The sequence below is a fragment of the Paenibacillus planticolens genome (assembly GCF_013141725.1).
Taxonomy (GTDB): domain Bacteria; phylum Bacillota; class Bacilli; order Paenibacillales; family NBRC-103111; genus Paenibacillus_E; species Paenibacillus_E planticolens.
Genome location: NZ_WHNZ01000039.1, coordinates 230,687 through 334,294 on the forward strand (window position 1 = coordinate 230,687; position 103,608 = coordinate 334,294).

77 protein-coding genes, 2 tRNA genes and 2 riboswitches (1 of these 81 running past the window's edge) are annotated in these 103,608 nt (G+C 49.7%); of the genes, 22 read left to right on the plus strand and 57 right to left on the minus strand.

The window, feature by feature from the left end:
- The 4 genes from GC097_RS17160 to GC097_RS17175 form a co-directional block, all read right to left on the minus strand.
- Positions 1–1,002, minus strand: partial view of a YhgE/Pip domain-containing protein gene (locus GC097_RS17160; RefSeq protein ID WP_171684515.1) — the beginning only. It extends 1,674 nt beyond the left edge of the window; the window shows 1,002 of its 2,676 coding nt (coding positions 1–1,002); the start codon lies at positions 1,000–1,002; its stop codon lies beyond the left edge, outside the window.
- Between the two features lie 507 nt (positions 1,003–1,509).
- Complete coding sequence (locus GC097_RS17165; protein WP_171684516.1) at positions 1,510–1,950, minus strand: SRPBCC family protein; 441 nt, start codon at positions 1,948–1,950, stop codon at positions 1,510–1,512.
- 75 nt (positions 1,951–2,025) lie between these two features.
- Positions 2,026–2,481: an SRPBCC family protein gene (locus GC097_RS17170; protein WP_171684517.1), complete on the minus strand. Its 456-nt coding sequence runs from the start codon at positions 2,479–2,481 to the stop codon at positions 2,026–2,028.
- The gene (locus tag GC097_RS17175) at positions 2,459–2,788 is read right to left on the minus strand and encodes an ArsR/SmtB family transcription factor (RefSeq protein WP_171684518.1); all 330 of its coding nucleotides are present in this window, start codon (positions 2,786–2,788) and stop codon (positions 2,459–2,461) included. Before GC097_RS17175 ends, GC097_RS17170 begins: the two co-directional genes overlap by 23 nt.
- Before the next feature lie 146 nt (positions 2,789–2,934).
- Here GC097_RS17175 and GC097_RS17180 point away from each other — a divergent pair, with 146 nt between their 5' ends.
- On the plus strand, positions 2,935–3,342 hold the full coding sequence (locus GC097_RS17180) for a DUF6855 family protein (protein ID WP_171684519.1): 408 nt from the start codon (positions 2,935–2,937) through the stop codon (positions 3,340–3,342).
- Between the two features lie 139 nt (positions 3,343–3,481).
- Here GC097_RS17180 and GC097_RS17185 read toward each other — a convergent pair whose 3' ends face one another.
- The 5 genes from GC097_RS17185 to GC097_RS17205 all read right to left on the minus strand — a co-directional run bounded on the left by GC097_RS17185 (position 3,482) and on the right by GC097_RS17205 (position 11,239).
- Positions 3,482–3,934: a YdeI/OmpD-associated family protein gene (locus tag GC097_RS17185; protein WP_171684520.1), complete on the minus strand. Its 453-nt coding sequence runs from the start codon at positions 3,932–3,934 to the stop codon at positions 3,482–3,484.
- Positions 3,935–4,323: 389 nt separating this feature from the next.
- Positions 4,324–6,186 (minus strand): allophanate hydrolase, encoded by a 1,863-nt coding sequence (atzF, locus tag GC097_RS17190; RefSeq protein WP_171684521.1) that lies wholly within the window; start codon positions 6,184–6,186, stop codon positions 4,324–4,326.
- A gap of 16 nt (positions 6,187–6,202) precedes the next feature.
- Positions 6,203–9,823: an urea carboxylase gene (gene uca, locus GC097_RS17195; RefSeq protein ID WP_171684522.1), complete on the minus strand. Its 3,621-nt coding sequence runs from the start codon at positions 9,821–9,823 to the stop codon at positions 6,203–6,205.
- Positions 9,824–9,846: 23 nt separating this feature from the next.
- On the minus strand, positions 9,847–10,497 hold the full coding sequence (locus GC097_RS17200; protein ID WP_171684523.1) for an urea amidolyase associated protein UAAP2: 651 nt from the start codon (positions 10,495–10,497) through the stop codon (positions 9,847–9,849).
- A gap of 22 nt (positions 10,498–10,519) precedes the next feature.
- Positions 10,520–11,239, minus strand: a complete 720-nt coding sequence (locus GC097_RS17205; RefSeq protein ID WP_171684524.1) for an urea amidolyase associated protein UAAP1 — start codon at positions 11,237–11,239, stop codon at positions 10,520–10,522.
- A gap of 72 nt (positions 11,240–11,311) precedes the next feature.
- A riboswitch (guanidine-I (ykkC/yxkD leader) is annotated at positions 11,312–11,412 on the minus strand.
- 191 nt (positions 11,413–11,603) lie between these two features.
- Positions 11,604–11,707: riboswitch (guanidine-I (ykkC/yxkD leader) on the plus strand.
- 89 nt (positions 11,708–11,796) lie between these two features.
- Between GC097_RS17205 and GC097_RS17210 the strand changes: the two genes are divergently transcribed.
- Positions 11,797–13,158: an APC family permease gene (locus GC097_RS17210; protein ID WP_171684525.1), complete on the plus strand. Its 1,362-nt coding sequence runs from the start codon at positions 11,797–11,799 to the stop codon at positions 13,156–13,158.
- Positions 13,159–13,253: 95 nt separating this feature from the next.
- Here GC097_RS17210 and GC097_RS17215 read toward each other — a convergent pair whose 3' ends face one another.
- Positions 13,254–14,240 carry a Gfo/Idh/MocA family protein gene (locus GC097_RS17215; RefSeq protein ID WP_171684526.1) on the minus strand — a complete coding sequence of 329 codons (987 nt, stop codon included), beginning with the start codon at positions 14,238–14,240 and terminating at the stop codon, positions 13,254–13,256.
- Positions 14,241–14,510: 270 nt separating this feature from the next.
- Between GC097_RS17215 and GC097_RS17220 the strand changes: the two genes are divergently transcribed.
- The 4 genes from GC097_RS17220 to GC097_RS17235 all read left to right on the plus strand — a co-directional run bounded on the left by GC097_RS17220 (position 14,511) and on the right by GC097_RS17235 (position 17,934).
- Positions 14,511–15,488 (plus strand): aldo/keto reductase, encoded by a 978-nt coding sequence (locus tag GC097_RS17220; RefSeq protein ID WP_171684527.1) that lies wholly within the window; start codon positions 14,511–14,513, stop codon positions 15,486–15,488.
- A gap of 159 nt (positions 15,489–15,647) precedes the next feature.
- On the plus strand, positions 15,648–16,070 hold the full coding sequence (locus tag GC097_RS17225) for an SRPBCC family protein (protein ID WP_171684528.1): 423 nt from the start codon (positions 15,648–15,650) through the stop codon (positions 16,068–16,070).
- A gap of 1 nt (position 16,071) precedes the next feature.
- A complete protein-coding gene (locus GC097_RS17230; RefSeq protein ID WP_171684529.1) occupies positions 16,072–16,452 on the plus strand; it encodes an ArsR/SmtB family transcription factor in 381 nt (126 codons plus the stop codon).
- A 714-nt stretch (positions 16,453–17,166) separates the two neighbouring features.
- Positions 17,167–17,934, plus strand: coding sequence for a DODA-type extradiol aromatic ring-opening family dioxygenase (locus tag GC097_RS17235; protein ID WP_171684530.1), 768 nt, complete (start codon positions 17,167–17,169; stop codon positions 17,932–17,934).
- Between the two features lie 159 nt (positions 17,935–18,093).
- Here the strand turns inward: GC097_RS17235 and GC097_RS17240 are convergent, their stop codons facing one another.
- The 10 genes from GC097_RS17240 to GC097_RS17285 all read right to left on the minus strand — a co-directional run bounded on the left by GC097_RS17240 (position 18,094) and on the right by GC097_RS17285 (position 31,372).
- Positions 18,094–18,999 (minus strand): AraC family transcriptional regulator, encoded by a 906-nt coding sequence (locus tag GC097_RS17240; protein WP_171684531.1) that lies wholly within the window; start codon positions 18,997–18,999, stop codon positions 18,094–18,096.
- A 108-nt stretch (positions 19,000–19,107) separates the two neighbouring features.
- A complete protein-coding gene (locus tag GC097_RS17245; RefSeq protein WP_171684532.1) occupies positions 19,108–19,818 on the minus strand; it encodes a metallophosphoesterase family protein in 711 nt (236 codons plus the stop codon).
- 484 nt (positions 19,819–20,302) lie between these two features.
- A complete protein-coding gene (locus GC097_RS17250; RefSeq protein WP_171684533.1) occupies positions 20,303–21,820 on the minus strand; it encodes a glycoside hydrolase family 28 protein in 1,518 nt (505 codons plus the stop codon).
- Between the two features lie 10 nt (positions 21,821–21,830).
- On the minus strand, positions 21,831–22,934 hold the full coding sequence (locus tag GC097_RS17255) for a glycoside hydrolase family 88/105 protein (RefSeq protein ID WP_171684534.1): 1,104 nt from the start codon (positions 22,932–22,934) through the stop codon (positions 21,831–21,833).
- Positions 22,935–22,957: 23 nt separating this feature from the next.
- Positions 22,958–24,151 (minus strand): MFS transporter, encoded by a 1,194-nt coding sequence (locus GC097_RS17260; protein WP_171684535.1) that lies wholly within the window; start codon positions 24,149–24,151, stop codon positions 22,958–22,960.
- A gap of 9 nt (positions 24,152–24,160) precedes the next feature.
- On the minus strand, positions 24,161–25,282 hold the full coding sequence (locus GC097_RS17265) for a prenyltransferase/squalene oxidase repeat-containing protein (RefSeq protein WP_171684536.1): 1,122 nt from the start codon (positions 25,280–25,282) through the stop codon (positions 24,161–24,163).
- Positions 25,283–25,299: 17 nt separating this feature from the next.
- The gene (locus tag GC097_RS17270; RefSeq protein ID WP_171684537.1) at positions 25,300–26,175 is read right to left on the minus strand and encodes a carbohydrate ABC transporter permease; all 876 of its coding nucleotides are present in this window, start codon (positions 26,173–26,175) and stop codon (positions 25,300–25,302) included.
- Between the two features lie 51 nt (positions 26,176–26,226).
- Positions 26,227–27,177 carry an ABC transporter permease gene (locus GC097_RS17275; protein WP_171684538.1) on the minus strand — a complete coding sequence of 317 codons (951 nt, stop codon included), beginning with the start codon at positions 27,175–27,177 and terminating at the stop codon, positions 26,227–26,229.
- A 124-nt stretch (positions 27,178–27,301) separates the two neighbouring features.
- Positions 27,302–28,837: an extracellular solute-binding protein gene (locus GC097_RS17280; protein ID WP_171684539.1), complete on the minus strand. Its 1,536-nt coding sequence runs from the start codon at positions 28,835–28,837 to the stop codon at positions 27,302–27,304.
- Between the two features lie 1,017 nt (positions 28,838–29,854).
- Positions 29,855–31,372, minus strand: a complete 1,518-nt coding sequence (locus GC097_RS17285; RefSeq protein WP_171684540.1) for an extracellular solute-binding protein — start codon at positions 31,370–31,372, stop codon at positions 29,855–29,857.
- Between the two features lie 150 nt (positions 31,373–31,522).
- Here GC097_RS17285 and GC097_RS17290 point away from each other — a divergent pair, with 150 nt between their 5' ends.
- Complete coding sequence (locus GC097_RS17290; protein WP_171684541.1) at positions 31,523–33,841, plus strand: helix-turn-helix domain-containing protein; 2,319 nt, start codon at positions 31,523–31,525, stop codon at positions 33,839–33,841.
- A 120-nt stretch (positions 33,842–33,961) separates the two neighbouring features.
- Here GC097_RS17290 and GC097_RS17295 read toward each other — a convergent pair whose 3' ends face one another.
- From GC097_RS17295 to GC097_RS17305, 3 genes are all read right to left on the minus strand, one after another.
- Positions 33,962–34,246 carry a hypothetical protein gene (locus GC097_RS17295; protein ID WP_171684542.1) on the minus strand — a complete coding sequence of 95 codons (285 nt, stop codon included), beginning with the start codon at positions 34,244–34,246 and terminating at the stop codon, positions 33,962–33,964.
- A 354-nt stretch (positions 34,247–34,600) separates the two neighbouring features.
- The gene (locus GC097_RS17300) at positions 34,601–35,437 is read right to left on the minus strand and encodes a sugar phosphate isomerase/epimerase family protein (protein WP_171684543.1); all 837 of its coding nucleotides are present in this window, start codon (positions 35,435–35,437) and stop codon (positions 34,601–34,603) included.
- Positions 35,438–35,453: 16 nt separating this feature from the next.
- On the minus strand, positions 35,454–36,530 hold the full coding sequence (locus GC097_RS17305) for a Gfo/Idh/MocA family protein (protein WP_171684544.1): 1,077 nt from the start codon (positions 36,528–36,530) through the stop codon (positions 35,454–35,456).
- Between the two features lie 122 nt (positions 36,531–36,652).
- Here GC097_RS17305 and GC097_RS17310 point away from each other — a divergent pair, with 122 nt between their 5' ends.
- The 5 genes from GC097_RS17310 to GC097_RS17330 all read left to right on the plus strand — a co-directional run bounded on the left by GC097_RS17310 (position 36,653) and on the right by GC097_RS17330 (position 42,880).
- Positions 36,653–37,561, plus strand: a complete 909-nt coding sequence (locus GC097_RS17310; protein WP_171684545.1) for an AraC family transcriptional regulator — start codon at positions 36,653–36,655, stop codon at positions 37,559–37,561.
- Positions 37,562–38,600: 1,039 nt separating this feature from the next.
- Complete coding sequence (locus GC097_RS17315) at positions 38,601–39,107, plus strand: SRPBCC family protein (protein WP_171684546.1); 507 nt, start codon at positions 38,601–38,603, stop codon at positions 39,105–39,107.
- 155 nt (positions 39,108–39,262) lie between these two features.
- A complete protein-coding gene (locus GC097_RS17320; protein WP_171684547.1) occupies positions 39,263–40,714 on the plus strand; it encodes a stalk domain-containing protein in 1,452 nt (483 codons plus the stop codon).
- Between the two features lie 111 nt (positions 40,715–40,825).
- On the plus strand, positions 40,826–42,382 hold the full coding sequence (locus GC097_RS17325; protein WP_171684548.1) for an ABC-F family ATP-binding cassette domain-containing protein: 1,557 nt from the start codon (positions 40,826–40,828) through the stop codon (positions 42,380–42,382).
- Between the two features lie 165 nt (positions 42,383–42,547).
- Positions 42,548–42,880 (plus strand): DUF5658 family protein, encoded by a 333-nt coding sequence (locus tag GC097_RS17330; protein ID WP_171684549.1) that lies wholly within the window; start codon positions 42,548–42,550, stop codon positions 42,878–42,880.
- 218 nt (positions 42,881–43,098) lie between these two features.
- On the opposite strand, the gene GC097_RS17335 is transcribed toward GC097_RS17330, so the two are convergent.
- Both GC097_RS17335 and GC097_RS17340 read right to left on the minus strand, forming a co-directional pair.
- Positions 43,099–46,332: a response regulator gene (locus GC097_RS17335; RefSeq protein ID WP_171684550.1), complete on the minus strand. Its 3,234-nt coding sequence runs from the start codon at positions 46,330–46,332 to the stop codon at positions 43,099–43,101.
- 18 nt (positions 46,333–46,350) lie between these two features.
- Positions 46,351–47,631, minus strand: coding sequence for an EAL domain-containing protein (locus tag GC097_RS17340; protein WP_171684551.1), 1,281 nt, complete (start codon positions 47,629–47,631; stop codon positions 46,351–46,353).
- 285 nt (positions 47,632–47,916) lie between these two features.
- On the opposite strand from GC097_RS17340, the gene GC097_RS17345 reads away from it, so the two are divergent.
- From GC097_RS17345 to GC097_RS17355, 3 genes are all read left to right on the plus strand, one after another.
- Positions 47,917–48,606 (plus strand): response regulator transcription factor, encoded by a 690-nt coding sequence (locus GC097_RS17345; RefSeq protein ID WP_312875688.1) that lies wholly within the window; start codon positions 47,917–47,919, stop codon positions 48,604–48,606.
- A 277-nt stretch (positions 48,607–48,883) separates the two neighbouring features.
- On the plus strand, positions 48,884–49,714 hold the full coding sequence (locus GC097_RS17350; RefSeq protein ID WP_171684553.1) for a Ppx/GppA phosphatase family protein: 831 nt from the start codon (positions 48,884–48,886) through the stop codon (positions 49,712–49,714).
- A 153-nt stretch (positions 49,715–49,867) separates the two neighbouring features.
- The gene (locus GC097_RS17355) at positions 49,868–50,860 is read left to right on the plus strand and encodes a zinc-binding dehydrogenase (protein WP_171684554.1); all 993 of its coding nucleotides are present in this window, start codon (positions 49,868–49,870) and stop codon (positions 50,858–50,860) included.
- 335 nt (positions 50,861–51,195) lie between these two features.
- Here GC097_RS17355 and GC097_RS17360 read toward each other — a convergent pair whose 3' ends face one another.
- The 16 genes from GC097_RS17360 to GC097_RS17435 form a co-directional block, all read right to left on the minus strand.
- On the minus strand, positions 51,196–52,884 hold the full coding sequence (locus GC097_RS17360; RefSeq protein ID WP_171684555.1) for a ribonuclease J: 1,689 nt from the start codon (positions 52,882–52,884) through the stop codon (positions 51,196–51,198).
- A 112-nt stretch (positions 52,885–52,996) separates the two neighbouring features.
- A complete protein-coding gene (locus GC097_RS17365) occupies positions 52,997–53,692 on the minus strand; it encodes a response regulator (protein WP_171684556.1) in 696 nt (231 codons plus the stop codon).
- The gene (locus tag GC097_RS17370; RefSeq protein WP_171684557.1) at positions 53,658–55,223 is read right to left on the minus strand and encodes an ATP-binding protein; all 1,566 of its coding nucleotides are present in this window, start codon (positions 55,221–55,223) and stop codon (positions 53,658–53,660) included. The genes GC097_RS17365 and GC097_RS17370 overlap by 35 nt, the downstream gene beginning before the upstream one ends.
- Before the next feature lie 4 nt (positions 55,224–55,227).
- Positions 55,228–57,528, minus strand: coding sequence for a histidine kinase (locus GC097_RS17375; protein ID WP_171684558.1), 2,301 nt, complete (start codon positions 57,526–57,528; stop codon positions 55,228–55,230).
- Between the two features lie 73 nt (positions 57,529–57,601).
- Entirely contained in the window at positions 57,602–58,165 is a 564-nt protein-coding gene (kdpC, locus tag GC097_RS17380) for a potassium-transporting ATPase subunit KdpC (protein WP_171684559.1), read from the minus strand.
- Positions 58,166–58,186: 21 nt separating this feature from the next.
- On the minus strand, positions 58,187–60,229 hold the full coding sequence (gene kdpB, locus GC097_RS17385; protein ID WP_171684560.1) for a potassium-transporting ATPase subunit KdpB: 2,043 nt from the start codon (positions 60,227–60,229) through the stop codon (positions 58,187–58,189).
- A 23-nt stretch (positions 60,230–60,252) separates the two neighbouring features.
- The gene (gene kdpA / locus GC097_RS17390; protein WP_171684603.1) at positions 60,253–61,929 is read right to left on the minus strand and encodes a potassium-transporting ATPase subunit KdpA; all 1,677 of its coding nucleotides are present in this window, start codon (positions 61,927–61,929) and stop codon (positions 60,253–60,255) included.
- Between the two features lie 30 nt (positions 61,930–61,959).
- A complete protein-coding gene (locus GC097_RS35280; RefSeq protein WP_171684604.1) occupies positions 61,960–62,037 on the minus strand; it encodes a potassium-transporting ATPase subunit F in 78 nt (25 codons plus the stop codon).
- Between the two features lie 126 nt (positions 62,038–62,163).
- Entirely contained in the window at positions 62,164–62,580 is a 417-nt protein-coding gene (locus GC097_RS17400; protein WP_246294295.1) for a hypothetical protein, read from the minus strand.
- 96 nt (positions 62,581–62,676) lie between these two features.
- The gene (locus tag GC097_RS17405) at positions 62,677–63,096 is read right to left on the minus strand and encodes a hypothetical protein (protein WP_171684561.1); all 420 of its coding nucleotides are present in this window, start codon (positions 63,094–63,096) and stop codon (positions 62,677–62,679) included.
- A gap of 503 nt (positions 63,097–63,599) precedes the next feature.
- Entirely contained in the window at positions 63,600–65,429 is a 1,830-nt protein-coding gene (kimA, locus tag GC097_RS17410; RefSeq protein WP_171684562.1) for a potassium transporter KimA, read from the minus strand.
- Positions 65,430–65,597: 168 nt separating this feature from the next.
- Positions 65,598–66,164 carry an NAD(P)H-dependent oxidoreductase gene (locus tag GC097_RS17415; protein ID WP_171684563.1) on the minus strand — a complete coding sequence of 189 codons (567 nt, stop codon included), beginning with the start codon at positions 66,162–66,164 and terminating at the stop codon, positions 65,598–65,600.
- A 77-nt stretch (positions 66,165–66,241) separates the two neighbouring features.
- A complete protein-coding gene (locus GC097_RS17420) occupies positions 66,242–66,760 on the minus strand; it encodes a TetR/AcrR family transcriptional regulator (protein ID WP_171684564.1) in 519 nt (172 codons plus the stop codon).
- A 140-nt stretch (positions 66,761–66,900) separates the two neighbouring features.
- Positions 66,901–67,473: a TetR/AcrR family transcriptional regulator gene (locus GC097_RS17425; protein ID WP_171684565.1), complete on the minus strand. Its 573-nt coding sequence runs from the start codon at positions 67,471–67,473 to the stop codon at positions 66,901–66,903.
- A gap of 51 nt (positions 67,474–67,524) precedes the next feature.
- Positions 67,525–68,628, minus strand: a complete 1,104-nt coding sequence (locus GC097_RS17430) for an NADH:flavin oxidoreductase (RefSeq protein WP_171684566.1) — start codon at positions 68,626–68,628, stop codon at positions 67,525–67,527.
- Positions 68,629–68,702: 74 nt separating this feature from the next.
- Positions 68,703–69,974: an MFS transporter gene (locus GC097_RS17435; protein ID WP_171684567.1), complete on the minus strand. Its 1,272-nt coding sequence runs from the start codon at positions 69,972–69,974 to the stop codon at positions 68,703–68,705.
- Positions 69,975–70,151: 177 nt separating this feature from the next.
- On the opposite strand from GC097_RS17435, the gene GC097_RS17440 reads away from it, so the two are divergent.
- The 5 genes from GC097_RS17440 to GC097_RS17460 are packed head-to-tail and all read left to right on the plus strand — an operon-like array spanning position 70,152 to position 76,210.
- Positions 70,152–71,714 (plus strand): spore germination protein, encoded by a 1,563-nt coding sequence (locus GC097_RS17440; RefSeq protein ID WP_171684568.1) that lies wholly within the window; start codon positions 70,152–70,154, stop codon positions 71,712–71,714.
- Positions 71,711–72,811: a GerAB/ArcD/ProY family transporter gene (locus tag GC097_RS17445; protein WP_171684569.1), complete on the plus strand. Its 1,101-nt coding sequence runs from the start codon at positions 71,711–71,713 to the stop codon at positions 72,809–72,811. Before GC097_RS17440 ends, GC097_RS17445 begins: the two co-directional genes overlap by 4 nt.
- Complete coding sequence (locus tag GC097_RS17450) at positions 72,808–73,923, plus strand: Ger(x)C family spore germination protein (RefSeq protein WP_171684570.1); 1,116 nt, start codon at positions 72,808–72,810, stop codon at positions 73,921–73,923. Before GC097_RS17445 ends, GC097_RS17450 begins: the two co-directional genes overlap by 4 nt.
- 32 nt (positions 73,924–73,955) lie before the next feature.
- A complete protein-coding gene (locus GC097_RS17455; RefSeq protein ID WP_171684571.1) occupies positions 73,956–75,083 on the plus strand; it encodes a Ger(x)C family spore germination protein in 1,128 nt (375 codons plus the stop codon).
- 32 nt (positions 75,084–75,115) lie between these two features.
- Positions 75,116–76,210, plus strand: a complete 1,095-nt coding sequence (locus tag GC097_RS17460) for a GerAB/ArcD/ProY family transporter (RefSeq protein WP_171684572.1) — start codon at positions 75,116–75,118, stop codon at positions 76,208–76,210.
- A gap of 12 nt (positions 76,211–76,222) precedes the next feature.
- On the opposite strand, the gene GC097_RS17465 is transcribed toward GC097_RS17460, so the two are convergent.
- The 3 genes from GC097_RS17465 to GC097_RS17475 are packed head-to-tail and all read right to left on the minus strand — an operon-like array spanning position 76,223 to position 80,871.
- Positions 76,223–77,989 carry a methyl-accepting chemotaxis protein gene (locus GC097_RS17465; RefSeq protein ID WP_171684573.1) on the minus strand — a complete coding sequence of 589 codons (1,767 nt, stop codon included), beginning with the start codon at positions 77,987–77,989 and terminating at the stop codon, positions 76,223–76,225.
- Positions 77,990–78,026: 37 nt separating this feature from the next.
- A complete protein-coding gene (locus GC097_RS17470) occupies positions 78,027–79,514 on the minus strand; it encodes a right-handed parallel beta-helix repeat-containing protein (protein WP_171684574.1) in 1,488 nt (495 codons plus the stop codon).
- Between the two features lie 28 nt (positions 79,515–79,542).
- Positions 79,543–80,871: an ABC transporter substrate-binding protein gene (locus GC097_RS17475; protein WP_246294311.1), complete on the minus strand. Its 1,329-nt coding sequence runs from the start codon at positions 80,869–80,871 to the stop codon at positions 79,543–79,545.
- A 207-nt stretch (positions 80,872–81,078) separates the two neighbouring features.
- On the opposite strand from GC097_RS17475, the gene GC097_RS17480 reads away from it, so the two are divergent.
- Both GC097_RS17480 and GC097_RS17485 read left to right on the plus strand, forming a co-directional pair.
- Complete coding sequence (locus GC097_RS17480; RefSeq protein ID WP_171684576.1) at positions 81,079–82,893, plus strand: sensor histidine kinase; 1,815 nt, start codon at positions 81,079–81,081, stop codon at positions 82,891–82,893.
- Positions 82,890–84,467, plus strand: a complete 1,578-nt coding sequence (locus GC097_RS17485) for a response regulator transcription factor (RefSeq protein ID WP_171684577.1) — start codon at positions 82,890–82,892, stop codon at positions 84,465–84,467. Before GC097_RS17480 ends, GC097_RS17485 begins: the two co-directional genes overlap by 4 nt.
- Positions 84,468–84,520: 53 nt before the next feature.
- Here GC097_RS17485 and GC097_RS17490 read toward each other — a convergent pair whose 3' ends face one another.
- The 13 genes from GC097_RS17490 to GC097_RS17545 all read right to left on the minus strand — a co-directional run bounded on the left by GC097_RS17490 (position 84,521) and on the right by GC097_RS17545 (position 103,587).
- A complete protein-coding gene (locus GC097_RS17490) occupies positions 84,521–84,799 on the minus strand; it encodes a DUF2653 family protein (RefSeq protein ID WP_171684578.1) in 279 nt (92 codons plus the stop codon).
- A gap of 5 nt (positions 84,800–84,804) precedes the next feature.
- The gene (locus GC097_RS17495; RefSeq protein WP_171684579.1) at positions 84,805–85,233 is read right to left on the minus strand and encodes a hypothetical protein; all 429 of its coding nucleotides are present in this window, start codon (positions 85,231–85,233) and stop codon (positions 84,805–84,807) included.
- A 315-nt stretch (positions 85,234–85,548) separates the two neighbouring features.
- Positions 85,549–91,524: a fibronectin type III domain-containing protein gene (locus GC097_RS35015; RefSeq protein ID WP_171684580.1), complete on the minus strand. Its 5,976-nt coding sequence runs from the start codon at positions 91,522–91,524 to the stop codon at positions 85,549–85,551.
- A gap of 932 nt (positions 91,525–92,456) precedes the next feature.
- A complete protein-coding gene (locus GC097_RS33920) occupies positions 92,457–92,555 on the minus strand; it encodes a YjcZ family sporulation protein (RefSeq protein ID WP_216625801.1) in 99 nt (32 codons plus the stop codon).
- Between the two features lie 324 nt (positions 92,556–92,879).
- Positions 92,880–94,709 (minus strand): glutamine--fructose-6-phosphate transaminase (isomerizing), encoded by a 1,830-nt coding sequence (glmS, locus tag GC097_RS17505; protein WP_171684581.1) that lies wholly within the window; start codon positions 94,707–94,709, stop codon positions 92,880–92,882.
- Positions 94,710–95,238: 529 nt separating this feature from the next.
- On the minus strand, positions 95,239–96,579 hold the full coding sequence (glmM, locus tag GC097_RS17510) for a phosphoglucosamine mutase (protein WP_171684582.1): 1,341 nt from the start codon (positions 96,577–96,579) through the stop codon (positions 95,239–95,241).
- 29 nt (positions 96,580–96,608) lie between these two features.
- Positions 96,609–97,892, minus strand: a complete 1,284-nt coding sequence (locus tag GC097_RS17515) for a CdaR family protein (RefSeq protein ID WP_171684583.1) — start codon at positions 97,890–97,892, stop codon at positions 96,609–96,611.
- Positions 97,885–98,700 carry a diadenylate cyclase CdaA gene (gene cdaA, locus GC097_RS17520; RefSeq protein WP_171684584.1) on the minus strand — a complete coding sequence of 272 codons (816 nt, stop codon included), beginning with the start codon at positions 98,698–98,700 and terminating at the stop codon, positions 97,885–97,887. Before cdaA ends, GC097_RS17515 begins: the two co-directional genes overlap by 8 nt.
- 177 nt (positions 98,701–98,877) lie before the next feature.
- On the minus strand, positions 98,878–99,483 hold the full coding sequence (locus GC097_RS17525; RefSeq protein WP_171684585.1) for a zf-HC2 domain-containing protein: 606 nt from the start codon (positions 99,481–99,483) through the stop codon (positions 98,878–98,880).
- Between the two features lie 69 nt (positions 99,484–99,552).
- Positions 99,553–100,149, minus strand: coding sequence for an RNA polymerase sigma factor SigW (sigW, locus tag GC097_RS17530; RefSeq protein ID WP_171684586.1), 597 nt, complete (start codon positions 100,147–100,149; stop codon positions 99,553–99,555).
- 258 nt (positions 100,150–100,407) lie between these two features.
- A complete protein-coding gene (gene ppc, locus GC097_RS17535) occupies positions 100,408–103,194 on the minus strand; it encodes a phosphoenolpyruvate carboxylase (RefSeq protein WP_171684587.1) in 2,787 nt (928 codons plus the stop codon).
- 241 nt (positions 103,195–103,435) lie between these two features.
- Positions 103,436–103,506, minus strand: a tRNA-Gly gene (locus GC097_RS17540).
- Positions 103,507–103,513: 7 nt separating this feature from the next.
- Positions 103,514–103,587, minus strand: a tRNA-Pro gene (locus tag GC097_RS17545).
- Positions 103,588–103,608 lie beyond the last annotated feature (21 nt).

Here is a 103,608-nt window from a genome sequence, read left to right on the forward strand (position 1 = left end):
TAATTGATTGGCAAAAGCAGCCCCCTGCGTCGCGATCTCGTCGATTTTGGGCAATGTATTCAGCGCCGCGGTTACAATCTCATCGGCTTTCCGCGACTTGTCGATGGCGGTATTGAGCACCTCCTCCACCTTGCCAAAGTTTTGATCCAACTCTGCTACGCGGCTCGCGGCTTTCTGAATGTCAGGCAGTTTCTGCTGAATGAGCAGCACTTCCTGCGCCACCTCCTGGATTTTCGGCCAGCGCTCTTCAATCTTCAAAACCGTATCCGCCGCGCGGTTAATATCGGGGATTTTTTGTTCAAGTTGGACGATCTTCTGTCCCTTTTCTTTGATTTCAGGCAGCTTCTGCTCAAGCTCCAGCGCCTTATCCCCCATGGACGCTATTTCCGGCAGCCGCTTCTCCAGCTCCAAAATCTTCGTCTCCATATTGCGAATCGTCGGCAATTCCTTCTCAAAATCGATACCGATCTCCTTCATTCGGGTCAGAATCGAGCTGCTTACCGTTTTGATAAAATTTTCACTGATTTGCTGAGTGACACTGGAAGCGCCTTTGCTCGTGATTTTGGGCGCTACGGCATTGATTTTCTCATTCACGGTATAGAGAATTTCCGGCTTTTCCATTGTCCCGTCGACAATGCTCGTTATTTTTCGCGAAAAGTCCTCGGGTATAATCAGGCTCGCATAGTAGTCCCCGCGTTCTACGCCGCGCAGCGCCGTTTCATTGTCCACAAAGGTCCAACCGAGCGTATGGTTGTTTTTTAAACTATCCACAACCTCGTTTCCTATGTTAATGGACTTATCCTCAATTTTGGCCCCCTGATCATTGCTTGTTACCGCAATTTTGATCCCCGACGTATTGGAATAGGGGTCCCACATCGCCTCCAGGTTAATCCAAGCATACACAGAAGGCAGAATGGCAAGCGCAACCATGAGCAAAAGACCTGTAGGCACCCTCCACAAGTTGATTAGATCCGTCCGATAGATGCTGAAAATCTTCTTCATCGACGTCTCACCTATCCCTTCACATTTGGTTATTAATGTAACCTTTCAGCTTCCATCGCATACAAAACATTCTAGCACCATATGGCCCGCGTGCCTATTCCCATGTGGACAACTTTAATTGTGGATATGTGTACAAGATGCGCAAAACCTTATGCACACCGTGATCTGTGGACATGTTGATACTGTGGGTAATTTTGTGGATAAGTGCGTGTGAGGTGTGAATGGCGGGTGAAAAAGAGGGAGGGTGAGGGCCGGCCTGTGGCGATGGTAAGGGAGAGGGAATGAGGGTGGGATAGAGAGGAATGAGGGCGAAATGAGTGTGGAATGAGCGTGGGATGAGCGTGGGGTGACGTGGGATAAGGGAAGAGTGAGCGCGGAATGAGCGTGGGATTAGCGTAGGATGAGGGAGGAGTGAAATGAATGAGAAATGAGCGGAAAAGAAGGAGGAAACGCTGAAGCCTCGGCGTGTGCTGAACCTCCATGATATCGAGAGTGGAATCTCTTTGCTCAAGATTGCTTTTCCAGCAAGGCCTTTATTTTTTTCAGATCCATGTTATTTGCCCTCTTCATCATTAAAGACATAAAAGGAGCGAAGATCAGCGAGAATCCGGAGGGGTTGCCTTTGTTGCGCAGCGTCATATGGGTCGCTTGTCCACCCGCCGATTCCCACGTATAGCTCGTTTCCATCGGAAAGGGACCGTGAGCCGTTCTCATAACAAGCTTCTTGCTTGGCTCATATTCAACAATTTCATAAACATAAGAAAGCTCCTTGCCTAGAAATGCTGCCTTGAAGGCAATCTTTGAACCGATTTTCAACGGTTTTGGCGTTTGCCATTCCGCTGATTGAATATTGGCATACCATTCGGGAGCATGATCTGGGTTCGCTGCATATTGGGATACTTGGTCGCAGGAACGATTAATCGTGATTTCTGTTAAAACATCTACCATAACGGACACCTCCAGCAAAATATGAAAAGCGCGCATGAATCACGCGCGCTGCCTAGATGAAATGGCCAAATAACATTACATCGCATTTTCTGACCACGGGTCGGTACCCGGATCTCCCCCCTGCGCCAAAGTTTGCAGACGTGACATATAGTGCGACCAACCTTGTTCGTGCGGAGCAACCTCAGCTGCTGGCAAGTTATAGTGCGTTAACACTAAGAGAGTGCCGTTATCCTTAGGGGTTAGCGCAAATTCAACCGTGCTGGAACCGGGAGGAACCACTTTAGATTTCATCCACCCCCAGGTCATAACGATTTTCTCATTAGGGACGATTTCCTTATACTCCCCTAGCGCAATATCGCTGCCGTTCACGTCAATGCGAAATTTGCCTCCGATACTTGGGTCAAGCAGCACTTGGCGACCCATCCAACGAACTAATTTATCCGGATCTGTAAAAAATGAGAACAACGTCTCCGGACGGCATTCTATAAAAATTTCCTTCTTGAGTGAGTTACTGCTGCTCGTTGTTTCCATGATTTCTCCTCTCTTCCGCTTCCGCCGCTTCCTTCAGACGCATTAGGCTATCATCCCAGAAGCTTTCGATGTATTGCATCAATTCGACGAACCCTTCCCTCCTAATGCCATAAAATCGTTTGGTGCCAGCCCGCCGAACCACGACAAGACCGGCCTCTTCAAGAACTTTTAGATGCTGTGAAATCGCAGGTGCTGAAATATCAAAATGCGAGGCAATGGCGCTAGAGGTCAGCTCCTCATCACGGACGAGACGTAAAATATCTCGGCGCCTAGGTTCCGTTATCGCTTGAATGGCTTTATCGATCATGTCATTAATTTAGCACACACTTAATTAAGTGTCAACTTAAATAGTGGTCTCGCAAAAAAGAAACCTAATAAAGCCTGATCTCACGATCAGGCTTCCTTTATGTGATATTCTGTACAAGTATAGAAAAAACTAAAAGGAGTCATGATATGACATCTGACGTAGGAACAAAAGAACATCCATGGCAATTAAAGACGCCACCTCAAACCTCGGAATATGAAATGTATCAATCTGAAAAAGATGGCAAAGCCATTCTTGTATGCACCGTAGGTAAAACGGTTTTGCATTATGACTATCGCTGTATTGAAGATTTACATGCGATGCTCAAGCAGTATGGGGATTGGATAGAGCTCGGCAGTGCCGATGAGCAAAAACCCGCAAAAGAAGGCACTGTCGAAGCCTGGGGACGTTCTCCCGAAAATCCCATTGGCGGTTGGTACGGCTTAAAAAAAGGTTTCCGCGGCCGTTTCGGCATGTATGTCCCTCCGCTGCTGGAAGCTTTGGGGCTTGCAGAAGTTGAGCACAACCCGAGGAATAACCGTATGCGCGCTATCTAACTTGACCTACTCTCCATGATTGCTGGGCGGGCAGATTTGTGGTTCCTGACGGAACTACAGGTCTGTCCGCCCATTTTTGCGTTGAAAAACGACGTCTCAGTATCCAAAACCTGAGATCAAAAATAACGCTTGGCAATAATCAGTTTGGAGATGTCAGTTTGGAGACGATTCCTGAGATTCGCCGTTCCCGGGTTTCCTGTGTTTTGGCATCCTCAACCTGACGCACAAATTCTTTTCGCTTCGAAAAAGCCAATGCTTCGAAAGTTTCAAAGACGCCTTCCTGAGCGGACAATGCCTCCTTCAGGTCATTCGGAATCTCAACAGTTCGAGGCTGCGTTTCCAGTTCAAGTTTAATTTCTACTTCATCGCCAGCCTTTAAGCCTGACGCTTCCCTGTGGGCTGCACTCAGCGGCAGCATAAACTCGCCCGCCATAAAGCCAACCGTGCTGGGGTAGGTATATCCCTGCAAGCTGACCATAACACTTGGCTTTCTACCCCCTTCCAGCGCAACAATAACTTCGGCAGGCACCACGATGCCTGTGGCTTTTTTGTTTGCTGCTTGCTCGATCACAGCGGTGAATGTTACCCCCATATGAACAAACCTCCTTTGGATGTTCTATAGCTAGATTCTAAACAGATGCTTGGCTTAATCCTACAATATTTAGAAAAAAACCTCCATCACCACGGCCATTCGTGGAAACAGAGGAGGTTCTTACTACCAAGTAACAGATCTAACGGACTGAGATGCTTTTATTGGGCACTTTTATGCGTGGAATAAACTGTAACGGACCCACATAACGCTATTGGACTTGAATTGCCGCCATGCAGCAATAAATCAGCAACTAACGGCCTCGCAGTCCGTTGGATCCATAATATGTGCCGAAAATCGAAAATAACGGCATGTGGGTCCGATAATGAACTCTATAGCGGGAGGGACATCAGCGATCACTCATTCGTTCCCTCGCTCACCCGCTCACCCGCTCACTCATCTACGGGCAACGGCAATGGCACCACCCGACGCCAGCCGCCAAGCGCCGTCACGTCTTCCGCGCCCGCGGCCGCGTAAGCCTCGCAAACAAAACCCGGGACCTCCGTGCCGTCCCGGAGCTCGACCTTGCCGATCCCGAGCGGAGCCGGGATCTCCGCCGCAAAGCCGCCGAATGCCTTCAGCGGCATTTCCCAAACCTCCAGGGCGATCGCTGCGCCGCCCTGTGCCTGCTTCACGAGCCCCGGCTTCGCCGGCGTGGTCGGCAGCTTCACGAGGCTGTACTTCGCCGCGGTTACATCCTCCCGGATGAACCGCGCTCCACAGCCTAGCATCTGCTTCTCCAGCGGGTAGCCGCGCATGTGCAAGCCGCAAACCGCAACGAGCGTCGTCGCCGCCGCTCCCGCTGCACTTGCTCCTGCATCAGTGCCCGCCGATGCGTCCTCACTCGCGCTGGCAGCCTCGCCTACAGCGCTCGCGCCCGCCAGGATCAGCTCTGCTGCGCCGCAGATCAAGCTCTCCTCTTCGGCAATCCCGAAGAGGGTAATGCCAAAAGACGTGCGCGGAGCCGCATCGCCCGCCGGCACGGCAACCGCGCACCAATCCAGCAGGTTGCAATGGTTGGTGTAGCGGCCCATCTCCCGATTGGTTGCAATCGGGTCAGCCAGCACCTGCTCGCGGGTCCATGTGCCCCCGCAGGTTGGCATGGCAAGGACTGCACCCTGCAGCAGCTTCCGGGCTTCCAGCTTGAAACGCTGCAGTCGGTGCATCGCTTGGAACACCGATGCTGCATCATACTCTGCGGCGGAGCCTGAGCGAAGAATCTTCTCCGTCACCGGATAAGCAACTCCCGGATTCGCCTCAATAAAGCCACCTAGGGCTGCCCAACGCTCAGCCACCCAAGGCCCCTCGTATAGAATAGCCGCTGCTTGAGCAAACATCGTAACATCTACGTACGCGATAGGGAGATTTAATCTTTTCAGCTCTTCGACGGCTCTTTCCCAAGCAGCTTTGTACTCTGCAGCATAAGGGCCGTAGAACGAAAGCGGGCCGTCCGGCAGCAGCAGGGTCTGCGGCACCTGAGATGCTCCTCTGCTCACACGCCGCGACCACGGGTCGTCCGTGTGCGGACCGCGAGCCACGCCGTCTACGGCGAGCGTGTCCTCCAAGCTGTGCGCAAAGACGGTTACACAGTCTAAACTCGCACAGGCAGGCACTACCCCTTTGGTTGGCCAGGCGCCGAGACTCGGCTTATAGCCAACCAGCCCGTTCAAAGCGGCCGGCACACGTCCCGAGCCCGCTGTGTCCGTGCCAAGCGAGAAAGCCGCTTGACCGCGGGCCACGGCGACGGCGGAGCCCGAGCTCGAGCCGCCGCTAATCAGTTCCGGGCGCAGCGCGTTGTGCGCGTCGCCGTAAGGGCTTCTCGCCCCGACGAGTCCCGTCGCGAACTGGTCCAAATTCGTTTTGCCGACCGGAATCGCTCCTGCGGCAATCAATCTTTCTACGACGCCAGCGTGCTCCGCGGGGGTATAAGCATACTCCGCACAGCCTGCCGTCGTCGGCACCCCAGCCAGATCAATGTTATCCTTGATCGCGAAAGGGATCCCCCAAAGCGGCGCATCCGCCGGATTCAATTTCGCCAAGTTATCCACATAGGGTTGGATGAGCGCCATAGAAGGCGGCGTAATCCAAATATTCATGTCCTCGTCGTCCGCCGCCCGCTGAACAATTGCCGCGATGACCTCTTGCGGCGTCAACGCACCTTTTACATATTTATCCTTCAGCCAAGAAATCGTCAGCTCCAAAGGCAGCCTAACATCGGCAGCTTTCCCCAGTCCCCTATTTTCGGCTAATGTCATTTGCGAACACCTCTTCTTAAGCAGATTGGGCAATACCAAGAATCAGCTGCCCTGCATGAACTTGATCACCCGGCTTGACGTGAATCATAGAGACATAACCGTCACATGGAGCGTGCTGCGGGAACTCCATTTTCATACTTTCAAGAATCGCCAATGGATCACCCTTCTTCACTTGCTCGCCTGGCGACACGAGTACTTTCCACACGCTTCCCGGCATAATTCCGCGCACAGCGACTGTACCTGCCGGCAGTTCATCTTCCGGTTGCTCACTTGCCGTTTCTTGTTCAGACACGTACTCCGCTAAGCCTCTCGCCTTCCAACTCTCCCGCTCCTCGCTGAACGCAGTTTGCTGCTGCCTGCGAAACGTTTCAGCACTTTCTTCAATAGAACTCAGGAATTGCAGATATTCGCCTAAATCAAAGGTCGTATCCCGAATATCCGCTTCATACCGACCGCGCGGGAAGTCTTCCCGCAATTGAAGAAGCTCCTCTGCGCTCACTTCATAGAACTGAATTTGGTCAAAAAATCGGAGCAGCCAAGGCTTGCCTGCCATGAAGCTCTCAGTCGAGCGCAGGCGATTCCACATTTGAATCGTACGCCCGACGAATTGGTAGCCGCCCGGGCCCTCCATTCCATATACACACATGTAAGCTCCGCCGATGCCTACGGCATTCTCCGGCGTCCACGTACGCGCCGGGTTATATTTCGTCGTTACCAAGCGGTGACGCGGATCAACAGGCGTTGCAACCGGAGCGCCTAAATACACATCCCCTAATCCAAGTACCAAATACTTAGCGCCATAAACAATCTGCTTAACATCATTAATCGAACCTAATCCGTTAATGCGCCGAATGAATTCCAGGTTGCTCGGGCACCAAGGCGCATCTGGCCGCACCCCTTGCTGGTAGCGCTGAATCGCCAGCTGTGTCGCTGGATCATCCCAAGATAGCGGCAGCCGTACGATGCGCGATGGCACACGGAATTGTTCGAGCGGCGGCAGGGCTGCGTCAATTGCTACGACTTTCGCACACGCCTCGCTGACTGTGATTAGAGCAGGATCGATATGGATTTGCAGGGATCGGATACCAGGCGTCAGATCCAACACCGGTATCGAACCGTTTTCCACGATCGCTTGCAACAAAGCTTGCACTTGGAAGCGCAGCAGCAAATCCAACTCAAGCTCACCATACTCCACGAGCAAGTTCTGGTCGCCACAGCAGCGGATCGCGATCGGAAATCTGCGACCTGCCGTTTCATGGAACAGGAGAGGGTATTCCGGCGTGATCGCTTCATTAATTGCTGGAAGCACACAAGGGGTTAGCCGCCCAAATTCACCCTCGCCGATCGCCCGCAAATTCCGTTCCTGCACTTCACGCAGAGCCTCCGCCTCCTGAAGCGTCAGCAGGTGAAAGCGAACTGTATCGCCGGGATGCAGCTGGCCCAGCTTCCAAAACTCCGCCGATGCCGTCGTCACCGGACATACGAAACCGCCAAGACTAGGACCGTCCGGTCCCAGCAGGATCGGCATATCCCCCGTCAAATCCAGCGTTCCAATCGCATAAGCGTTATCATGAATATTGGAAGGATGAAGCCCCGCTTCTCCCCCGTCTTCCCGCGTCCATAGCGGCGCAGGCCCTTTTAAGCGAACACCTGTCCTTGAGGAGTTAAAATGCACTTCCCAGCTCGTCGCCGTCAACTGCTCCAAATACTCCGCACGCAGGAATTCACCTGTACAATGCGGTCCGGGGATAACGCCAATCGTCCACTCCCGTGTCATTGCGGGACGGTGCCGGACGGCAAGCTCCACCGCCTCTTGCACCGAGCTGCCGCCGGCGTTTACGCCAAGCACATCGCCGGTCCGCAGCGCACGGCCACCGTGACCACCGAAGCCGCCCAATGTGAAGGTTGAGGAGCTGCCGAGAATTTTCGGCATATCGAAGCCGCCGCTGACCGATAAGTAGGTCCGCATGCCTTCTTTGGCTTCGCCGAAGCTCAGCACTTGCCCGCGAGCCGCAAATACCGGCTTATACAGCGGAATGGCGGCTCCATCCAACTCGGCTTGCATATCCGCACCGGTGACGCAGAACCACAAATCGCTGCGGAACTTGTAAGAGCCTCCGCGCAGCGTCATCTCAAGCCCGGGGGCGTCATCCGCATTGCCGAGCAGCTTGTTGCCGATCCGGAACGAGAAGGGGTCCATCGGTCCGCACGGCGGCACGCCCACATCCCAGTGACGGATGCGCCCGGGGAAATCCTGCACGGTCGTTTGGATGCCGCCATCTACGACTTCCAGCGCGCATTCATCGGGCTCAAACGTACGAAGCAGCTGCGTGAAGACGTCTCCGTCCACGCAATCCCGCTCTTGTAAAAGCGCCTGCAGATAGGACAGGTTCGTCGTGATTCCATACATGCGCGTCTCGGACAGCGCATCGATCAGCTTCCGGATAGCATCCATACGGTCTGTCCCGTGGACAATAATTTTAGCCAGCATCGGATCATACAAGGTCGTGACCGTCAAACCGTCCCGCACCCATGTTTCATTGCGCGCCCAGCTCGAAAATACCGCACGATCCAACTGTCCCGCACTCGGACGGAACTGCTGAAGGCAATCCTCCGCGTAGATCCGCGCTTGCATACTGTGACCGATCGGCCTGCGAATGAGCGATTGGATGTCCGTCAGCTCGTTCGCCGCTTCGCGCACCATCCACTCGACAAGATCGATACCGAGCACTTCCTCTGTCACGCCATGCTCAACCTGAAGTCTCGTGTTCACTTCCAAAAAGTAGAACTCGCACGTGTCCGGATCATACAAATATTCCACCGTTCCTGCGCTGCGGTAGCCCACTTCAGCCGCCAAACGCTTCGCTGAGGCGAACATCCCCTCACGCACGTCATCCGGCAAATTGGGAGCCGGGCTTTCCTCAATGACTTTCTGGTTGCGGCGTTGAATGGAACAATCGCGCTCGCCGAGCGTAACGATTTCCCCGAAATTGTTGCCGAAAATTTGCACCTCGACATGGCGCGCCCTGGCAATATATTTTTCAAGGAACATACCGCCGTTTTTGAAATTTGTCTCCGCCAAATGGCGCACGCCGTCGAAAGCGGCTCTTAAAGCCGCAGCATCCGCACAGACGCGCATGCCAATGCCGCCGCCTCCCGCCGTGCTTTTGAGAATGACCGGATAGCCGATCCGCGCAGCCTCTGCAAGGGCAACCTCAAGCTCTGTAAGGAGCGACGTTCCCGGCAGCATTGGCACTCCAGCTTTCTCCGCTATTTCGCGAGCGGAGTGCTTGAGTCCAAAGCATTCCATTTGTTCCGGCGTGGGCCCGATGAACACAATGCCCTGCTCTCTGCAAGCGCGGGCAAAGCCGGCATTTTCGCTCAGAAATCCGTAACCGGGATGAATCGCCTCTGCACCGGTTTCCAGCGCTGTTTTCAAAATCAGCTCGGCATTCAAATAGCTCTCCGCAGCCGGCCCCTCGCCGATCAGAACCGCTTCATCCGCTCCGTCGACATGCAAGCTGTCTTGGTCTGCCCCTGTATACACGGCAACGGAGGCCACACCGAGCTTGCGCAGCGTACGCTCAATGCGCACGGCAATAGCACCGCGATTAGCGATAAGTACTTTAGTAAACATCATATCCACACCCCTTTGAATTTCTATTTCTCCCAAATAAGCACTTGAATCGGCGTTGGATTGTATGCATTGCATGGATTGTTAAGCTGCGGACAGTTACTGATGAGCACCATAGAGTTTCCCAGCGACTGAACTTCCACATAACAGCCGGGCGCGGAAACGCCGTCATCGAACTTCAAACCGCCTTCCGGCGTTACCGGCACATTCATAAAAAAGTTAATATTCGGCGCCAAATCCCGCTTCGTATAAGCCCCGCCGTGCTGTGCGAGCTGCAGCATGAAGGTGTCCCGGCAGTTGTGCATCGACAGCTTGTCGTGCGAATAACGCACCGTATTGCTTTGAGCGGAGCACGAGCCACCGACGGTGTCATGCCGCCCGCACGTATCCGCTACGATACGGAGCAGCTCCTTCCCGGACTCCGCGCGCAGCACCGAGCCTGCGCTCAAATAAATATTGCTTTGGCCTGCAATCGTCGCCACTGCGCTGTAATGATCCTCCGGATGATCCCCATCGTAAAACAGCGTATCCGCCGCCTGGTTCCCCTCCAGATCGACAATGCGAAGCACTTGCCCCGGCTTCAGCATGCGCATCCAGCCGTCCCCTGCTTGAATGATTTCGCTATAGATGGCATCCTCGACGCTCCGAGGGCTCTCCACTCGATTAAATACAGCCATCTTCCTTCCTCCTCATCGTTTTTTATTGGCCAAGCAACGTGTGGTATTCCCATGTATTTTCAAAAGCCCGGCGATTCTCCGGGCGATAATTGACACAAACATCGTTCTCGCCTACCGGCTCAGCCTGAAGCACTTCCATTTTGACTGGCACGGATGGGTATGAAGTTCTGGGATCTAACGGGTTAGGCGTATTCGACAGCACCAACAAAGTATCCAACTCTGTCCGCAGCGCAACGCTCGCCCCAGCCGGACAGTGACCCGGGCTGAAATGCATCTCGCCCTGTTCATCGCAAAACACTTTCGAGAACAAGTTGAGCACAGGCATCATGTCGCGCATGTTCAGCCCGTTACGGACAAGCTCTACGGCGAAGTTCTCCTGCCCGCTCCGCAGCCGCTCATTGCGCAGTTCCTGATACGTGGTCGCGCCATATTTGGCATCGGTCCCTGCACGGCTTGTGTATCCGCCAAGCGGATCATGCCAGCCTATGCTATCCTCCACGATACTCGCGAGCACTCTTCCGTTGTCGCTCATCAGCACATGCCCTCGCGTCAAATGGGCGGTGTACTGAGCCTTGAGCGTATCCGGCATATTGTAGCGCTCCGTCAAATCTTTCGCATGGAACAATTGGACGGACACATTCGCGCCAGCTTCCAGCGCCGTAAACCTGATCAATTTCCCTTTGCCAACCACGCCCGACCACTTGTCTCCCGGGCCTATCGTCTTGCTCCACACGTGTGCCATCGTATCCATCTCCTCCTGCGTTCTGGTTAAACAAAAAGGGAGACATCACAAGACATAAGCTGTCTTGGTGATATCTCCCAGGTTTTTATCCTTCCGTGTCGCTCCTAGAACAGGAACGGTTTACTCTCGGACCAGCCCGGTCTTGCGCCGGCGGAACCCTAGTAAACAATCGTATTCGTTTGTGTTACCAAACATAACATTGTACCGATGAATATGTCAATAACTTCTATCTATTTTTCATTTTTCATGCAAAATGCTTCTCATATGAATTATATTGTGTTATATTTACTCACATAAATGTCAGTCGAATAACATTCCGCAAGAATTTCTTTCGTAATCGCGCATTTAAGTAACGATTCATAACATACATGTTTTCTAGGGTTCCGTGAGCGCCTTATGCCTCAGTCTGGTCCGAGAGAAAACGCACAGTTTACCCTGTGTTCACGGAGGGACAAAAGCCCGGGAGGATATCTGTTCATTAGATATCTCCTTGGCTTTTTTGCTTATCATCACCCTTCCGCTTGATCGCAGAACCACACAAAAGGAGTGTTACCATCATGACAAACGAAGTCTCGCTGCGGAAATCCTTAAGTCTGTATCAAGTCGTCTACATGGGGCTTGCGTGGATGACGCCTATGATTTACTTCTCCATCTACGGGATAGCCTACGAGAATGCCCATGGCATGCTGGCACAGGCTTACTTGCTGGCTTTCATCGCTATATTCTTCACGGCGTACAGCTATGGCGTCATGTCCAAAACATTTCCTACATCAGGCTCCGCCTATACCTATACCCAAAAAAGCATCCACCCCTACCTCGGCTTCCTCGTCGGCTGGGCGCTGCTGCTGGACTACTTTTTCTCCCCGATCATCGCTTGTCTTACCTTCGGCATCTATCTGCATGCGCAGTTCCCGTCTATTCCGGCTTATGTCTGGATCATTGGACTGAATATCGTCCTTGGCGCCGTCAATATGATCGGCATTAAGTTTTCCGCGAATATCAGCAAATTGTTCGTATGGATTCAAATCCTGTTTATTGCCGTCTTCTGCTTCTTCCTTGCCCGCAATTTGACGGGAGACGTTCATCCTATGGGACTTTTCATTCAAAATGACGTGCCGTTCTCCGCGATTTTGGCCGGAGCTTCTATGATTTGCTTCTCCTTCCTTGGCTTTGATACGGTGACCACCATGTCCGAAGAAACGGTAAACGCCAAGAAAACGATCCCCCGGGCCATCATGATTATCATTGTTACGGCCAGCATTCTTTACTTGGTGCCGTCCGTTTTGACTCAGCTCATTTATCCACACCTAACCTTAGTCAACGTAGATTCCGCCGGCTTCGAGATCGTAAAGCTTGTAGGCGGAGCCGCGCTCAGCTCCGTGTTTATTACCGTGCTCATACTCGCCATTTTCACCCAAGGCTTATCGTCCGTAACGAGCGTTTCCCGCCTTCTCTATGTGATGGGGCGCGATTCCATTCTGCCTAAACGGGTGTTTGCCTTCCTGCATCCGAAGTTCAACACACCGGTCATCAACATCGCGATCGTCAGCTGCGTCTCCCTGCTGGCACTCGCAATCTCCTTAGACAGTGCGGTCAAATTCGTCAATTTTGGGGCACTGACAGCCTTTTTCTTCGTGAACATCTCCGTTATTGCACAAAAATACATCAAAGAAAAGCAACGTTCCGTGAAGCATACCTTCTTGTATCTGGCGCTTCCGCTTGCGGGAGCCGGCTTCATTGGCTATCTGCTCTCGCTGCTTGATCTGGACGCCCTATGGATGGGCGGTGTGTGGCTCATTATCGGGATTATGTATCATCTGATCTGGAAAAAAGTTAGCTCTGGAGCTGGAACCGTACTCGCCCCTATGTCTATCCCTCATAAACCCATGCGTACCTCCGGTTCTATCAAACAAGGATAAACGACTTCGTCGTCCTTTTAGGACGGGCGCGTTTGTCAAGGTAGCAAAAAACCGAGCGAACTCAGGAACGTTTCCTGATCATCGCTCGGTTCTTTTTACTTGCGGTCGGCGGGGAATACAAGCCCCATCTGTTTTCTGGCCTCATCCATAATCGCCATTGCGATGCTGGAATTGGCATGGGAGTTAGTCTCGGACTCTGACGCTCCGTTTTGGATCAAGCGGATGAATTCTTCCGCTTCATAGCGCATCGTTCTAGTGCTTTGCTCACGCGTCAGATTTTCCACAGAGCCGTCCCGGTAGCGGATTTCCACTTTTTCCGGCTGGTTGATTTTATCAATGACCATCGTTGCGTGTTCGCCCTGAATTTCCGTAGGCAAATAGGAGCTTGCAATTTTGGAATGCATAATGACCGCATCCATCTCTTTGTAGCTCAACAGAAGACTGCCTTCCCCGTCGACGCCGGATTCCAGCAGTATGCCGCTTGCCTGCACGCGATCCGGGCTTCCGAACAGCACCGCAAGCGGATAAATGCCGTAAACGCCAAGGTCCATCAAGGAGCCGCTGGAAAAAACAGGATTAAACGCATTCAGCACCGTGCCCATCTTATAGGCATCATACCGCGAGGAATATTGGCAGTAGCTTGCAAAATAACGGCGTATTTTACCAAGTTTATGGATATTCTCTTGAATGGCTTTGAAGTTCGGCATGAGCGTAGATTTGAGCGCCTCCATGAACACAACCTTGTTGCTGCGCGCAGCCTCAATCATCGCGGACAGCTCAGCCGTATTGGAAGCTGCCGGCTTCTCGCAAAGCACATGCTTCCCATGATTCATGCAGTGAACCGCATACTGCGCGTGCAGCGAGTTCGGACTCGCGATGTAGACCGCATCGAAAGCATCACTTTGCGCGAATGCATCCAGATCCGTAAACCTGTGCGGAACTTCGAATTTGTTCGCGAATTCCGCTGCCTTCTCTTCTGTGCGTGAGTACACCGCTGTTAAAGCGAATTCCCCGGTCTCGCGGGCTGCGTGTATGAACTCCTCTGTAATCCAGTTGGTTCCTATTACGGCAAAACGTATCATAGTGTCTCCTTTATTGTTAGGTTTTGGTTCTTTTTACTATACCTGATTTGAGAGGGTTGATAAAGGCTCGGCTTGGGATTTTTGAACATAGGATCGGATGGTTAGTTAGTAACTTTATCTATAGAAGGTTACGTTCAGCTCATCAACTTTCAAGGATTTCACTACTTTCAAGGACATAGAAACTTCTATAGAATATAAAATGTCATCACGTACAAGTCTTCATAAAAATTAGTATTTACTAATATCAAGAGGAATGTGGGAGGATGAATCATGAAGTATTCGTATTTAGGGAAATCCGGATTAAAGGTCAGCCAGCTCTGTTTAGGCACGATGAATTTTGGACCGGAAACCGAGGAAAAAGAAGCTTTTAGAATCATGGATGCCGCATTAGACGCGGGAATCAATTTCTTCGATACAGCTAACGTTTACGGCGGCGTGGATAACAGAGGCTGGACGGAAGAAATTATCGGACGTTGGTTTAAACAAGGCGGAGGCCGCAGAGAGAAAGTCATTCTGGCGACGAAAGTCTATGGGGATATGAACGATTCCCATGACGGGCCAAATGCGGAACGAGGATTATCCGCCTACAAAATCAGGCGCCATCTGGAAGCATCCCTCAAAAGATTGCAGACAGATCATATAGAACTGTATCAAATGCATCATATCGACCGCAACGTGAGTTGGGATGAGTTGTGGGGAGTATTTGAATCCGCGGTCAATCAAGGTACCGTTGACTATATCGGCTCCAGCAACTTTGCAGGCTGGCATATCGCATACGCTCAAGCTGAGGCCAAAGCCCGCCACTTCCTAGGTCTGGTCTCCGAGCAGCACATGTACAATTTACTTGCCAGATTGCCGGAGCTGGAAGTGCTTCCCGCTTCAGAGAAGCTCGGCCTTGGGGTCATTCCGTGGAGTCCGCTTGCAGGAGGATTGCTAGGCCGCAACGCCTTGGCCGGTACAGGCGCGCGTAGTGCGCGTTCAGCCGAACGAATCGAGAAACACCGGAGCCAATTGGAGCAATTTGCAGCGCTCTGCAAAGAGATCGGTGAAAAAGAAGACGTTGTAGCCCTGGCTTGGGTATTGTCTCACTCGGCTGTTACCTCGCCGATTATCGGGCCAAGAACGGTAGAGCAGCTTCAGGATTCCTTACGCGTACCTGATGTCACGCTGAGCGAAGAAACTTTGAAAAAGTTGGATGACATTTTCCCAGGGCCGGGCAAACCAGCTCCGGAAGCATACGCCTGGTAAATCAGGATGAAAACGGCGGCTAATCTCTTAAGGGATTGGCCGCTTTTCTGTTCCCCCTTGACATGAAACCAAAAGGTTTCGTATAATCCAATATGAAACCTTTTGGTTTCGCTTTTTGAATCCAACACATAACCATCACTCAATGGAGGTATTTTACAAATGAGCAACCAAACCAACCTACTGCCAGACATCAAACAAACGTTAGTCTTTAATGCGCCAATCCAAAAAGTATGGAATGCCGTTGCCACTTCCGAAGGTATCGCAGCTTGGTTCATGCCGAATAACTTCAAGCCGGAAGCCGGCTATGAATTTCACTTGGTAGCCGGACCTTTCGGCAACTCCCCTTGCAAAGTAACGGACATTACGCCGCCTAACCGTCTTTCTTTCTCATGGGGCAAAGATTGGTCGCTCACTTTCGAATTGACGGATCTGGACGGCAAAACGGAATTCACTCTCATTCACTCCGGCTGGGATGCGGATAAAGTCACTGAATTCGGCCAACCGCACACAGCGATCCGCGAGAACATGGCGCAAGGCTGGACTGGGCTGGCTCAGAAGCTCACCGCTTACGTCGAGGCGTAAGATGTCAGTCCCATCGCAGAAACATGATGTGTTTCAAGCGATCGCCGATCCGACCAGGCGTCAGGTGCTGAAGCTGCTTCGTGAGCAGGAGCTGCCCGTCACGGTGATCTCCGGTCATTTCCCGATGAGCCGCACCGCGGTATCCAAGCATCTGCGCATTCTGTCCGATGCCGGGTTGGTGAAAGAGCGGAAAGTCGGCCGCGAGACCCGTTACAGGCTGGAAGCGGAACCATTGATGGAGCTCAAGCGTTGGCTATCTTATTATGAGCGTTATTGGGAAAACAAATTAAACGCACTCAAAAGATTCGTGGAGTCGGACGACGAGGAAGGCGGGAATCCCTTTTCCGCGCTGGAATTGGCCGAACCTGCGGAGCAGGAGTGACTTATGACGAAACCTGGCCAATGGCCAGGTTTTTTTAATTTAGGCGGTGAGACTATTTTCTATGTATTCTAAGTACAACGTTTTGGCCGTAATACACCTTGCACCTCTCTGTTGCAACTTTTCGGGCCGAAATCAGCAGGTTCCGAGCCAATTGGAATGAAATGATTGCACTTCGTACAATGAGAGTAAGAGTAGCGAGGGTAGCAAGGTGAGAAGCGAGGCTGTCCCATACGTAGATTCTTGAAGATTTCAAATCCAAGCTTTTACGAAGTTGGCGAGTGTGGGCTAACGGGAAAATCTCCCGCTAAATGGCTCGAATGATGACCTTGCATGGATTTTAGAAGGAAAACCTCCCGCTAATTTGACCGGATTCAGAGAATTCTCATGAAATCGGTGCAATAGAGGGGGTTTTTCCAGCTAAATGGATCTGACGAGCATCTTGAGTCAGTTTAGCAGGAAATTTTCCTTTTATTTTGACCACAGAAGCATAACTGCTGGGAAGGCTGCCCCACAAGTCACAGAAATGACTGGGAACAGCCTCATGATGATGGTCCGTCTTTTCGGGAATACTATCCCTTGATCTCCTGAATGTTGATCCCCTCTCATTCGCTTACTAAAAGTAAACAACTTACTTGACCGATAGAGATTTATGGCGTAGTATTAGTTACATAAAGTAACTAAGTTATTTAATGTAATCAAGAGGAGTGACAAATCATGATTTCACCTATATTTGTAGGGCATGGATCCCCCATGATGGCTATTCAAGATACAGCTTGTACCGAATTTCTTTTGGATTATGGTCAAAAGGTTTCACCTAAAGCCATCGTTATTTTCACGGCTCATTGGGAAACAGAGGTCCTCACCATCTCTTCTACGGATGATGTGTATGAAACCATCTATGATTTTGGCGGCTTTCCGAAGGAGCTTTTCCAAATCAAGTATGAGGCAAGAGGAAATAAGGCGCTGGCCGCTAAGCTCGCCGAACGGTTCCAGACCAAAGGCATCCAGGTGAACTTGGATTCCCAGCGCGGACTTGATCACGGCTCCTGGGTGCCGCTGCTGCGTATGTTCCCTACTCCCGTGTGCCCGGTGATTCAAGTATCCGTGAATCCTTACCTGCCTCCCGCGGAGCAGTATCGCATTGGAGAAGCGCTGCGCGGCCTCGATCAGGAAGATATCCTGATTATCGGCAGCGGCGCAACCGTGCATAACCTGCGCGCGCTGAATTGGAGTGCAACGGAGCCTGACGCTTGGGCCGTTGCTTTCGACGATTGGCTCGTACAGAACATGCAAGCGCAGAAACTGGAGGCTTTGTTCAACTACGCGGCTGAAGCCCCGAATGCGCGCATGGCTGTGCCGCGACCGGAGCATTTCATTCCGCTCTATATCGCAATGGGCAGCGGCGACCCGGCACGTACGCCTCAAATCATTCACCGCAGCTATGAAGTCGGTTCGCTGAGCTATCTGTCCGTATCCTTTTAACATGCATATAAAAAAAGAGACCCACAGCAACGGGCTGCGGGTCTTAAGTATATATATATTAAAAGGGGGTCGAATTTCATTATAGGTCCCGAACCTTAAGCCCAGATGAAAACAAGATTGCAGTTCGATTACAAATGATGGTTATTTGTTTACAAGCTGTTATTTTTCTTTGACCGGAATATAGATATCCATTTGAATCTCATGATGCTTGAAAGAGTGGCTGCGGTCGTCATACAGTTCAAACTCCACGCCGCCTGCGTGCTCAAGGCCCGAATGAGGGAACCATTCTTCAAAAATAGACTTCCACGTGCTCTGAATGGATGCCACAAATTGATCTTGCGTAACCTTAGGCGTCGTAAATACGGCATACCTGGCCTCCGGGAATTCACGGCACACCAGATCCGCAGGCACACCCTCGAAGCTCGTAGCTTCCATCCCGATCAAATAAGTTAAATCCCCGGTTTCCATATTGAAATCCGTGCAAAGCCCGAGCTCAACCGGTGAATCCGTGTGAACGCGGTTGCCAATACGGCTGCCTTTATTCTCTTGCAAATACGAGGTCCAAAAAGCGGGAATATCGCGGTGATTTTGCCCCTCCTTGCAGGACGTCTTCAGTTCGTACCCGATTAGCTTGAAAGCCGGCTTCGTTTTCAATTGATATTCCATGCGTATGCCTCCTAAATAGGGATTGAATTTCCTTTGCAGCACATTCGCTTTGGCATATAAAGGCGTCATTATGCCCTGTTTCCGGTACGCAAGGGGCGTACGCTCGAACACCTTTTTGAATGCCCGGGTGAAATTCTCGTGGGACTGGAATCCATGGTTCAGGGCGATATCGATCAGCTTTTGATCCGTATGGGCGATTTGGTAGGCTGCTCTGGCCAGCCTTCTTTTCCGCACGTAGTCCATCACAGCTTCTCCCACCATGCTTTGAAAGACTCTATGAAAATGGAATTCCGAGAAACAAGCTACACGCGAGAGGCCCTCCACGGACAAAGGCTCCGCAAGGTGTTCCTCAATATAGTCCAATGTCGCCTGAATCTGCGCCTCGTAATCTGTGCCCATCGTTTCGCCCCTCCAGCTGCTAACCACAGTGTACGTGATTTAACCTATCTATTCTTGACGTTTCTTGCTAAAAAGAGACTCCGCCCGGACACAGGTCATTCGAAGCGATCACTTCCAACTGCCTCTCGAAGCAATTGAATGGGTCGTGTACTGTTGATTGCCCTTGATTTCCAGGCAGTTAATTTGGAAGCCGTACGCGCACCCGCCGTCAATGCCGATTTTATCGCGATCAAACCACACATCCGCTTTCCCATGAATATCTTTGGCTGGGGTGTGGCCGAAAACAACCGTTTTTTTCACAACCGTCCGCTGCTGGACAAAAGGTGCCCGAATCCACAAAAAGTCCCGTTCCGGCTGCGTTTTCCAGTCCGTATACGCGGGATTCAGTCCGGCATGCACATAGATGTGTCCCTCGTCCTCATGATAAAGCGGAAGACTGTTTAGAAAGGCTATGTGATCGCCGCATGTTCCCAAAATCCGCTCTTTGGATTTCTTTAAATCGAGATCGTCGCTTCCGCAGAAGCTTTTAAATGTTTGGATCCCGCCATGTTCGAAAAATTTCATTTCCGTCAGCGGATCTATGTCGCCAAGCACGTCTACGAACCGCTGGTCATGATTGCCTTTGAGCGCAACCGCTCCCTTTTCCCGAACTAAGCTCATAACGTACTCCACCGCTCCCCGACTGTCCGGACCGCGGTCTACATAATCTCCCAGCAGGACAAGTTGGTCTTCCTCAGCATTGAAATTGACTTTTACAAGTAATTGCTTGAATTCCTCCACACAACCATGTATATCGCTTACGACTAACGTTCGTTTCATCTACTGCACCCCCTGATGTCATGCTTCATACCCTAAGAATCTATCTACCTTATTCTATTTTATCATAGGGATCCCCTGTCTTGAACGAAGCATTTCTCAGCAGTCATTGCAAGTGGAAAATCTAATGGCAGGCAAACGCTTACTTCTACATGCTGCTCTTTCCGCTATAAGCATAGAGGGAACTACAGGCCGTTATTTCCACCGAAAAGCGGCTTCCGAGCGGCAAAGGGAATCTAGGATCTGCTATTTCACGATTTAGAGCAGATAGTTAGACACTTGGAGTGAAATAAGACCCTGTAGTTCCCCTCGGGCGTCAGAAGTTCCACTTTTCGCCGAAATAAGGGAACGGAGTTCTCTTTCAAGCAATCACATTGAAACACAAAGGACGCCCTTGCGGGCGCCCTAAACTCTAATTGATAAATTGTAATTTCTGCAGCCAGGTCTTGTTTCTATCGGTTCGTCTGTTTCTCTCAGCTGTATGCTGCTATTTATGAGAGCTTACGGTCTCATTCTCGATCTGTAAATACCGGCTTTGCGCCGACTGCCGCCCGCTAACGAACAAGTCCGCTGCACGAATCGCTGCAATAACCGGCGTTTCCGGATGCGGCTGCTTCATCTTCAGGTCGTTCACTTCGATATCCCTGACATCTTCCAGACGAAGGGCGGGACCTTGCCGCGTTTCGATTCGAACATGATGCAGCTCCATGCCCTCCACGTGCTTGCACAGCATGCCGTCTCCCGCCATGATGAGCTTCTCGCGCACCATGTCCGGCTCATCCCCCTGCTCGCCGGGATCTGTCGTCATCTCGATGTGTACGTGGCTTAACTGCACATCTCGGATCGGCATTTCCGGCAAGCCGTAGATGAAGCCCGCCGATGCTCGGCAGCGTTTGGCCGTCACTTGATGGATGCGCACATGCTCAATAACAGGCGTACTTTCCGTGACGGCAACCGCATCAGGACTGGAGATCAGCGGATTGCTTTCATCCACGCCATGCCGGTAGAACGAGTTGATCGTTAAAGGACAGAACACGTCTTCCATATAAATGTTGCTGACCAAAATATTTTTAATGTAACCGCCCCGGGCGCGGTTCGTCTTCATGCGGATGCCGCGATCCGTGCCAAGGAAAATGCAGCCCGTGATGACGACATTGCGAATGCCGCCGGCCATTTCGCTGCCGAGCACAACGCCGCCGTGCCCTCTGAGCATGGTGCAGTTCGTGATCACGATGTTCTCCGACGGCTTGCCTACTCGTCGCCCGTCTTCGTCAATGCCCGATTTGATGCACAGACAATCGTCGCCAACATCGAAGAAGCTGTCGGAGATGCGCACGTTCATGCAGGAGTCAATATCCAAACCGTCGCCGTTAGGCGTATCGCTTGGGTTTTTGATTTTAACGCCATGGACATGTACGTCCTTACAATACACTAGATGCGTATTCCAGAAAGGCGAGTTCTGCATCGTCACACCTTCCAGGCTCACCTGCTCGCAGTCGATCAACTGCAGCAGGGGCGGCCGCAAGAACTGCGATTCCCACTCTACAATGTTGCTCTTCACAGTTTCCCTCAAAACAGCATTTTTGGCCGAAATTTCCCGCGTAAGCGCATTTTCCACCGTTTCACCTTTACGCAATTGACGATTCACTTGCCACCAAGCTTGGCCTTGGCCGTCGATGATGCCTTGGCCTTTAATGGCAACCTGCTTCAGCCCTCTGCCGTAAATTAACGGCGAAATGCCGTAGCACTCATACCCCGACCATCGGGTCGGAACAACCGGATACTTCTCAAAATCCGTATGGAACACAAGGAGGGCGCCTGCCTCCAGCTCCAGTGTCATATAGCTGCGAAGCTCGATTCTTCCCGTTACGTAAGTCCCGGCAGGGATCACTACGGTTCCGCCGCCGCTTGCTCCGCACGCCTCAATCGCAGCAGCAATCGCCACGCTATTATCTGTCGCGCCATCGCCGACAGCTCCAAATGCCGTTATGTTGTAAATAGCCATAGGATGCTCCTTATACCGTCTGTTTCACGAGAGACTCTACTTCCACACAGGCCATAACAAAAGCCCCAACGCCATGCAGGTCATTCTCACTAGTTGGACGGGTCACATAGTTCTCGTAGTCGCCGGCTGACGTTCCAATGCAGATTAGCGGCAAAATTACCCGCTCTTGCTCGTCAAATTCCAACGTGCGGATTAAGCCTTCGTAGCCTTTCACAGCTGCTTCCGCACACTCTCCGCCGACAACGCCGTGCTTAATCGCTTTGGCAATCGTGTACACAAACAGACTCGTGCAGGAGGTTTCCAGCCAGTTATCCGGCTGATCGCCTTTGTCAACGACTTGATACCACAGTCCGCTCTCCGCATCCTGATAACGGATCAAGGCATGAACGAACTCGCGCAAGGAATCAACCAAAGCTTCGCGACCCGGCTCGTCGGCAGGCAGCTCATCCAGGAACTGAGCGACAGCCAAGCCGTACCACCCCAGTGAACGGCCCCAGAACTCCGGCGAGCAGCCGGTTTCGGCATTCGCCCACGGCATTTTGCGGCTCTCATCCCAAGCATGGTACAGCAGCCCTGTCGCATCGTCTTTCATGTATTTGCGCATCAATTCTTCCTGATGCAGCACATTATCGCGTAAAGCAAGGTCGCCGTACGCATTTGCATATTTCAGCGAAAAGACGCCGGCCATATACAAACCGTCGAGCCACATGTTGTAGGCATATTTGTCTTTATGCCAGTATCCGCCCTCAGACGTCAGGTTCAGCGTGTTCAGCAGATTTCTCAGCTTGTCGGCAGCGATCCGGTATTTGCTGCGCCCGGTTTTGGCCTCCAAACGGAACAGCAAGAGGCCGGCTTGCACCGCATCCAGCTCATCGCGAGCGAAGAACAGATTGCCGTTCTCGTCGATCAAGCCGTCAACATAAGCCTGAATGTAGGCGTCATAGCGATCGTCCTTTTCGGCTTCCCAAAGCATCTCCATCCCGCATAAAAATACACCTTGATGATAATGCCAACGCCCGGCAGGCGGCAGCTCCATCGGTGTGTACGTGCTCATAATGGAATCGCAGGCAGCTCGCGCCCATTCCATTGGTGATTTTGCATAAACATCAGTCATAGTAAGTTTCCCTCTCTCTATTCCTATATGGATTTGTGAATTAATGGACGAATGCTAACTTGCATCAGCATGACGAAGACGAGGATCCAAGGCAGCCAGACATGATCGGCTCCGCTGGCCATCCCCATGAAAAGGAGCACTCCCGCCGCACGCCCCATATTGATGACACTCTCCCGAATGACGATGGATTCGATCCGGAAGTTCTCTTTAAGCGGCAATTCCCCGATCAGCTGATAGTAATGTGCGGTGTAGGAGTTGGCCTGCAGCGGTTTAAACAAAGATGACACGCACATGAATACAATCACGGTCCACAAGGAGATGTCCCATAGCAAGAAGAACGAGGAAACCACGAATCCCCAGGCGGAGATGGACAAATAGGAACGGGTCGAGGACTCGCTTCCCGTCTTCGACAGCACATAGCTTGAAAGAATCGATAAGCTTAAAAAAAATGCGTTTAAATACCCCACCCAAGATTCTTGAGGCAGCACTTGAAAAAGTAAAATGGCCGGCACGTACATCATGATGCCTTGAGGCAGTCCGATAATAAACCAGCCTAGCAGCGATTTAGTAAAATCAGGGCGTTTCTTCAGCATCAACCCTGTGTATTTGAGATAATAAGCCGTATGATGGGTTGGCTTTTTCTTAATATGCAAGCTGAGCAATGACGCCAGAACAAACATAAAGGAGGAAAGTCCGAAGACGATCATATACCCGTTCAATGCTGAAAAACTTGCAATGATCAAGCCCGCCAACGCTGGACCCGACAAGTTCGCCACATGCGTAACCATCGCATTCCAGCCTAAATAGTTGTGACGGTTCTGATTATCCGTAACATCGGAAATCATGGTGAAATTGCCCAGCCAGTAGAAAGCGGTAGAAACCCCTTTTAACACGGCGAACCAGATATAGTAATCCACCATGCGTTCCTGAGCGATAAGAATGAGAACGTATAATAAGGCAGTTAAATAAATGCCTGCTCTGTACGCATATAAGCGGTCTCTGATTTTGGCGATTTTGCCAATGTATATCGTAGCTATCGGCGCAGATAGGAGCATAATCAGCTGGAAGGCTCCGTTGATCCAAAGATCGTTGGTCAGCTTCCACAAATAAAGAGAGATGAAGACGCCGGCCAGCGCATTGCCGAACTGATAGATGCCATGATTGAGCAGAGTGCTTTTGGCCTGCAGGGATAATTGCTTTTCGCTTTGTACCGCCATTCCGCCGGCCTACAGCTTCAAGCTCATGAAGCCGTCAGCCGGTAGGCGAGGTGCTTCAAGGCCCGCAAGCCGGTAGCAGACGGAGCGGATCAGCAGCGCCTGCGTCCCCGCATTCATGTCGCCTTCCACCTTGCCGCCGCCAATGTGCACGGCCTTCGGCATGTCGGGATAATGCTCGCCCGGCTTGACCTGCGCCACATTCGGCGCTGTCGGCGAATGGGCAAGCTCACGGGAGAAGCCTCCGTCTGCGCGCAGCAGCTTCTTCATGTTCGCCAGCGTAATCCCGATGATTTCGCGCAGCTCTTCTATGGGTATGTCCAGCTTCATATATGAAAGCAAATGAATCGGATTGCGGATATAGCACATATCCGCCGCTTCCTCCTGCCTTAGCGCCTTGAGGATGCTTTCGTAAATGCGATCCTCTCTCGGCAGCGGCACCTGGAAGCGGTCATAGAAAATGTGCAGCTTGAACGTCCCCGATATGCGCACATAGTAAGAGCCTTCGCCCCATAGGCCGGTCTGCGGGTCCTGCGTCTGCGCAAAGAATTCGAACGCAGTCCGCGCATAAGCCGCCCTGCGCTCCGTAGGCTCCACCTGCTGCACGTACACGCTAGAGGTGGACATCCTGTCGCAGCCTCGCCAGCTGTTCACGAGCGGCACCGACTGCAGCCAGGCCAGATAGCTTTGCGGCGACTCCATGTAAGCCGGCGCTTGCTGCGCCTCGTAAGGCAGCGGATACAGCGGCTCCCCGCCGAGCTTCCTAAGCGCGCCCACGCTGTAGGAGATCGCCCGCGACACCATCACTTCATCCTCGCGCATAAACGGATTGGCATCATAGAAATAACCCGAGGAGGCATCCTGTTTGTTCTGAAAAAAGCGGATCAGCCCCCGCTTGATCTCTTCCGGCAGGGTGTTTAGTAAACCCAAGCGCTCAAGAATATTGAGCGCTTGGGCCGTCGATTCCATGTCAGGCCCATCGCCGGACAGCTTTTTTGAGGAATTTGCGTAATAGAATCCGCCGTTTTCCGCGTCGTACTGGCCTTTCAGCCAGTCATGAAAGCCGGTAAACAATGCATCCATTTCAGCAAGAAGCTGGCGGATACTCTCGATGTGCTGCGTATGCGTCTGCATGTTGGGATTCCTTTCTTTTACCCTTTGATGGAACCGATCATAGCTCCTTTAGCAAAATGCTTTTGCAAGAACGGATACACCAGCAAGATCGGCACTGTCGCTACGACGATAACCGCCATTTTGATGGATTGCGCAGGAGGCGGAGTCACGCTGTCCAAGTCAATGCTGTGATCCATGCCGCTCGCAAGAACGACAATTTGTCTGAGGAGAACTTGAATCGGCCATTTGGCGCTCTCATTCAAGTAGAGAATCGCGCTCAAGTAAGTGTTCCAATACGTCACTGCATAAAAGAGGGAAATCGTGGCGATTGCCGGCAACGACAAAGGCAGAACAATGCGGAACAAAATACCAAAGTCACTGCAGCCATCGATTTTCGCTGACTCTTCGAGTCCTTCCGGGATGTTTTGGAAAAAGTTTTTCAAAATAATCAAGTTAAACGCAGAGACGGCCGTCGGCAAAATCAATGCCATATAGGAGTCGATCATCCCTAATTCTTTGACAACCAAGAACGTTGGCACCAAGCCGCCGTGAAACAGCATCGTGAAGACAACCAGAAACATGATTACTTTACGGCCATCCACGTCTCTGCGGGATAAGCCATACGCCATCAAGGCGGTGATGAACATTGAGATTAGCGTTCCGAGCAGCGTCGTCCAAATGGAAACGCCCATCGCTTTAAAAATCGTATTCGTCGAAAAAATAAACCGGTACGCTTCAATGCTCCATTCCGTTGGAATAATAACGAACTTTTTCGCTGCCATCTCCGCGCTGGTTGTAAACGACCCTGCCACGACGTGCACAAAAGGGATCAACGTAATCAAACCAATAAGGGTTAAGAGCAAATAGTTAATGATGCTAAACATTCGCCCGGCTAATGATCTATCTTCTACCATGGTGAATCCTCCTAAAAGTTTTGCCCCAGCAAAACGAACTTCGTAAACCTTCTAGTACACGCCTTCTTCGCCCATTTTCTTCGCAATGCGATTCACAATCATAACGAGAACGAGTCCGATAAATGATTTGAATAACCCGATTGCCGCGCTGTAGCTGAATTGGCCTTGTTTTAAACCAGCTGTATATACATAAGTATCAATGATCTCCGCAACATTTCGGTTCATAGAGTTAAGCAGCAAGTACACATGTTCAAAACCGAGTTCGAGAACCGCACCAATTTTCAAAATTAGCAAAACAATGATAACGCTGCGTAAAGCCGGCAGTGTAATATGCCACATTTGACGAAGTCGTCCTGCCCCGTCCATACGAGCAGCCTCATATAACCCAGGATCAATGGAGGCAATCGCCGCCAGATAAATAATCGTCCCCCAGCCTGCTTCCCGCCAGATGACTTGAAGAATGTAAATCGGTCTAAACCATTCTGGAGCTAATAGAAAATTAATTTTCTCAAATCCGAAATATTCAATAATATCGTTGATGATCCCGCCATCCATGGTCAGCATGACGAAAGAGATCGAAACGATGATTACCCATGACATAAAGTGCGGCAGGTAGACAATGGTTTGGAACGTTTTTTTGAAAAAATCCCCTTTTACTTCATTGAGCATTAGCGACATAATGATTGGAATCGGGAAATAGAACAAGAGATTCATGACGAACAAAATTAACGTATTGCTCAAAATATTCAAGAAATCAGGCTCTGTAAACAGCCGCTGAAAATGCTCCAAACCTACCCATTCGCTCCCGCTAACCCCTTTGAAAGGCTTATAGTTCTGGAACGAAATAATCAAGCCGTACATCGGGATATATTTAAAAACGATAAAATACAAAATGCCCGGCAACAGCATGACATATATCCATTTATTCCTCCATAGCCGCCTGCTGAGCTCACTGCTCTGCTTCCTTTCCACCACGCTTTGCACAGCTTGTACTTCCTGCATAATTCTCTTCCTTTCCCGATGCTTCATTAAAACGGGAAGGCTGCTTCTGATGACCAGCAGCCATCCCGCTTAGAAACCAGTATGATTTCTTTATTTCTATTTTTCTTTATTTCCTGGCCACGCCTTATTTTTTGTATTGCGCGTTATATTCTTCGATAATTTTGCTGCCGCCGCGGTTTTTCCAGTCCTCGATGGCTTTATCAAAGCCGGCTTTATCAATGTTGCCGTAGATGTATTTGTTCGTTGCATCTTTAATCACGTCTTGCAGTTGAACGCCTTTTTCCAAGTTTGTTTTGGAGTCAAGCGCTGCTACAGGGTCCTGCACAGCGAACTTCAGATTCGCGATTTTCAGCTCATCTGCTTTACCTTGAGCAGGGATCGTTGGAATACCCAGATATCTTCCAGTTGTATCTTCATCACCAATAGCTGCGTCTGTGAACGGCTTCACTTCACGTGTCCATTTCTCTTCATCCAGTTTTTTCGCTTTGCCATCGATAACGCTGTAGTTCGCATCTTTGATACCCCAGTTTGCTAGGTTCGCTACTTCTGGCGTCATCATTTTGTCAAAGAAAGCTAAAACTTTTCTCAACTCAGCTTCGGTTTTGATCGCGGATTTAGGGAAAAGCACCACGTTCGCATACCCTGGAAGTGCCCATGCGGCGAATTTGCCGTCAGGTCCTGCAACCATGCTGTGTACGTCTACAACGGCTGTTGGTACGTTTTTGATCAGATCTTTATTCAGGGACGAAACGTCTGTCATCGCACCGATGTACATGCCTGCTGTACCGTTTGTGAACAGCTTCTGTTGATCCGTTTTACTTGTTGCTGCGAAGTCTTTGTTCATCAGACCCTCATCACGCAGCTTTTTGAAGTAATCCATCGTTTTCACGTATTCAGGGAACATGAACTCCGGCTGCAGCTTGCCGTCTTTAACACCCCAGTTGTTCGGAACGCCCATCCAGGCCGCTGCGGTTTTGAAAGCGCCGTAGACAAGATCGTTACGATCCGTTAGGCCGATCGTGTCTTTTTTGCCGTTGCCGTCCGGGTCGTTCTCCGTGAATGCCTTCGCCATGGCGTACAGATCTTCCATATTTGCCGGCGGCTTGAGGCCCAACTTATCTGCCCAGTCTTTACGGTAGATGAGACCTTGACGGGCGATCTCTACGCCGCGATACAGCGTGTACAGCTTGCCGTCTACTTTTGTATTGTCATTCGTTGTGGATTTTAGCTTGCTCAAGTTCGGGAAGTCTTTCAAGAGCGGTCCGATTTCCCAGAATTGACCGTCGCGGATTGCGGATTTCATTTGAATGAAAGTCGCTTGGTTTTTCAGGTACGTTACTTGCGGCAGTGCGCCTGTCGCGAACGTTGTATTCAATTTCTCCTCGTACGTATCTGCCGGGAAGAATTGATACGTCAGCTTCGTGTTCGTTAATTTTTCGAGTTCTTTAATGATCGTATCCGGTGGCGTTTGAGCTGTGTTCAGCGGCGCCATGATTGTGATCGATGTTGGCGTGTTGTCAGCTGTTGCTTGCGGCGCCGTTGTACCAGCTGCCGCGTTCGTAGCTGCAGGAGTGGCCTTGCCCCCATCTGAGCAAGCTGCAAGCGCAAAGCTGGATACGAGCAGAATGCCTAGTGGAATCGAGACTAAATTTCTCTTCATATTTGTTTGACCTCCGTGAATTGTTTGTTTGCTACAATTTCTACAGTAAAGGGTCTTATATAGGTACCGAAATAATCATTTACTCATTTAGCCCCGTTCTACAGGGGATGTGAGATGATGATTATTGGCTGGGCAGATGATTATTGTCGGGGGGATGAGCTGTTATCGCGTGGTGGATCAGGCGTTGTGGGGGGCTGGGGGGTGGTAGGCAGGCGGATTGGGGGTGCAGGGCGGAGGGGGGCTGAACGCGTGGCATATCCACTCGTTAGCTTTGGGAGCGGTACTTTGGCCGTGAGCGGGGCTCTCACGTCCGTGTCAAGCTTGTTTTACAGCGTTAACTTCGACTTTCTGCTCATTCCCCACTCGTTAGCGTTGAAAAAACAACGTTACGGTAATACTTTGGCCGTGAGCGGGGCTCTCCCGTCCGTGTTAAGCTTGTTTTACAGCGTTAACTTCGACTTTCTGCTCATTCCCTACCCGTTAGCGATGAAGAACAGCATTACAGAAAGCACTTTGACTGTGAGGCGGCCTTTTCGGACCTCTTGCTGGAGGTTCTGGCGAGGGAGTGGTCACTTTTCAGCACAAGACAGCCTTTTCGGCTCTCTCAGCTCAGCGCTAAGGCTTTTGCGACTGTGAGACGGCCTTTTCGGACCTCTCGCTGGAGATTCTGGCGGGGGAGTGCCCTCTTTTCAGCACGAGACGGCCTTTTGGGCTCTCTCGGCTGGGCTCAAGGGCCTTTGCCGCTGTGAGACAGCCTTTTCGGACCTCTCACTGGAGGTTCTGGCGGAATTGTGCCCTCTTTTCGGCACGAGACGGCCTTTTAGGCTCTCTCAGCTCAGCCCGGGAGCTTTTGCGGCTGCGAGACAGCCTTTTCGGACCTCTCGCCAGAGGTTTCGGCAGGTTTATGCCCTCTTTCTGGCACGAGACGACCTTTTCGGGCCTCTCAGCCAGGCGGCAGCCAAGGCCACTGCCAAAGCACAAAAAAAACCGCCGCGCACCAGCGCCGGCGGTTCAACATCATTTCTGCGAATAAGCCTCATTATATTCTTTGATAATCTGACTGCCGCCGTTTCGCTTCCAGCGCTCAACTTCTTGCTGGAATGCGGCTTTGTCGAGTTTGCCCAGCATGTAATTGTACGTAGCGTCGGAGATGATTTTGTACAGTTCCACGCCGCGCTCGTCGTAGGTTTTCGATTCCAGACCCAGCGTCGGGTCTTTGATGATATATTGCTCATTGTCCAAGCTGAGCTTATCCGCCAATTGGGAAAGGGACTCGCTCTCGGCCACCTGCTTCACCTGTGTGTTGTTCAAATCGGCGATCATGAGCGCATACAGCGCATTCACTTCGTTCACCCGGAGCTGGGACGTCTCCTCCAGCAGCTGGACTTTGTCGCCAATCGTGGTGTAATGACGCCCTTCCAGTCCATACTTCATCAGGTTGGCGACATCTTTATCCATGGTCCGGTCAAAAAACTGCAGCACCTGCTTCAATTCCGCCTCCGTGCGGATCGCTTTCTTGGAGAACAGGTACAGCGCGCTATAGTTCGGAATCGACCAAATCCCGAACCCATTCGGGCCTTCTATATGATTCACGAGGGTGAATTTCGCCTGCGGGTTCACGATCCTCGACTCGTCCGAAAGCCGCTGCACATCCTGCATGCTGCCAATATAAACGCCGGCAATGCCGCGAATCAGCTTGTCACGCTGGACATCCTTGCTGGTCACCGCAAAATCCGAGTTGATGAGCTTCTCGTCGTACAGTTTTTTCATGTAGTCCATGGTGTCCACATAGGCCTTGCTTTCGAATTCCGGCGCAAGCTTCCCATTCACAGCACCCCAGTTGTTCGGTGTGCCGAAATAGGAGCTAATCGTTTTGAAGGCGCCGAACACCAAATCATTCCGGTCGGTCAACCCGATCGTATCATCCTTGCCGTTGCGGTCGGGATCGCCATACGTGAAAGCTTTTAACACTTGATAAAGCTCTTCCAAATTCGTCGGCTTGGCCAACTTCAGATTGTCCAGCCAATCCTCGCGAATAATCAGGCCCTGGCGGGATGACGGCCGCTCGGTGTACAAGCCATAGATTTTGCCATCGACAGCCGCCTGTCCCAAAATCTCCTTATTCAGCCTCTTCAGATTTGGATACGCTTCCAAATAAGGTCCAATGTCCCAGAAGGCGCCGGAACGGATCGAATTTTTCATCAGCATGTAATCGGTGTATTTCACATAGGTCGCTTTTTTGAGCGAGTTTGTGGTCAAGGCTGTATTCATTTTATCGGTGTAAATGCCATCCGGAACCCAGTTCAGATCCAGCTTCGTATTTGTCTTTTTTTCAATCTCCTGAACGAGCTCAGGAATAGGCGGATGCGGAAAATGAAGCGGTGCCATAATCGAAATGACAGGGCGATCACCGTTCGCTTCAGCCTCCTGGTTGGAGCTTTCTTTCGTGCAGCCGCTAAGCAAAACAATCATCAGCAGCCCGATAATAAATGGACGACAGTGCTTCAAAATTTTCCCGTGTACATGTATACTCATGACTTTCCCCCTTGCTGCATCAGCGTTTTGCGGTCATAATCAGAGAAAATGATTATCCGCCGGTCAGATGATTATTGATCTAAACGCAAGACTTGTCTAAAATACATAGATAGTCAGCAATGACCATCCTGGAATAAGGTGTTGGATGCGATGCCCAATTTAAGTTTCCTTAGCAAAATGACCATGTTCGGGTTCTTGCTCAGCACGCTCCCGGTAATTTTCATCGGCGCTTTTGCCTTCATGACCTCGTCGAGCGAGATCCAGAAAAATGTCAACGAAGGTAAAATGCAGCTGATCACTCAAATCAATTCCAATGTAGAGCAGAAATTAACGACTGTCAACCATACACTTAATCAGGTCATTAATTCCACCGTGCTCAAAAAAGCGATGGATATGCCGCTAACTGTAAACGATTTCATGATGTACGACGATCTGCGCAGCGAGATTCGGTACATGCAATCTTTTGACACGAAGCTGGAAGATGTCATCTTGATCAATGCCCGCCAGAACTGGATGATTAAGAACTCGGGGCTGTATCGTTTTGACAGCTACCCTTTTTACGATAAATTTCTGAACCTGATGAACACGCAGGAGAACAGCACGTGGGTAATGAATCCGTCGAAGTGGTTTTTTACCGAGGAAAATGCGCGGAGTGTGGCCTGTGATTACAGTATTTCGCTGGTCAAAAAGCTGCCAACCACCGGCCTGGAGAAATACGGTTTGGCAGTTGCGAATATTCCTGCCTGTTCCCTGCAGGATTTGATTCAGAACGATACCAAGCTCGATGACATCCTGATTATGGACGAGCACAAACGGATTCTGATGCATCCGGATGCCAGTCTGATCGGCAAACCTATTGCGGAGTCCGGCCTTACGGATCTAAGCCAGCTTGATGCGCCTACGGGTCAATTCACGGCGGATATCAACGAGAAGCGCTATTCCGTAAGTTATTTGCACTCAAACTTGAATAATTGGACCTATTTATCTTTGACCTCCATTGACAGCTTAACCAAGGAATCGCGCAAAATCGGAATCTACACCATCTACATCTGCATTCTGATGCTGCTCATCTCCATGCTGCTCGCTTGGCTTGGTTCGCGTAAGATGTACTCGCCGATCCAGCTCCTGCTCAACCAAATCGGGGGCCTCGTTACCGTGAACCAGAAGCGGAAGGCCAACGAGTTCCAGATGATCAGCGAGCATGTCCATACGTTGTTCCAATCGAAGTCCCAGCTGGAAAGAGAGGTTCACCAGCATATCGGCCAAGTGCGGACGTTCTTCTTAATCAAAGCTTTTCAAGGGCACATTAAAGTGAGCGAACTGCCTGAGAAATTAGCCCAGTTTGGCTATACCCAACAGATTGAAGAGTGGAAAACCATGTCCGTCATTACGCTGCAGATCGACTCTATCGACAATACGCGTTATGAGAAGAGAGATTTGGAGCTGCTGCTTTTCGCGGCGCACAACATGATTGAGGAGCTCATTCCTTCGGAACAGCGGCTCACGCCTGTCATTATCGATCAGACGGTGGTTACCTTGATTGGAAGCCCGGATAGCGAAGCTGCCGCTTTTCGCAATACCGTCTATGCCTTAACGGAGCAGATGCAGCAGCACATCTTCAGCTATCTGAATCTGCATGTCAGCATCGGAATGAGTCTTCCCATCCATGCTTTCTCGCAAATGTCGATTGCCTACAAAGAAGGACTGGAGGCGTTGAAGCATCGCATCAAGCTCGGCGAAGGCATCATCATTCAGTACGAAAATATTAACTCGGGCAAGCATTTCTTGAATCTGAACTACCCGAAACCGCTCGAAAATGAATTAATGGACGCGATTAAGCTCGCTGAAAAGGATAAATCCAAAGAGCTGCTGCGGCAGCTGCTGCAAGCCGTATTTGCCGCACCGCTCTCGCCGCAGGAATATCAGATTCCGCTGGCGCGGCTGCTCAACAACCTGCTGATGGTGATGCAGGAGTCCGGGATCTCCTTGAATCAGATTCACCCTAACAAAGGCTCGCTCTTCGAGGAGCTTCTGGATCTGCATATGACGGCGGAAATCGAAGACTGGTTCTGGACAGAGGTCATTCACCCGCTGATCCGCATCTACCGCGACCGGCAGGATGCCCAGTACCACAATATTTCGGAAAAAATTATCGATCTCGTGCAAAAATATTACGATACCGACCTGACGCTGGAGGAATGCGCTTCCAGACTGCATTACAATGCGAATTATTTGAGCAGCATTTTCCGTAAGGAGACGAACTGCTCCTTCAGCGATTACTTATCGGCCTACCGGTTCAACATGGCCAAAAAATGGCTGTCGGAAACCGATTTGCCGATCAAGGATATCTCCTCCAAGCTGCGCTATAACAATTCGCAGAATTTCATCCGGTCCTTCCGCAAACAGGAGGGAATTACACCGGGGCAATATCGCGATAAGCAAAAAGAGGGCGGAGCTCCGAATCTTTGATCTTCAAAGGCGGCATGTAACGGATGCCAAAAGCCTCCGTAGCCACCAAGCAATTGTTGGTGGCTACGGAGGCTTTTGCCCCTTCGTTAAACGATGTAAGCAGAAGGCCTGTTCGGCATTCTACTCGCTTGGATCTACTGCTGCCTTCAACGCGGCACGATTGTTCCATAAGAAGGAAAGCACGCTGTTGCGCTCTTCAAAAAACGCTTCATTTTCATCCAAATAATCTTTGCCCCGCCCATGTACGCTGAAACGGTCATCGTTATAGTTCATCAGCGTCCATTGCCCCCCGCGCTTGTTATCAGCGAATACAAGGTATAATTTCTGGCCCGAAGGATCCCACTTCGCATACGACGAAAAGTTGTCCAAAATCAGGCCAATGTCATCCTTCTTCTTAATTTGCATGATCTTATCTCCTTTTCCTTTTCATTCAGGCATATTTAGTAGAACAGGAACATAGTAAACGAGAATGAATGAAAATGTTGTCGGACTGTGTGAACGGGTCATGGGAACCTTTGTCGAATTGCGATTTTCTTGGCCTTTCATTTCATCATGCAGCATGCCTGTAAAAGCGAGAAAAAGCCCGAGGATATCAGGTCCTCAGGCTCTTTTGGCATTGTCGGGTACAGAAATATCTGGAGTTTCTCCATGTAATCTTAACAATTATTCAGACCATCTATATTAGGAAGAGTCCGCTTATGGTCTGGGGGCTGTCGTCCGTTCTCCGTGATGAGCGGTCGGCTGAATGCGGCCTATGGCCTAAATCCCTGCCGCCGCGTACACCTTATCAAAGCTCGCTTTGGAGCGCTGGGCCAAGCTCTCCGGGGAATCCGCCGGAGGCGCAGCCGTCAAAATCTCCTGCGAAACAGCGCCTTGATAGCCGATCCGCGCCAAACCTTGCAGGAAGCCGGCCAAGTCGATAACGCCTTCGCCCGGATACACACGCCCGTTATCCAGCACCTCCTCCACCGGCACATCCGGTGCGTCGTTGATGTGGACGTGGACGATCTGCTCGGGGCGAAGCTTCTCAATGTCGGCCACCGTTAACCCGTTCGTGTACCAGTGGTACGCGTCGAACAGCAGGCCGACATTGCTCTCACCGATCGCATCGATCCAATCCAGCGTCTCTTCGAGCGTCCAGATGAACGGATGCTTCCAGCGCGTGCGCAGATGATGCGGCCCCACGAATTCCAAACCGAGGCGAATGCCGTAAGCGCCAAGGATTCGCGCGCATGTGCGCAATCTGCGCGTAGCCAGCGCCATGAAATGCGCCGCTTTCAAATCCGTCGATGGCAAAACGTACGTGCAGCAGCTCGTACAGCCAAGCGCTGCCGCCGCCTCGGCCGCTTGGGTCAGCTTCGGCAGATCGGCGAGGAACGTCTCTTCGCTCCCCCGCCATTCCACCGGCAGACCGATGGCGCCGATGACGAGGCCATGCTTGCCCAGCAGCTCGCGCGCTCCGTCTGTGCCGTGGCTCTCCACCAGGGCAAGCGCGTCGATATCGACGGCTTCGAAGCCGTATTTTGCCGCTAACTCGATGAACTGCTCATTGCTTTCCAGCTTGCCAAGCCCTGCTCCCGTTAACCCTCTAAGCATCGTGATCCCTCCTGAATTAGATGTCCCAGTTTAGTTTGACTTCATTCCCTGTCCGGGAAGATTCATAGATTGCATCCAAAATTAAATTATTCGTATAGCCGGATAATGCGGAAGTAATGGGCTGTTTGCCGTCCCGAATACAATCCAGGAAATGTCTGCTTAGACGCAGGCGCTCGCCCTCATCATTCTCAGGCTTTTTCAAATCCGTCTCAATGGCCCGATTGAACTTCTCTGTCAGCAGTTTGCCGGATGCTCCTTTATAGCTCGCTCCGCCTTCGGAACCCATCAGATGAATGAACGGCGTGTTGTCCGTATCCATATGAACAGCCCAGCTCACTTCCAGCGTTAACGTACTGCCGTCTTCCATACGAATGAGAGCCGTAGCCAAATCTTCCACATCGTAAGTGCCGTTCCAGTTCGGCGTCCCCCATGTGCCAATCCCCTTCTTGCGGGGACCGAATTCCGCATAAGTAGCGCCAAAGACAGAGACCGGCTTCGGATTGCCCATCAAATAAAGCGCGAGATCCAGCATGTGAACTCCAATATCAATCAAAGGGCCTCCGCCCGATTCGTTCATTTTCGTAAACCAAGTGCCCCAGCCCGGAATCCCTTTGCGGCGGAACCAGCCTGTTTTGGCCGTGTAGATTTTGCCGAGCTCGCCGGCTTCAACCTGCTCTTTGATCAGCTGCGGCACAGCTTCCCAGCGCATTTGGTGACCGATCATAACGGCTTTGTCCGATGCTTCGCTGGCTTTCAGAATTTGTTTGGCCGCTGCCGCATTGATGCCCATTGGCTTCTCGATCAGCACGTGCTTGCCGGCTTCAATGGCTTGAACAGCAAGCGAAGCATGATACTGGTTAGGCACGCCGATAATGACAGCGTCAACATATTCACTTTGGATAAGCTCTTCAGGGGTAGCGGCCACATTGGCAATGCCGTACTCTTGCGCTTTGGCTTCCGCCAAGGGCAAGTACGCGTCCGTAATAGCCGTAATTTCACAGGATTCCGCCAATTTCAAAAACTCGCGTATATGCACGCCGCCGATATTGCCAGCACCGATAATACCTATTCTGATTTTGTTATCGCTTCCCACAACGTGTTCCTCCTTCATAAGTGCATCTTGCACGACCCGCTTTTATGATAAAATAAATACAGCAGAAAAACGCACCTATATTTCGGAAAACGTCCCATTTCTTCGAAGGAGACCACCTTATTATGACGTACTTTCCCGACTATTTGAAAACGTATCCAAATATGCACTCGTCCTTCCCTTTTCACATCAGCAAAAATACCCTTGAACACGGCTTCAGGGCGCATCGCCACGATTTCCTGGAATTATCATATGTCATTGAAGGCACCGGCTCGGAGAGCATCAATGATGTGAATCACGAGATGCGGACCGGCACGTTCACGTTCGTGCTTCCCTATCAAGTGCATGAAATTTTTACGGATCCGGGACAAAAGCTGGTTCTGTACAACTGCATGTTCAGCATGGATCTGTTAATGGAATCAGGGAACGATCCCGGACTGTCAGGACTGCTGGGCGAGATGACCGCCATGCCGGCTTATATCCAGCTGCAGGGGCACGACCAACAGACGATGCTCGCTCTCCTTGAGGAGATGTATCAGGAATACAATGGCACCGAACGCTACAGGCAGACGCTCCTAAAAGGCAAACTAAAGGAAATTCTCATCCGGTTCGACCGCCATCGTTGGAAGCAAAGTGAACAAGGAGCCCCCTTCGCAGCAGCAACAACAGCAGAATCCCTCCCGTTTCACGGGGCGAAGACGAGCCACGCGGTTTGGCCCATCATACATTACATTCACCGCAACTATCAGGAAGAGCTTGCTTTATCCGACCTCGCTTCGCAGTTCTCCATGAGCGCTTCCCGCATCTCCGAGGTGATTAAGCAGACGACTGGACAAACCTTCGTTCATTTCCTGCATGATTTGCGTCTGCGCCATGCCTGCAGCCTGTTGGTGTCCACCGACATGAGCGTAACGGAAATTGCGCATGAGGTCGGCTACGGCTCGTACAAAACGTTTTCCCGCATTTTCCGGGAAAGCAAAGGCATCGTACCGAAGGATTACCGCAAAGCGGAGCATCATCGCCGGGTGACATGAGAGGGCTGCCCTTAAGTTTGAACGGAGTGGGAACTAGGGTCCGCTAATTTCCGCGAAATGCACCATTCCTCCAGTCGAAAGGGAACTACAGGCCTCTATTTCACTGTTTCCAAGCCATTTGATGGCTTTGCATGCGAAATAAGACCCTGTAGTTCCGATTTTAGCCTGCAATCGGCCCATTTTGCCGAAATAGCGGACTGTAGGTTCCCTTTCGCACACAGGTCCTTCCATCTTGAGACGCACCGCTTTCACTGGAGAGTCCGCAAGGTTTAAAATCTCCTGCGGAACGAAGGCGTGGTTGTAAGCATGTAGAAGCGCGTACGCATCAGCTTGGCGCTCTATGTTGCACTTTGTGCAGTATAGAGTGGGCATAATGCGGCAAAAGCTCACTCTCGTTGTACAAAGTACAATCATTTCGCTAGATTTGCGCTGAAAACTAGCTTTTGAGGAAAAATGATTGCACTTAGTGCAATATAGCTGCCGGAGAAGCCAAAATAGGCTGAAATGGTTGTACATAGTGCAATATAGCTATGTTAGTCAAAGTGAAGAGAGTGATAATGCACAAATACCAAGGTGAGCTGAAAGTGCTGTTGTAGCAGGAAGAGTCTCGTGTGTTTCACCATGCGGGAAAGTAGCACCAGAGTATATGGAAATTGGGTTCAGTGTAAATCGTACCGGAGCTGGGCTCAGGTCAAGTTGCGGGGCCAGGAGGCTGCCGCAGCAAGTTCCGCGCCCGTCCATTTGCCCATGCTCACGGCGCAAGTCCGCCTCATGCGGACCAGCTGCAGTCCCCCAAATAACCCGCCCAGCTTCCGGCAATACTACTCTAGTCCCTTCCAGCTCCTCCACTTCCTTCTCTCTGCAACTATACATTCCTTGACAGGAATATTCCCGATAGAGTATATTAAATGCATGAGCTCGACTATGAGCTCTCCCGCAGTAAATCTATCGCTGGTCGCCTATTTCAACGTGGAAGAGAAGCCCGTTTTGCTTTTGAATCGCAGCACCTTATTATTCCAAATTATGGAGGTATTCACCCATGTCCGAAACTACAAACGCCAATCAGTTAGTCATTACCCGCACGTTCAATGCTCCCCGCGAGCTCGTCTTCAAATGCTGGACGGAGCCTGAGCACCTCCTGAACTGGTGGGGGCCTGCCGGAATGAATTTGGAAGTCGCTTCCTTGGACCTTCGTCCCGGCGGCGTGTTTCACTACAGCATGAAATCTCCTGAAGGGTTCCAAATGTGGGGGAAATTTGTTTATGGCGAAATTACACCTCCGGAAAAACTTGTTTTCACGAACTCGTTCTCCGATGAGGAAGCCAACACGGTACGCGCCCCATTCAGCCCTGTTTTCCCGCTTGAAATTATGAATACTCTAACGTTCGAAGAGCAAGACGGCAAAACGGTTCTTACGATGCGCGGAGGCCCGGTGAACCCAACCGAAGAAGAGGCCGCATTCTTCGCTTCCATGGCAGAAAGCATGCAGCAAGGTTTCGGCGGCACGTTCGGACAACTCGACGAATACTTGGCGAAACTCGCCTAACCCCTATGCACCGGCTCGATCTGAGCCGGTGTTTTTTTCTGCCCTCACCGAAGAATGCCCGCCGGACGTCACAAAAAAGGCCTGTTCATCCGAAATATATTAGGAAGCCGAACAAGTTTCGGCAGCATTCGACTGAACTTAAAGGAGACTACTCTATGTTTCGCCATAAAATGAAGTCCGGCGCCGCTCTTCTGCTGACGGCTGCTCTTTTCGCGGGGGGGACGCCGGCATCCGCCCTCTATTCCCCTTCCGTTAACGCTGTAACGAAGCAGGTCACCGCTCAAGGGAAAACCTTCAGCGTCAGCACCGTCACGGTCGACTTGACCGACCCGACACTGGAGCTTGCTCCCGCTTTAGCTGACGGAGGAATCGGTCATGACGCTCCACTACAGGCTATCGCGGAACGCGAAGGAGCGGTTGCCGCGATTAACGGCACGTTTTTCAACGCGTATGAGTCCGACCCGTACTCCCGCTACCCGAATGGCACACTGCTGCAAGCCGGTGAAGCTATGCATTCAGGGGAAAACCAGACTTTTATTTTGAATCGGGATAAAGTTCCGGGTATTCAATTCGTGGATCTCGACATCGCCGTGCGCGTCAGTGAAGGTTCAGGCACTTATACCATCAACCCCTGGGGAGTTAACAAATATTACGGAGAAGGCAGCACCGACCAGATCGTCTGGTACACGCCGGATTTTGGCCGCTGGATTGGGTTCCCTAACGGCACAAAAGTCGTCATTGAAGGCGGGCTCATCACGCGAATCACGAACGATTCCGTCCAGGTTCCTGCCGGCGGTTACGTCTTGTTTGTCGGAAACAGCGCCAACAACCGGCAGTACGTCCTGCCGAATCTGGACGTCGGCGACAGAGTCACCAAGGAGCTGATGGCCAAAGGGGAAGGCGGCAGCTCCCTGAACGCCTTGTCGTGGCTGGCGGCCATCGGGGCCGGACCGAAGCTGGTCACTAGCGGCTCCGTTGATCTCAACGTCAACCGAGACGGCTTCTCCGACCCGAAGGTGACGCAATCTTCCGCGGCGCGAAGCTTCATCGGCATCGACGGGTCCGACCGTCTCGTGATGGGAACCGTGCCGAGTGCAACGCTTTCCCAGCTCGCCGCCATCGCCGTTCAGCTTGGGCTGAAGGAAGCGATGAACATGGACGGCGGGTCCAGCTCCGGGCTGTATGCCAACGGCAGCATGCTGACCTACCCCGGCCGCGAGCTGAGCAATGCACTCGTCGTGCGCAAGCTGGACAAGCCGAAGGTGCAAATCGACATCAACGGGCAGCCGGTGTATGACTACAGCGGCTTTATCGTCAAGGAGACGACCGTTGTTCCGATTCGCCCCTTCATCACGGCGATGAATGCCGGTTTTCAGTGGGATGCCGCAACGCGGACGGCGACCATCACGAACGCCGGAGTCACGATGAAGCTGAAAGATGGCAGCTCCACAGCAACGGTGAACGGGAAATCCGTCGCCGTGCCCGTGCCGCTGCAAATTATGGAGGACAGCCGCATGTATGTTCCGCTCCGCCTCGTAGCGGAATCGCTAAACAGCAAAGTGGACTGGAACAGCCGCTTGTACCGGGCGTCCGTCCGCCTGCCTTAATGCGCAAGGATGCGAAAACAAAGACCTGGGACGCAGTCTCGGGTCTTTGTTTTTCATCCCATAACGCTTATAATAAAACGAGAAAAAGTTTAAAAGAAAAGGTGTCATTTCATGAGCATATTAAACGTAGAAAGATTAAGCCACGGCTTTGGAGACCGCGCCATCTTCAACGACGTCTCGTTCCGCCTGCTCAAAGGGGAGCACATCGGACTCATCGGCGCAAACGGCGAAGGCAAATCGACCTTCATGAACATCATTACGGGCAAGCTTCAGCCCGACGACGGGAAGGTTGAATGGTCCAAGCGCATGCGCGTTGGCTACCTGGATCAACATGCTGTGCTAAGCAAGGGCATGTCGATCCGCGACGTCCTGAAAGGAGCTTTCCAATATCTGTTCGACATGGAACAGGAAATGAACGATATGTACGGCCGAATGGGCGACGTGACGCCGGAAGAGCTCGAACAGATGCTGGAGGACGTCGGCACGATTCAGGATACTTTGACGAATCAAGATTTTTACATGATCGATGCCAAAATCGAAGAAACCGCCCGCGGGCTGGGTCTTACCGATATCGGCCTGGATAAGGATGTCAACGATTTAAGCGGCGGACAGCGTACGAAAGTATTGCTGGCGAAATTGCTGCTCGAAAAGCCGGACATTTTGCTCCTCGATGAGCCTACCAACTATTTGGATGAGCAGCACATCGAATGGCTGAAGCGTTACCTGCAGGAATACGAGAATGCCTTCATTCTGATTTCTCATGACATCCCATTCTTAAACAGCGTCATCAACCTGATCTACCACATGGAAAATCAGGCGTTAAACCGCTACGTCGGGGACTATAATCATTTCCAACAAGTCCACGAAATGAAAAAGCAGCAGCTGGAATCCGCGTATAAGCGCCAACAACAGGAAATTTCCGAGCTGAAGGACTTTGTCGCCCGTAACAAAGCAAGCGTTGCGACACGGAACATGGCGATGTCCAGACAGAAAAAACTCGACAAAATGGACGTCATCGAGCTGGCGAGGGAGAAACCGAAGCCACAGTTCAATTTCAAAGAAGGCCGTACATCAGGCAAGCTGATTTTCGAAACGACCGATCTCGTCATCGGCTACGACTCACCGTTATCCAGACCTCTGAACCTGCGTATGGAACGCGGACAGAAGATTGCTCTTGTCGGTGCGAACGGTATCGGGAAAACGACGTTGCTGCGGAGTATTTTAGGCGAAATCACGCCCGTATCCGGGTCTGTTCAAAAAGGAGACAACCAGCAAATCGGCTACTTCCAGCAGGAAATCAAAGATTCCAACAACAACACCTGCATCGAGGAAGTGTGGAATGAGTTCCCTTCGTTCACACAATTCGAAGTGCGCGCGGCGTTAGCCAAATGCGGCCTCACCACGAAGCACATCGAGAGCAAAGTTGTTGTGCTGAGCGGCGGCGAGAAGGCGAAAGTTCGCCTCTGCAAGCTGATCAACCGCGAAACGAACCTGCTCGTGCTCGATGAGCCGACCAACCACTTGGATGTGGATGCCAAGGACGAGCTCAAGCGTGCGCTTCAGGCATATAAAGGCAGCATCCTGCTCATTTCCCACGAACCGGACTTCTATCGCGATGTCGTGACGGAAACGTGGAATTGCGAGTCCTGGACAACGAAAGTGTTCTAATCATAGGAAGAGGGCCTCTTCGAGTAGATTACTCTGCTTGAGGATGCCCTCTTTTTTACCGTCATCTCCGCCAAGCATCCGACTTGCTTTCAAATGATACGAAGTGTATCATTATCATGAGATTATCCTTACCGCTCTTACTCATGATTGAAAGCGAGGACGCCCATGCCTGTCGTTCGCCATTTCCTCCAAAGTAAAATGCTCGTTTGGCTGTTCATCTTATGCCTGAGCGACGCCCTATTTACCGACATCGGCCTGCGTCTGTCCTTCATTGAAGAGATGAACCCTCTGATACGAAGTGTATACGAGTGGCATGTGTTTGCGTATTATTGCCTAAAACTCGTCCTCCCTCTGCTGCTCATGGCCTTCTACCCCTATATCCGTAAACGAGCTTGGGTCAAGCCCTGCCTCTCCTTCACGGTCATCATCTATGGAGCCGTCAATGTAGTTCACTTCATCTGGCTGTCGTATGGATTGAAATACTTTGCGAACAGCTAGCCGTTAAATTTCCAACCCCCACTCACACGTCAGCTGAGACGTCGCAATAAAAAAAGAGCCTTGCCTGAACGCAAGCTCAGCATGGCTCTTACTTATAGCAAACCTCAAAATCTTTCACATGCACTGCGGTACCTGCAATCTTAATGCCCCATGCGTCCTGGAGCGTGTCGACAAATACGCTGACTCGGCCGTCTCTTCCGATCTCATGACCTTGCTCCCTACAAATCCTTCACAATTTGATCAATCTCAAACTGCACGCGCATGATCCCTTCCTTGCACGCATCCAGTTTGATCTCCTGTTCCATCACCTTCTCAAGCCCCTGAACGGCCGCTAACAACGATTCCGCGTAGAAATTGGCCGCCACACCTTTCAGCGTATGCACCATGCGGCGGGCCACGGCATCTTCCTGATGGATGATAGAGGGCAACAGCAGCTCCGCGAAAGAAGCGTAATCCAGCTTAAACTTCTCGATCATGTATTGAAAAATGTGGATTTTTTGATCGATATTCCGCAGCACTCGTTCAACATCCATCCCCTTAATGTGCAGCAGCCATTGCAAATCCTGCCACTTCTCCAGCGTGTCCGACAACTGTTTCTCATTCACCGGTTTGACCAATATACCATTGAGACCCAGCTTCAGCATATGCATCCGATCCTTCACGAATCCGTTCGCTGTAAGCGCAATAATTGGAACTCGCTGCATCGGCTTCAACTGCCGCAGCTTCTGAGTTGCCTCGTAGCCATCCATCTCCGGCATATGAATATCCATCAGAATAAGCTTCCACGGCCTTAGGCCGGCACGTTCCAGAACTTCATGGCCATTCTGCGCAATAACGACATCGTAGCCCAATTGTTGCAGAAGCTGCGTGATCACCAACTGATTGATTTCATTGTCCTCGGCAACTAAGATGTCCCCTTTGGACTGCGAATGCGATCGCTCCGCTAATGCCGCTTCACCGGCGCCCCTCTCGGACCATGGCTTCAGCCCATTCAAGGTCTGCAAAACTTTGCGAAGCGACAGCCTGCTTACCGGTTTTACAAGGACGGCATCCGCTTTCAACGCTGCAGGAAGCTCGCACATCTCTTCTCTGCCTTCCAGCGTCGTGAGCGCGATCACGTGGGTCTGGGAACGATCCACCGCATTCAGCACACGCTGCCAGATGGCTTGATGCTGCATAGGGTCCATTTGCATATCCAGAAAAATATGTCCGAAAGCAGATTCCCCCGGCTCCTTGTCTCTTTGTTCCAACACGGTTAACAGTTCGGATACTGTTGAAACCATACTCGCCTGCAGTTGAAATGAGCCTAGAAGATCCGATGCATGCTGCGCTGCAAGCGGATGATCCTCAGCTACCAGCACCCGGCTTTTCCCTTGAAGCAATACCTGTTGCTCGCAATACGCCCGGAGTTCTTCTTCCGCCAGCCGGTTAAGCCCGAACAGCAGGCTAAAGTAAAAACGGCTGCCTTCCCCGAGCACGGTTTCAACCTGGAGCACGCCCCCCATGGACTGCACCAAATGCTGGCAGATGACGAGCCCTAGCCCTGTACCGCCGTACCTTCGGCTTGTCGATGTATCCGCCTGCGAGAATGGCCGGAATAGCTGCGACAACTGTTCCTTAGAGATGCCGATCCCGGTGTCCTCCACCGCAAAAGAAATAATGACGCCTTCCTCCGCATATTCCTCAAGCTGCACTTGTATCCGTATGTGCCCGTGCTCCGTAAATTTGATCGCATTATTGGATAAATTGATCAATACTTGCTCTAATCGAAAGGAGTCCCCGCTGACGATATCGGGCAAATCTTCGGACGTATCGAGCAAAATCTCGATGCGCTTATTCGCCAATGAGATGCTGGCCAGATCCGCGACCTTTTGGAGCGACTCCTCTAAGGAGAAATCAACCTTCTCCAAAACTAATTTTCCCGCTTCAATTTTCGAAAAATCCAATATATCGTTTATCGTCGTCAGCAAGACACTCGACGAAGCATCCATTTTGGTCAAGTAATCCTTCTGCAGCGCCGTCAATTCGGTTCGCTGCAGCAGAAGGGACAGCCCCATAATACCGTTAAGCGGCGTTCGGATTTCGTGACTCATCCTTGCCAGGAATTGACTCTTCGCGCGGTTGGATTCGTCCGCTTCCTCCCGCTTTTTCAGATCCGTGATATCGTGTACCGTGCCGGTCACTCCGATGATTTCCGTTTTTCTCTCATTGAACAAGGGAGACAACGTGACATTATACGCATGCTCGGCATCGTCTGGCAGCAAGAAATTAACGGCGAATTGCTGCGTCTTCCCGTTAATAATCGATTGCGTGAACGCCCGCTCCCATTTCGTAGGATCGTCCATCTGAATGACATCGGTCAACTGCTTTCCTTTTACTTGTTCAGGCGTAAGCTGATAAGTTTGGTACATTTTGTAGTTAGCAGAGGCAATGCTTCCATCCAGTCGAAATTTGAAAATAAAATCCTCCGAATTCTCCACCAAGGTCCGGAACTGCTCATCCCGCACTCTTGCCCTCATCTGGGCAGCACGGTGCTCAGACACATCTACCGCAGATCCGATTACTTCACTAACCGCGCCAAATTTGTAAATAGGCTGCAAGGTAACGAGGATCGTATAGCCTTTGCAATCATATTCATAAGTGACTCGTTCCCCCTTCCAAGCCTGTTCATAATATGGCTGCAGAAAATTCAGGGAATTATCGCCGAACAAACCGATTTCATGCGTTTTTTTTCCAATAAACTGACCCGGTCTCAGTCCCAGCTGATAGAGCAACTGGCCTTCAATCAATATGTATACAAATTGCTCCCTGTGCTTATGAAATTTGAACGTAAATCCCGGCTGAAAGCGCAGCATATCAATGAGCTCCTGCTCCACCTCCCGAATCTGCAGCTTAAACTCCCGGGCGCGAATCAGATAGCGAAGAATGCAGGCCACAATCACCATACACACCATTTGGTAACAGAGATATGTCCATATCATTTGCAGCGGTATTCGATACACGAGCCAGGTCGTCCCGTAATAGCATGCAAATAAAAAAATTCCGCCAAATAACCATTTAGACCAATAGAAGCGCATTTTAGCAAAAATAAACCCGGTGCCTAGGACAGCAGCCAGCCCAATGAACAGCATCGGCAACGGGGTGGAGCTATCCGTGATGAATCGCCATCCCCATAGAATGGCTAATGTAATCAGCATGGCGGGGAATCCGCCCAAATAAGCGGCAAGCATAAAACCTATGCCACGGAAATTAAGACTGAACTGGTCATCGACAGTGACGCCAAAGTTAATAAGGATCACAACCAGGATGCCGTGTGAGAGACCTACGAAAACCTTGTAATACCACGTCGGGCTCTGATCCAATTTCGTCATAATGAAAAATTGTTCAACGAATAACACAAACACCGTAATTATCGTAAAATTGGTAATCAAATCGCGCAGCAGAACAATCACCAGCCTATACTTAAATAGCTACCCTGTCCGTTTATTTCTCGTATCCAGCAGCATCTCCGCAACGCTCTCAGCCTGAACCGGTTTGCTGAAATAATAGCCCTGCACAAATCGGCAGCCGCAATCCCTTAGCACTTGAAGCTCCTCTTCGGTCTCCAGTCCTTCAGCCACAACGAGCAGGTTCAAGTTTTTAGCCATTGTAATCACGGTGTTCACGATAGCGGCATTCACTTCCTGATGTTTCAAACCCTTAATAAAGGACTGATCTATCTTCAACTTGTCTATAGGAAAATCCTTCAAGAAACCCAATGAACTATATCCGGTTCCAAAATCATCCATCGCGACGCGAACGCCTAGCTTTTTCAACTGACTGAGCACGTCTGCGGCCAGATTGACCTCCATACTCATACTCTCGGTTATTTCTAGTTCCAAATACTTCGGCTGCAAGCCTGTTTCTTTTAAAATCTTCTGAATCATCGCACTAAGTCCGCTATCGTTGAACTGTCGTCTGGAAAGATTAACGGCCATAAATAAGCAGGGAAGACCGGCTTCCTGCCATTTCATATTTTGCACGCACGCCTCTCTCAGCACCCATTCGCCGATCTCATGAATCAAGCCGCTTTCTTCCGCTACAGGAATAAAATCACCGGGCGGCACCTGCCCCAAAGTCGCATTATGCCAACGGATTAAGCTCTCCAGCCCAACGACGCTATTCGTATGCACGTCCACGACAGGTTGATAAACGAGATGAAACTCCTTATTCGCAATCGCTTTACGCAAATGAAATTCGATGTCCATTCTTCTTTGAAACTGGTCGTGCTTCCCCTGAAGGGAGGCGGAGAGCGCAGCTTCCATGATTCCTGCCGTTTTGAGGGGGGATTCATAGACGCCTTGAATGCCGTTTAATACGGCCAATTTACAGCGTTCCAGGAAATACGAGATCACACTGTCATGTGACGTATGCCCGGAGAGCATTTCTTTATGATAATAATCCGCAGCGCCAATCCGCATAGCCTGGATGGTCCGCATGGCGCCTTCGGATGTTTGCGTACTAAGCACTACGATCGGAATGGGATGACGATTCATAATGAGCTGAAGCGCTTTAATCCCTGCCGGCATCGCTAAATCGATGATCGCCAAATCCGGTCTCTCTTCGAGCATGCAATTTAATGCGGCATTTCCATGCTTCGCCGTTCCTGTGATGACGAACTGTTCATCTTTTTGAAAGATCGTGTCCAGCAGTTCCTTTAGTTCATTAGAATCACTTACAATCAGGACTCCACACCTATTCATAAGACCCATTTACTTACACCTCCTACAAGCCATTTTCACAATTAGCCGTATTACCCCTATTGTACTTTCCACTTATTAGGTTACTTACCTAAAAGGTATGATTTCCAGCTCGTTTTCGCTAACAATTTGCTAACAAATTCCCGATAAAAAGTATAGGAGAGCGATTTACTCTTATTTTTCGACACCTTATAATAGAAGAAGTAAGCAATATGTTAGGACGTACGAACCCTCTGTTCATTCATGAATTAGCAGTAGAAAATAAGCTAAGATTGGGGGAGTTTATAATTGGACAGGGTGCTTTTAATTGAGGACGACGATATTATAGGTGAAATGGTCTGTATGTATCTGACAGAAGAAGGATTCTTAGTCCTAAGAGCCCACAATGGCCGGGACGGCCTTGCCGCACTGCGGGAATTCGAACCCGAGCTTATTCTTCTGGACCTCATGCTGCCCGACGTTGAAGGCACTGACTTATGCAATTCCTTGCGGAACTTGACACCCGTTCCTATCATTATCATTTCTTCCAACTCCAAAGTCAGCGAGAAGATCGAAGCATTCACAGTTGGCGCTGACGACTATTTATGTAAGCCCTTTAGCATGCATGAGATGAAGGCCCGCATCCAAGCGCTTTTGCGCCGGTCTAAACAGGTCCACCCAACCGAAGAGCCGCTTGTCCAGCAGAACGGTACGGTACCCCCTACGGATTTGAACATTAATCTGGAAAAAAGAACGCTCTACGTGCGAGGCGAACCCGTTGACATGACCTTCTCCGAATTCGAGCTCATCCGGCTGCTGTACGAGCACCCTGAGCGCGTTTATCGCCGGGAAGATCTGATTAACGCTTTGCGCGGCTTCGACTCCTATGTCAACGATCGCGCCATCGATGTACATATTACGAATTTACGAAGGAAAATTGAAGCCAACCCCAAAGAACCGAAATACATCAAAACCGTCTGGGGCGTAGGCTATAAATTTGTTTTATAAAATAAGATCTGATCCATTCATGGATCGGGTCTTTTTTGATGCAATAAAGCTCTTGGACAGCCACTTTTTGTCGTTTAGCCATACATTTTGTAGAAACTAACATCTCGTCCTAGAATTTAACAAAAATTGGTTGACATAGAAATCATTAATCATATATTATTGGACTTCTGGAGCCTTTATTTTACAAGAAAAAGTCGGTTATACATCATATGTCAGCTAACTAAACATGGATTCACAAGTGCGATACCATTACTAAGGAACAAACGGGTGAACTCTTATGAATAGTGATAAATTAATTTTGGATTTGGGCAGTCACAGCGCCAACGTGTTCAAGAAATCAAACATCGGCATCGAACAGGTGGACGTTCTCACATGGGAGCTGATCGAGAGCGAGGTCTGCCTCCCGTCTATTGAAGATAAGATTAAGACCTTGCTGTCCGCACAAGGGTCCTTAATCAACGGCTCCTCTCAAGGAACCGTAGAAGCTATCGGAACGGAAGCGATGCGAAGATCGCCAATCCTCTCTGAGCATATGAAGGAAATATGCCGGAATCTGCGGATTGCCTATCGGACGATCAGCCAGAAGGAGGAAGCGGAGCTGCTGCGGAGAGCGATTAGCCAGTCGGACATTCCCAGCCATCTTGACGTGATCAATGTCGGAAGCGGCAGCATTCAGATTATTACGAAGGAATGCGAAGCTCCCTTTCTCATTCCGTTTGGAACATCCGATCTGAATCAGGAATTCCATTTGCTGAAGCCGCCGCATCAGAGACAGATCACCACCTGCATCAAGTGGCTCTCCACGCGCTTGCCCGCATCCTTGGAGCAATTTGCTTTTACCGGCGGTGCGAAGACGTATCTGCGTCATTTCCAGATTGAGCTTGAACAGGATCTCTACTGCTCAAGAAGCGACTTCACCCAGCTCACAAGACGGCTTGCTGCATGCGATCTCTCGGATTTAGAGGCCGACTCCCCCTTCGATCCCAAGTGGATGCGCAATGCCATTGCCTCAAACTGTGTTGTCCTCGCGGGTCTCATTAAATCAGGCACCAGCAAATTTATGCCCTCCGATCTGAATATCGCCCATGGCTTCATGAATCAATTATAATCCGGATGCTCGCAATAAAAGGGTGCCCGCGGTACCCTTTTGACCAAATCTTAATGTAAATTTGATGTTATCAAAACCCGCCTGTTCACCCCGTATTATATAATACAGTGAATATTAGTTGTAATTACATCTATGATAGGTGGGTCCTTACATATGGCACAAACGATGAAAGCCGCGTTAATCAAGACATACAGCGGAGTCTCGGGCATTGAGATCGGTGAGACGCCGATTCCCGAGATATCCGGCAACGAAGTCCTTATCAAGGTTCATGCGGCCTCCATTAACCCTGCGGACTTATTATTCCTTTCCGGCAATTACGGTATTAAACGGGCACTTCCGTCGGTCGGTGGAATGGAAGGGTGCGGAACGGTCATTGCCACAGGCAACAGCCTCGTAGCCCGAATGCTGAAAGGAAAACGCGTAGCCTTCGTATCCGAGATTTACGGCTCGTGGTCCGAATATACGAAAGCCAGCGCGATGACGTGCATGGTTCTGCCCGACCACGTGTCAGATGAGCAGGGCGCTGTCTTCTTCGTCAATCCGGCGAGCGCCATGGCGATGGTGAAGATTGCCAAACAGCACAAGTCCAAAGCGGTCGTCCAAACGGCCGGAGCGAGCGCGCTGGGCAGAATCCTGGTGAAGCTTGGCAAAGCGGAGGGCATTCCGGTCATTAGTATTGTCCGTAAGGAAGAGCATGCCCAGCTCCTTAGAGATCTAGGCGGACAGCATATCGTTAACAGCACTGCCCCCGCTTTCGAAGACGAACTTAAGCGTATGACTCACGCTCTCGGCGCTACCGTGTGCTTCGATGCCGTGGGCGGAGACTTGACAGGCACCGTGCTCTCGGCGCTGCCGGACGGCTCCACGCTGTTTCAATACGGCCTTCTGGGAGGAAACACGACGACGATCAACGCCGACGATCTTGTTTTCCGCCAGAAGCGGATCACAGGCTTCTGGGCGTCGGATTGGGTGAAAACACAATCCATCTTTGAACTGCTGTCGCTGCAAGGCTCGATGAAAAAATCGGTCGGATCGCAGATCCAGACCGAGATCAGCCAAACGTACTCGCTTTCCCAAACCGCAGATGCGGTCCGGCAGTACGCCGCCAACATGACCTCAGGCAAAGTACTACTCCTGCCCGTATAGCTAAAAAGGGACTGTCCTCCAAGCAGATATTCTTGCTTGAGGAGAGTCCCTTTTTGCTGGATTGGCATATCTTCTGGCTGGGTGCGCCCATGTTTATGGGAACTACAGGGCGCTAGATTGAGCAAATCGTGCAATTCCAGGTTTTAGAGGGAACTACAGGCTCTTATTTGCCCCAATTATCTCCCATTAAGATGAAATGGTGGGAATAGAGGATCATAGTTCCCTCAAAAAGGATAAAGCATCGATGGGCAGCCAAATAGAGGATCATAGTTCTCCTTCGGCGAAGGCTTGCCATTCCTTCCTGCTAGAACCGTGGAGACCTACATTCCTTCCTGCTAGAACTCTGTAATGATCGTGAGAATGACCGGCCGCCGGCCCGTTTTCTCATAAAAGAAACGTCCCAGCACGTCCTTTACGTTAATTTTCAGCACACTCCATTGGTTCAACTGCTCTTGCCCCGTCTGCAGTCTATTCACCGTATCCGCTGCGAGAATACTCGCTTGGTCGATGAGATCCTCGGACTCCCGCACGTAGACGAATCCTCTAGAGATGATATCGGGGCCCGATAAAATTTTGCCGTCTGTTTTGCTTAGCAGGAGAACGACGATCAGAATTCCCTCCTCCGAAAGCTGCTTCCGGTCGCGCAGCACAATATTCCCTACATCGCCCAAACCATCGACCAGCGTATTGCCTGCGGTGACTTTGCGGCTCTGCGTTGCTGCTTCCCCTTTGATATCTACAACGTCACCATTCTTCAAAATGAAAATGTTTGCAGGCTCGACGCCGACAGATTCCGCCAAAATACGGTGCTGATGCAGCATACGGTACTCGCCGTGAATGGGAATAAAATACTTCGGCTTCATGAGCGTCAGCATGAGTTTAAGCTCTTCCTGGCTGCCATGGCCGGAAACATGCATGCCGGTATGCGAGCTTGAGCCATAGACGACCTCCGCCCCAAGGCTAAACAAATTGTCTACTGTTTTGGATACATTGCGTTCATTGCCCGGAATCGGCGATGAGGATAGGATGACCGTATCTCCCCGGAGGATTTCTACATTCCTGTAGTTCGAACGGGATAGCCGCGACAAGGCGGCCATCGGCTCTCCCTGACTGCCTGTACATAGAATGGCAACGCGATCGGGTGCCAGACTGCCAATCTCGCCCGCTTCCACCAGCATGCCGTCAGGAACAGTCAGATAGCCAAGCTCGGAAGCGACTTTCACGACGTTCACCATACTGCGGCCGAGCAAAGCCAGCCTGCGGTTCGTCGCTTCCGCGGCGTCAATAATTTGTTGCAGCCTGTGCACATTGGAAGCGAAGGTGGCAATGAACACTTTTTGCTTAGCCTTATGAAAAGCCTCCTCGATGTGCTTCCCTACCTGGCTTTCAGAAGGCGTATAGCCCGGGCGCTCCGCATTCGTGCTCTCGGATAGCAGAAGCATAACTCCTTTAGAGCCGATCTCCGCCATTTTATGAATATCCGGATATTGATTATTGACCGGCGTAAGGTCGAACTTGAAATCTCCCGTATGGACAACCGTTCCCTCCGGGGTATGGAAAACAACCCCCAAACAATCGGGAATGCTGTGGTTTGTCTTGAAAAAGGTGGACGTGATGCCGCCCAGCTCAATCGTCGAATCGGAGCTAATCTCGATGAGCTCCGTATTGGCAAGCAGGCGGGCTTCCCTCAGCTTGCCTTCTATGAGCCCAAGCGTTAAGCGGGTTGCATAGATCGGCACATTGATTTGTTTCCGAATATAGGGAATGCCCCCGATATGATCTTCATGTCCATGCGTAATCACCAGCGCACGGACCTTGTCGCTATTTTCAAGCAAATAGGTGATGTCAGGTACGATGAGATCGACGCCAAGCAAGGTTTCATCCGGGAATTTGGAGCCGCAGTCAATGACCACAATATCATTTGCATACTGGACGACATACATATTTTTACCGATCTCGTTGATGCCGCCTAAGGAGAAGACCGATAATTGATTCAGCTTGCTCACCTTAAACTTACCCCCCATGTCACTTTCATTTGCGTTAATTTTCCACAAGCGGGAGGGAAGTATACGACTTATGGAAAATCCCTCTAACAACAAGCAGAAGCTTGCCATTAAAGGGATTATTGAACTACGGCTACTCCTGCCAAGCAAATCGATATCCGATTCCGGGTTCCGTGAGAATATATTGGGGCCTTGTGGGATCTTCCTCAATCTTCTTCCGCAAATGGCCGACGTACACTCGCAAATATTGGCTGTCAGATTCATACTGCGAGCCGCCCCAAACCTGCTTAAGCAGCTGCCGGTGTGTCATCACGCGTCCGGCGTTAAGGGCCAGCACTTTTAACAAATCGTATTCGGTAGGCGTCAGCTTAAGCTTCTCGCCATGCAGCTCCACGGCCCGCTGCGCCAAATCAATGACGAGATGGCCCAGCCTCAGCACCGGCTCATCCGGCGACTTGGCGATATGCCGCAAAGCGACCCGCATCCGAGCCATAAATTCGCCCATCCCAAACGGCTTCGTCACATAATCGTCCGCCCCCCGGTCCAAAGCAGCCACCTTATCCGGCTCCTGATCTTTCGCGGTAAGGATAATAATCGGAACCTGCGACCATTCCCGAATATGCCCCAAGACCTCCATCCCCGTCATATCGGGTAAGCCAAGATCAAGAACAATCAGATCGGGGCGCACCATCGTGGCCTGCAGCAGGCCTTCTTGCCCTGTGGCAGCTTCCGACGCATCGTAGCCATGCGCAGTTAACGTAACCCGCAGCAATTTGCGGATTTGCGCCTCGTCATCAATGATTAATATTTTCGCCCCTGTAAGTGTCATATCCATCTCCATCTTTCTCAGCAAATTGAAGCGGCAGGCTGATGCGAAAAACCGTTCCCTGCGGCTCGTTTTTGCTCGCCGTAATTTGCCCGCCATGCGCCTCCACAATACTTTTGCAGATTGCAAGCCCTAAGCCTGTTCCGGGAATATGCTTCGTCAACTGCCCTCTGTAGAACTTCTCGAACACGCGCTGGAATTCTCCCGGAGCCATGCCGATCCCCTTATCCCCAATGGACAAATGAAGCATCTCCCGGTCGTAGTCCGCCTCAATAACAATCTCGCTTCCTTCCGGCGAATACTTGATGCTATTGCTGAGCACATTGATCAGTACTTGTTCGATCAGCACATCATCCACGGGAACCGATGGAAGTTCGGGAGCAAAGCGAATGCTCACCTTTCTGCTCTGCAAAGCATCCCCCAACTGCGCAAGCGCAACGCCCACAATGTCTTCGATGCCGCACCACATTTTATTGAGCCGCAGCATGCCGCTTTCAATCCGAACCATGCCCAACAGATTGCCTACCAGCCGGTTCATCCGGGTCGAACCCTCGCGAATCGTAAGCAGCAGCTCGCGTCTGTCTTCCGGGCTAAACACGGCTTCCCCTTCTAACAGGCCGGTCACCGAGCCGATGATAGCGGCCAATGGCGTCCTTAGCTCGTGCGAAAGAGAGTCCAGAAGTGCCGTCCTGAGCTTCTCCGACTCCGCCGTAAGCTGCGCCACTTTCGCTTCATTCGCCAGTTTGACGCGCGATATCGCCACCGCCGCCAAGTCCGCGAGCGCTTCGATGGTCCGAAGCAGCTCCGGCATTTGGGGCAGGCTGTAATCGCGGGCATCGACGGCTAATACGCCGTGCATTTGGCGAGCCGTATGCAGGGGGACGTGAAGCTGGGACGACTCCCGCAAGGCTGCTGTCCCGCGGCCTGCCAGCGCCTGATGCTCGTATACCCAAGCCGCGATGGACAAATGCGATTCATCCTTCGCCCACTCGAAGCCATCCTTGGAATAGGCTTCTACTTGCTGCACGCCCAGCGCATTCGGCAAAATGATGGCAACCCTCGTATTCAGCGTATCGGAAACATGCTGCACGATATGGTGAAGCAGTACGTCGATATCTGAGATCGCCGTAATTTTCCGGCTTAGCTCATACAAGGCAGCTGTGCTCGCCTCACGCTGCTGCGCTTGGTGAAATTGGTCCCGGAGCTTGGAGGCCAAGCTCGCGGTCAGGGCAGCAACGGATAAAAAGACAAGAAAGGAGATCAAGTAACGCAAATCGGCAACGCTAAGACTAAATAAGGGAGGAACGAATAAGAAATCGAACGACAATACCCCTGCGGCCGCAGCGAAAAAAGAGGGGCCTCTCCCCCAACGTACGGCACTGAAAAGAACCGGAACTAAATAAAGAAGCGCAATATTCACAAGCCCCAGAAAGGAGCCGAATGTTTTGAAAAATACGGTTGCAAGGGCAATGAAAAGAGCTGTGCTCCCATACGCTTGCCAGCTAACCCAGCCATCCATGCGTTTATTCGTCATATCGTCATTTTACCTTATTTCCCGATGTTTGCCACATCGCATAGTCAGCAACAATCAGTACATCCATCTGGCGGGCTAATGGCAGCAGCTTACGGACCATCGCATCTTTCCATACGATGATTTGCGTCGCTCCCGCTCCGCTTGCCAGAGCGGCAAACACTTGCGGAATCTGTTTACGGCTTGCGACCTCCGTATAGGAAAACTCGCCCCCCAATGTGGCGGTCAATTTCTCCAAAGCCTCCAGCCTGGGTCCAAGCTCGCCGTCGGCGCCCCTTGCGATAAAGCTTACATGCCATGCGGCTTTCAACCGATGGGCGATGCGAAAGCCCCGGCGAATCAAACGGTCGGCTTGAGCGCTTTCCGTCACGCACACATAGATCACTTCTTTCCTTCGCCATGGTCCGCGAAGCGAGCTTTTCCGCTCCATCGACTCCAACCGCTCATCGACGTCGTCCGCAATTTCGCGCAGCGCAAGCTCCCGCAGGGCAATCAGATTGCCCGTTTTGAAAAAATGACGGAGCGCCTGCTCGACCTTGGCCATTGCATAAATTTTGCCCTCTCTCATGCGCAGCTGCAGGGCTCCGGGGGCGACGTCGATGAGCTGCACCTCATCCGCAGCTCGAAGCAGGCTGTCCGGGACCGTTTCCCGCACGCGAATCCCTGTGATTTGTTCCACTGCGTCATTCAAGCTCTCCAGATGCTGTACGTTCACGGTCGCAATGACCGAAATACCCGCCTCCAGAATGTCCAGCACATCTTCAAATCGTTTCTTGTGCTTGCTCCCGGGTACATTCGTATGCGCCAATTCGTCGACCAAGACCACTTCCGGCCGCAGACGGATAATCGCTTCCGTACCCATTTCCTCAAGCCGTACATTCTGATACGGAATTTCCGCCCTCGGGACGATCTCCAGCTCGCCAATCTGCTGAATAGTCTCTTTGCGCCCATGCGTTTCGAGCAAGCTGATCTTCACGTCGATTCCCTTCTTGAGCAAATCATTGCCTTCCCGCAGCATGGTGTACGTCTTGCCAACGCCGGGGGCGGCTCCGATGTAAACCTTGAAGCGGCCGCGTTTGATTTTCTCGATCTTCGCTTGCACTTCCTGCCTGCTTAAACGCTTATATTTGTAAGGCTCCTTAACGGCTTGGATGTGAGCGGGAAGAATGCGTTCCCCCTCTTGGGAAGCCCGGTCGGCCACTAAGAACAGGTCGATATTTTTCGTTCTTTTGAGCAAGCCATTGATGACGGAGCCTTGCACCAAAGTTTGCCACCGCGTTTGCCGGGAATGCCCCATGACAATGCGCGTGACTTTATGGCTGGTCGCATAATCAACCAGCATTTGCGGGATGCAGCGGCGGTTCCGCAGCGGAAGCTCCTCAAATTTGGCGCCGATTTTCTCCACAAGCTTCATCATAGATCTGCGGAAGGCCGCCCCTTCCTTCGTAAGCGGCTTATTCACTTTGCGCAGTGTGATCACATGCAGGTCGCCATTCAGTCTTTTGGCGATCTGCTGTCCCCGGCGCACATAAATGGAGCCGTTCCAATGATATTGCGTGGTGACCAATATCCGCTCCATCGCTCCGGAAGGTCCGGAGAAGCCCATTTGTTCGCGGTGCTCCTCCAAGGATTCGTTGACATCCTCCGCTACCAGACGCAGCGCCAGCTCCCGCAATACCCCCAAGTTGCCGCGCTTGAAGACGGCAGCCGCTTGATTGCCCTTGAGATGCCCGGCTTCGAGCCGATTCAGTATCATCTCCGGCGTCGCGTCGATTAACCGGACCTCATCCGCCAGTTCCAACGTGTCGGAGGGAACGCAGTGAGCCACTTCGATGCCTGTCAGCTTATGCGCAACTTCCATCGCCTCTTCCAACTCATACACATTCACTGTGGTAATGACACTGATGTCATGGGAGAGTAAGAACTTGATATCCTCCAGCCTTGTCGGAAAAGGGGCATCGGAACGGTTCCGATGGGCTAACCCGTCTACGAGGACAACCTCCGGATTTCTTTGGATCAACGCATCCAAATTCAAATCTTTTTGTTCCACGCCGTCCTTCATCCAATGAATGCTCGGCACCCGCTCCAAATCGCCCAGCTGTTCCACGGTTTCCGGTCTCTGCAGCGTCGAGACCGCACAGATGACTACATCGATGCCTTGGCCTTTCAGGTTATGCCCCTCCCGAAGCATATGATACGTTTTCCCTGAGCCGCTGACCGCTCCTATATAAATTTTCAAGCTGCCGCGATGCAGTTTGGATATGGAGATTAAAATCTCTTCCGGTGTTTTTCGTTTGAACCCGTCCACAGGCATCCTGCTCCTCTTTCCTGAAAATAGCGCAGAAACCACTCGCCATTGTGTGGGAGTGGTTCCCTGCCGATTACAATTTCACTTGCTTCAGCAGTTCCATATTCAGTTCCGTCACATTGACCCTGGGCTCCCCGAAAACCCCGAGCTGCCGCGCTTTCGTTTGCCGGTCAACCAGATCGTTCAACTGCCGCTCGGCAATGCCCGTTTCCTTGCTAATCCTCGGCACTTGGGCTTTAGCTCCCTCCGGCGACAAATCCGGATCAAAGCCAGAGCCGGACACCGTCACAAGATCAGCGGGAATATCGCTTAGCGCAGCATTTTCTTTCTTCAATGCATCGACTTTCTCCTGCATGGCCGCTGCATAGTCGCTTGATGCTACGGCTGTATTGGAGCCGGACGAAGCGGTAGGATCATACCCTGCCGCAGAGGCCCGGGGATGAAAAAGCTTAGGCGACTCAAAGCCCTGGGCCAGCAATTCCGACCCTATGACAACCCCATTCGATTCTATGAGACTCCCATTGGCTTGTTTGGGGAACAACACCTGCGCAACGCCTGTCGTTGCAAGCGGATAAATCAGCCCACAGACGATCATGAACAGTACAGACGCGCGAATAGCTATGAAAACCGATTTCATACCGCGATCTCCTCGTTTCTTTTATACAATGTTTAAGCCATGAAGCACCATATCGATGATTTTAATGCCGACAAACGGCACAATGACACCGCCGAGGCCATACACGAGCACATTTCGCGACAACAATTTATTCGCCGACATCGCCCGGTACTTTACGCCTTTCATAGCAATAGGAACCAGCAGCGGAATGATGATGGCGTTGAAAATAAGCGCTGATAAAATCGCCGATTCCGGCGAGGCCAGATTCATAATATTCAAAGATTGCAGCTGCGGCATGGCGAGAATAAACATCGCAGGGATGATGGCGAAATACTTGGCGATATCATTGGCAATGGAGAACGTCGTTAAGGCACCGCGGGTTATCAGCAACTGCTTGCCGATGGAGATGACCGAAAGCAGCTTGGTCGGATCGGAGTCCAGATCGATCATGTTCGCCGCTTCTTTGGCAGCCATTGTTCCTGAATTCATCGCAAGTCCTACATCCGCTTGCGCAAGCGCAGGAGCGTCATTCGTTCCGTCGCCTGTCATAGCTACCAATTTCCCCTCTTGCTGCTCTTTTTTAATCGCGGCGATTTTATCTTCCGGCTTCGCCTCGGCAATAAACTCGTCTACGCCGGCCTCCAGCGCAATCGTTGCCGCTGTCAGCGGGTTATCCCCTGTACACATCACCGTTTTGATGCCCATAGCCCGCAGCTCGGCGAATCGTTCCTTCAAACCCGGCTTTACCGTGTCCTTGAGGTAAATCACGCCGTAAATCCGCCCGCCTACGGCAACCGCGAGCGGCGTACCGCCGGCCTTGGCGATTCGATTCGAGATCGCTTCAAGATCCCCAGGGATTTTGCCGCCAAGCCCGGCCGCATATTTCTGAATGGCATCTACTGCGCCTTTGCGGACTTGGATACCATCTGGCAGATTCAGCCCGGACATCCGGGTATCTGCCGAGAACTCCACGATTTGGGCGGTTTCGTAGGCGCTGGCCGGCCAAGCCGTGCCGAGCTTATTCGCCAACTCCACAATGGAGCGTCCTTCCGGGGTTTCGTCCTTCACAGACGCCTGCAGGGCGGCAATCGTCAAATCTTTGACAGGCACCCCGTTCACAGGGATGAACTCCGAAGCCATCCGATTCCCGAAGGTAATCGTCCCCGTTTTATCCAAAATCATCGTATCAATATCGCCGGCCGCTTCAACCGCTTTGCCGGACATCGCCAGCACGTTGAATTGGGTGACCCGGTCCATACCCGCGATACCGATCGCGGACAAGAGACCGCCGATGGTCGTCGGAATAAGACATACCAACAGGGCAATCAATGTGGAAATTTCCAATTTCACGCCTAAATATTGAGCCATCGGAACCATGGTCACGATGACAATCAAGAAAATCAGAGTTAACACCGCAAGCAGTGTCGTTAGCGCAATCTCATTCGGTGTTTTCTGTCTTTTGGCGCCTTCGACGAGCGCAATCATGCGATCCAGGAACGATTCGCCCGGATCGGTCGTCACTTTGACCACGATGTAGTCGGAAGCGACCCGCGTCCCGCCCGTCACCGATGAAAAATCGCCCCCCGCCTCCTTGATGACAGGAGCGGACTCGCCTGTAATCGCCGATTCGTCAATAGAGGCTAATCCTTCGATAATTTCGCCGTCAGAGGGGATAATTTCCCCGATTTCAATACGGATGATATCTCCTTTGCGCAGAGCAGTCGAAGACACTTCCTCATAAGTGCCGTCCTGATGAACCAACCTGGCCTTCGTATCCGATTTCGTCTTTCGCAGCGTATCCGCCTGCGCTTTGCCCCGGCCTTCGGCCAATGCTTCTGCGAAGTTGGCAAACAGCAGCGTAAAGAGCAGAATCAAGAATACGGCGATATTATAAGCCCGCCCCACTTCCGTCGAGCCGAATAAATCCGGCACTAAGGAGAGCAGAAGCGTAATGGCCGTCCCGATTTCTACGACAAACATCACCGGGTTCTTCATCATCACCCAAGGATTTAACTTTTTAAAAGAATCTATGATTGCTTGGTTCACTATGTCTCTCGTTAACGTTTTTTTACGTTCCACAGCCATGTTCATCCTCCCTCTCTACTCGCCTATCCGGCATATGCCGCCAAATGTTCAGCAATCGGCCCCAATGCCAGCGCCGGGAAGAACGTCAGAGCACCAATAACGACAATGATCATGATGAAAATCCCCATAAATAATGGCGTATTCGTGCGCAGCGTGCCCGTCGTTACAGGAACTACCCGTTTCGTTGCCAGAGAACCTGCAATAGCTAGCATGACGATAATGGAAATATAGCGACCAAACAGCATCACCATGCCAATGCCCAAGTTATAGAAGTTCGTATTTGCGCTCAGCCCGCCAAAAGCAGATCCGTTATTGGCCGCACCTGACGTGAAAGCATACAGCACCTCGGATAATCCGTGCATCCCCTGATTGGAAATCGATGCTATGGATTCAGGGCGAAGCAGCGCCCACGCCGTCGGCGCCAAAATAATCAGCGGATGAACCAGAATGGCGATAGCCGCTAATTTCACTTCTTTGCCTTCGATTTTCTTCCCCAAAAACTCAGGCGTGCGCCCCACCATCAGTCCGCAAATAAAAACTGCCAAGATCATATACAGCAGCCCGTTTAACAGGCCGACCCCTTTGCCGCCGAACACATTATTGAGCATCATTTCAGCAAATGGAGCGATGCTTCCCAGCGGTGTGAGCGATTCATGCATCGCATTCACGCTGCCTGTTGTCGCCGCCGTGGTAACGGCTGTAAACAAGGCTGTCTGAGACAGTCCGAAGCGAACTTCTTTGCCTTCCATGTTGCCATGTACGCCTAAAGCATCTACGGCAGGAACGCCTCTGTACTCGGCATAGAACACCGTAGCGACCATAACCAAGAAGATGATGCCCATGGCAGCGAAAATCGTCCAGCCTTGCTTCTTGTCCTTAACCATGAGGCCGAATGCGTACACCAGCGATGTAGGCAGCAGCATCATGCACACGATATGGAGCAGGTTGGAGACCGGCGTAGGATTCTCAAAAGGGTGGGCCGCATTCGTCCCGAACCATCCGCCACCGTTCGTACCGATATGCTTGATCGACTCCAGCGAAGCGACCAATCCCCGCGTTATCGTTTGCCCGGCTCCTTCAATGGTAGTGGCTTGAACTGCCCCCAGCAGGGTTTGCGGAACGCCTTGAAAAACAAGGACAAGGGCAACAATGAAGCTTAAGGGCAGAAATACGCGAGTAATCGCTCTGGTTAGATCGACATAGAAGTTGCCCAAATTATCTTGACGGCCAATCAGACCGCGGATAAAGGCTACAGCCACTGAGAAGCCCGTTGCCGCCGATGTAAACATCAGGAACGTTATGGCCACCATTTGCGAGAAATAGGACAATGCGTTCTCACCGCTGTAAGCCTGCCAGTTGGTATTGGTCATGAAGGAAACGGCCGTGTTAAAAGCTAATGCCGGAGGCATGTTGCCGATGCCGTCCGGATTAAGCGGCAAATATTTTTGCAACCGAAATACCGCATACACGAGGAGCAGCATTACAAAGTTAACTAATAGTACGGTTCCCAGATACTTTTTCCAACCCATCGCTTCCTTCTCATTAACACCCATCAACCGATAGGCCGCACGCTCGCAAGGAGCAAAAAGACGATCAAGACCAGTCTTCTCCTGCCCGAATACTTTCACCAAGTAACTGCCCACGGGTTTCACCAGAAGCATGATAATCCCCAGTGTGATGACTACTTGCAACAATCCCATCCCCATAGTAGGTTCTCCCCCTGCTTACGTTTAAAATTTCTCCGGTTTTACCAAAACAAAACCGAGATATACCATGATAGCTGCTGCAATAATTCCAATAACAATCACATGATTGCCTCCTCTGCGTTAGCATGTGCTCATGCTTTTTCGCAATATTTGAAAAAAACCCAAAAGCCAAGAAAGGTTACTGCGATGACGATGACAATCGTTACATCGTTGTACATAACGCACCTCCTAATGAAATCCGGGCGATCCCAGCAGAAACCTGACATCACCATTTTTAGAATAAATGACATAATCCGCGCCTAGCCCTTTGTAAATTAATCTCGGATTTACGCTTTGGGTGACCACATAAATAGGCTTTGAAGTCCACCTGCGGCAAATTTGGAGATACCGGCAGCTGAGCGGCAAACTCTCCTCGAACAGAATGACGTTCCCGATCGGGCAGTCCGGCATATTCGTGGCCCAAGGTTCCAATGTATCCACTTGGATGATGTGTTCCACGCCCTGTGCCTCCAGCCTGCGCTTATTGGGCTTGTTGTTGGTTAGCGCAATAAACGGCATTCCGGCCAGCTTTACCTGTGCCATAAACGCCTCGCCTGCCTTCGTCGGCGCAGCTATGAGCAGCGAATCGCTTTGCATGACTTTCATCGCTTCCTTTCCTGACTCATTGTAACGCCGGACCGTATAAAAATGAGGTAAAGAATACCGTGCATACGTATAAAAAAAGCATAAAAATGCGAAGCTCTAGAAACAGATATACGCCTCTGAATGATCAAAAACATAGGAGCGGTCGGATAGAAAATCCGGTTCTCTTATGCCTGCAGATACATGTCCAAGCTTAACGGACAAATCTAACAGAGCCGATTCCATCATGTGTGTTCGAACCGCTCCCCATGCTTCCTTTTTCAAATAGACATAGTGCAAGCCATCCTCCAGGGAAAGACCTTTGAGCTTCTGAAATACAGCGGCCCATTGAACGAAATCCCCTTTCAGATTGCCGCATGGAATGGCGTAATCTCCTAAACCGCACGTTCCGAGACTGGTTGAGAGAGTAATCATTCCGCAATGACAGCCGCGGTTATGCCCGGGCAGCAGCTTATCAGATAACTCATCATCAAAGCGATAACATTCAATTCGGGTAATCTTGCATTCGGGAACCATCACTAGATTCACACTCCTCTTTTTTGGACAACAAAAAGAAGCCTAAGAACAGAGAATCTCTGCTCCCGGCTTCGGACTTGGCAGCGCCCTTGCGGGGACTCTGCGTTTAGGAACATGCTCTGAAGTTGATGTTCTGAATATTACGCTCCTGCTGTCCTGAGTGTAAAACGCGATGTGGTCTCTTATTTGGCCTATTTTCGTATTTTTCGTTCGGTGGACGCGCTTTCAATTTGGAGAGACATTAGTTTCCGCTATTCATGCTTCGGTTTTCTCCCGTTTTCGCCGTTTTTTATCATATTTTTATGGGTTTCCCCGCTTTTCTTTATGCCATTTTTACAGGGCATCCTTTACACTTGAGGAGGGGATGGCACGTTTGCAAAAAAAGCCTTGAAAGGAAGCTCGCACTCTGATATAACATGCAAAAAGTACAGGAGATCCTCGAAATTCTGCAAATTAGAAATCTGTCGAATTTGCTGTACTTTTTGCTGGACGCGTCAATCCTGCTCCTACTTTTTCAAATGATAAGGCACCGTCGTCACAATCAGATCCTTCCGGTACAGCAGAAACGCACGGATCAGCAAGCTGGACTGATTATGCAGAGCATGCTGCCAGCTTTTCTTCGGAATAAACTGCGGAATCACGACCGTTACCCGGAAGTTTGACTCCTTCGCTTTATGTTCCACGGTGTCAATGAACTTCGTCAACGGCTGAATGATGCTCCGATAGTGAGAATGCAGTGTCACCAACCGCACATCCGGCTGCCAATCCGCCCATTTCTCTTGAAACTGCTTTTCGGTGTCGCGGTCAAAAGCCACATAAACCGCAATAATCTGGTCCGGCGACAACGATTTGGCATAGTTCAAAGAATTCTCGACCACATGCGTAATCCCCGCGACAGGCACGATCATCACATTTCCTTCGATCGGGACGGCAGGCTCACATGTCGTGATTCGCAGCTGCTCGCCTACGGCCTCATAGTGCCTTTTGATTCTGTGGAACGTATAGACAATCAGGGGGAGGAAAATAAACACAGGCCAAACCTGCCCCAACTTCGTTATAAAAAAGATCAGCATGACGGTAAAGCTAATCAACGCGCCAATCAGATTGATTGTTAGTTTAACAAGCCAACCTTTTGGCTTCTCGCGTACCCACTTGACGAGCATCCCAGTTTGCGCGAGCGTAAAAGGGATGAACACGCCAACGGCATAGAGCGGAATAAGATGCTCCGTCCTGCCTTTGAAGGCGATGATCAGAATGATGGACATAATCGACAGGAAAATGATCCCGTTGGAATACCCCAAACGGTCCCCGCGAATCGTGAACATTCGGGCGATATATTTGTCCCGGGCCAAATTAACTGCCAGCAGCGGAAATGCCGAATACCCTGTGTTCGCGGCCAGAACAAGAATCATAGCCGTCGTACCTTGGATGAAATAATACATATAATTTCTCCCGAACGTTTGAGAGGCAATCTGGGAGACGACCGTTTCCTGCGCTTTAGGCGCGATGCCGTAGGCATAAGCCAAATACACGATGCCCGAGAACAAAATCGCTAGCAGCAATCCCATAGCCGCTAAGGTTTTGGAGGCATTGTTCGGTCCGGGATCTTTAAAGTTAGGGATCGCATTCGAGATCGCTTCAACCCCCGTTAAGGCAGAGCTCCCGGATGCGAAAGCTTTTAATAACAAGAACAGGGTAATGCCGGCGACCGGCGTCCCCAGAGAAGGATGCATATCCGGCGAGACAGCTCCCGTCATCCCTTTATACAAGCCAGCGCCAATTAATATGAACAAGGCCAAAATAAACAAATACACGGGATAAGCCAAAATCGAGGCGGACTCTGTGATCCCTCTGAGATTTAAGATCGTGATGGCGACAACGAGCAAGGTGGCGATATCCACATTGTACGGATGAAGCTGTGGGAAAGCAGAAGTAATGGCATCGGTCCCCGCCGAAATGCTGACCGCAACGGTTAGAATATAATCCACCAGCAAGGAGCCCCCTGCAAGCAAGCCTGCGTTTACGCCCAGATTTTCCTTCGAAACGACATAGGCTCCTCCCCCATGAGGATAAGCAAAAATAATTTGCCGATAGGACAAAATAAGGGCTAATAAAAGCACCAGCACACCTACACCGATCGGTATCGAGTACCATAGTGCCACCGTGCTTATCGTGACGAGAACAATTAGAATCTGCTCAGGTCCATAGGCGACCGAAGACAGCGCGTCAGAGGACAGGATCGCTAGAGCTTTCGTTTTATTCAGTTTTTGCTCCCCTAATTCTGCCGATTTAAGCGGCTGACCGATCAGGAACCTTTTCAAGGCAGATAATAACATCATACCACCACCAATTTTTTAAGTTCTCCCTTAAATTACCCTGTAGCATCGAATAAGAACCAAGGATCCTAATGCCAAGTTTCTACAAAAGGAGAGCCGCTTCTAGCTCCGATAAAACGAACAAAAAGAGGGCTGCCTGGAAGCAACCCTCTTCTTGTCTATTTTTCCTCAAGCCTTGCTGGCCATATCTGCTACTTGATCCAACCACGCCTTGCGTGTCGCCTCGTCGGAGCCCGGAACGGACTCGAAAAAGATGTGATACAGCACCTCGAATCCGCAGTACTCGAAAATTCCTTTGTCAGAAGTCAGCCGGAGCGCCTGCTGCATGCCACTCGCCTCATACTCGGCCAAAGATTTGCCTTGCGTGTTCAGGATGACGACTTTTTTGCCTTTAAGCAGGCCCATCTGCACCCCGTTCACATACTTATAGGCAAAACCGTAGGAGAAGACGCGCTCAATGTAGCCTTTCATGATAGCTGGCATTCCCGTCCACCAAATGGGATAAATAAAGGTAATGACATCCGCCCATTTCAAATACGCCTGCTCTTCCAAGACATCTTCACCGATCCCGCCGATGATTTCGCTGCTTTTGAGCGCTGGCTCGAACCCGATTTCGTATAAATCGCGAACCCTAACGTCATGCCCCTTTTGCTGAAGACCCTCTATAGCTGTTTGTAAAATAGCGTGATTAAAACTCACTTTAGACGGATGTGCGTAAACAATAAGATGATTCATGGGGAATGCTCCTCTCGAATTCGAATATAATTTATTATTGATTGACCAATTACTAATATTGAAAAAATTTTTTACGGCTATCTCTTTACCATCAAATCCGGCATATCCAGCGCCAACGAAACGTTGCACAGCATACCTCTGGCCAAAAAATCAGACGTCCGCGCCTCTGCCTCTTGAATCCCAGCCTCCTCAAAAGCTTGCAGCACGAACTGCTTTACATCGCTCACTCCCTGCTTCATCGCCGCACGGATAGGTGCTTCCTGGATCGTCTGCGCCTGCATTTGCAGCAATATCTCATGTCGGTAGGAATGCATAATCCCTTCGTAGGCCTGGGTGAAGCCATCCTCCAGAAGCTCTGGCGATGCAGTTTCCTTAACATGCTGAAAAGCCTGAAGGATACGCTGCCAGGAGAGTTCAAGAGCGGCTACGAGCAGCGACTCCTTCGTAAAGAAACGATATACATAGGGCTGTGAGATAGCGGCACGTTCCGCGACCTGTGCAGTGGTTGCACGATAATAACCGAATTCGGCAAACACTTCGACTGCAGCAGAAATAATATCATTGCGTCTATCGGACGACGTTACGCCTTTAACCAATTGCCGCTGCCTCCTCTCCGTAGAAAAGCTCAGTTAGTGATTGATCAATCACTAACTGAGCTTAGTATAAAACACTTGGATGGAAATTGCAATGCTTCTCTTGCAGCAACTTCCCCTGCAATCCCCGTGCCATGGTTCTCCTAATCGAGCACGGACAACGTTGTGTCCACGATGCCTTGCAGTTTCTCCCTGTCGTCCGTGGTTTTCACCAATACTCGCAGCCCTAGCAAGGCATTGTTCAAAAACTGCGAAAGCTTGACGGCGTCGTGTTGACCGGCAATTTCCCCAGTCTTTTGGGCTAACTGAACAAGCTCCAGCAGATGCGCCTCCGTTTTGGTAAAGCTCAGATTTACCTTCGCCGCGGCTTCCTCATCATGGATAGCCAACTCCACAGCGGTGTTGACCATTAAACAGCCTTTGGAGGGTTCCTTTTTTCGAATCGCCCGTTCAAACATATATCTAATCGCTTGTTTGGGAGAAGTATGTTCATCTGCATGACGGTGTATCGTAGTATCTATGAATTCGTCATACCGGTCGATAACCTTCATAAACAGCTCATGTTTGCCCCCGAAGGTATCATAGATGCTTCTTCGGTGGACGCCCATTTCCGTGACTAAATCCTGCATGGATGTTTTTTCATAGCCTTTCTCCCAGAATACGTCCATCGCTTTACCCAGCACGGTGTTGACTTCAAACTCTCTGTTTCTAGCCATACGCTACCCCCTTCATACAGAGATTAGTATAGCATTTCGGTCCTCTTGCAACTAGAACAGGGTGGTCAACCGATCCGAAGTGTACCGGACCAGCTCGTTGTCCCGGCCGTCGCGAATTTTGACAGCCCAAGCCGGATCTGCCAAGATGGCGCGGCCGATTGCGGCAAGGTCAAACTCGTCCCGAGCAAGCCGCTCCACCAATTCGTCGACCATTTCGTGTTCGTCTTTGGGATGGGATGGCTCGGATTCAAGCCCTACGGAACCGACGGTGATCGTGGGTTTGCCTGTCAGCTTCTTGGTCCAGCCTGCAAGGTTCAGCTCCGATCCCGGGAACTCCGGCTCCCAGAAGCGGCGGGTGGAGCAATCGAAGATATCCACGCCCGCTTCCACCAGCGGTGCCAGAAACTGAGCCAGCTCCTCAGGCGTTTTGGCCAGCTTAGCGTCATAGGAACCCACTTTCCACTGCGAGAATCGCAGAATAATGGGGAAGTCCGGTCCGACCGCTTGGCGGCAAGCTTCGATGATCTCCACGGCAAAACGGGTCCGCGCAACCAAGTCGCCTCCGTAGCGGTCTGTCCGTCGATTCGTTTTTTCCCAAAAAAACTGATCGATCAAATAGCCGTGCGCGCCATGCAGTTCCACGCCGTCGAAGCCAAGCCGCTTTGCGTTCGCAGCGCCTTCCGCAAAAGCTTTGATGATGTCGGCAATCTCCGCTTCCGTCATGGGCTCGCCGGCTTTTTCTCCCATTAGATCAATGCCTGAAGGGGAGATCGACGGCGCATCCAAATTCGGCTCAGAGCGAGTCCTCCTGGTGATCCCTACGTGCCAAAGCTGGGGAACAATTTTCCCTCCGGCCTTATGCACTTCTTTTACAACATGAGCCCAGCCGTTCAACGCGGCTTCCCCATGGAAATTGGGAATGTTGGGGTCGCCTGTCGCAGCAGGATGGTCGATGACGGTGCCTTCCGTCACGATCAGGCCGACGCCATTCTCCGCCCGTCTGCGATAATAGGCGGCAACATCCGCTCCCGGTACGCCATTCGGAGAAAAGCTTCTGGTCATAGGAGCCATTACAATACGATTGGATAAGATCAGCTGATTTAACGTAATGGGTTGAAACAGCGGTTGAACGGATTGCTTGTGACTAATACTCATGGGAATCCCTCCATATATCTTGCTTTATCACGATCGTTATTGTTACTTTCTCCTTCGTTTTGCCGAATTATTTGTTAAACTGCGGATATGGCAACTGCGGCCTTATTCTTGCGAATTCTCAGCGCTATAATCGCTGCAAGCAAGCAAACGAAGCCCGCGGCTACAAACGGCACCGTATAGCTGCCAAGCAGTTCACGCAGGAAGCCTGCGCCGTAAGCGGCCGTAGAAGCACCAGCTTGGTGAGCCACTAGAATCCAACCGAAAATCATACCGGCTTTCTCTCTGCCGAACGTATCGGATGTCAGCTTCGCTGTCGGCGGAACGGTTGCGATCCAGTCCAAGCCGTAAAAAACCGCGAAGATCGTAAGCTGCGTATACCCGGCACCCAGTGCGTAAGGAAGGAAGATCAGCGATAAACCGCGCAATCCGTAGTACCAGAACAGCAGCCATCTGCTATCGAAGCGATCCGACAGCCATCCTGAAAATGTCGTCCCTACAAGATCGAATATGCCCATCAGAGCGAGTAATCCTGCGGCAGTAATGATGGGGATGTTGCTATCCCCGCAGGCTGCAATCAAATGCGTACCGATCAAACCGTTCGTTGAGAAGCCGCAAAAGAAGAAGGTGCCTGCCAGCAGCCAGAACGTCCCGCTCCGCATCACCGAGAGCAGCGTTCGAATCGGGGTAAGCAGCAAATTTCCTTGGAAAGGCGCCGGTTTAACGATCTCCGTTGTGCCCAGAGGTGCCGCCCCCACATCATACGGGTGATTTCTCATCCAGATCGCAATGACAGGCAGCAGCACCAGAAGCGCCGCCATAATCACATAAATGGCATTGCGCCATCCGTTCTCACTTGTAATCTTGGCTAACAAGGGGAGAAACAGCAGTTGTCCGGTCGCCGCACTGGCTGTCAGCAAGCCAATGACCAATCCTTTGTGCTTAACGAACCAACGATTCGCAACGGTTACGCCTAGGACATTCGCCATCGCCCCCGTGCCAATACCGCCTAGAATGCCCCACAGCAGCATAAGCTGCCATACTGCGGTAATAAACGGTGTAAACCCTAAAGACAGGAGCATTAGGAATATCGCGGAGACCATCGTTCGGCGAACACCGAATTTGGCCAGCATAGCAGCCGAGAAAGGTCCAATTAACCCGTACAGCAATATTCGAATCGAAATAACGCCTGAAATCGATGCGCGGGTCCAGCCGAATTCTTGTTCAAGAGATTGAATAAGAACGCTTGGAAACGAACTGATACCTGCGGCCACCAGCAGCGTCAGGAACACAATGCCGATGACGACCCACCCGTAATAAAATCTTGAAACCTGACTTTCTGTTGTCATCTCCTTCACCCCCTGCTATTGATTGAGAATGATCGTTCCCAAATATAAATTGTATGATACACGATGCCATTCAATCATGTCAATGAAAAGACATCCCGGCGCGCCTAAAACCCTGCATACTTTTACCAAATATGAACAAAATACACAAAAAGATTATACAGAACGGAGTCACCCACGATGCGATACTCGAATTGGTTTTTAGGAAAAAAGTACCGCACAGTTCAACGAGCAAATCCTCAAGCTCAAGCTCAAGCTCAACCTCAATCTTATAACGATTTCCTTGATCTTTCTTTGTCACAGAACTTATCGGTGCTTCGTACTATTTTTACGTTATCTCCCGATCTCGTTATACGGGAATTCACGATCTCATATACAGAGGAGCAAGCAGCGCTTGTCTACCTGCAAGGACTTGTCGATAAAAACTCAATCAACAATAATGTGATGCGGCCGCTTCAATTCGATTCCGAAATAACGGGCCCCGACGGCAGCTTCCGGTTATCGATCGGTCAAATTCACAAATTGAACGCATGGCCTCAGATCGAGAATGCGATCTTGCAAGGGCGCAGCGTACTTTTTGTGAACGGGCGTTTGGAGACGTATGCCTTGGATACGCAAGGATGGCCGCAGCGCGCAATCGAGGATCCTTCCATGGAAGCCTCCATAAAAGGCGCGCATCAAGGCTTTGTCGAGACGGGAACGCAAAATATCGCCTTAATCCGGCGCTATATTGCCAATAGGGAATTGAAAATAAAGGAGTTCACCATAGGACGAAGATCCAATTCCACCATCTCTGCTCTCTACCTGGCGGATGTCGCGCATCCCGAGGTTCTTCAGGAGTTAGAAGACCGGCTTGCCAGATTAGATGTCGATACCGTGATCAACACCGGTGAACTGGCGGAATATATCGAGGATAATCCCTACTCGCCTTTCCCCCAATTTATATTGACAGAAAGGCCCGATGCAGCCGCTTCACAAATATTGCAAGGAAGAATTGTCGTCGTCGTGGATCGCTCTCCTAGCGTCATTGTTGGTCCTGCTACCTTCACTTCCTTTTTCCAAGCCGTCGACGACTACAGCACACGCTGGTCGATTGCTACTTTTATACGCCTGTTAAGAATGTTCGCCTTTTTCATTGCTGTGTTTTTACCGGCATTCTATATTGCCGTTATTTCCTACCACTTTGAGATTATACCTGTGAAGCTGCTGCTCACCATTGGGGAGTTCAGAGGAAAGGTGCCGTTTCCTCCATTCGTGGAGGCTGTCATCATGGAGATTACACTGGAAATGATGCGCGAAGCAGGCATACGCTTGCCTGCTCCTGTCGGGCAAACGGTTGGAATTGTTGGCGGCATTGTCATCGGACAAGCGATTGTACAAGCGGGACTCATCAACAATATCATGGTGATTGTCGTCTCTTTTACCGCGATCGCCTCTTTCATCCTTCCCAATTATGACATGGTCGCAGCGATTCGCCTCATCCGCTTTGCCATGATGATTGCGGCTTCCATGTTCGGATTTGTCGGCATCGTTATCGGCATGATGACCATGATCGGACATCTCATTGCCCTCGAGTCGCTCGGGACGCCTTACAGCACTCCTATCGCGCCGATTCGCTTTGTTGATTGGAAGGATGCCTTCGTACGATTGCCGGTTTGGATCATGCGCAAGCGCCCTGTGTCCACCAGAGCCATTCAACCAACGAGACTGGGAAATAATCGTCCAAAAGGTGATGGGGAATGAGTGGATCTGCGAAAAATAAGATTACCAGCCTGCAATACATCCTGATTAATACAGGCATGCAAGTGAGCGTCTTTTTTCTTGCTCTACCACGCATCTTATTCGAGGAAGCAGGCACGGACGGATGGATCTCGCTCATCATCTGTTGGTTCATCACCGTGCTTGCAAGCTTGGCTATTATTAAGGTGATGAGCCGACAGCCAGAGGGTACTTTACTGGATCTGTTAACGAGTTATGGAGGGAAGTGGGCCGGGAGAGCAGCCGCAATCGCACTTTTTCTCTATCTCCTTTATTTTGCATACAGCTCCCTTATTCAAACGACGCTGATTACCAAAGAATGGCTCTTACCGCAAACGTCCGCCTATTTAATTATCCTGATGCTGCTGATTCCCACGTATGTAGTCGCCATTTCGGGTATAAGAGTCATAGGCAGATACGCAGAGATTACCGGGCTCCTTTCGTTATGGATTCCATTTGTTTATTTACTTCCGCTGAAAGAGGCTCACTGGCTTCATTTGCTTCCCATCGCGGGGGAAGGCTGGCGACCTATAAGCGCAGGCCTTCCGTTTGGGCTTTATTGCTTTCTGGGCTTTGCAACCACCTTTATTTTGTACCCCTACTTACAGAATAAGCGGCAAGCTTCAAAAGTCATAACCATTTCCAATACATTGACACTGCTCCTGCATCTGTTCGTGACGATGGTTTGCTACGTGTATTTCAGTCCTGACGAAATTGCTACCTACAATGAACCCGCGATCAATGTATTAAGGGTCATTGAATTCAAATTTGTAGAGAGGATTGAGGTCATCTTTATTGCGCTCTATCTGTTAATATTTTCCCTTGGCTGGATTCCTGCTCTGTACATGTGCGCATACTGCACCAATTGGCTGACAGGGATGCAGAGTGAGCGTAATCACTTCCGCGTCCTATTGCTAATTCTAGCCGTAGGCTCCTACTTTTACATACCGACTTTACATCAAAATGAAAACTTGGAGCGACTCTTCCTACGCGTCGGTATCGGCGTTGAATACGCCTTTCCCCTACTTCTGCTCATGTGTCTCTGGCTGCTTGACCGTCTCTCCCGGAGGAAGAACGCATGAACAAACGCTGGCTTGGTCTCCTGTTAATTGCCGTCATGATCAGCTCTTCAGGATGCAATGATCGATTGGATCTCGAAGATGCCGCGTTCCCGCTTCTCGCCGGTTTTGATCTCGATGAGAAGAACAACCTGCGCACCTATGTTGCGCTCCCTGTATTCAGCAATAGTGCCCGGAAGAAAACCTATAAGCTTGCCGTCACCGCTCAATCGCTCGGACAGACAAGACAAGAATCGGACGCCCATTGGCCTACCGTTTTTCAAGGCAGGAAGCTGCTTGTCATGCTTGTCAGTAAACGTCTTGTGGAGCATGATGACTGGTTTAGGATACTGGACGTTTTTTCCCGCGATGCGAAGAACCCCTTAACCAGCAGACTGATCCTGTACGATGGGCCACTGTCCGAACTCGTTTTTCTGAATCAAAAGGATGAACCGTTCCTTCCTCTGCTGCTTCGGGGCATGGTGGATACGAAGAGCGGGAGATCGGAAACCGTAAAAACAACCTTTCAAGATATGCACCGGCTGCGATTTGAAAAAGGGAAAACACCCTCTATCGCTGAAGTTCGCTTGGATCACGAAATTAGACTAAGCGGCTCTGCCCTACTGGATCATGGGGGCAAATATGTCGATTCCCTGGATGCGCAAGAGACCATCCTGATGAAAATTTTGCAAAATGAGGCCAAAAGTGCGGTTAGCTTGACGCTTGCCATACCAGGCCATCCCAAACGAGGCCCGCTTAATGCCGACAGATTAAGTTTCAACACCGATAAGGTCAAGACGACAATTAAAACTTACTTCCATGATGATAACTTTCAATTCGATTTTGCTGTCCGTCTCTCCGTCGGCTTAACAGAACGATTGTTTCCATATGATGTGAAAAATAAATCTGCGGAACTGGAGAAGGCGATTGCCTTGGAGCTACAAAAGCAGCTTGTGCGCCTCATTAGCAAAATTCAATCCCATCGCATTGATCCGATCGGACTAGGCATTCAAGCGCAGGCCTTCGCCTATAAGCCTTACAAAAAAGTTGAAGATCAGTGGGGGGAAGTGCTATCGCAGGCAGCCATTAACGTAACTGTCAAAGTGAGTATAGACAATATGGGGGCTGTAAAGTGACAATCATGAACGAAGAAAAAGGGGGATGGTCTATGAACAAGCTACTGCAGTATGTCCTGCTTTTAGCCTTATTGGCCATTCTGCCAGGCTGCAGTGACCGGTTGGATATGGAAAATGCCTCGATTCCCTTGACGCTCGGTTTGGATCTAGGGCAAGACAACGAGCCGATCATGTACTCGACGTTCCCGGTGTTCAACAAAAATGTAAAGAAGAAAACACAGGAAACGGAGGTGCGGGCACCTTCCTTTCGTCAGTCAAGATCCAAACAGGATGCCCATTCGGCAGGTGTTTTCTCAGGCAAGAACTATCAAGTCTTCCTCGTCGGTAAACGGATGCTTATGCAGGAGGACTGGTTTCAGATGTTGGATGTCTTATTCCGTGATCCCAAAAACACAGTTTCAAACCGAGTCCTCGTGTATGACGGCCCACTGGAGGAGCTCATCTACTTGAATCCCAAGGATCAACCCCTTCTTCCCATCCTGCTGCGCGGAATGGTGGATACAAAGAGCTCCAAAGCCGAAACGGTGAAAACGAGCGTACAGGAATTGCACCGGCAAATATACGAGAAAGGAATAACCCCTGCCATCTCTGAGGTTAGTCTGGACGCCAGCAAAAATATTAAATTGAACGGAACGGCGCTTTTGAATCATAAAGGGAAATATGTCGCTTCCTTAGATGTTGCGGAAACGGTTCTCCTCCGGATTTTGCAAAATAAGGTGGAGAAATCCGCCAGTATAACCGTTACCATTCCCGGAGAGACCCAAAAAGGCCCGTTCCATACCGACAAAATCAGCTTTTCTACCGATCAGACGAAAACGGAAACGAAAGCGCGAACCTCCTCAAATAAAGGAAAGTTTCGTTTCGATATTTACATAAGAATGAAAATCAGCCTATACGAAATGCTTTTTCCCCACGATGTAGAGAAAAATGCTCCAGAGCTTGAGCAAAAAATCAGCGAACAAATGTTAAAGCAATTCGACAGCCTGATCAAGAAAATACAGCAAAACGCTATTGATCCGATCGGACTTGGCCTGCATGCCAGAGCCTTCGAATATGAGGAATATAAAAGAGCGAAAAACGATTGGGGCAAAGCCCTTTCCGATGCGGACATTCGAGTTAAGCTCAAAGTAACAGTTGATGCAATGGGACCCGTCAAGTAAGGCTGCCGGAAGATCTGGAAGGAGGATAGGAATTGAAGAAATATGCTTATAATGAGATCACTCTTATGCAATTCATCTGTATCCTTTCCGGTGCTCAAGTGAGCGTAGGCTTGCTGGCCCTTCCTCAGCTCCTGGCACAGCGCGCCGGAACGGACGGCTGGATCGGCATTCTCATCGTTTGGATGATCAATTTGGCGGCAAATTTAATCGTTGTTCAGGTGATGAAGAAATATCCGGATGGTACCATTCTGGATCTTTTAGCCCACTACTTTGGCCCTTGGGCCGGGAGGATCGGAGCTGTGATTCTCGCCTTTTACTTCTTTCTATATGGCTACGTCGGAATTACGAGGACGATTCTCTATGTGAAACAGTGGCTCCTTCCACAAACCTCTGCCTTTAAGATTATGTCTTTGCTGCTGATTCCCACTTACACGATTGCCCGTAATGGCATTCGCATCATAGGGCGGTACGCTGAGCTTGTTTTTTTTATTTCCATGTGGATACCGTTCGCTTATTTGCTAACGCTTAAAGACGCTCAGTGGCTCTACCTGCTGCCTGTGCTCAAAGAAGGTTGGCTGCCTGTGTTCCATGCAGCGGGAGCAGCCCTCCTTTCTTTTAGCGGGACAGGAATCCTATTGATCTTATATCCATTTCTGCTGCATAAGCAGCAAGCGACGGCCGGTGTCTTGATCTCTAATACCATGTCGATGCTCGTGTTCCTCCTGATCACACTGATCTGTTTCGTCTATTTCACTCCAAACGAAATTAAGGAATATAACGAACCCGTCGTTAGCGTACTGAAAAACATTGAATTTAAATTCATCGAACGGATCGAAGTTGTTTTTATCTCCTTTTATATCTTCATGTTCTCATTGTCCTGGATTTCCACCTTCCATACATTCGCATTTTGCACAAGTTGGCTGCTGAACAAGGAGGATCATCGCAATGCTTTGCGTGTGCTCTGTCTTCTTCTCGCCCTTGTCACCTTTCTGCTCATGCCTACTTTTAATCAGAATGGCATCATGGAAAGATGGCTGGCGAGATTTTCTATCGGGATTGAATATATAGCCCCTGTAAGCTTGCTGATGTATCTCTGGCTACGCAAGAAAAAGATAAAGCGGTCCTAATTGCGAAGCCGCTTAGGAGAAATTGTTTACGTTTGCCGTCAAATCCTCCGTAATTTTACCAAGCGTATTCACTTCCTGTTGAATCTTGGCAGTTGTTGCAACCTGATCATTGGCTCTAGTGAGAACGTCTGATGTACCGGCCGCGAATCCTTGCGCTATCTCCAGCATCGTCTCATTCGTAGCGCTAATCTCCTCGGCATTCGCCGAAATGTGCTCCGCCACTTCGGACAAATCGATGAGCTGCGCCGATATTCGCTCAATCTCAGCCGTAATCCGGCCGAATACAACGGAGACCTTATCGGTTTGAGCCACGCAGTGATCAATGCCCTCTGTATTCTGGGCCGCTATGCTGGATGTCGTGTCGATATCGCCGCTGATCAGAGAGATGATCGTTTCAATTTCATGGGCCGAACGTTTCGTCTGGTCCGCCAGCGTTTTAATCTCAGCGGCTACGACGGCAAAGCCTCTTCCGCTCTCACCCGCTCTGGCCGCTTCAATCGAAGCATTTAAAGATAAAAGATTCGTCTGACTGGAAATCGTTGCGATGGTTTTGATAATCAAATCGATCTGCTTGTATCTATTCCGCAAAGTATCCAGCGCCGCAAGGAAGTCGACGTTTCCGGCTTCAACCGTCCCGATATGCGCTTTCAGATCCGTAATTTGTTGATTGCCCTTAGCCGCATTGTTTACGACGCTGTTTGAAGAATCGGAAACAGAACCTGCATTCTCGGCAATTTTATTAATTCCTACGGCGATTTCACTGACGGCTTTCACCGTTTCGCTTAGACTTGTGATGGTATCTTTGCTCTTCTGATTCAGGGAATTTGTACTTGAAGCAATCAAATCGGATGCATTCGCATTGGCGGTTGCCGAGTCCGAAATGACAGATGAAGATCCGGAAAGCGCCAAAACAATTTCTTTGGTATTCCGGATTAAGTCGCGAATCGAAGCTATGGCTCTATCCACATCAGCGGCCAGTTTTCCGATATCGCTCGAGGATGACGTAGCAATCGGCTGGCCATTCAAATCTCCTTTCGCCACTCTCACCATGTTGCTCCGAATGCGGCTAATTAATTTGACATCTTTACGGCTCACCCATATCGGGAACATCGCGCAAATCACCGAAACGATCAGTAAGGTTGAAACATTGCGAACAACCATTGCGCGTGTGCCGTCATAGAACTCTTCGGTGTAAGCGCCAATGCAGATGCTCCAGTCCCAAGGCTCAAACCGGGTCACATAAGCCATTTTCTCCCGAGGCTGGCTCTCGCCGCTGTTCATCCAATTGTATACGTAAAATCTCTCCTCCGCTTTTTCATTTTTGCTCACCTTGACCAAGTCCTGCATGATATACTTTCCGTCCATCACGACATCGCTTAAGTTCACACCTTCTTTTCCCAAAGGATGCATGACCGAATTTTGTTGGCTGTCCAGTGCAAAGACATAACCGCTCTCCTTGAAGAGAAAATGCGAACTCTTGTAGTCCCGAATGGGCACCCCCTCGTCCGACAGCTTAACGATTTTGCCTGCCAGCGTGTCCTTTGCCATCTCCTGTGCTTTCTGAAGAGGCAGTCCAAACTCTTTAACGGCTCTATCCAAATTATCCAGAATAGCTGCCGCCGTTTCTGCTAGATTCATCAGCTCTTCTTTGTTGCTTTCCACTTGATGCTTCGCAAACAAATAAGTTTGATAACCTGTAATCGAGGCGCTTAACATCATACTTATCACCAACGACAAAATCAGTCTGAAGCTTAAGGTGTTGAACCTGTCCAAATTCATCCCGTATCCCCCCATTTTATCAACTGTTCCTCTGAATCTAGTCGCCTTTTGCTTTTTCAACGATCATGGCTTGATCCCCCGTAATCGACACAGCTTCAATTGGCATCTGCGAAATTCGCACACGTTGATTCGGCAAGAAAACTGCATTATCTGTCAAATACACTTCCGAGCAGGCCTCTAAGTTGAACAGCGGTTTTCTTGCAGGCGAGATGCCGACGACCTCATTTGCTTGGAAGACCAATCCTTGCACTCCTTGGGCCTCAACCACCGTTGTTCCGTCTAAATAGAAAAAATTATGTTCAATCGTTATGTTATGAACGACGGGATCCGTCGAAATCCGGATGACAGGGTCGCCACACTTGATAAAATAGTTATGAGCAATCGTCGCCTCACTGGCCGCGCCCGCTTCAAAGGGTCGATCACCGTCCTCCTCGATCAGAATGCCGCTCATTGACATTCGGTGGAACGCATTGTGCTGAATCACAGCCTTGCCCCCGGCACAAATGCGGATACCTCGCTCAGGAACGCTGGCAAAGCGATTTCCTATGATCTCCACTTGCGGATTCCATCGCATACCGCGCATACTCACGCCTCCGCCATGCGAGCCTAGAAAGTTGTTATGATAAACAATCAGTTTCCCTTTACAATTTACCATCCGGATAAAATCGGAAAAGGACGCCGCCGTTCGCCCGGTTTCTTGCCTTGGCGCAAAAGTTAGATTTTGCAAGGTAATCTGTTCGGAGTAATGGGCTGCCATGCCTGTTCCAGGCATATAGCCGAAATGAACCTGATCGAACACGATATTCTCACTCTGAACGATCAACGTCCCTGCCTGATCACAGATGCCATCCCGCATCTGATAAATATGCCCTATATGGGCCTCAGGCCGCGCACTGTAATGGAGTCTGACCTTGAACGGCTCAAGCTCTTCGGCACGGGTGGCCTCCGATACGGGATTGTTGGTGCGCCATGTTCGGCTCGTGTGCGGATCCGTTACTTGTGAGGAACCTGAGGCGGATCTCCATCCCTCGCCAACCCAGACCAATTGCCCTTGTTCGATGGCGTACCAGGAATCCGGATGGATGGTAAAATCAATAGCACCCTTATGGACCCCATCTACGCACATTTCCGAGACCGTAGGCCGCTCAAAATCGATAACTGCTTGCCTGATCTCGATGTTCCGGCTGTCGTCAATCACAAAGGGGGTCATCTTCCCATGGAAAACCAGCAATGCCCCGTTGCCTTCAATCGTAATATTGGACATTCCCTTCAAATGAATGCCGATATGTATCATGTGATCTTGATCTTCCAATTCAGAAGTTGATCTGGATATGCTGTACACTTCCTTGCTTGCATGGGTATCATAAAAATCGTACCGGCCGCTCTCAAATTGGATGATAACCCTGTCATCGATTCCCCCTGCCATGTTTAGTATGGTTCTCAATGCCTCGCAGGCGTCTTCGCCTGTATCTGGTTTCACCCCGTAATCTCTCATCCGAAATATGGTCGCACCGTTCTCCTCCATCGCCACCCCCCTTTCGTATCCGGCCCGTCTATTTGAATCCGGGAATTTTAGCTGTTTTCGCATTCTTCACATACATGTCGCTATACTGCTGTACGAACTGGTCCGCCGTCATTCGGCCTGCTATCAATTCCGTATACGCAGCCACCATCTCTTCATAAGGCAACGGCACGACATAGACGTCATCGCCATGCCTTGCTATGTTCCCTGCGTTTATAATAGCTTGAACGTCTTGTAAAGCCGGAGATAATTGAGCCGAGACATCAACATCTTTAAATGCGCTGATGCCAGGCGACTTCACCAAATATGACTTTACCTGTTCCTTCTCGGACAAATACCGCAGCAAGTCTTTCGCAGCCTCAGCATGTGGGCTGTTCTTGGCAATATACATATGAGCGGCTCCGCTTAAAGCCATTTTTGCCGTGCCTTCTTTGTTCGGAAGGGGGAAGAAACCGATGGATGCTTCCCCCTTCTGATTGAGAAATCCCGAATCGAAGAAGGACCCTTGGATAACCATAGCGGCTTTGCCGTCTGCCAAAGCTTGCTTCTGCTGATCATACGTTGACATTAGATTCCGATTCAGATACCCCCGTTTCACCCATTCCTCAACCTGTTGATATTGGTAAACAAATGAAGGAATGTCCGTCCATTGAAGTTGGTTTCTGTTTAGTTGCTCCCACACCGACGAATCGGAGCCGCCAACTAGACCGATTACGGCATTTCTGTGCTGCAGCATCGTCCATCCGTCTTTGGCAGCAAAATACAAAGGAGTGAACCCTCTTGCTTGAATGGCGGCAAGATTTTGATTGAAGCTATCCATCGTCTTAGGGACGGAAAGCCCCAAATCGTTGAAAATCCGCTTATTATAGAACACCCCCCATGCAGCTAAAGGCATCGGCCCCGGAAAAGCATACATCTTGCCATCCGTATACTTCAGCATTTGGAGCGCGGCATCATTCAATCTGGATTCGAAGGCTTCGCCGCTAACTTCCAATAACTGGTTGGGCACATCGTACTTTTCATATTGCCCCATGAAAATGTCAACATGATCACCATCCGCTAGTTCAGCTTTCACCAGATTGTCATACTGGTCATCCTGAATAGCTTGAATATCCACTTTATTGCCTGTTTTCTTTTCCCAATTCGCCACCAAACCTAGAATACCACCGTAATTTGAATGGCTTGTCGTAATCATATAACGGATGGTGACGCCCTCGTTCCCCCTCGTTTCCCGGTCAGGTCCGCTCTGAGCCTTACCGCTTTCTTCACCGGTTATCTCGGTATTCGCACTTCCCTCGCATGCGTTCAGCCCGATGGCAAACATACACGCTGTTGCTGCTGTTAACATCCGTTTCATCATCAAATTCGTAATAGGCCTCCTCGATGTATGGGAAGAAAAGGTTAATATGATTAAATATTAAACGTTATTACAAGTATAGGTGGTGCTTATTCCCATATAAATACACAAATTTGACTTGATGCTTTATATAATTTTTACTAACCTTTTAATCGTTTTCAAATACGGATATACTATCACTAATCCTGACTAAGCCGGAGCTGCTCTGCGATGATAAACAAATTCGGATTTCAAGGCAAAATTTTTCTTGTTTTCATCATCATTTTTGTAGGCATGGTCACCTTTTTCTCTACTTATTTATACGTGTATATGAAACGAACGCTAATCCACACAGATCAAATTAATCTTGCCCCGGTTACGCAACAAATATCAGATCAAATCGATACGCTATACAAAGAGCTTGGCAATGCGGCTATCAGCTACACGAACGATCTAGAAAACCTGGAATTGATGATTGATCTGTATCATGAATCCGGGAACAGTTCTGCGGCTCCGCTCGTTTATAAAACAAAGTTGGCCATAAATTTGAACACGATTTATAACGCAGTCAGCCATCTATATAAAGTCATCATTTTTATTCCGGAAAAAAATATTTTCTTCACCTACATTCGGGATGAACATCTAGTGGAAAGCATTCCTGCGAGATACGCCTACCCAAGCAACGGTTCGACGAATCGGCGATTAACGAATATGCCGCCTCATTTGGACGACTGGTCATCCCTCCCCCAAAGGGTCATTTCCGTCGTGAGCAAATTCAGCACACCCTACAATAAAGATTTCGGGATGATTGAAATTCAAATTCCTTATCAATCGTTGGAAAGAGTGGGTTCAATTAAGAGTAAGAACGCCGGAAAAGAAGTCCTTATTTTCGACGATAACGGCTCTCTGCTCTTTCCTTATCTTTCCGAAGACGATTGGGAGAGAGAAACCCGAACACTCCGGTTGATACAAGCAATCAAAGCACACGGAATGAACTATGGCGAAATTTCCGTCGATAACCGGTCGTTTCTCTATAGCTCTTTCAGATCCGACTATACGGGGTGGACAACCGTGATGACCGACGATGAAAGAATGCTCCAAAAGAATGTACGCGATTACAAAAATATTATCGTGCTGTCAAGTTCGCTCATTTTATTCACTGTACTCATCGTTTACTATATTCTTATCCAGAGGTTGACACGGCCGCTTAAACTACTCACACAAAAAGTAAGAACGGTAAGCCTGGACAACCTTTCAATGAAAGTGACAAGCACGGAGCCTAACGAATTCAAGCTGCTTCATCAATCTTTCAATGACATGCTCGATAAAATCCGAGAATCGATCAATAACGAGTATGAGTCGCGCATTCGGGAAACGGAGGCGCATTCCTCTGCGCTGCAAGCGCAAATTAACCCGCATTTCATCTACAATACGCTCAGCGTCATCACCGCTCATTGCGAGGATAGCGGTGCGGATGTTGCGGCGGATATGTGCTACCGGCTGGCGGGGATGATGCGGTATACCGCTTCCTCTTCGTGCAAAGATGTGCTCCTTTCCGAAGAAATCGGACATTCGATCGATTTTCTGGAACTGATGAAGCTGCATTATGATGACAGCTTGGAATATGAAATTCACTTGCCCGAACCGCTGAATGCCATGCGGGTTCCCAAACTTACGCTTCAGCCCTTGGTGGAGAATTGCATCAATCACGGCTTCGAACACGTGCTCCCGCCTTGGCGAATTCGAATTTATGGTACAATGTTAAGTCCTGACCATTGGGAAATCACGATTGAAGATAACGGTTCCGGCATAGAGCCGGTTCAATTGGCTGAACTTTCTAGGCAGTTAACCTCTTATCGTGATAATTATGAACATGGCAAACTATTAACGAACTTAAAGATCGGCGGATTAGGCATTTTAAATACGTATGCAAGACTCATCATCTATTTCGGAACCCATTTTTATTTCCATATTACGAATCTGGAAGAACGCGGCTGTAAGATTCAACTGGGTGTCAGGAGACCACTGGAGGAGGAGGCATCATGATTAATGTGGTAGTGGTGGAAGATAAACATCCGATATTGCGCAGTATTGTTAGAAAAATAGAAAATTACAGTCCCGATCTCAACATCGCCGGCCAATTCACGGACGGTCGGTCCGCACTGCAGGCCATTAAACAGCTCAAGCCGCACCTTGTGTTTACCGATATTCGGATGCCAGGCATAGATGGGCTGAAGCTTATTGCTGAAGTGAAGGCGCTTGCGCCTGAAACGACATTCATTATCATTAGCGGGCATGAGGAATTCGACTATGCAAGGCAAGCGATACAGCTTGGCGTAGTGGAGTATTTACTGAAGCCCGTTACAGAGCAGTCCATCCGTGACATCTTGGACAAAACCGTGCCGAGTATTCTCATGAATAAACAAGCTGCCGAATATCGAATAATCTCCCATGCGATCAAACGCTGGAGCTCTCCTTCGCAGGTGGAATACGAAGATTTAAGCTACGAGAGCTTTTTCGTTATGCTGATCTGCGCAGGATCATTATCGAAGCTATTTATTGATGTCGCCAATCCGCTGCATGATATCTGGCTTCGTACCGATCTTAAAGCACTATTAAGTGCTCGATTCCCGAGCCTTCAACCTTACTGGATTATGGACGGCGAGTCCATGAACGAAGCCGTTATCGTCTTCAGCTCTACCCGCGAACAAGCCATCGATTTGCAAGCAATTGCGAATTATCTTATGGAAAAACTATCCCATTCCAATATTCCTGCTACGGTTGCCATCAGCAACAGAGTGATTACGCTTTCCAAATTGAAGTTGGAGTACCAAATCACAAGAACCGCTTTGCGCAAGTATTTGCTGTTTGGTCAATCGAGTATCGTTTTCGCAGAAGATGTCAAATGGCATTCACCTCACGAGCCTCTACGAAAGCAAATCTATGATGAGCAGAAGCTCGTTTCCTTATTTAAAGGCAGGAAAAAAAAGCTCTTTTTCATGGAAATCGAATCGATGCTGCAAAGCTGGGAAATGAGCGGTATGACGCAGAATGCCATAGAAGATTGCCTGTATCAAATTTTGTATGCATGCAGCAAATCCATCGTGGGCAAGCCCCCTACGGACAGCGATCTAAAGCTGGAACTTGATGAAGTCATCTCGATTTCCAATGACTATCCATCCCTGCTAAGGAATACATCCTTTCTTTTTGAAAACGTCTTTCTCCAAATCGAACATACAGAGCCAAGTCCCAAAATTGTGAAAGACATCATGGAACAGGTCGATGCTTACTTTCAAAGGCATATGTCCGATGAAATCTCCGTCAATGACATTGCGGACCGGGTAAACTTGAACCTCTCGTACTTGAGCAGAGAATTCAAAAAATATAAAGGCATCACTCCGATCGAGTACCTGACTCAACTCAGAATCGACAAAGCCAAGCAATTGCTTGCCGATGAGTCGAACCTGAAATTCAAAGATATTGCCCCTTTAGTTGGTTTCAGCAACCAGTATTACTTTAGCAGAGTGTTTAAATTCATTACAGGCATAACGCCAACGGAATATAAAAATTCCCGCTTCAAAATAACGGCATCAGAATATAACAAAAGCACCATCGAGTGATGGTGCCTTGGGTATGAAAAGTGGTTTTGCCGGATATGGTTGGTGCATGTGGATTAGACCGCTATGTCAGCGATGATCTCTTCCTCCAAAGATAACCGGATTTGATCCCAAAATACTTGCATCTGATACTGATTAATCAAATACTGCGCGATCGCTTCAAGCAAATTCCCTTGTGTGAGGATTTGACTTCGACCTTCGGCGAATATTTCGGCCGAGAAGCCCAGATCCTCATCCCACATCAGCTCAACATCAACATCATTTGGCTTGAGACGCTTGCGTTCCGCCATGTGCAGACAAACCGCATTCACGATTTCTTGTTCCGCTAACCGCATGCTGATTACCTCTCCTGATTCTGATTCAACTTCCTTCTTTCTTTGAAGTAAGCTACAATCCGCATAATAACAACCACTAAGACAACAACCGCTAGAACGTTCACTAATAATCCAAGTATATTACCAAGTGCTCCCAAGCCCCCGAATAAGCCTCCGAACAACATGCCAGCCAAGCCCCCGATTAACAAGCCTTTCATTAAACCTCCGCTGAAAAATCCGGGCTTTGTAGCGGGTGTTGTGGCGCCGGGCGTTTTGGTTGTCGAACTGCTAGGTTCATTTTTGGAAACGTTATTGGTTGGCGCCTTTTGTTGCTCTGTCGGCGTGTAGCTCTTGCGTGGCGCTTTATAAGAAGATTTCGCTTCTACCAACGTTGGTACGGTAAAGGAGAACACCAGCATACTTGCCATAATCAGCATTACTAATTTCTTGAACATCGTGTCATGACCCTCCTGAGATATGGTTAATATGAAAGTTTTATCACTTTCGTCTTATTCTATACGTCCTATATCAGATTTGGTTTCAAAAGTGCTGCATATAGACGTCATTAATCGACAAAAACGCCGTTTCCCTCATAACCCGTTCATGCTTGGCGCATAGAAAAACCCCGATGAAGTTACCCTTCAACTGATTTCTTTCGACATGAAAAAGCCCCCCCTACAGTATCAGGCTATTTCACCTGTCTACTGTATGGGGAGCATATCCGTCGTCTATGATGACTTTTGGGACGGAACAGACCGTTTAGATTATGATTAGTTAATGAATCCTACCGTTTGCAGCAGACGTTTCAGCAGGACAGCCGCTTCGGCACGGCTAGCGGTTGCGGAAGGCTCAAACGCATTTGCGCTCTTGCCGTTCAACAGCCCCGCCGTTACCCCTTTGGCTACCGCATCCTTCGCCCATGGGCTGATCGCGCTCGCATCCTTGAACGCATTCAGCTGATTGACGTCACCGCTCGTTTTCTTGCCGACAAAGACCATGGCCCTGTCGATCATCACGGCCATTTCCTCGCGGGTGATGGAGGCGTTCGGGTTAAACTTGCCGCTCTCGTCTCCTTCGATCAAGCCGGCTTTGGAAGCGGATCCGACGATGCCCATGTACCAATCGCTTGCCGATACATCCTTGAACTTGTTTGTTTTGTCTTCGCCAAGTCCCAAGCCTCTTACCAGCATCGCTGCAAATTCTGCACGGGAAATGGAGCTTTGCGGATCAAATGTGATTTCCGTGCGTCCTTTGACCAGCAGCTTCGATGCCAGCAATTCGACATCGCCTTTAGCCCAGTGATCCTTCATGTCCGCAAAAGATTTGTCGAACTGTACAACGGAGTAGATTGAGTTGCCCGGACGGCTGATTGTCACTTTCGTTTTGCCATCGACTACTTGGAAGGTTGCCGGTACGAAGGTCATTTCGCCTGTTGCCGGGTCGATCATCACTGCTGTCGCTTGCTTGCTGTCCACCGTACTGCTCAGCTCCAGCGAACGGGAAACATAGGTATTGCCAAAATCGTTGACAGAAACACTCTTTCCGCCAGCTTCAACCGTTACTGTGAAATCGACGGCTGGAGTCAGCAGCTGCGCTCCCGCTTGCTTCGTTGCGTTCGCAATCTGAGCTGCCTGACTGCCGCTGATCTGTTCGATCACAATGTTTACTTTCAGGTCTTTCACGTCCGCTCCTATCGATTTGGCCAGCGAATCGATATTCAGCAGGCTCACCGGAAGGGCATAAGTCGCATTATCGAATTTCACAACCAATACCGTATTCGAGGATTGCTTGGAAGCATTCAGCAAGGACGAGGCTGGAAGATTGACTTGTGCCACCGTTTCATCGCTCTTAACTTCAACCACCACTGTTTTATTATTGTTGGACAACGCTTGATCCAGCGTAGCGCTGTCCAGCGTAACCACGGCTGCGGTCTTGCCGTCTGTAGTCTTCTGCGTCGTCGCCGCCATGTTGATGGAGACGGAGCCGTCTTTATTCGTTGTTACCGTGGTGCTGCTCGCAGATCCTGCTGAATAGCAGCAGCCTCCGCCGCTCGTACTGCTTCTTGGCGTCGCACTTGCCACAATCGAGGCCTCGCTTTCGCCTGCCGTATTAGCAGCCGTGACGACGTAGTAGTAGGTCGTGCCGTTCGTTACACTCGTATCCGAATAAGAGTTCACCGTCAAATTGACCGCGATATTCGTAAACGGACCGCTTTCCGACAAGGAACGCTTCACGTTGTAGTAGGTCGCTCCCATCACCGTCGCCCAAGTAATATCGACTTGTGACGAACCACCTGTTGCATAAACACTTTCCGTTACGGATGGAATTGTAATCGTTGCAGGCGCTGTTGGTGTCTCGCTGACTTGAGCCGACGCCGGGCTGGTGCCTGCCGAGTTCACCGCTTCTACTACATAGTAGTAGGTCGTGCCGTTCGTCAAGCCGCTATCCGTGTACGACGCTGCCAAGCTTGTGCCTACTTGCGTATAGCCGCTTCCGCTTGTCGTGCTGCGTTTGATGTTATAGCTGGTCGCGCCGTTGACTGCTGTCCAAGCCAGTGCTACCTGAGCGTCGCCTGGCGCTGCCGTCAGTCCTGTCGGCGAGGCAGGTGCCGGATCAACCGGATCTCCTCCAACAGCACTAAGCGAAATATTGTCCAAATACTGGTCAATCGTGTTGGAACCTGGCGTCGATGTTTCGAACGAACCGATGTCCGACACTGTCGTTGCCGTGTAGAATGGCAATGGCGTAGTATTTTGCTTCGTTCCGTTGATGTACACATCCGCGGTTTGTGCCGATACGTCCGCTACAATTTTGAAATGATACCACGTATTGATTGCATACCCTGCCATGAAATTATCTATCGCCGAAGACTGCCCTGCTGGTACCGTCTTGTAAGAGAATACCGTAGCCGATCCGTTTTTGACGGTTTGAATTTCAACGGCTACCGCTCCGGTCGAGCTTAACAGGCGGACGACTTTGGTCGCGCTTGCTGCTGCTGTCAGCATGTAATCGAACTCGTTCGTTATCACCCCGCTTTGAGGTGCAAACGCCTTGTTCACTTTAACGAGCTGCGTGCTTGCACTCTTATCGGTATCGTGCAAGTACAGGCTTTTGGTGCTTCCTTGTAGTGCTGTCGATGGAGCCGCGATGGATGCATCGAGTGCCGTTCCGGCAGAAGGATTCGGAACGATTACCGAGTAGCCCAAGTCCGTCAACGTTGCCGTACTTTCAAAAGTATCATTAATCAACGTGGTACCGCTGCCCGATCCGTCGGATCCACCGTTGTTGACTGCTGCTGGCGTTGCGCTCGCTTGAGTCGATGCTGCGCTCGTGCCTGCCGTATTGGTTGCTTCTACCACATAGTAGTAGGTAGTGCCATTCGTCACGCTAGTGTCTGTGTACGAAGCCGTCACGCTTGTGCCGAATTGTGTATACCCGCTTCCGTTTGTCGTGCTGCGCTTAATATTGTAGCTGGCCGCTCCGCTGACGGCCGTCCAAGTCAGTGCTACCTGCGCGTCGCCCGCCGTTGCCGTCAGACCCGTCGGCGCGCTTGGGGCCGGTATTGTCTGTTGGGTTGAATTTCCACCTACAGCTACAAGTTGAGTTGTGTAAGCAAGTGTTTTATTTTTCAATGCTGTATTAACGACATACAATGCGTCATCGACCGCATTATTGAATTGCCAAGTAAAGTCTCCTTGATTGAGACGTCCAGCTTTTTTCGTAACAATTTGTGGAATATTGTTCACGTCATCAATGTTTGCTGGATCTACGGCCGTTTCGACTAAAGTATCAAAGTTATTATAAGCTGCTCCACCTACTAATGCTTTGTATGAACTTGGAACCGTCTCATTTCTTGACGATGCTAAATAGGCATCAAATGAGGTTGGATTAGCCGGAGCTGTTCCTGCATTAGAATTTGCATAAATAAGACTATTAGGATTAGTAATTATATTATTGTAGGCTTTAATCATACCTCCGCTTTCACTGGAGAATGTACCGTTAGCAACGCCATCTTTAATATCCGTGCCTTGTAAAGAAATCATCATTGGATCATGAGCATTTCTCCAATAATTGGACTCAACAAAGATTGAACTTCCCGTTGTAGCGCCAACGCCATATTTTGAAACTCCATCATAGTAGTTATTATATACGTGAATCGTTCCCACTCTTACACGTGGATGACGAGAGTCCGAATGGTCAAACCAGTTATGGTGGAAGGTTACAAAATATTCCGATGGTTCACTCAAACCGGACAGAGAGGATTTTCCGGAATCCCAGTAGTGATTGTACGAGATGGTGATATACGTCGAGCTGCCTTTGATGTCAGTTGAACCGTCACCTTTTACTTGGTCAGCATCACTTCCTGCATCTCCATAGAAAAGATCATTATTATGCACCCAAATATTAACGTTCTTTGTATCCATGGAAAAAGCGTCGTCAGGGAATCTCATCATGCCGATGTTTCTCAATTCCACATTACCGGCGTTTCTTACCAGGAAACCCCATCCATACGCATAGGTATCTTCTCCGATGCCTTCAAGCGTCACATTCATTTCGGTATAAGCTGACTTGCCTTTTACTTCAAGATATCCAGAGGAGTTCAGTTGTCCACTCATATCTGCTTTTGTAACTTGTCCAATCAATCTGATAGCAAGCGGTGTTTGATCATAACCTTTTTGCCTTAATGTTAAAATTTCACCTATACCCGTACCTGTTGTTTTAGCGCCTTTGGAGCTGGTTATGACATCAAGCGTTACGGTTCGTGCAGTCGCAGATGTTACATAAATAACTTGAGCGCCGCTCCTAAGCGAACCATCGTCATTATATGCACCTGAGCTGGTTTTCAATGGCGACTGGGAGGAAAACGCAAATCCAGATCTATCATACTTCGATACCGATAGGATATCGGAAACAGCATATTTACTTGAACCATCTGAAAATAGGGCTTCAACCTTCATTACATACGCTCCAGCTGGAAGCCCTACAGCGTCTGCTCTCCAATATGTAGGGTATTGACGGATTAACTGCGTATCCATTTGTACATATAGAGAATCCGATGCACTTGCCGGTTTAACATATACGTTATAGCCTTGGGCATTGCTTACAGGCGCCCATTCCACATAGGCTGTTTCAAACCAGCCCCCACTCTTGGAAATTACAGGGCTCCCCGCAACCAACTGAGCAGGAACAGCGGAGACTACAGCTGAGTTTCCACTCTCGCCCTGTGGGTTGACAGCCGTAACAACGTAGTGATAAGTCGTGCCATTCGTCAAGCCGGTATCCGTGTAATTAGTCACTGTCAAGCCTGAAGCCACAGTCGTAAAGTTCTGGCCGTCCGTACTCCGCTTTACACTGTAGCTGTTCGCTCCGTTTACAGCGCTCCACGATACGCTTACCTTAGCGTCGGCCCCAGCAGCCATCACACCTGTAGGCGCCTGCGGCGGAGGTGTTGTCATTGGTGTTGCCTGCACTTCTGCTGAGTCTTGGCTCGTACCTGCGCCATTCACAGCAGAAACCGTAAAGTAATACGTTGTATTGTTCGTTAAACCTTTTAACGTGTAGGAGTTGGATGCAATGCCCGTCACAGAGGTGTAAGGACCTCCGCTGGCCGTTGCATATTTAATCGTGTAGCTTTGTGCTTCGACTGCAGCAGTCCAATTCAATGTAACCTGAGTGTCTCCCGCGTTGGCGGTCAAGCCAGTTGGAGCGTTAGGCCTCGGCAATACAGGGGTATCCCAAACCTCATTTGATGAGGAAGCGCTTTCAATTCCTGCGGCGTTTTTCGCCGTCACAACATAGAAATATTGAGTTCCATTTACGGCTGCCGTATCGGCATAAGTTGTACTGACGCTCGGGATCGTAGCCAAGTCCGTGTATATGCCGCTTTGCGTACCACGTTTAATCGTATAGCTGGCCGCGCCGCTCGCGGCAGTCCAGGACAAATTGACATTCGCATTGCTTCCCGGATTCACAACCGTCAAACCTGTCGGCGAACTTGGCGGTGGCGCTGGATCCCCACCGAAAATCACCGTTCCGTCAGCTCTTTTGATCACCAGATTGTCAAACTTTACATTCGCTTCCGTTACCGCAAGACCAATATTCAACGCGGCGTCGTTGCTAGCGCTGTCAATTAGGTTCGTAGAGTCGGTAATTGTAGCATAAGCAGTTCCAAAGGCGCTGCCATCTTTCGAATAATAAGTATTATATTTATTTCCGACTTTCTCCAAACGTAGGTAAAAAGGAGCCGTAGCCGCAATTGCAGGAGACGCGTTTACAGTCCCTGTAGATGAATAACGCTTGTATGCCAGAACATTGGTGTTGTTAAACACCGCATAAAAACCATTGCTCGTCTTTGCCGTACCGTTCTTCAGCATCAGCATGGCTTGAGGTGCAGTCGTGGTCCCTGACGTTCCAAAAGGAGCAAAGGACGCCACTCTGACCGTAGCGACAAAATCCCCGCTGATCGTTGTATTCACAAAATAAGCCGAATCACCAGTGGATTGAAGCTTGCCTTCCGAGCCGGCGATTGTAAAGGTTTGGGTCGTGCTGTCATAGTCTGCGCTGGTCGATTTCACCATTGCGTTTCCACTCGCAATGCCGTCATTCATCGCCACATCGGTCCAACCGGAAGGCAAATTTGTTGCGGCTGCCAACGCTGTGGGGACATAAACCTGAGGCAGAAAACTCAGCAATAAAGTAAACGTAAGAATCATGGCAAAAACTTTGTTTAACTTGTGATGCTTCATATTTCACTTTCCTTTCATTTTAAAAATCCTTGAGCGTTTTCATCTTTTGAATCTCTGTTGGCTGGTTCACTTATATCCACATATCGAGATTCGTGTAAATGCATCCGGCCCCCTTATGTTTTAAATACGAATCCTTTGTCGGCCTTAATTATATCTGGGCTGCCTAATGACATATATAATCATCTGCTTAGTTTCGCTATTAACGCCAGTCTTTGAAGCGCTTTCAGAACACGATCTGAGCTAATGATTATGGTGTAATGAACATAAAATGAGGCTGTCCCATAAGGATTCCAAATCCATGCTTTACGAAGAAGGCGTGGATGGTGATTATGGTCTGTTCTCCAACTTTAAGCTTGTTTTACAGCGTTAACTTTAACCTTTTGCCCTCTCCGCCTACTTTAACGCTGATAAACGACGTCTCAGCTGGAAAAAACGAGGCTAGGTAAGCTAACTGGAAAATCTCCATCTAAATTGCTCGAAAGATGACCCCGCAGGGAAATAGAAGGAAAACCTCCCGTTAATTTGACCGGATTTAGTAGGTTCTCACAAAATGGGCGCAAATAGAGGGAGTTCTTCCGGCTAAATGGATCTAAAAAGCATCTGCAGTCAAATTAGAGGGAAATTTCCCCTTATTTTCACCACGGAAGCATAACTGAACAAAAGGCTGTCCACAAGGCATAGAAATGGCTGGGGAGAACCCCCATTATTTGTAAAATAGCCACTTATCAGAATCTGGCAGGGCCCATCGAGTATCTTACCCGATGATAAAGAAGCTTTATTTATCCAAAATCGATATCTCTTTTTTACTACTCCTAATAATTTAGCTCCTCATTAGCGTAACAAGATTACGAGAAAAAACGGTCCTTTCGCATCTATTTCGCGAAAGGACCGTTTTGTTTTTCTCGATATTCTTTTTGTTGGATTAATGAGTCTTAAATTGCAAAAGTCGTTAAGATGATAACCAAAAGAATAAAAAGAACCAAGACAAATGCGCTGCTTGAACCGCCATAACCATAGCCTACTCCGCTCATGTTTACTCATTCCCCTCAGGTGATTTTCACTACGAGATAAAGTATGCTCGGTACATAGTGCTTGCTTGGACGTATACCATAGTGAGGGAAACACTCTTTATTAGTTCCAGACTTTTTTATCACTAGACAGTTGAAGCCCAAAACATAAATAAAAGACATACTGCTTATGCAGTATGCCTTTATTTATTGCAATTAGCTTATGAGCAAGCAAACTCAGTTCTTCTTCATCGGTCCCAATCATTCGTCTAATTGGGACCGTCCAATGATTTTTCAGAACAATACTTTATTGTAATGATTCAAAAGGAGCCCACACTCAACCCCAACCTACTCCACCGTCACACTCTTCGCCAAGTTCCGCGGCTTATCAACATCATTCCCACGCGCCAAGGACGCATAGTAGGATAGCAGCTGCAGCGGAATAACCGACAGTGCAGGCGATAGAACATCCAGCGTCTTCGGAATCACAAACGTGCTGTCTACAGACTTCTGCAGCTCGTTCTCGCCTTCAACGGCAATGCCCAGCACATTCGCGCCGCGCGCTTTAACTTCTTTAATATTGCTCACCGTTTTCTCAAGCAGCTCATGCTGAGTCCCGAGCGCAATCACCGGAATACCATCCTCGATCAGCGCCAGCGTACCGTGCTTTAACTCACCTGCCGCATAAGCTTCAGAGTGAATGTAGGAGATCTCTTTCAGCTTCAGTGAGCCTTCCAATGCCACAGCATAATCCAAGCCTCTACCGATGAAGAAGAGGTTGTCATGCTTAGCCATCTCTTCCGCTACGGCTTTGAGATCTTCCGCTTGCGCCAGAATCTCTTCTACTTGCGCAGGCAACTCTTTCAAAGCTGTAATCATCTCGGCAATTTCCGCTTCCGTTTGCGTGCCGAGTGTTTGTGCCAAATGCATACCGAGCAGATAGAACGCAATCAATTGCGACGTGTAAGCTTTTGTCGAAGCTACGGCAATCTCCGGTCCTGCCCAAGTTGTAATAATATCATTCGCTTCACGAGCAACGGAACTTCCGACAACGTTCGTAATCGCCAAAACGTGCGCGCCGCAACGCTGCGCTTCGCGAAGAGCTGCTAGCGTATCTGCGGTTTCACCGGATTGGCTAACCACAATGACTAGGGTATCTTTCGTGATAATCGGGGAACGATAACGATATTCGGAAGCAACATCCGTTTCGACCGGAATTCTCGCCATTTTCTCGATCACGTATTTCCCAACCATACCTGCATGATACGCCGTACCGCAAGCAACAATATGCACGCGGCTGATGTTCCGAATCGCTTCAGCTGTGATGCTCAGTTCGTTCAGTGTTACGTGACGGCCATCTGGTGAAATACGGCTGCCCATCGTATCACGGTAAGCTTTCGGTTGATCATAGATTTCTTTCAACATAAAGTGATCAAATCCGGCTTTTTCAGCCGTAACGATGTCCCAATCGACATGAAACATTTCCCTGGAAATAAAATTCCCTTCCAAAGTCATTAATTCGACACCATCACGCGTCAACAGCGCCATTTCGCCATCATTTAGAATAAACACATTCCGCGTATATTCGAGAATTGCCGGGATATCGGAACCAATGAAGTTCTCGCCTTCGCCAATACCGATAATCAAAGGGCTAGCCTGACGTACCGCAACAAGACGATCCGGTTCATACTCTGTCAGTACGCCCAAAGCAAATGCGCCTGTCATTTGTTTAACGGCTTTTTGAACGGCTTTGAGGATATCGCCTTCGTATAAGTCAGCGATCAGGTGAGAAATCACTTCCGTGTCTGTTTCGGAGACAAACTGATGGCCTTTCGCCGTAAGCTCTTCTTTCAGGGTGATGTAATTCTCGATAATTCCGTTATGCACAACGGAGAACTTCAGCGAATTATCCGTATGCGGGTGTGAATTTACATCCGACGGTTTGCCGTGTGTCGCCCAACGGGTGTGCCCGATTCCAACGCTGCCGTTCAGAGGAGTCTCCTCCAGCTTGGATTCAAGATTCGCAATGCGTCCCTTTGCCTTCTTAATTTCCAGACCCTTTGCCGTATATACAGCTAAACCCGCAGAGTCATAGCCCCGATATTCGAGCTTTTTCAGCCCATCCAGCAAAATTTCCTGAGAATTACGCTTTCCAATATAACCAACGATTCCGCACATAGTGTAGTACCTCCATAGTTTATGAGCCTCTTCAACAAGGGCTATTTTTCAAAGATCCATAACAAAAAAACAAAAAACAATATATAATTGAAAACCCATAAGTTCGCATGAAAAATAAAAGATGTTGGATACTTGTCAGCCCGGTCGCCCAAGCGTTTTTGCTCTCCAACTTAACGGCAATCCTCTTGCCGGAAGGTCCCCGCCGAATGTTTCGAACACCTTCACCTCGTCAACTCACCTGCGTAGTAGTAGCTCTTACTACATTCCCGTTCCGCCTGCGAGTTCTGGCGCTATTTGTATATGAACAACCTCTACCCTGCCTTTCCTTCTTGAGTAAATACATCATATTCATTTTTCAGTCATCGTGCAACTAATTTTTTCTATCAAAATCCCCATATCCGCCCAAAAAAAGCGCAAAATAGCGCGAAAAAACACGAAAGGGGCACATCTATTATCCCCAAAAAGCAAAGCGAGCCTCCTTAGAGAACTCCCCTTACTTTCCGGGGACCTATGAAAAGGCTTCTAGCCTCTATACCAATTGCTCTTGAATGACCTTCGCAATATCATGCACATAGGCTTCAACTTGTTCCTTGTCAGGCCCTTCAGCCATGACGCGAATCAAGGATTCCGTGCCCGAAGGACGCACCAACACGCGGCCGTTATCTCCAAGCTCATCCACCACTTTGCGAATCGCTTCTTCGATGACCGCATTATCCTTTAGCTTGCTCTTGTCCGCTACGCGAACATTCACGAGCAATTGCGGGAACTTACGCATAATTTCTTTAAGCTCACTCAGCTTACGTCCCGATGCTACGACGGTATTCACCAACTGCAGCGCTGTGAGAATGCCATCTCCGGTTGAGATGTAATCCAGGAAAATAACATGACCCGACTGCTCCCCGCCTAAGTTATAGCCGCCTTTGCGCATCTCTTCCATCACATAGCGGTCGCCTACCGCGGTTTGCAACGCTTTAAGACCCGCTTTTTCAATCCCTTTGAAAAAGCCGATATTCGCCATCACCGTTGTCACAATCGTGCCGTGGTTCAGCTTTCCTGCGCGGTTCAGCGCATCGCCCAGAATACTCAGGATGAAGTCGCCGTCGACTTCCTCGCCTGTCTCATCGATCGCGATCAAACGATCCGCGTCGCCGTCAAAAGCAAGCCCGATGGCTGCGCCATGTCTCAACACTTCTTCGCGAAGCTTCTCAGGGTGCGTGGAGCCGCAATCATCGTTGATATTGCGTCCATTCGGCTCCGCGCCGATGGTGATCACTTCCGCTCCCAGCTCGCGAAAAATCATAGGCGCCAGCTCGAAGGCCGATCCGTTCGCGCAGTCGAGCACGACCTTGTATCCGGCGAAAGACTCGGATACCGTCTCTTTCAAGAACGCCAGATAGGCAAGCTTCGCGTCCGGGCTGTCTGAAACCGTACCGATCTCGCCGCCAACCGGACGAGGCAATTCATCGACAGCCGCGTCTAGCAGCTGTTCAATTTCAAGTTCCGTCTCGTCAAGCAGCTTGAAACCGTCGCCGCCAAAAAACTTGATGCCATTATCCTCAACCGGATTATGGGAAGCGGAAATCATAACGCCCGCATCCGCTCCGAGCTTTTTCGTTAAATACGCCACCGCAGGTGTACTAACAACACCAATGCGAATTACCTCGACGCCAATTGACAATAGACCTGCTACGAGAGATGCTTCCAGCATGGGCCCCGATATGCGCGTATCTCTCCCGATTACGACCTTCGGATGCTTGGCCTGTCTCGTTAAAACATAACCGCCGCAGCGGCCAACCTTATAAGCTAATTCTGGTGTCAGTTCGCCATTGGCGACGCCGCGAACACCATCCGTACCGAAATATTTCCCCATGTCTCTATTCTCCTCTTTTTCTCTTCCCATTATGGATTTGTTGCTTTAGTTGTTGGATTTGTTGTTGTATTCGCTGTTGGATTTGCTGGCGCTTTCTCGCTGATTTCCACAGTTGCCTTCACTTCTTGCAGTGACCCAAGCTTCACATACGTTGGAAGGTTCAAAGCGACCTTCAGCTCATGCTTCCCTGGCGGCAAATTGCTTATATCCAGAATAGCTTGAACGTCCTGTACCTTCATTTGTTCAATGATGGCAGGCGCCCCTTCAACCTGTATATTCAGCTGAGCCGACTCAGGCGTAGTTACCTTTGTCACATAGTTTTCATTCCCACCGATAATGGTGATTGGGACATTTTCCAAAGTTCTGGTGATGGACGGAACGATCTCCACCTTCACCGTAACTTTCGCAGGATCCAGTTGTGTTACTTTATTCCTCAATGGAATGTCCAGTGAATATTCTTTCGTTTCCTTCACATCTTGAACGTTCAGCTGCGGACCTTGATAGAACTCCAGCCGGTCGACAACGTCCTGGGTCCCGTACACGGTAACTTTGTCCGGACTTTGCGTAACCATTGATATCGCATAGCCTTTCGGCGGCTCCCCGCTAATCTTCAATTGCAGCGGTATCGTTTGGAATGGACTTGTAATCGGAACCTCGACATCGACCACTGGCGGATTCATATTCACCGTTACTTCTTTACCGTCTTTATCGAATGCTTGCAGCTTAACTTGCTTCGTGACGGCAGACTGGGCCTTATCGACGGAAACCTCGCCGCGTACAATCTCGATCTGGTCAAGCTTGCTCGTCTGGGCGGTAATATACACCTTATTAGGCTTTACGATCGGCTGACCGGCTTTTAGCCCTGCTGACGGGGTGCCTTTGACATTGATCAGGACAGGCACTTCTTTCATCTGCAGCTCTTCTATGATGACGTGAACCGTTCTTGGGACTATTTGAACATCAACGTCTGATGGAAAGCCAACCGGTTTTAAGGTAAGCTGATGATCCCCTTTGCCCACTTGGGTTAAATCAAGCTCAATCTGGTACGTGTTGCTGGTTGTTACCTTTTTGACTGAAGATTCCTTGCCGCTTAGGATGACCTGAACATTCGATGGTGCCATCGACGAGATATGATAATGCGTTTCATCGTATTTCGTCGTGATGGCCACATTGTTAATCGTTTCTTCCCGCTGTCTGAGAGGTGAGCTTCCGGATATATTCGTTTCCTCCAAGTGCACAACAACCCACAGCAAAATACTAATCACAAGCGCCACAATGCGCACAACATTCGTATTACGCAACCATTTATCCATTCGAACGGCCCCTCCATTTCAAGAAAGGGTTCTTCTCATTTGTCTTTGCCTTCGGCTTAAGCTCTTCGAACAATTTGGCGATCAGGGATTCTTCTTTAATATCCCGCACAATATGGCCGTTCATTGTCAAAGAGATTTGGCCGGTTTCCTCGGAAACAATAATACACATGGCATCGGAAACCTCGCTCATGCCAATCGCGGCGCGATGCCGCGTGCCAAGCTCCTTGGAGATGAAGGGATTCTCCGACAAGGGCAAATAACAACCGGCGGCCATAAGCTGCCCTTGACGGATAATAACAGCTCCATCGTGCAGCGGTGTATTGGGAATGAATATATTAATCATCAGCTCCGCGCTGATCTTGCTCTCTATGGCAATGCCCGACTCCACGTAATCTGTCAGGCCGGTCTCTTTCTCAAAAACAATCAGAGCTCCTATCTTTCGTTTGGCTAAATAATTCGCAGCCCGTATCACTTCACTGATGCGTTTGTTGACATCCTGATCTTCTTCGCTTGAGGAGCGGCTAAACAGCTTTCCGCGGCCTAATTGCTCCAAGGCTCGTCTGAGCTCCGGTTGAAAAATAATGATAACGCCCAAAACCCCAAACGTGAAAGTTTGATTCATCATCCACTGCAGCGTACTGAGTTTAAACCAAATACTAAACACCCATGTAATGACGACGACAAGAATACCTTTCATGAGCTGAATGGCTCTTGTCCCACGCACCAACAGGATCAGTTTATAAATCACATAGCTAACGATCAGAATATCAACGATATCCTTAGCCGAGATGCTCGTGAGTAAGTCCATTTATTATTCTCCCCCAGGCGACTGAACACAGTGATCTCTCTATACCTAGAATCATAACATAATCCTAGATATACTTCTATTTTTCTCTCTTTATCAGAGTGTTTCCCAGTTGATTTGGTTCAATGTACTTAAAAAAAACGTCCCCCTAGGCTCAAAGCCAACGGAAGACGTTGCGGGCTAATGCGATAGCATTCCTACGAATTCGTTTATTTTGTACCAAACCCAACCTAAAGCTTCATTCACCTGTGTAACTTGCCCCGAAATATGCGCGGTGGACGCCAAATTAAGCGTGCCGTCAATCACAGTCAAGTTTCCTGTTACATCGCCTTCCACCTTGAGCGTACCCCGTTGGACAACGAGATCTCCTTGCACGGTGTGACCCTGCGGTACGATAACGGTATCCCCTTGGATAATCACATCCTGAAGATTGCTTCCCTTCACCATCAAGCTTGTGTCGTCATTCCACATGGCCATGAAGCTGCCGAACATAACAACACCAAAAACAACCGCTACCGATGCGGCAGGATGCCTGCGAATAAAGTCCATCCAGCTATTTCTTTGCTTCATTGGAGGCAGTCCGCTCATAATCTGTGCAGTCAGCGTATCAGAAGCTTTCACAGGAGGCAGCATTCTAACAAGCGCGTCTGTTTTCTCTAATTGTTTGAATAAAGCATGACAGGTTTGACAAGCAATCAGATGTTCCTTTAACAGCCGAGAATCCGATCCTTGCAAATCACCGTCTAGATATTCATGTATGAGCGGGAGGGCTTCTTTGCAATTCACCGGGCAGCCACCCCTTTCTTAGACTTTTGCATGTTGTGGTATACCATACGTTTGGAATTCGAATATGTTTCAACGAGGAACAGGATTTGTGTTGGCATTTTTCTCCTCCTGTTCTATGCTTTTACGCAAATATTCTCGCCCTCGATGAACCCGCGTTTTGATTGTCGTTACAGGCATATCCAGCACCTCAGAGATCTCCTGAAGAGACATATCCTGCAGATAACGCAAAATGACGATTGATTTATATTTTTCCGGTAACGTATCAATGGCTCTTCGAATCTGTTCCTGCGTCTCTGATACAATAATTTGCTTCTCAGGCGTGTCGTCCTGACTAGGCAGCATCGCATAGAAGTCATTGCCTTCTCCGTCCGGCATTTCCGCGTCTAAGGAATACGTATTCTTCCTTCTGCGAAGCTTATCGATACACAGATTCGTCCCAATTCGAAAAATCCAAGTGGAGAACTTCTGGTTCTCATCATACCGGTGCAAATTTGTATATACCCGCAGAAACGTCTCCTGCACCGCATCCTCGGCCTCTTGTTTGTTATTCAGCATGCGGTAAGCCAAGTGAAAGATCTTATCCTTATAGAGCTCTACAAGCTCTGCAAAAGCATTTCGATCCCCATTCCTGGCTAGTTTAGCCAGTCGTGCTTCAACAAAATTCAATTCGATTTCCTCCGGCTTCTTAGGCAATTCGTCTCTCTTCTAAAAATACATACGCAGAAATTACGTTTTGTTTTCAGAAATATCGATACCAACCAAAATCAATCCCATCCTTACCCATTGTAACCTATTTACAGGCTCCTCAATAATGAAAATATGTTGACGGGCAACTTGTCTAAGAACAGGAAAAGTCGAGCTGCACTCGATATACGAGGCCCCCGACTTTCTCATCCTGTCTCTTCCTATATGTTCATTGAAATATCAGCCCGTATTTCTCAGTCCGGCTGCAATTCCGTTAATCGTGAGCAGCACTTCACGCAGCAGAATCGCATCATCTTCATTGTTATCACGCAGTGCGCGAAGCTCTGTAAGCAGTTCGACCTGCATGTAGCTTAGCGGATCAACATATGGGTTGCGAAGACGGATAGACTCCTGAATAACAGGAACATTATCCAAAATCTCTTGCTGCCCTGTTATTTGCAAAATAATCGATGAAGTTAATTCATATTCTTCCCTAATGAGGTTGAAAATACGCTCTGCAATCGCCGATTCCTTCACAAGGTTCCCGTATTCCTTAGCAATTTGCAGATCTGCTTTGGCAAGCGCCATTTGCAAATTATCAATCATCGTACGGAAGAATGACCAATCTTCATACATTTCTTTTAAAATGTCTAGATTAGCTGCTTTCCCTTGGTAAAAGCTTTGCAGACCTGTACCCGCAGCGTACCACGCAGGAAGCAAATAACGCGTTTGCGTCCATGAGAATACCCATGGAATCGCGCGTAAATCTTCGAATCTGTCGCTATTTTTACGCTTGGATGGGCGTGAACCGATGTTCAGCTCGCCGATCTCAGGAAGCGGTGTGGACTCTCTGAAGAACGTTAAGAAGTCCTCGTCTCTGAAAATGAGATCCTGATACTTCGTCTGAGCTTGCTCCGAAATACCGCGCATAATAGTCTCCCATTTGTCTTCTTGGGAAAGTCTTTGCGGAGAACGCGATAATTTGGATGCCGTAATCAACGCAAATGTAGCCTGCTCTAAGCTCCGGTAGGCAATCCCTTGTAAGGAATAACGGGAGGACAATACCTCACCTTGCTCCGTAATTTTAATGCCCCCGCCAAGCGTTTCAACCGGCTGAGCGAGGATACTGCGGTTGAGCGGCATTCCGCCACGCCCCAACGCACCGCCGCGGCCATGGAAAAACTTCAGCTTCACGCCAAATTTTTTCGCAGCTTCGGTGATGTCCTGAAGCGCCATACGAAGCTCCCAGTTCGCTGTGATCACACCGCCGTCTTTGTTGCTATCCGAGTAGCCCAGCATGATTTCGTGCAACTGCGTAACCGGATCAAGACTGTCCCTGTAAGCAGGAATAGCTAACAATGTGCTCATAATACCAGGTGCCGCATGCAAATCGTCAATTGTTTCAAAAAGAGGCACCGATTGAAGCGTGCTCGTCACAGAGCCATCGCTCTCTTTGCGGTATAAGCCTGCTTCTTTCGCAAAAACAACAACCTCCAAAAGATCGCTAGCCCCCTGAGTCATACTAATAAGGTAGCTGTTTATACAGTTGCGGCCAAACTCCTTTTGCGCTTGACCTACTGTACGATAAACGTCCAAGCATTCCTTCGTGCCTTCCGAGTAATCAAGATACGTTGAAGTGATTGGTCTTGGATCATTCAGCACATCTGTTAGAAGAGAAATCTTCTCCTCTTCAGACAGTTTGCTGTAATCGCTGGTAATGCCCATTTTCGCCAAAATTTCCGTCATCGCTGATTCATGCTCTTTACTGTGCTGCCGGATATCCAGAGCAGCTAAGTGGAAGCCGAACAGTTCGACTTGACGGATCAGCTTCTTTATATATTTGTCTGCGACGTATTCTGCAAAATGCGATCTTAAACTGGAATCAATAATTTGCAAGTCATGAATAAATTCTTCTGGACTGTTATATTTTTGGCTTGTCGGCACATTAGGATTGCCTGTATTGTGGACCTTTTCGATCATATAGGTTGTTTTGATACGGTACGGCTCTTTCTCATTGCGCCAAACGTCCTGCACATTGCCAAGTGCGTCGCGATCGCTTTGGATGGAGTCCAATAAGGCATCGCTGACAGTCACAATGTTTTTGCTGAAGCTCATGTGCTCTAAAGTATCCTTTAGAACTTCTTCATACTTCTGCAGAGCCAATTGGCGGTGCAATCCTAATGTCTCCCAAGTTACATTCGCTTTAACTGAAGGGTTGCCATCCCGATCTCCGCCAATCCATGATCCGAACTTCAAGAAAGACGGCACATGCCAAGTATCCTGCGGGTAATATTTATTTAAGCAGCGTTCCAGCTCATGATAAATCTCCGGCAATACATCGAACAAAGTTTCGTCAAAATAATACAATCCATTGCGAACCTCATCGATTACCGTCGGTTTGCGATCACGCAGCTCGTCCGTCTGCCACAGATTCAGAACCTCTCCAAGCAGTTTCTCGCGCAGTTGTTCACGCTCACGAGAAGTCAGCATCGGATTATCCAGCTTCATCATATCTTCTGAAATACGCAGATTAATATCAAGAACCGCTCTGCGCATAGCTTCCGTCGGATGTGCGGTCATCACAAGCTCCAAGGAAATCGCCTTAAGAATTTCTTGTACTTCCTCAAAAGGAACATGATTGTTTCTCAGTTCCTGTACGATACTTTCAATCGAACCAGGCTGTACGGATTCACCGGACGAACGCTCGTAATCTCTTTTGCGACGAATCCGATGATTCTGCTCGGCAATATTAACAAGCTGGAAGTAAATAGCGAAAGCCCGAATAACTTGATGACGAATTTCCGGATCTAGCGAAGAGATCGTGTTCTTAAATTCATCATAGATTTCGATAACATAGTGTGCTCTTAAAGACTTACTCATCTCACGAATTTTCTCAACAACATCAAGCAGATCTTTACCGCCCTGATGTACCAGAACTTCACCTAGGATGTGGCCCAAGAAGCGTACGTCCCTGCGCAGCAGATTATTCGTTCCTTGCTTTTGTAGGCCCATTACATTCTCTAACATAACTCTCCACCTCATCTATTCACTATGTTGCATTAATGCTTCTCTCTATAAAAGCTAGACGTTACAAATATTTTACCACAACTCGCCCTTTGCACATAGTACTTAAAATAAAAAAAGACCCTCGGAGGGTCTGGTAAATAATGTATACTGGTAATGGACACTTGTCCTTACTCACGAATAGTCTTCCGTTCCCTCCCGAACAAACAAAAAAGACCACCCGAAGGCGATCTCTTTTGTTTAAAGCGGGTGATGGGAATCGAACCCACGCTACCAGCTTGGAAGGCTGAAGTTCTACCATTGAACTACACCCGCGCGTATATCGGGACGACACGATTTGAACATGCGACCCCCTGCTCCCAAAGCAGGTGCTCTACCAAGCTGAGCTACGTCCCGATACGATGATAACTTATATAA

Bases quoted from the DNA above. Each gene is read 5' to 3' on its own strand.
- GC097_RS17165 (WP_171684516.1), bottom strand. From the start codon at position 1,950: ATGGTAGATGTTTTAACAGAAATCACGATTAATCGTTCCTGCGACCAA.
- GC097_RS17170 (WP_171684517.1), bottom strand. From the start codon at position 2,481: ATGGAAACAACGAGCAGCAGTAACTCACTCAAGAAGGAAATTTTTATA.
- GC097_RS17175 (WP_171684518.1), bottom strand. From the start codon at position 2,788: ATGATCGATAAAGCCATTCAAGCGATAACGGAACCTAGGCGCCGAGAT.
- GC097_RS17180 (WP_171684519.1), top strand. From the start codon at position 2,935: ATGACATCTGACGTAGGAACAAAAGAACATCCATGGCAATTAAAGACG.
- GC097_RS17185 (WP_171684520.1), bottom strand. From the start codon at position 3,934: ATGGGGGTAACATTCACCGCTGTGATCGAGCAAGCAGCAAACAAAAAA.
- atzF (WP_171684521.1), bottom strand. From the start codon at position 6,186: ATGACATTAGCCGAAAATAGGGGACTGGGGAAAGCTGCCGATGTTAGG.
- uca (WP_171684522.1), bottom strand. From the start codon at position 9,823: ATGTTTACTAAAGTACTTATCGCTAATCGCGGTGCTATTGCCGTGCGC.
- GC097_RS17200 (WP_171684523.1), bottom strand. From the start codon at position 10,497: ATGGCTGTATTTAATCGAGTGGAGAGCCCTCGGAGCGTCGAGGATGCC.
- GC097_RS17205 (WP_171684524.1), bottom strand. From the start codon at position 11,239: ATGGCACACGTGTGGAGCAAGACGATAGGCCCGGGAGACAAGTGGTCG.
- GC097_RS17210 (WP_171684525.1), top strand. From the start codon at position 11,797: ATGACAAACGAAGTCTCGCTGCGGAAATCCTTAAGTCTGTATCAAGTC.
- GC097_RS17215 (WP_171684526.1), bottom strand. From the start codon at position 14,240: ATGATACGTTTTGCCGTAATAGGAACCAACTGGATTACAGAGGAGTTC.
- GC097_RS17220 (WP_171684527.1), top strand. From the start codon at position 14,511: ATGAAGTATTCGTATTTAGGGAAATCCGGATTAAAGGTCAGCCAGCTC.
- GC097_RS17225 (WP_171684528.1), top strand. From the start codon at position 15,648: ATGAGCAACCAAACCAACCTACTGCCAGACATCAAACAAACGTTAGTC.
- GC097_RS17230 (WP_171684529.1), top strand. From the start codon at position 16,072: ATGTCAGTCCCATCGCAGAAACATGATGTGTTTCAAGCGATCGCCGAT.
- GC097_RS17235 (WP_171684530.1), top strand. From the start codon at position 17,167: ATGATTTCACCTATATTTGTAGGGCATGGATCCCCCATGATGGCTATT.
- GC097_RS17240 (WP_171684531.1), bottom strand. From the start codon at position 18,999: ATGGGCACAGATTACGAGGCGCAGATTCAGGCGACATTGGACTATATT.
- GC097_RS17245 (WP_171684532.1), bottom strand. From the start codon at position 19,818: ATGAAACGAACGTTAGTCGTAAGCGATATACATGGTTGTGTGGAGGAA.
- GC097_RS17250 (WP_171684533.1), bottom strand. From the start codon at position 21,820: ATGGCTATTTACAACATAACGGCATTTGGAGCTGTCGGCGATGGCGCG.
- GC097_RS17255 (WP_171684534.1), bottom strand. From the start codon at position 22,934: ATGACTGATGTTTATGCAAAATCACCAATGGAATGGGCGCGAGCTGCC.
- GC097_RS17260 (WP_171684535.1), bottom strand. From the start codon at position 24,151: ATGGCGGTACAAAGCGAAAAGCAATTATCCCTGCAGGCCAAAAGCACT.
- GC097_RS17265 (WP_171684536.1), bottom strand. From the start codon at position 25,282: ATGCAGACGCATACGCAGCACATCGAGAGTATCCGCCAGCTTCTTGCT.
- GC097_RS17270 (WP_171684537.1), bottom strand. From the start codon at position 26,175: ATGGTAGAAGATAGATCATTAGCCGGGCGAATGTTTAGCATCATTAAC.
- GC097_RS17275 (WP_171684538.1), bottom strand. From the start codon at position 27,177: ATGCAGGAAGTACAAGCTGTGCAAAGCGTGGTGGAAAGGAAGCAGAGC.
- GC097_RS17280 (WP_171684539.1), bottom strand. From the start codon at position 28,837: ATGAAGAGAAATTTAGTCTCGATTCCACTAGGCATTCTGCTCGTATCC.
- GC097_RS17285 (WP_171684540.1), bottom strand. From the start codon at position 31,372: ATGAGTATACATGTACACGGGAAAATTTTGAAGCACTGTCGTCCATTT.
- GC097_RS17290 (WP_171684541.1), top strand. From the start codon at position 31,523: ATGCCCAATTTAAGTTTCCTTAGCAAAATGACCATGTTCGGGTTCTTG.
- GC097_RS17295 (WP_171684542.1), bottom strand. From the start codon at position 34,246: ATGCAAATTAAGAAGAAGGATGACATTGGCCTGATTTTGGACAACTTT.
- GC097_RS17300 (WP_171684543.1), bottom strand. From the start codon at position 35,437: ATGCTTAGAGGGTTAACGGGAGCAGGGCTTGGCAAGCTGGAAAGCAAT.
- GC097_RS17310 (WP_171684545.1), top strand. From the start codon at position 36,653: ATGACGTACTTTCCCGACTATTTGAAAACGTATCCAAATATGCACTCG.
- GC097_RS17315 (WP_171684546.1), top strand. From the start codon at position 38,601: ATGTCCGAAACTACAAACGCCAATCAGTTAGTCATTACCCGCACGTTC.
- GC097_RS17320 (WP_171684547.1), top strand. From the start codon at position 39,263: ATGTTTCGCCATAAAATGAAGTCCGGCGCCGCTCTTCTGCTGACGGCT.
- GC097_RS17325 (WP_171684548.1), top strand. From the start codon at position 40,826: ATGAGCATATTAAACGTAGAAAGATTAAGCCACGGCTTTGGAGACCGC.
- GC097_RS17330 (WP_171684549.1), top strand. From the start codon at position 42,548: ATGCCTGTCGTTCGCCATTTCCTCCAAAGTAAAATGCTCGTTTGGCTG.
- GC097_RS17340 (WP_171684551.1), bottom strand. From the start codon at position 47,631: ATGGGTCTTATGAATAGGTGTGGAGTCCTGATTGTAAGTGATTCTAAT.
- GC097_RS17350 (WP_171684553.1), top strand. From the start codon at position 48,884: ATGAATAGTGATAAATTAATTTTGGATTTGGGCAGTCACAGCGCCAAC.
- GC097_RS17355 (WP_171684554.1), top strand. From the start codon at position 49,868: ATGGCACAAACGATGAAAGCCGCGTTAATCAAGACATACAGCGGAGTC.
- GC097_RS17360 (WP_171684555.1), bottom strand. From the start codon at position 52,884: ATGGGGGGTAAGTTTAAGGTGAGCAAGCTGAATCAATTATCGGTCTTC.
- GC097_RS17365 (WP_171684556.1), bottom strand. From the start codon at position 53,692: ATGACACTTACAGGGGCGAAAATATTAATCATTGATGACGAGGCGCAA.
- GC097_RS17370 (WP_171684557.1), bottom strand. From the start codon at position 55,223: ATGACGAATAAACGCATGGATGGCTGGGTTAGCTGGCAAGCGTATGGG.
- kdpC (WP_171684559.1), bottom strand. From the start codon at position 58,165: ATGAAATCGGTTTTCATAGCTATTCGCGCGTCTGTACTGTTCATGATC.
- kdpB (WP_171684560.1), bottom strand. From the start codon at position 60,229: ATGGCTGTGGAACGTAAAAAAACGTTAACGAGAGACATAGTGAACCAA.
- kdpA (WP_171684603.1), bottom strand. From the start codon at position 61,929: ATGGGATTGTTGCAAGTAGTCATCACACTGGGGATTATCATGCTTCTG.
- GC097_RS17400 (WP_246294295.1), bottom strand. From the start codon at position 62,580: ATGAAAGTCATGCAAAGCGATTCGCTGCTCATAGCTGCGCCGACGAAG.
- kimA (WP_171684562.1), bottom strand. From the start codon at position 65,429: ATGTTATTATCTGCCTTGAAAAGGTTCCTGATCGGTCAGCCGCTTAAA.
- GC097_RS17415 (WP_171684563.1), bottom strand. From the start codon at position 66,164: ATGAATCATCTTATTGTTTACGCACATCCGTCTAAAGTGAGTTTTAAT.
- GC097_RS17425 (WP_171684565.1), bottom strand. From the start codon at position 67,473: ATGGCTAGAAACAGAGAGTTTGAAGTCAACACCGTGCTGGGTAAAGCG.
- GC097_RS17430 (WP_171684566.1), bottom strand. From the start codon at position 68,628: ATGAGTATTAGTCACAAGCAATCCGTTCAACCGCTGTTTCAACCCATT.
- GC097_RS17435 (WP_171684567.1), bottom strand. From the start codon at position 69,974: ATGACAACAGAAAGTCAGGTTTCAAGATTTTATTACGGGTGGGTCGTC.
- GC097_RS17440 (WP_171684568.1), top strand. From the start codon at position 70,152: ATGCGATACTCGAATTGGTTTTTAGGAAAAAAGTACCGCACAGTTCAA.
- GC097_RS17445 (WP_171684569.1), top strand. From the start codon at position 71,711: ATGAGTGGATCTGCGAAAAATAAGATTACCAGCCTGCAATACATCCTG.
- GC097_RS17450 (WP_171684570.1), top strand. From the start codon at position 72,808: ATGAACAAACGCTGGCTTGGTCTCCTGTTAATTGCCGTCATGATCAGC.
- GC097_RS17455 (WP_171684571.1), top strand. From the start codon at position 73,956: ATGAACAAGCTACTGCAGTATGTCCTGCTTTTAGCCTTATTGGCCATT.
- GC097_RS17465 (WP_171684573.1), bottom strand. From the start codon at position 77,989: ATGAATTTGGACAGGTTCAACACCTTAAGCTTCAGACTGATTTTGTCG.
- GC097_RS17470 (WP_171684574.1), bottom strand. From the start codon at position 79,514: ATGGAGGAGAACGGTGCGACCATATTTCGGATGAGAGATTACGGGGTG.
- GC097_RS17475 (WP_246294311.1), bottom strand. From the start codon at position 80,871: ATGATGAAACGGATGTTAACAGCAGCAACAGCGTGTATGTTTGCCATC.
- GC097_RS17480 (WP_171684576.1), top strand. From the start codon at position 81,079: ATGATAAACAAATTCGGATTTCAAGGCAAAATTTTTCTTGTTTTCATC.
- GC097_RS17485 (WP_171684577.1), top strand. From the start codon at position 82,890: ATGATTAATGTGGTAGTGGTGGAAGATAAACATCCGATATTGCGCAGT.
- GC097_RS17490 (WP_171684578.1), bottom strand. From the start codon at position 84,799: ATGCGGTTAGCGGAACAAGAAATCGTGAATGCGGTTTGTCTGCACATG.
- GC097_RS17495 (WP_171684579.1), bottom strand. From the start codon at position 85,233: ATGTTCAAGAAATTAGTAATGCTGATTATGGCAAGTATGCTGGTGTTC.
- GC097_RS35015 (WP_171684580.1), bottom strand. From the start codon at position 91,524: ATGAAGCATCACAAGTTAAACAAAGTTTTTGCCATGATTCTTACGTTT.
- GC097_RS33920 (WP_216625801.1), bottom strand. From the start codon at position 92,555: ATGAGCGGAGTAGGCTATGGTTATGGCGGTTCAAGCAGCGCATTTGTC.
- glmS (WP_171684581.1), bottom strand. From the start codon at position 94,709: ATGTGCGGAATCGTTGGTTATATTGGAAAGCGTAATTCTCAGGAAATT.
- glmM (WP_171684582.1), bottom strand. From the start codon at position 96,579: ATGGGGAAATATTTCGGTACGGATGGTGTTCGCGGCGTCGCCAATGGC.
- GC097_RS17515 (WP_171684583.1), bottom strand. From the start codon at position 97,892: ATGGATAAATGGTTGCGTAATACGAATGTTGTGCGCATTGTGGCGCTT.
- cdaA (WP_171684584.1), bottom strand. From the start codon at position 98,700: ATGGACTTACTCACGAGCATCTCGGCTAAGGATATCGTTGATATTCTG.
- ppc (WP_171684587.1), bottom strand. From the start codon at position 103,194: ATGTTAGAGAATGTAATGGGCCTACAAAAGCAAGGAACGAATAATCTG.